We start from the raw sequence: 112,050 nt of genomic DNA, 5'->3' as shown, positions 1-112,050 counted from the left end.
GCTACCTGGTGCTGCGCGCCGGCGGCCAGCATATCGAGGGCCAGTGGGACATCGCGCTGCGCGACCTGGACTACGCCATCGGCCTGGACAGCGACGGCGACGGCCGGCTGACCTGGGACGAGATCCGCAGCCACCACGGCCAGATCGCAGCCTACGCGCTGTCCCGGCTGTCGCTGGCGGTGGACGGCGCAACGCCGGCGGCAGCGCAGAGCGCATGCACCATCACCGCCGGCGAGCAGCTGATCGACCGCCACAGCGACGGCGCCTATACCGTGCTGCGCTTCCGCGCCTACTGCCCGACGGCGCCCGCCGCGCTGCGCATCCGCTACAGCCTGTTCGCCGACACCGACCCCCAGCACAAAGGCCTGCTGCGCCTGGAACACGCCGCTGCGGCCGATGCTGCAACCTCCCCCGACGGCGCCAGCGCCATCTTCGGCAGCGGCCAGCAAGAGCAGGTGATGCAGCTGGCCCGGCCCGCGCGCCTGACCCAGTTTGCCGCCTACGTGAAACACGGCGTGTGGCATATCTGGATAGGCGTGGACCACATCCTGTTCCTGCTGTCGCTGCTGCTGCCCGCCGTGCTGGTGTGGCGTGACCATGCCTGGCGCGCCGCGCCCGATTTGCGCGGCGCCGCCATCGACGTGCTGAAAACCGTCAGCGCCTTCACGCTGGCGCACTCCATCACCCTCAGCCTCGCCGCGCTGGGCATGGTGTCGCTGCCGTCGCGCCTGGTGGAATCGGTCATCGCCGCCTCGGTCATCGCCGCCGCGCTGAACAACCTTGCGCCCATCGTGCGTTCCAGGCGCTGGGTGGGCGCGTTCGCCTTCGGGCTGATACACGGCTTCGGTTTCGCCAGCGTGCTGGCCGACCTCGGCCTGCCGCAAGGCTCGCTGCTGCTGTCGCTGCTGGGCTTCAACGCCGGAGTGGAGCTGGGGCAGCTGGCCATCGTGGCCGCCTTCCTGCCGCTGGCCTACCTGGCGCGCGCCACCTGGTTCTACCGCCAGGTGGTATTCATGGGCGGCTCCGCGCTGATCGTGCTGACCGCCTGCATGTGGCTCAGCGAACGCGCTTTCGACATCAAACTGGCCGCGCTCTGAACATGGCGGCCGAGGAGCATCTCATGCACACACCCCGGCATTGCGGGCTCCGCGCGGCAGGACGGCTGGTCGCCTTGCTCGCCGCACAGCTGGCAGCGCAGCTTGGCTCCACCGGCGCACAGGCCGCGCCCGGCGACGCAGCCCCAGGCCCGGCCAGCGCGCCGCAGGTGGTCGCCATCATCGGCCACTACGACAACGCCGTGGGCACTTCCGACGCGGCCAGCCAGGGCCGCATCACCTCCAGCCTGACCGCCAGCCGCCCCGCGCTGCGCACCGGCGAACTGCTCGAATTCGTGCCCGGCATGATAGTCACGCAGCACAGCGGCGACGGCAAAGCCAACCAGTACTTCCTGCGCGGCTTCAATCTGGACCACGGCACCGACTTCGCCACTTTCGTGGACGGCATGCCGGTCAATATGCGCAGCCATGCGCATGGCCAGGGCTACTCCGACCTGAACTTCCTGATCCCCGAGCTGGTGCAGCGCATCGACTACCAGAAAGGCCCCTACTTCGCCGACACGGGCGACTTCGCGTCGGCCGGCGCGGCGCGCATCCGCCTGGCGGACACGCTGCCGGGCATGGCCAGCATCACGCTGGGCGGCAACGGCTACCGCCGCGCCGTGGCGGCGGACAGCAGCGGCTACGCCGGCGGCCATCTGCTGTACGCGCTGGAGGCCAGCCGCAACGACGGCCCCTGGGACGTGCCGGAAGGCGTGCGCAAATACAGCGCCGTACTGCGCTACAGCGCGGGCGGCGCGGACCAGGGCTACAGCATCACCGGCATGGCCTACCGCAACCGCTGGCGCGCCACCGACCAGGTGCCGCAGCGCGCGCTCGACTCCGGCCTGACAGGCCGCTTCGGCACGCTGGACGCCAGCGACGGCGGTATCAGCAGCCGCTACAGCCTGTCCTACGCGCTGCACCGCCGGAACGCGGACAGCCGCTTTGAATTGAGCGCCTATGCGCTGCATTCCACGCTGGACCTGTACAGCAACTTCAGCTACCTGCTGGACAACCCGGTCCAGGGCGACCAGTTCCAGCAAAGCGAACGCCGCAACGTGGCAGGCGTTGACGCCAGCAACACCTGGCTGCACGAGGCGGGCGGCATTGCCATGCGCAGCAAGATAGGCCTGCAGGCCCGCTACGACAAGGTGGCCCCGCTTGGCCTGTACACCACCGCCGCGCGCGTGCGCACCGGCACCATCCGCGAAGACCGGCTCGACGAGGGCAGCGCGGCGCTGTATGCCGAGAACGTGGCCAACTGGCTGCCAACGCTGCGCACAGTGGCCGGCCTGCGCTACGACGCCTACCGCTTCAAGGTCGGCAGCAGCATTCCCGGCAACAGCGGCAAAGCCGGCAGCGGCATCGTCTCGCCCAAGCTGTCGCTGATCTTCGGACCGTGGGCGCGGACCGAATACTTCCTCAACTTCGGCAAAGGCTTCCACAGCAACGACGCGCGCGGCGTCACGCAAACCCGGCTGGCGGACGGCGGGCCTGCGCAGCCGGTCACGCCGCTGGCGGCCACGCGCGGCTACGAGGCGGGCTTGCGCAGCGAACTGCTGCCCGGCCTGCAAAGTTCGCTGGCGCTGTGGAAAATGGATAGCGCCTCGGAGCTGGTGTACGTCGGCGACGCAGGCGAAACGGAAGCGAGCGGCGCGAGCCGCCGCAGCGGCATTGAATGGAACAACCACTACATCGCCCGTCCCTGGCTGCTGTTTGACCTGGACCTGGCCACCTCCCGCGCGCGCTACCGAGACGCCCCGGCAACGGAGAACCGCATCAGCGGCGCCCTGGAACGGGCAGCGTCTTTCGGCGTGACGGTGACGGACCTGCAGCGCTGGTCCGGCGGCCTTCAAGTACGCTACTTTGGCCCGCGTCCGCTCACGGCGGACAACAGCGTGCGCTCGGCATCCACCACGCTGGCCTACGCGCGCCTGGGCTACAAGCTGAGTGCCCGCACCGCCGTGACGCTGGATGTGTTCAATCTGCTCGACAAGCAAGCCAACGATATCGAGTACTACTACGCGTCCCGCCTGCGCGGCGAGGCCGCCGGCGGGGTGGAGGACCGGCATATCCACCCGGTCGAACCGCGTACCTTCCGGCTCACGCTCACGCACCGCTTCTAAAGCAGCCGGACCCAGTTGCCTTTGTACAGGACCGGTCCGGTCGGGCCGTCGGGATTCGGCGAGCCGCCCTTCGGCTCCAGGCTGATGGCCAGCAGCTGCACGTCGCTGCCGATGGCGCGCTCGGACAGCGCCAGCCTGGCGCTGCGGTTGTCCGGCAGGATGCCCAGCGAACGCGGATTGCCCTGCTTGGGTATCGCCCACAGCTGCAGCGTCTTGTCGTCCGCCACCGCCACGCCGTTCACCACCCGCACCTCCATCACCTGGCGGCGGCTGTCGCCGGTCAGCAGGATGGCGGTTTGCGATTTCTCGTCCGTCAGCGTGGCGGCGTAGTTGATGGCCGCCGCCTGTTCGGACGGCGGCGCCAGCGTCAGCGTGAGCGCGACGGCAATGGCCAGCGCCGCCACCGCGCCCGTGGCCATGCTCAGGCCGCGCCAGTAGCCAAGCGACTCCTGGCGCCAGAACTGCCACGCGGGCGCCGGCGCAGCCAGGTGCAGGCGCCGTTCAATGCCGCGCCACACTTCCGCGCGCGGTTTCTGCTCGCCGGCGAACTCGGACAGCGGCAACAGCCGGTCCTGCCATTCGCCCACGGTGCGCCGCAGCGCCGCGTCGTTGTGCATATAGCCTTCAAAGCGGCGCCGCGCGCCGCCCCGCAGCGTGCCCAGCACATACTCGGCCGCCAGCTTTTCGCGCAGGCCTGGATTGCCACGGATATTCATGGCCGCTCCCCTTTCGCCAGGCAGGTCTTCAGGCGTTCCAGGCTGCGCCGTATCCAGGTCTTCACGGTGCCGATGGGGATGGCCATTTGCTGCGCCACTTCGCTATGCGACAGGTCGTGGTAAAACGCCATGCCGATCACTTGCCGGTGCAAGCCCTCCAGCATGGACATGCAATAGGCCAGCGCCTTGGCGTCGCTGCTGATCTGCAGCGCCTCGATCGGCGTCGCGCCGGGGTCATGCAGGGCATTCAGTATGGCGCTGTCAAAAGTATCCACGTCGATCTCCAGAGTACCGTCCACGCGGCGCAGCGCGTCGAGCGCCTTGTTGCGCACGATGGCCGCCATCCACGTCATGGGCGCGGCCAGCTGGCTTTGGTAACTGCGGGCGCTGTTCCATATGGAGACGAAACTCTCCTGCAGCACCTCCTCGGCCAGCTCGCGCTTATGCAATATACGCAGCGCGTAGCCAAACAGTTTCGGCGAAGTTGCGTCATACAGGGATCGGAATGCCTTGGCGTCGCGGGCGGCGGCGGCGGCCAGCCAGGCGCGCAGCTGCTGGGGGTCGTTAATGGGCGCTAATGCCACGGAAGGCCTCGTAGAAGCGAGCTGTTAAAGGGCGACGGAAAACGGCGCCGGCAGCTTGCAAGGATACCGTATTTCAGGGCGCCAGGCGCACGCAGTTGCGGCCGGCGCGCTTGGCCTCGTACAGCGCCTCGTCGGCGCGCAGATAGGCGGTGTCGAACGAGGTGCCGCAGGGGTTCCAGCTGATGCCCACGCTGGCCGTGACCGGGCGGTTGATGGGGGCGGCGAACACTTCGCGCGCGATGGCGTGGCAGACGCGCTCCCCGAGCAGGGCCGCTTCGGCGCCGTGGCGCGTGGGCCAGGCCACGGAAAATTCCTCGCCGCCCACGCGGCCTATGGCCACCTGGTCGCCCAGCAGGGCCACCAGGCAGCGCACCACGGCCTGGATCACGGCGTCGCCGGCCGGGTGGCCGAAGTCGTCGTTGACCTGCTTGAAGTGGTCGATGTCGAGCACGATCAGCGCCAGGTCGCCCTGCTCCAGCAGGCGGCTGGCGTGCTCGATCAGGGCGGCGCGGTTCAGCGCCCCGGTCAGCGGATCGTGCGTGGCGCGGTATTCCAGCTGGCCCGCCAGCTCGTGCAGCTGGCGGTTCAGCTGGTTCATGTCGCGCTCGGCGCGGTCGCTGCGCCGTATCAGGCGGCGCGTTTCGCGCATCAGGCGCTCGTAGTGCGCCATCATTTCGCCCAGCACGCGGCGGTACTCGGCCGCGCCGGCGCTGTCGTCCTCGTGCGCCGCGCGCGCGGCGGCCAGCACCGCGCTCTCGGCGGCGAACAGGTCCGGTTCAGCCATAAGGTCAGTTGTGCGCCACCGGATGGTTGCTGAAGTCCAGCGCGCCGAAATCGTCCTGCAGCTCCTGGCCGAATTCGAGGATGGTGTCGTCGTCCTCGTCGTAGTACCAGTTCAGGCGCACCGCGCTGCCGTCCATGGCGGCCTGGTTCAGCGCCTCGAACAGCGTGAACAGCATCTTGGTGCTGGAGCTGTTGAAGTAGGCCAGCGACACGTTGACGGTGATGTCGGCCTGGCCGCAACCGGCCAGGTAGGTGCGCACCTGTTCGATCACCGGGCCGTAGAACAGCGCAGCGTTTTCGGGATAGGACTCGCCCTTGATCGACAGCGTGTGCTGGTCGAAGCGGAAGTCGATCTCGGGCGAAGTGGGCGAAGCGGAGATGTAGTAGGGTTCCATGACGTTGGTTTCTTTTTCAGATGATGGCCTTGATGCAGAACACCGTGGTGTCCGGGTCGTGCGTCTCCTTGACGAACTCGAACTCCAGCGGCGCGCTGGCGTCGCGCGCCATGGTCAGGAAGCCGAGACCTGCACCCTTGCTGTCGGCAGGGGTTTCGTCGCGCAGCGCCTTCTTGTAGGCGGATTTGATTTCCTCCATGGTCATGCTGTGCAGCGGCTCCAGGCGCGCGCGGATGGCGTTCACGCTTTCGGTGGAGACCGGGTTGGCGCACAGCAGGAAGAAGCTGTCCTCGCGCATGCCGATGCAGAACGAGCCGCGCCGCATCTGGCTGGCCTGCGCGTGGTCCGGGGTCAGCGTGTCCGACGAGTAGTGCATGATGTTCTGCGACATTTCGACAAAGGACGAGAAGATGCGGCGCCGCGTCGGCCCCGCCGCGCCGGCCGTGTCCAGCCGCGCCTTGATGGTTTCGGCGACGGCGGCCACCACGTGCTGCGAGAAATAGCCCGCGTAGAAAAAAATGATGTTGCGCTTGCGCGCCACGTCCCAAAACTCGTTGAATTCTTCGTAGAGCAAAATCGTTCCTTCCTTAGGGACGGCAGCAGAAAAAAGTGAGGTCGTCGCGGCGCGGCTGCGCGCCTTGCCAGGACTGGAAGTCGTCCAGCAAGGCCTGGCTGAGCTGCGCGGCCGGCGCGCTGCGCTGGGCCAGCAGCACGTCGCGGATGCGGCGCTTGCCGTAGGCGATTTCGCGCGGGCCGCCGATCTGGTCGACCAGGCCGTCGGTGGTGATGAACAGCAGGCTGCCCGGCGCCACGTCCACCGTCCTGGCGCTCCAGCTGAAGCCGAACGGCGTGTCCACATAGCCCACGCCCATGCGGTCGCTGTCCAGCGTCTGCACGGCCGCCTCCATCCCGTCCTGGTCCGGCGGCAGCAGGTGCAGCGCCAGGCGGGCGCCGGCGAAACTGAGCTTGCGGCTGGCGGAGCCGAACCACAGGAAGGCGGCGTCCATGCCGTCGTCCGATTCGGTGGCGCCGCCCTGCCCTTCCATCTGGCCCAGCATGGATTTCACGCCCCGGCTCACCTCCGCCAGCAGCGCGGCCGGATCGCGCGGCCCCAGCGCCTGCAAGGCCTGCGTCAAGATCGACGAGGAGATCAGGGTCATGAAGGCGCCCGGCACGCCGTGGCCGGTGCAGTCGGCAATGGCGGCGAACCAGCCGTCCTCGTATTTGACGAAATAATAGAAGTCGCCGCCGACCACGTCGCGCGGCTGCCAGACCAGGTGCGCGTCCGGCAGCGTGTCGGCCAGCGCCGCGCGCGAGGTGCGCAGCATGGCGCGCTGGATCACGCTGGCGTAGTCGATGCTGTGCATGATCTGGCGGTTTTTCTCGGCCTGCATATTGGCCACCACATTCATCAGCTGCAGGCCGAAGCCCACGCCGCCCAGGGCGCCGCCGCGCGTGATGATGAAACCGTCCGCCAGCGCCTTCTCGCCCGACTCCACGGCGCGGAAGGTCAGCGCCTCGATGCTCATGGCCGCGTCCACGATCAGCGGCTCCTTGTCCATGAAGGCGATGCAGCTTTTTTTGCCGTACACCTCGTGGTAGAAGGGCTTGGACATCTGCGACATGAAGATGTTGCGGCTGATCAGGCCGATGGGCCGCTCGTTCTCGATCACCGGAAGGCTCATCAGGTCGCGCCGCTCGGTAAACAGCTCCAGCACGCCGAAATTGCTCATGTCCGACTGCACCGACACGGTTTCAATGCACAGGTCGGCCGCCGTCGACAGGCGGAAGCGGGGCAGATCCAGTCGCGATGCGTTGAACTCCACAGCCGGTTCCTTTAGAAAAAAACGGCCCGCACCGGGGAGTGTGCGGGCCTAAACATCCATAGTGGGAGAGAGATGAACAGCTGGCATCTTGCCATTCCTTTGTGACATCAGTGTGACGTCAGGGAAACATTGGGAGGTGGAAAGTAAGGCGTGCGGGAACGGCAGGGGTATACTGTCGGCCTCGAATAAAGCCCGCCGCGTAGACAGCGGCACAACAGTGCAGTCATGACAACAGCAAAAACCGCGGTGCAGTGCCGCCCCGGATGCGGGGCCTGCTGCACCGCCCCCTCCATCACCTCGCCCATCCCCGGCATGCCCAACGGCAAGCCGGCCGGCGTGCGCTGCATCCAGCTGGCCGACGATATGCGCTGCAAGATTTTCGGCCAGCCCGGGCGCCCCGCCTTCTGCGCCGGCCTGCAGCCGGCCGCCGACATGTGCGGCGCCAGCCGCGAGCACGCCATGCTGTGGCTGGCCGACCTGGAGCGCGCTACCGCGCCCTGAGCGGAGTTACTGGCCGCGCGGGCCTTTGTCGGCGCCCTTGTGGTCCTTCTGGCCGTCGTTCTTGTGGCGGCCGGCCACTTCGGCTTCCTCGGCGCGCTGCTGGTTCTTGGCGGCTTCCTGCTGCGCTTGCTGCGCCTCGCGCTGCTGCTGCTCGCGCGGATCGTTGCTGTGCTTCGTCATGGCTATCTCCTCGGGTGAGTGGAACAACCACCTTACGCCCCCGCCGCCACGCACACCGTGCGCTGGCGAACAGAGGCGGAGACAGCCCCGCGCCTCAGCTGAAGCCCGCCACCGGATGCGGCACATAGGCCGATTCCAGCAGCGCCAGCTCCTCCTTGGTGAGGCGCACTTTCAGCGCCTGCACCGCGTCGTCCACGTGGGAAAACTTGGCGGCGCCGATAATCGGCGCGGTCACCACGGACTTCTGCAGCACCCACGCCAGCGCCACCTGCGCGCGCGGGATGCCGCGCGCCTCGGCCACCTGCTTCACGCGCCCGGCCACCAGCCGGTCCGACGCTTCGGTGGCGGTGTACATCTCCTTGGCCACCAGGTCCGTGTCGGAACGCTTGCTGGCTTCGGCCCAGTCGCGCGTGAGGCGGCCGCGCGCCATCGGGCTCCACGGGATCACGCCTATGCCCTCGGCCGCGCACAGCGGCAGCATCTCGCGCTCCTCCTCGCGGTTGATCAGGTTGAGCTGGTTCTGCATGGTGGCGAAGCGCGTCCAGCCATGGAGGTCGGCCGTGTACAGCGCCTTGGCGAACTGCCAGGCGTACATGGACGAGGCGCCGATGTAGCGCGCCTTGCCGGCCTTGACGATGTCGTGCAGCGCCTCCAGCGTTTCCTCGATGGGCGTGCCGTAGTCCCAGCGGTGGATCTGGTACAGGTCCACGTAGTCGGTGCCCAGGCGGCGCAGGCTGTTGTCGATTTCCGCCATCAGCGCCTTGCGCGACAGGCCGCGCTGGTTCGGGCCTTTACCCTGCGGGAAGTAGACCTTGGTGGCGATGACCACTTCGTCGCGGCGGGCGAAGTCGCGCAGCGCGCGGCCGACGATTTCCTCGCTGGTGCCGTCGGAATAGGAGTTGGCGGTATCGAAGAAATTGATGCCCGCCTCCAGCGCGTGGCGTATCACGGGGCGGCTCTGCTCCTCGTCCAGCGTCCATTCATGGCTGCCCCGGTCCGGTACGCCGTAGGTCATGCAGCCCAGCGCCAGGCGCGATACTTTCAGGCCGGTGCGGCCCAGATTCACGTATTCCATGCAAGCTCTCCTTGTGGTGCGGCAGGCCACTATAGCGCGGCGGCGGCGATGTATCTATATCATGCATGGTAAAACAGAAACCACCATGGGTTGTAAATGAACGTAGTAAGCGAGGACGTATGAGAGGAATCGAACTTCGGCAGCTGCGCTATTTCTCGCTGGTGGCGAAGGAACTGCATTTCCGCCGCGCGGCGGAACTGGCCTTCGTCACCCAGCCGGCGCTGAGCCAGCAGATCGCCAAGCTGGAACAGACCGTGGGCGTGGAACTGCTGCGGCGCGACCGGCGCGGCGTGGAACTGACCCCGGCCGGCGTGGTGCTGCGCGACGAACTCGACACCATGTTCGAGCAGATGGAGCGCGCGCTGCGCCTCACGCGCGAAGCCGGCCATTACCGCAGCTGTTCCCTGTCCATCGGCCTGGTGGAATACACCAACCTGGTGTTCATTCCGCCGGCGCTGATACGGCTGCAGGCGCTGTACCCCAATATGCGCGTGCAGCGCCACGAGATGAGCTCAGTGCTGCAGGCGGACGCGCTGCAGAAGCACAGCATCGACGTGGGCTTCGGCGTGCAGGTGGCGCCGCTGCCGGAAGACGGCAGCCTGCTGGCCCAGCCCATCTTCGATTCCAGCTGGGCCGTGCTGGTGCGCGAGGACGCCCCGCTGGCCGCGCGCGCCAGCGTGACAGTGGACGACTTGCGCAATGAGCGCCTCATCATGTTCGAGCGCGGCGTGAATACGGTGCTGTACGACCGCATGGTGGACGCCTGCCGCGCGCGCGGCTTTATGCCCAACTTCGTGTACCAGACCTCGCAGGCCCAGATGGGCATGTCGCTGGTGAGCCAGGGCATGGGCACCATGGTCGGCACCACCTATGTGTTCTCGTCCCCGCCGGCCGGGCTGGTGGTGCTGCCGGTGGCGGACATGCCGCCGCTGCTGGTGCAGGTGTTTTCCCGCAGCGGCGAGGACCGCCAGCTGATCCTGGAGTTCATCGAGCTGGTTGCGGCTGAAGCCCGCCGCGCCCAGCTTGATCTTGCTGCGCGAAGCTGACCGCCACCGCCAGCCCGGTCGCCGCGATGCCCAGCGCGGACACGCCGTGCCAGGCCCACAAGCTCCACACCCATGCGGTAAGGCCGGACATGACCGCGGCGCCGATGAAGATGCCGAGTATATAGATGGTGCTGACGCGGCCGCGTATATCCTGCCCCAGGTGGTAAATCATGGTCTGGTTGGACACGTGGGAAGCGGTCACGCCCAGGTCCAGCAGCAGCACGCCCGCCACCAGCCCGGCCAGGTGCTGGCCGAACAGCGCCATCACCACCCACGCCAGCAGCGCCGAGCCGGTGCCCAGGCGCACCGCGAACACCGGGCCGCGCTTGTCCGCCACCTTGCCGAAGAGGGGCGCGGCAAAGGCGCCGGCCGCGCCGATCACGCCGAACAGGCCGGCCACGTCGCTGCCCATGTGGAAGCGCGGCGTCTCCAGGTAGAACACCAGCGAAATCCAGAAAGCGTTGAAGGCGCCGAACACCAGGCCCTGGCGCGCGGCCGCGTAGCGCACCACCGGCTGCTGGCGGAACACGGTCCAGATGGACGCCAGCAGGCGCGGATAGCTCAAGTCGCTGCGCGGCACGGTGGGCGGCAGGCGCCAGGCCAGCAGCGCCGTCATGAACAGCATCAGCGCGGCGGCGATCCAGTACACGGTGCGCCAGTCCGTGTAATGCCCGATATAGCCGCTGGCCGTGCGCGCCAGCAGGATGCCGGCGAAGATGCCGCGCGCCAGCAGGCCGGTGACGTGGCCGCGCTGCTCGTGACCGACGATCTTGGCCGCGTAGGCCGGCAGCAAGTAAGGCGTGATGGTGGTGACGCCCATCAGCGCGCTGGCCCAGGTGAGCGAGGGCGCGGACGGCGCCAGCGCCACCAGCACCAGCGCCCCCACATGCGCGCTGATCATGGCCAGTATCAGCTTGCGGTCATTGACGATATCGCCCAGCGGCAGGAACAGCAGCGCGCCGATGGCGATGCCGATCTGCGTAAACATGGGCAGCGCGCCCGCATAGGCTTCCGACACGCCCAGCGAACGGCCAATGTCGCCCAGCAGCGGCTGCGCGTAATAGCCGCTGGCGATGGACACGCCGCACACCAGCGCCAGCAGCGTAATGAGTCCCTTCGGGACCTCCTTGATTGTTTCCGTGGTAGTCATGGCGACCTCCTGCATTTCGATAGCGGAAGTATGGAATTGCCGCGCCGTTCAGGCCAATTCGACTTGTGCCGCCCTGTGATAAGCCCGGCTTATCAGGCACAAGGTACAATGCGGGCCGCACCCGATACGAGGGCATGGCGAACCCGGCCGCTCATGGTAAGCTTCGACGCCCTTTCCCATCACTTGCTATTACGACAAACATGGACATCACACTCGCGTTGCAGGCCTTCATCATGGGCCTGGTTGAAGGCTTCACCGAATTCCTGCCGATTTCCTCCACCGGCCACCTGATCCTGGCCGGCAGCCTGCTCAACTTCGTGGGCGAAAAAGTGAAAGTGTTCGAGATCGTGATCCAGACCGGCGCCATCGTCGCCGTCATCTGGGAATACCGGGCGCGCCTGGCCTCGGTGCTGAGCGGCATGTTCAGCGACGCCAAGGCGCAGCGCTTCATCATCAACCTGATCATCGGCTTCCTGCCGGCCGCCGTGCTCGGCCTGCTGTTCAACAAAGCCATCAAGGCGCACTTGTTCTCGCCCATCCCGGTGGCCAGCGCCTTCATCGTGGGCGGCTTCATCATCCTGTGGGTGGAAAAGCGCGCCAAGGCCAATCCGGCCGCCGTGCGGGTGCAGACCGTGGACGACATGAGCGCGCTGGACGCGCTGAAAGTGGGCTGCGCCCAGGCCTTCGCGCTGATCCCCGGCACCAGCCGCTCCGGCGCCACCATCATCGGCGGCATGATGTTCGGCCTGTCGCGCAAGGCGGCCACGGAATTTTCCTTCTTCCTCGCCATTCCCCTGCTGCTCTCGGCCACGGTATACTCGCTGTACAAGGAACGCGCGCTGCTGTCGGCGGCCGACTTGCCGATGTTTGGCGTCGGCATGCTGGCCGCATTCGTGTCGGCCTTCCTCTGCGTGCGCTGGTTGTTGCGCTATATCAGTTCGCACGACTTCACAATTTTTGCGTGGTACCGCATCATATTCGGGTTGGTGGTAATTGCCACCGCCTATTCCGGCCTGGTAGTGTGGGCCGACTAAGTTAATAAATGACCAATCAGGACACCAGCGAACGCGCCCTCAACCTCCTCCAGACCGTCTTCGGCTACCCAGCCTTCCGCGGCCAGCAGGGGGAAATTGTCGACCATGTCAGCAAGGGCGGCGACGCGCTGGTCCTGATGCCCACCGGCGGCGGCAAGTCGCTGTGCTACCAGATCCCGGCGCTAGTGCGCGACGGCGTGGGCGTGGTGATCTCGCCGCTGATCGCGCTGATGCAGGACCAGGTGGACGCGCTGGCCGAGGTGGGCGTGCGCGCCGCCTTCCTGAACTCCACCCAGACCTACGAGGAAGCCAGCCGCATCGAGCGCCTGGTGCGCACCGGCCAGATCGACCTGGTCTACGTGGCGCCCGAGCGGCTGATGACGCAGCGCTGCTTCGAGCTGCTGCAGGCGTCCAATATCGCGCTGTTCGCCATCGACGAAGCGCACTGCGTATCGCAATGGGGCCACGACTTCCGGCCCGAATACATCAAGCTGTCCATCCTGCACGAGCAGTTCCCCAACGTGCCGCGCATCGCGCTCACGGCCACGGCGGACCACCAGACCCGCGCCGAGATCGTGCAGCGCCTGCAGCTGGAAGACGCGGCGCAGTTCGTGTCCTCCTTCGACCGCCCCAACATCCGCTACCAGATCGTGGAAAAGGCCAACGGCCGCAAGCAGCTGCTGGACTTCATCACCGCGGAACACGGCGGCGACTCCGGCATCGTCTACTGCCTGTCGCGCAAAAAGGTCGAAGAGACGGCCGAAATGCTGAACGAGAACGGCGTGCGCGCCATGGCCTACCACGCCGGCATGGAACACGCCAAGCGCGCCGCCAACCAGGCCCGCTTCCTGCGCGAAGACAACATCGTCATGGTCGCCACCATCGCCTTCGGCATGGGCATCGACAAGCCGGACGTGCGCTTCGTATGCCACCTGGACCTGCCCAAATCGATCGAAGGCTACTACCAGGAGACCGGCCGCGCCGGCCGCGACGGCATGCCCGCCAGCGCCTGGATGGCCTACGGCCTGCAGGACGTGGTGCTGCAGCGGCGCATGATAGACGAATCCGAAGCCGACGAAACCTTCAAGCGCGTGCTGGGCACCAAGCTGGACGCCATGCTCGGCCTGTGCGAAACGCTGAGCTGCCGGCGCGTGCGCCTGCTCGAATACTTCGGCGAGCAGGCCACGCCCTGCGGCAACTGCGACACCTGTTTGATCCCCCCGGTGAGCTTCGACGGCACGGTGCCGGTGCAAAAGCTGCTGTCGGCCATCTACCGCGTCGACCAGCGCTTCGCCGCCGGCCACGTGATCGAAGTGCTGCGCGGCGTGGAAACGGAACGCATCAAGACCTGGCACCACGACAGCCTGTCCGTGTTCGGCATAGGCGCCGACCGCAGCGAGCAGGAATGGCGCGCCATCCTGCGCCAGGTGATCGCGCTCGGGCTGGTGACGGTGGACCACGAGCAGTACAGCTCCCTCAAGCTGACCGACGCCGCGCGGCCCGTGCTCAAGGGCGGGCAGAAAGTGCAGCTGCGGCAGTACCAGAAGCCGGTCAAGCAGAAGCGCTCCACGGCGGCGGCGGCCAAGGGCTATGCCGAGACCGAGCTGTCCGGCAAAGAGCAGACCATCTTCGACAAGCTGCGCTGGTGGCGGGTGGAGACGGCGCGCGCGCACAGCGTGCCGGCCTATGTGATCTTCGTCGACGCCACCTTGCGCGAAATCGCCAAGGCGCAGCCGACGTCGCTGGACGACCTGCGCGGCATCAGCGGCGTGGGCGAGAAAAAGCTCGCCTCCTATGGCGAAGAGATCGTCGCGCTGATTGCGGAAATGCTGTAGGGCCTAGGCGGCAACGATTTGCCGGTAGCGCCCCGGCGGCGCACCCACCGCCGCACGGAAGCGGTGGCTGAAATGGCTCAGATCCGCATAGCCGCAGGCATCGGCCACCTGCTGCAAAGGCAGGCCGGTTGATTTGAGCATGCTGCGCGCCCGGTCCAGGCGGCGCTGCGCCACCCAGGCCGACGGCGGCATGCCGAAGGACAGCTTGAACATGCGCGCCAGGTGGAACTCGGACATGCAAGCCACCTGCGCCAGCATGCCCAGCGTGATCGCCTCGGCCAGATGGGCATCGATAAACTCCGCCAGCCTGCGCCGCACCACCGGCGCCAGTCCGCCGCGCAGGCGCGCGCCAGGGTCTATCATCGACTGCGACTTCAGCAGCTCGCTCAAGGTGGCGTGCGTGATCTCGTTGGCGCGCAGCAGCGCATCGGCGCCCTCCCACGGCGCGGCCACCAGCTGCTCGCACAGCTGCACCAGGCGCGGGTCCTCAAAATAGGTGCGGTCGGCCAGGGTCAGTTCGCGCGGCTCACGGTCCAGCTCCATCACGGCGCGCTGCGTAAAATGCTCGGGCATGAAATACACGTGCAGCAAGCGCAGCTTGTCGCGCACCAGCCAGTGCGACTCATGCCAGTCCGGCAGCGTGCAGAGCCGCTTCGGCGCCCCATACTGCCCCGGCGCCACGCCCGCGCCGCCGCGTTCGGTGCGGTAGCCCCCGCCCAGATAGCACGAGAAGGTATGGTGTCCCGGCTGCAAGTAAGCGGTCACTTCCTCATCCGTCTCCCGCTGCCAGATCGCCGCCGCCAGGCCATCGCCCAGCCAGGCGAAGCGCTCCAGGGTCGCATCGGTATGCGACATGGTCCGGAACACCGCGTGAGAAAAAGTAGCCATCCGAAAAGTCTAGCACGCCCCCGCCGTTCGCTCCCGCCCCCTCACAAAAATTGCGCAAGATCAGACAATTCCCACAAGCAGCCTGAGCCGCATTCGGGGTCTGACCCCGAATGCGGCTCAGTTCGCTAATACGCGCCGGTAATTGGCACCTTGCCGCGTTTGGGGTCTGGCCCCGAATGCGGCTCAGGCTGCTTGCTTGAATTGCGCAAGCGGAGACAAGCGGCGGGGGCGCGCGGGCGGCATGATGCTAGCTCGTATTCAACCGGGCCTTGCCATGAACGCTTTTCTGTATCTGCTGACCGTCTTGATCTGGGGTACTACCTGGATCGCCATTAAATTCCAGCTCGGCGTGGTGCCGGCGCCGGTTTCCATCGCTTACCGCTTCTGGATCGCGGCGGCGGTGCTGCTGCTGGTGCTGTTTGCCATGCGTAAGAAGGTATGGCCGCCGCGCGCGGCCTGGCGCTACTTGGCGGCGCAGGGCGTGGCGCTGTTTTGCTGTAATTTCCTGTGCTTTTATTACGCCAGCCAGTGGGTGCCCAGCGGCCTCGTGGCCGTGGTGTTTTCCACCGCGCCGATCTGGAACGCGCTCAACGGCCGCCTGTTCCTGGGCCGCGCGCTGCGCCCGCAGGTGGTGGGCGGCGCGCTGCTGGGCCTGTGCGGCATCGCCCTGCTGTTCCTGCCGCAGATGCAGGGGCACTGGCGCGACGGCGGCATGCTGGCCGGCCTGGGCCTGGCCCTGCTGGGCACGCTCTGCTTTTCCACCGGCAACCTGCTGTCCAGCCGCATGCAGGCGCTCGGCCTGGCGCCGTGGCTGACCAATGTGTGGGCCATGATGATAGGCGCCGCCATCCTCACCCTGGGCTCACTGGCGCTGGGCATGCCGTTCACCTGGGAGCCGGGCGCGCGCTACACGGCATCGCTGCTTTACCTCGCCATTCCCGGTTCGGTCATCGCCTTCACCGCCTACCTGATGCTGGTCGGCCGCATCGGACCTGACCGCGCGGCCTATTCCACAGTATTATTCCCCATCGTGGCGCTGAGCGCGTCCACCATCTTCGAGGGCTACCACTGGACCGCACTGGCCTTGTGCGGGCTGGCGCTGGTCCTGGCGGGCAACCTGCTGGCCTTCATGCCGTCCTGGCCCGCGCTGGGGCGCACGGAGGCCCGCGCCAAATAGCACACTAGGAGAGCACATGCATGCGACCGGATTGGCCCTGATTTGTTTGCTGCTGCCGGCGTTGGCGCAGGCCGCGCCGGCGGACACGGTCTACCGCAACGGCTACATCTACACGGTGGATGCGCAGGACAGCGTGCAGCAGGCGCTGGCCGTGCGCGATGGCCGCATCGTCTACGTCGGCGACAACGACGGCGCGCAAGCCCACACCGGCGGCCAGACCCGCGTGATCGACCTGCAGGGCCGCATGCTGATGCCCGGCCTGGTGGACGGCCATATGCATCCGCAGTCCGGCGGCTCGCGCCTGCTCAACTGCAGCCTCGATTACGCGCCGCTGACGGTGCCGCAGTTCCAGGCCCGCATCCAGGCCTGCCTGGACAAGGAAAAGAACGCCAGCTCCAAGCGCTGGCTGCGGGTGGTGAACTGGTTCCAGCAAGGCATGCTGCCGGACGGCGTGGACATGACCAGCGCCGCGCTGGACAGCCTGAAAACCAGCCGCCCCATCGTCGTGCGTTCGTCCTTCGGCCACTCGGCGCTGCTCAATTCCAAAGCCTTGCAACTGGCCGGCATCACCCGCCGCACGCCCGATCCCGAAGGCGGCAAGATCGCGCGCGACGCCGCCGGCAAGGCCACCGGCATCCTGGAGGATGCGGCGCAGGACATGGTGAGCAAGTTCATGCCCGTGCTCACGCCCAAGGAAAACCTGGCCGCCTCCACCGCCGCGCTGGACGCCATGCGCAAGCAGGGCATCACCACCTTCCTCGACGCCTATACCGATCCCGAAACCCTGACCGCCTTCTCGCAGCTGCAAAAGCAGGGCAAGCTCACCGCGCGCGCCCACTTCGCGGTACTGATCGATCCGAAGGACGCCATATCCGGCAAGGCGTTCAGGGAACTGCGCCAGCTGGCCAAACAGTTCGACCAGGGCGCCACGCGCATCGAGCCGTCCATGCAGGTGCGCCATGCCAAGCTGTTCATGGACGGCGTGATCGCCGCGCCCGCGCTCACCGGCACCATGCTGGCGCCCTACTACACCAACCAGGGCACGCCGCAGCAGCCGCACTGGGCGCCGGGTTCGAGCAAGGGGCCGGACAGCTACTTCCCGCCCGCCCTGCTGCGCTCCACGCTGTCCAAGCTGGCCAAGGCCCGCATCGATCCCCACATCCACGTTGACGGCGACGGCGCCGTGCGCGACACGCTCAACGCGCTGCAGGCGCTGCGCGCCACGCCGGAGGGCAAGGACGTCCGCCCCGCCCTGGCCCACGACGAGATCGTGGACCCGGCCGACTTCCCGCGCTTCAAGCAGCTGGACGCCACGGCGGTGCTGTCCTTCCAGTGGGCCAAGCCCGCGCCGGACACCGTGGGCGCGCTGAAGGAATACATGGGCAAGGAACGCTACGCCATCGTCGAGCCGCAGTCGCTACTGCTGGACGCGGGCGCGCGCATCGCCTACGGCAGCGACTGGCCGGTCGATCCATTGGACATGTGGTTTGCGCTGAAAGTGGGCGTGACGCGCACCGCGGCGAAGGACGCCGGCCCCGAATACGCAGGCCGCCTGGGCGACGCGCCCGGCATGCCGCGCGCAGCGGTACTGCGCGCCATCACCATGAACGCGGCGTACACCCTGAGGCAGGAGAAGGAAACGGGATCGCTGGAGGTGGGCAAGCTGGCCGACCTCATCGTGCTGGACCGGAACTTCATGGAAGTCCCGGCCGAGGACATCGCCAACACCAAGGTCTTGCAGACCGTGGTGGGCGGGAAGACAGTGTACGGGCTTACTTCTTGGTGAAGACCAGGTCCCATACGCCGTGGCCCAGCTTCAGGCCGCGGTTTTCAAACTTGGTCAGCGGACGATAGGCCGGCTGCGGCGCGTAGCCTTCGGCCGTGTTCTGCAGGCCAGGCTCGGCGCTGAGCACTTCCAGCATCTGCACCGCATAGTCTTCCCAGTCGGTGGCCAGGTGGAGATAGCCGCCCACTTCCAGTTTTTGCACCAGATGCTGCACAAACGGCGACTGGATCAGGCGGCGCTTGTTGTGGCGCGCCTTGTGCCATGGGTCCGGGAAGTAGATATGCACGCCATGCAGCGAGCCGTCGGGGATCATGTGGTTCAGCACTTCCACCGCATCGTGCTGGATCGCCTTCAGGTTGCCCAGCTGCTGCTCGCCTATCAGTTTGAGCAAGCTGCCCACGCCCGGTGTATGGACTTCCACGCCGATGAAATCCTTCTCCGGCATCACGCCGGCGATGTGCGCCGTGGTGCCGCCCATGCCGAAGCCGATCTCCAGCACCACCGGCGCCTTGCGGCCGAAAACCTGCGCATAGTCCAGCGGCGCTTTGCTGTACTCGATCAGGAATTTCGGACCCAGCTCCTCCAGCGCGCGCGCTTGCGCGGTGGACAGGCGGCCGGCGCGCGTGACGAAGCTGCGGATGCGGTGTTCGGTCGGGTCATACAGCATGGCGCGTGCCGGGCTGCCCGGATTGTCGTTTGGAGTATCGGAAGACATGTAGATGTAAGTAAAAGGCCAATCGGATGGCAAATTCTAAGGACGATCCGCCATTATACGTGACCTCCACCCGCGCGCCCCGGCCTGCGATAATACGGCTTTGACCGACTAGCCCCCTCCGACGATGACCGACGCAATCCTTCTTGCCATAATGGCACTGTCCCTGGCCGCCATGTATCTGCTGCTGAAAAAAGGCTTCCGTCCCGCCGCGCCGCCCGCAGCCAAGGCGCCCGGCCCGGCCTACGTGCCCGCGCAGCCGGGCGAGCCGGTCAAGCACTGGTCCGACGGCGGGCGCATGCTGACCGAAGTGCTGGCCGAGTCGCGCTACCAGGCCACGGTGCGCGAGCTGGCCGGCGAGCATGGCGACCAGGGCGCCGACACCCGTTTGCAGGCCGTGCTGGCGGTGGACCCGCTCAACCCCTACGACGACAGGCCGGTGGCGGTGTTCGTGGCGGGCCGCATGACGGGCTATCTGTCGCCCAAGGACGCGCAAACCTTCCGCGAAATCCAGCGCCGCGAGGAAATCGACGGCCAAGCGATCTCATGCGATGCGGCAATACGCGGCGGCTCAGTTTGGCAGGGCAAGCATTTGGCGTATGCTGTGTGGCTGGACATGGACTTGTCCCGTTGAATGCAATCCTTATCAGAGTGATACGCAATGACTACCGTTACCATTAATTTCAGCCAAGCCACGCTCAACACGCTGGAGGCCTACCGCGCCACGCATACGCCGCTGACGCTGGCGGGCGAGTTCGACAAGCTCATCAAGGCCGGCTACAACTTCAGCTCCACCCACGCGGTCTACACCGGCGGCTCGCTGGCGGGGCCGGACGGCTACCTCGACTACCCGGACGGCAGCTTCCAGACCTTCGCCGGCCTGGTCAACACCACGCCCGGCGCGGCCAGCGGCACCTTCTCGGCCGGCTCGCTGGAAGACCACATCTCGGGCAACTACCGCCTGGTGTACGACGGCCAGCTCAATTTCGGCTACAGCACCTCCGCCAGCAACGGCCTGCTGCTCAGCAACAAGGGCGGCACCATCAACACGCTCACGCTGCAGCAGCTGATCACGGCCGGCACGGCCGGCTACGACAACACGATCGGCAACACCGTGCTGAAAGCGCACGGCAGCGTGACCAGCAGCGACGGCAACCTGTTCTCCGGCGTGGTGGACACCCTCACGCGCACCACCGAAATGTTTGAAGAAGGCGGCCGCATCACGGGCGACTTCACCGTGTCCGGCAACTCCACCGCCATCGGCCAGGGCACCGCCAGCACCGCATTCGGCGGCACGCTCAGCTCCTACGCCCAGTACTACACCGACGGCAGCTCGGCCCTGATCAGCGCCGCCGCCATCGCCGTCACCGGCAGCACGGTCGCCAACGAACAGCAGCTGCTGGCCAACGCCGCCAACTTCGGCGGCGACGACTCCATCGCCGTGACGCTGCCCGCCACCGTCGGCACCAACTGGCTGATCGCCTCCGGCGCCGGCGACGACCGCATCAGCATCACCGGCGGCGGCGCGCGCCTGTCGGTTGACGCTGGCAGCGGCAAAGACATCATCGTCATGAACGATTACGGCCACGCCATCGACGGCGGCGCCGGCGTCGACACGGCCGTCTTCGCCGGCAACCGCGCCGCCTACGCCGTCACCGGCGCGAACGGCGCATTCAGCGTGAGCGCGGCGGCCGGCGGCGGCGCCAACACCCTGGCCAACGTCGAGCGCATCCAGTTCGCCGACGGCGGCCTGGCGCTGGACGTCAACGGCAGCGCGGGCCAGCTCTACCGGCTGTACCAAAGCGCCTTCAACCGCGCCCCGGACGCCGCCGGCGCCGGCTTCTGGCTGACCGCCCTGGACAACGGCACCACGCTGAAACAGATCATCGGCGGCTTCTCCACCGCGCAGGAGTTCATCAACCTGTACGGCGTCAACACCAATTTCGACACGCTGGTGACCGCGCTCTACGTCAACGCCCTGGACCGCCAGCCGGAAGCGGCAGGCAAGGCCTACTGGATCAATGCGCTGGAACACGGATTGAGCGTGGTGGATATGGTGCTGGAGTTTTCCGAAAGTCCGGAGAGCCACACGCTGAACGCCGGGCTGATCGCCAACGGCTTTGCGTACACGCCGTATGGCTAGGAGAGTGTGGAGCGGGTGAAGGGGATCGAACCCTCGTCGTAAGCTTGGGAAGCTTCTGCTCTACCATTGAGCTACACCCGCATGCCTCGCATTCTACGCGGATTTCAACGCTGTTGACAACGTTGCTGCATGGCCGCTGTAGTCGAAAGTGTGATGGCCGATGTCACCAAAGGGGACCTCGAATTACTGGCAAATCGGCCCCAAGCATGACGCCGAAAATGCCCATGGGGGCGCAGACGCGATCCGTCGGGCCGATTGGTTGGCCATCTCGCCATCGAAACCGCCTGTTCTCCGCACTCCAGGCGGACTACGGGCGTTAGAACGCCTCGACGTTGGCCTCCTTCAGGTAGGAAAGGCGGCGCAAATTGTAGGCCGCGACCTTCCAGTTCAGATGTAGCGTGGCGCGTGCCAGGCCGATCGAGCGCAGCACCTTGCCGCCCAGTTGCGCCAGGCCGGCAAAGACATGCTCGACGCGGGCGCGCGGCTTGGCGATGCGGCGGTTGCGCCGCTCTTGCGCCGCCGATAGCGGATTGTCCTTGCTGCCTTTGCGCTGGATATGCATGCGCCAGCCTTCGCCCTTCAGCCGGGCCTCGCGCTTGCCGTTGACATAGCCCTTGTCGGCATAGACATCGCGGCTGGTATTGCAGGGATCGAGCACGTCCTCAAGGTGCAGGGTGTCGTGTTCGCTTGCGGTGCAGACCTTGATTTTGCGGATCAACTTGTACCGCTTGTCGGCACTGGCCGAGAGCTTGTAGCCGAAGAAGGACTTGCTATGTTTCTTGGTCCAGCGTGCGTCGGTGTCTTTCTGGCGCCGTTTGGCAGGCTTCCAGTGAGCAGGCGTTTCGCCCTCTTTCACGGCGTCCTTTTCCTCTTTGCTCAGCGATTGCTTTGGTACCTGCACGAAGCTGGCGTCGATCATCTGGCCGCCGCGCGCGATGTAGCCATGCTTGGCCAATTGGCGGTTGACCGCGTCGAAGATGCTTTCGCTGGCGCCAGCTTCGATCAGGCGTTCCTTGAAGGTCCAGATCGTGGTCCGGTCCGGAATCTGGCTGCTGGCGCGCAAGCCAACAAAGCGCTGGAAGCTCAGCCGATCCAGCAGCTGGAACTCCATTTGCTCATCGGACAGGTTGAACAGCTGCTGGATCAGCAGCACCCGCACCATCAGTTCGGTTGGAAACGGCGGGCGGCCGCCGCGCTCACGGCTGGGTCTCGGTGCTGCGTGGTCGACTCCGGCAGCCAGCGCCGCGAAGTCAACGTGCTGCTCCAGCAATCGCAGCGCGTCGCCAAGCTTGTTTAGCTTCGCTTCGCGCTCTTGGTCGGCAAACAGGCTGGTTTTGATCATCGGAAGAAGGTCGGTGTTAGCTCAACGACATCATGCCATCTTCGCGGAGGTTTTTCGAGGTCCCCCAAAGTGTGATGGCCGATTGAACATTTCCATTTTGTTAAATCCAAATCCAGCCAGCCTGAACTCAGAAGTCAATTCACACCTTGTTCATTTCGCAAAATACTTCCGCTAAGCATTTGCTTTTCCTTCTCGCAACATTCATAATCATTCAACTCAGTTACGCGTATTGTGGTTGTTATTTTAATAACGAACCATCGTCGGGCGTATCGCCAGACGGGAAATAATTGATAGACATCGGCGGCACGAAGCAGGCCACGCGCCCAACTTCGCTCCGTTCGTCACTCGTTGGGCGCGTGGCCTGCTTCGTGCCTGTAATTAATGGTAGCTGAGTCTGCCTATGACGCTAAAAGTAATTGAATCCTTCATAGCGACAGTCGACCCCAAAAAGGCGACTGTCGTTTCTTTTCCCGAGTTCATTGCGATATTCGGCGGTGCAATATCGCCCAAGAAAAAAAATAAAGCAAAATCCCAAAGAGATTCGTTTGTTCGTTGGTGGACAGAAAATAGACAAGAACAAGCTGAATTATTATTACTTCCAGAGAACTACAACGACTGGAATGATTTTAATACTTATTCTGATTTATTGTTATTCGAGAAAGATTTAGGCTACTTAACTAGTGCTGTTCTAGTCTTTCTTGAAGCACCAGGCGCAATTGCTGAGCTAGGAGCCTTTTCTCAAATTGATTCATTGAGTGAGAGACTAGTTGTTGTTGTGAAAAGCACGCACCATCCCATAAATTCCTTCATCAGTTTGGGACCAATTCGCAGCCTTGAGAATACACAAAAGCACGAAAATAGCGTTTGTGTGATACCAGACCTTAAACCAGAAGATCTTCCCAAACACATTTCGGTTATCATCGCAACACTGGATAAAAAACGAGGCCGGACCAAGCCTAGTTCAGCATTCACTGCAACAAACTCCCAGCATGAAATCCTCTTAGTTCTCGATTTGGTAAATCTTTTTCTTGTTTGCCAGATAAACGAATTGCAGAAAATTTTACTACATTTTGGAATTGACATTAGAATTACAAGATTGGAGCAAATACTATTTTTGCTGCAAAAAACGGAGCTAATCGTTTGCCATAGATATGGTGACAACCCCTATTACGTACCAAAGAAATTTCGGAAGATTTACGTCGATTACACCACGACTAGGCCTGGGGAAAATTTCAAACGCGAAAGATTCAAGGCGATAATTTGGAAAGAAATCCAGAGCGATATTTTCAGAAAAAATGTCTTTGAATTAGTGCACAAGGGAGATGAGAAAAGATGACTCTCCTTAAAAAAATGTCGATAGATTTACCATTTTCCACCGACGAATTAACTCAATTAATATCTACTGCCCGCTACCGTTACAAGGTATATCAAATACCAAAGAGACAGCCAAATAAATTTCGCACGATAGCTCAGCCTTCAGCGGAAATAAAGATTATACAGCGATGGCTGATGAAGAATGTTCTATCATCTCTCCCTATTCATCAAAGTGCAACCGCGTACCGCCAAGGTGTATCTATCGGAGATCATGCTGCAGTTCATGCTGGGAAGAATTTTCTATTGAAATTAGATTTTTCTGATTTCTTCCCGTCTATTTCTTCAACTGATGTGCAAAAACATTTAATGCAAGTCGGCAAACTCTCAGAGGATGATGCGCAACTGGTAACACGTGCTGCGTGTTGGTATGACAGGGTAAATAAGAAATTATGCTTGTCCATTGGGGCACCGAGTTCCCCATTATTATCCAATTCAATTCTCTATGATTTTGACAAAAAAATCGTACAATTATTAAGAGGAAAAAAGATAGCGTATAGCAGATATGCTGACGATCTCGCATTTTCTACCAACCGGGCGGACGTACTATTAGAAATCCCTAAGCAGGTTCAGGACATTGCAGATCAGCTTTCCTACCCAAAATTAAAAATAAATCCCTCCAAGACAGTATCGACCTCACGTGCCTGTAGACAGTCTTTGGTTGGATTGATTTTAACCCCTACAGGTGAGGTTTCATTAGGAAGAGATAAGAAGAGACGACTTCGCTCGGAACTTTATCGATTCTCAAAAGAACTCTTGAGTGCATCGGAGCATCCAAGATTACGTGGCGAGCTTGCTTTTGCTTGGTCCGTTGAACCGACGTATATTTTATCGCTTGTTCGACAATTTGGCACGCCAATTTTCAGGAAACTAGATTTACCTTTTGGTTGCGATGTGCAATAAATTTCTTATTTATTTCAATCAGGCACTTCTATAAACTTTTCAAATAGCTTGAGCTGCTCAGCGGCACTCAAAACTTCATCAATAACACAAATTTCAAGTATGATCTCACGAAAAATTTATTTTACAGTTTTTGCTTTTTTTGTAGCGAATTCTGCGTTTGCATCAGCGAACAAAGGCGATGATTGCAATAAGTATCCCGAAACTGATGCTAACGACATATCCATTAACGGAAAAATCGGCGTTAATGGATTACGAAAAATAGTAGGAGGAGAAATTGATGGGAGTTTTACTACGAGCGAAAAAAGACTGTTGGCTAGCTTGCCTGATGCAAACAAAACAAGAGTTCTCTTTGCCTTAGTGGCATTGAACTGCCGTGCCATTCAAGCTCAAGGCCTAACATCAGATCAACAACAAAAAGCTGTCGATAAATTTACCGATAAAATTATGAAAGCCTTGTATTCTTCTGAACCAACAAACCCGCCACCAAAAATAAAGGTATTGGGGAACCAAAGCAAGGAATTGAAAAGCCCGTCAGCAAGTCTCGCTGTTATCCGTCTAAACGTGGCTGCAGAAAAATTTAAAGACTCACTCAGATCAACATACCTTGCAGCTCTAGGCGGACAATTTGTCGAAAAGATTCCTTATGATTTCATGCTCGACAAGTTTATGCTACGCAATGCCTCCCGGCAAAATATGATGCAATCGATCCCTAATGTTAGAGTAATTCCAGAAGACCAAACAACATCATTATCTTATGATATTTGTGACGGAATAAATTCTGCGAACAAAATTATCGAAAAAACTCTCACTCTTTATAACTCAAAAATTCCTGAACTATATTATCAAGACATAAAAAATATTCATTCAACACATGTCTACCAGCATTTTGCAGGAAAAACTGATGAAGCTGACTGCAAGATGTTTTTAGGCGATATAAAATACCAGATGGCAAAAAAACGGAATCAGAAGCCTGAGGATGGTAAATTGTTGGCCTTTGAAGTTCCGCTGTCACCACCTAAATTCTCTGAAGAAGAACTAGCCGAGTACATCGTTAGTGTTAGAAAATTTGATGAACATACGAGCGATTTTTTGAAAAACTAAACGCCTTTCTTCAATAAATAGATTGAACTATTAACAAAGATCCAATTACCTAAGGAGCCCTATGTCCACCTATCAGGAATACGCCTTCAAGATCGCCGAACTGCAACAGCTCGCAGAAGCAGCTCGCAAGAATGAGATCGCTGGCGCAAAGGCGAAGATCGCCGAAATCATGAGTCAGTATGGCTTGAGCGTTGCAGACCTGACCGGCACCACCAAAGCGAAGAGCACGAAGGAGCGCGCACCGGTTGCAGCGAAGTACCGCAACGATGCGACTGGCGCGACCTGGACCGGTCGCGGACGCTCGCCAAAGTGGTTGGAAGGTAAAGAGAAGGATCAGTTCCTGATCAAGTAAACGAAACGGCGGCTCAAGGCCGCCGTTCTTAAACGCAGTCACATTGAAATCGGGGCAGCTCGAAAACCACCTTTTATGCGCATCCGCAAACCTCTCGAAAAATAGTCAACTTGCTATTTTTTTCTATCAACACAGATTCGCGCAAACTGTCTACCTAATTCAGAAACTTGAAGTGTTTTTCTCTCCAGGACCGGCTTAATGTCAGGATTCGCCTCGATAGAAACAGTATGAGCCTTCACTCGAGGGTCATTTTCAAGCGCATCATAGACACCTTTGGTAGTGTACTCTCCAAAGGCAGGGACATCTGCCAATCCTAAACGGCATAGATTTCCAATGTATGTAGGGGTCATCTGCGGAAATTCACACCCAGCTAATTCTCCGATGTGCGAGTAATGCACTAGGACTGCTTTGCCACCAGTATTTCCTTCCTGGTTTGGTTTAAACTCCCACAGAAGGTTAACCAACGGCAACGCAATTTCATGCACAAAGAGAGCAACGATCTTTGCCTCATCTGGCGTTAGCTGTTTAATTATTTCTACAAATGCAGGATGCGCGCCTTGAGCGGTACTTGAATCCATCGCTGCTGCTAAGAGATTCGCATAAAGATCGCTTAGCGATGATTCATGTCCTGTATAGCGGAGCGCCTCCAGTGCTGGGCCAGCGACGTTCGGTTTCGGTGTCACTAAGTTTTCAGGCGGTACGTTTTTCAGCCGCTCTGCAACCTTCGTGGAAACAAACTCTTTTACCTGGTCGTATCCCCAAACAAGAGCGCTTACCGGGGCAAGTACAACATGAACTGCCTTCGCTACAGTCTGTAGAGCCTTTCCAACCTCTTGGGCTGCAGGCTGAACTACATCTTCGTAAACAGGAATGGCTTTCGCCACTCCGGTGACTGCATCGACCATATCTCTTATTTGATTCTCATCAGCCATTAGTACTCTCCACGAAACGAATATAAAATACGCCCCCACCTTTTTGCGAATTTACTCGCTCAGCAAGCTGCTAACAATTTCTTGGCATGATGCCAATAAATCTCGACCACGTTTAAAAACGATTCTAAACCGCTTAGAATCGTTTTCATTTCTCATCTGCGCGTCGATGCATCTCGACTGCGCTCCACGCCTTAGAGACGTTTCTAATCGATTTAACCGCGTGGTCTGAAACGCTAGCTAACGCCTTTCAGAAAAATCATATCAGACGTATCGACTTGCACAAGCGCCCGCTGTCCGGGCATCTCTCTTCCGTGATCACAAATTTTTTTGTCTTAACCAAGGCATTCAGCACATAGTTATCGGCAAGCTTAGTGTCCTCTTTTTTCGGGAAGCGGGTGCGCAGCCACACATCGAGCGAATGGGGCTTGGTATGGTTTTCAAGCTTTTTGATTGTCTGGCCCTGGACCATAAAGTGTTTGCCAGATGCCTTGATGTGGTCGATCAGCTCTTGCTCATCGAATGCCAAACCTGTGTATCGAAGTTCAATCATAGAATCGTCCGCGTTTCGTGCTAGGCACAATATAAAATTGCAGACGATGATAGCAGAACAGGTGGCGTACTGGGCTGCGAATGCAGCCCGGGATGGTTGCTTGCAAATGCTAAGTTTCTCGCGTCTGCTCCTCAAGAATGGCGCGAATGATATTTGCGGCCAGTTGCCTGTTGGCGGGAGTCAGCTGGGCAAGCAGCCCAGTGATGCATAGGATGGCCGGATCAGGCTGCGCCGCAGCGGGCGCTTCGGTGTGCTTAGCTCGGTTACGCAGCGTGGCGGATTGAACCGTTACGGCCTTACTCTCGGGAATGGTTTCCGCTGGGTGGGGCTTCTTCTTCTGATCTTGCTCCCGTATAACCGGACACATCCTATCGCTTAATTAGCGCCGCTTTCCTGAGCCCGGCGCGCCAGCTCCCTCCTGAACATGCGAGGCGATTTCAACTTCAACGACGAGTGCGGATGAACCTCATTGAAATGCGTAAAAGCGTCTGGCAGTTGCGCGAGAACGACTTCGGCGCTGCCACGGTCCATCAGGCTCACGTAGTCCCGTTTGAACGTGTTCACGAAGCTTTCAGCGATGCCGTTCGACTGCGGGCTACACACCGGCGTGTGAAGCGGCTCAATCCCCATTTCGCGCGCCAGGGCATGCGTTTCGTGGGCGCGGTAAGCGCCGCCATTGTCGCTCAAGAACTCCAGCCTTGCTGATCCGATGCTGTCCTGGCCGAACCGCGCTTCGACCGCTTCGACCAGTATGTCGCGTACCGGCTCCCCCGGCAGGCCGCGTTCGGCCCAGGCGCGCCAGGCGATGATTTCACGATCACAGCAGTCCTTCATGAACACGTCGGTCACGACCTCGCCGTTGTCGCAGGCAATCTCGAATCCGTCCGAACACCAGCGCCGGTTTGGCTCGGCCACGCCGACGACGCCGTCATGCACGCGGCTGCTGACGCGGCGCTTTGGTGCTTTCGGCAGCAGCAGGCTGTGCTCCTTCATTACCCGATAAAAGCGCTTATGGTTGATCGCCTGCAGGCCCATCAAGGCCCGCGTGCGGTTGACCAGCGCGCCTGCCCTGCGGTAGCCGTACGTTGGCAGTGCCGTGATCTCAGCCCGCACCGCGTCGACCAGGATAAATACTTTCAAACAACCATCACACCGTATCAGAAGCTTTTTCAACTAGATGTGGGGTCGAAAATGTGATGGCAGATAACTTGTTGATTAAAGTGGAGTTTTGGTGTGATCGCATGTTCATGCGATTGAAACCCGCATGAACAGTGGGTTTTAACAAGGCGGCGGGGCTTGGGAAGCTTCTGCTCTACCATTGAGCTACACCCGCATGCCGTGCATTCTACGCGGCTTGGCACGCAGTTGGCAAATCCGCAAGCGGTCCGGTGTGATGAGAGACTGGCCGCAGCGGTTTTACCTTACAGCTTTGTCCAAAGTTTGCACTATCGCCTGCTGGAATTTTTCCGGTTCGTCGTGATGGATTTGATGGCCCGAATTTTCAAATGCGAACAGCCCCTTCTTTGGCGCCTGCAAAATCTCGTAGTAGTCTTTTGTAATCCTGGTGGACGTCTGGATGTCGTTCTTGCCTACGAAAAAATAGACCGGGCAATCGACCTGCTTCAAGGTGCGGGGCAAATCAACGGCCATCACCTGGTTCCACACCGGCGACCAGACCTTGGACCACTGCAGGAAGCCGTTTCTGAACTCATTGCTGGTCACGTATTTTTTGCCTTCCTTGTAGAACAGCCATTTCCTCAAGTAGAACAGGTCTTCATCCGTCTTGAACGGGATGTTTACGCTGGCCAGCTCTTTGCTCGCATCGGCGTTGTCGGCGAACGTCAGCTTCAAAGTTTGCAGCAGCTCCTGCTCGCTTGCCAGCTGGCTGACCACGGGGTTCACCGCAAAATACGCATGCAGCAGACCGGGGTGCTTGCGGACGATGTCAAATCCCAGAACGTTGCCCCAGGAGCTGCCCAGCAGATAGATTTTTTCCTGCTTCAGCTCTTTTCGGATGAACTCGATCACCTCGTAGGTGTCGCTCTCCATCTGCGCCGACGTGGGCTGGGTGGGCGACGGGTTCAGTTTCAAGGTCTTGCCGGCGTCCCGCTGGTCCCATTGAACGAGGGTGAATCTGTCTTTCAGGATGTCCGTAAAATCGGCGGCGGTATTAATCATTGAACTTCCTGGACCGCCGGACAAGAACAGCAGCACCGGCTTGCTCCGGTTATCCGTCGTGATTTCCACCACCTGCTTGATTCCGCCAATCTCGGGGGTGAGCAGCGTAGCCGCGCTTTGCGCCTGGCATGCATGGAATGGAAGTAAGACCGCAAACAGAAATGCGGCTATGCTGCTTTTTTTCATTGTGGAATCCCAAATTAGCAATCGCTGCATTCTACGCGGCTTTTTGCACGTAATTGCTAATTCCGCAATAGTTCTGTGCTCATCATCACATTCTTGCTCAGCACGCCAACCTATACTGCCCCAGTTCTCGCGGTGCCGCGCGGCGTCATCGCTGAGTTATAAGGGGAAACCATGTACGCAGCAAACATAGGTATCGCGATCGCCCTGGTATGTACACTGGCGGGTTGCGGCGGCGGCACGTCCGCCGCCGCGCCGATGCCGACGCCGGCCAATATCGCGCCAATCGCCAACGCCGGCCCCGCGCAGGCCGTCGGGCTCGGCACTACCGTCAAGCTCGACGGCAGCGCCAGCAGCGACGCCAATGGCGACGCCCTCACCTTTAACTGGACGCTCAACGCGAAGCCAGCCGGCAGCAATGCGGTGCTGGCCTCAGCCACCACGGCGCTGCCGACACTGACGCCGGATATCGGCGGCAGCTACAGCGTCGGCCTGGTCGTCAGCGACGGCAAGGCCAGCAGCAGCACAGCCACGGTGACGATTACCGCCACGCCGCCTACCGATCCCGGCTACCGTCTGGCCGGAGGCGCCGCCAGCACCGTCACCACAGGCGCCACCATCAGCCTCGGCCTGCCATCCTGGCGCCTGGCCAACGGCGACAAGCTCAGCTATTTCTGGACGCTCAGCAGCAAGCCGGCCGGCAGCAGCGCCACGCTGGCGTCGGCCAACGCGGCCCAGGCCAGCCTCACGCCGGACGTGCCCGGCGCCTACACGGCCAGCCTGGTTGCTTCGGACGGAAAGCGCCTGAGCGTACCAGCAACGACGACCGTCACCGCGATGGATGCCGCAGCCTTCAAGGGCTTTGTCGATATGGTGAACCAGGGGCACTGCAACAACTTCGCGAGCGACCTCTACCTGATCGACGGCAAGTATGTATTCGCCTCTGTCGCCGGTGCCTGCAGCGACGCAAGCTTTGCCGCAGGATTGCACGGCCTGACAGCCGAGCAACTCCTGTGCAGCGCGGCCGACTCTTTGGGCGGGGTTTTTCGCCGGTGTCCCGACGCTGGCCTGGCGCCACTTTTCGATACCATTTTCGCCAATCGCAACACCCGCAGTCTTGGCCTCGACATTACCCACCAGGTGAGCAAATTCATCAAGCCCGAACCGGTGCCGGACGGCGCCAAGGATGTCCCTTTCACAGTCATTGATGACGGCCAGTCGCAGCGGCGCGAGTCCGCACCGGCCATGGCCGTCGCGCGCAATGATGCGGAGTGGGCCGCGCTATGGCAGGCCCACATGGGCAGCGCAGGCCCCGCTTCGCCGCCTCCCGTAGACTTCAGCAAGAAGGCCGTGCTGGCCTTGTATTACCAGCAGCTCGGGTCTTGCCTGGCAACCAGCATCAGCAGCGTGTATTTACTTGACAGTACGCTCGTGGTTGAATACGCGACCAAATACATTTCGGCTCCCGGCGATCCCTGCCTTGCTTACGCCTATTTCGCAGCAGAACTGGTCTCCATCGACCGGCCTGCCGATCCGAATGTGCAAATCGTATTTCAACAAAAAAAGCTGGCCTTTTAAGCCACCGAGCATCCGAGCAATCTTCAGCCAAGGATTTTGAATGACACCGATTTCGCTCCGTAGTGCCGCCCTCGTACTTTCCCTTGCCTGCGCCTTCGCCGCGCCGCACGCCGCCGCCCAGCAAGCCGCAGCAGCCGACCCCGTGGCGCAGCTGGTCAATCAGCTGGACCTGGAGAAATACAAGGCCACCATCAAGAGCCTGACCCGCTTCGGCGACCGGCGCCAGGGCACGGAGCGCAACCGCCAGGCGCTGGACTGGATCGAGGCGCAGCTGAAGTCCTACGGCTGCAGCAACACCGAGCGCCTGCAGTACCAGTTCACCGAGCCGGCGGTGCGCGGCAAGCCGGCCGTGCAGGCGGGCGGCGGCGCGGGCGGACCGCCCGGCCAGGGCGGCAGCACGCTGTTCGGCAAACGCGCGCCCACCGGCGTGAACAACGATCCCCTGCTGCAGCCGGACGAGCGCCTGCGCGCGCTCAACGCCGAGCCCACCCCGCCCGGCACCTCGCTGCGCGAGAACGTGTATTGCACCAAGGTGGGCAGCACGCATCCGGAGGAGATGTACATCGTCAGCGCGCACATGGACGGCATCGGCTTCGGCGAGGCGGCCAATGACGACGGCTCCGGCACCGCGCTGGTGATGGAGCTGGCGCGCATCTTCAGCGCGCCCGGCGTGGAGACCGGCCGCTCGATCCGCTTCGTGCTGTGGAATAACGAGGAGACCGGCCTGAACGGCGCGGCGGCCTACGTGGCCCAGCGCCAGCATTTGCAGGGCCTGGAGTCGCCCAAGGGTTCGGGCCGCTATCCCGAGCCCAAGTGGCTGGGCATGATCCAGCACGACATGATGCTGTTCGACCACGGCATGCCGGTGCCCAAGCTGGACGCGGCGGGCAAGCCGGTGCTGGACGCCAAGGGCCAACCGCTGTACGCGCCGCCCAAGGAGCAGCGCGCCGAGGCGGACGTGAATATCGAGTACCAGGCGCAGTCCAAGCAGGCGGAGGCGTCGGCCAAGCTGGCCTGGGCCTTCCGCGCCGCCAACGACAAGTACGCCAGCCACTACCCGGCCGACGTCGGCTTCCACATGACCAATACCGACTCCACGCCCTTCATGGACCTTGCGCCGTCGATATCCCTGCGCGAGAACGAGCGCGGCCAGCAGATCGGCGCGGGCTGGAATCCGCACTGGCACCAGCCCACCGACCTGTACGCCAACTATTCGGACAAGGATTTCCTGCTGGGCCTGAACGCGGCACAGACCACGCTGGCCGGGGTGGCGCAGCTGGCCGGGGTGCAGATCCGCAAGCCCTGAGCCGTCCCCGGGGCGGAATAGCGGCCGGACCGTATTTTATGCGCGACAAAGTCGGCGCCATCCGCCCCGGAACATGCATTTTGGAAATAAGTTTATAGCTAAATCAGGTAGTATTCCTGCCACCTTCATTAACTCGATGTTCAGGAATGCTATGCGCAGTACACCCCATGCGGACGCCCGCGAGACCGTCCTTGAAGACGGCAAGCCCATCGTCACCACCACCGACCTGAAGGGTGGCCTGACTTACGCCAATTCCACGTTTATCGACGCCAGCGGTTATGCGGGCGAAGAGCTGGCCGGGCGCGCGCAGAATTCGCTCTACCATCCCGACATGCCGCCCGAGGTGGACGCCGACATGTGGCGCACGGTGCTGTCCGGCCAGCCGTGGCGCGGCCTGGTCAAGTACGCGTGCAAGGACGGCGGCTACTTCTGGTGCATCGCCAACGCCACGCCGGTGATCGAGAAAAACAAGACCACCGGCTTCATGTCGGTGTGCACCAAGCCCAAGCGCGAGCAGATCCAGGAAGCCGAACAGCTGTACCGCACCGTGCGGGGCGGCAATCCGGACGGCGTGCGCATCGTGCGCGGCGCCGCCGCGCCGCGCGGCTGGCGCAAGGTCCGCAACGCACTGCGCGACATCACGCTGTCCCAGCGCCTGGCGCTGTACTTCGGCGCCATGCTGGTGCTGGCGCTGGCCGTGGCGGCCCACAGCTGGTTCCCCTACCCCGCCAGCATGCAGCACCTGCTGGCGATCCTGATGATCGCCGTGGCGGGACACGGCTGGCGCAATCTGCACGGCGCCGTGGTGGCGCCCATCCAGGCCAGCATCCACGCCACGCGCATCCTGGCCGGCGGCGACCTGACCACCCGCATGGCGGTGGACCGCCACGATGAAATCGGCCAGCTGCAGGCCTTCATCCGCCAGCTGAACCTGAACCTGGCCTCCATCCTGGTCGACATACGCGGCAACTTCGCGCTCACCCGCAGCACCACCACCCAGGTGCGCAGCGCCAATGCCGACCTGTCGGCGCGCACCGAGGCGCAGGCGTCCAACCTGGAGCAGACTTCGGCCCACATGGGCCAGATCACCGGCACCGTGAGCCAGACCGCCGACAATGTCACCACCGCCAGCGGCGTGGCCAGCGAGGCAACCGCGCTGGCCGAGCGCACCGGCGTGGCCGTGGCGCAGGTGGTGACGGCGATGAACGACATCAGCGCTTCGTCGCGCCAGATCGTCGACATCATCAGCCTGATCGACGGCATCGCCTTCCAGACCAACATCCTGTCGCTCAACGCGGCGGTGGAAGCGGCGCGCGCCGGCGAAAGCGGGCGCGGTTTCGCCGTGGTGGCCAGCGAGGTGCGCAACCTGGCGCAGCGCAGCGCGGCGGCGGCCAAGGATATCAAGGCACTGATCGACGCCTCGGCCGGCAAGATCGCCGCCGGCGCGGGCATGGCCAGCACCGCCGGGCAGGATATGGACGCGGTGATCGCGGCCATCGGCCAGGTGGCGGCCATCATGGGGGAAATCAGCGGCTCCACGCGCGAGCAGACCAGCGGCGTGAGCCAGGTGAAAGACGCCATCATGCAGCTGGACGAGGTCACCCGCCAGAACGCGCAGATGGTGGAAGAGGCTTCGCACGCCACCGGCGTGCTGGACCTGCAGGCGCAGGCCGTGGCCAAGGCGCTGGAGGTGTTCAAGCTGCCGCCGCAGGCCGGCGCGAAAGGAAACGCGAACGACAAGGCGCAGGTAAGCCTGGTGCACAGCGCGCCGCGCAAAGCCCGGCCGGAGCAGGGACGCGGCGCGGCCGTGCAGGCCCGCCGCGCGTAAGGCCCAGGGCAAGCCCGGGCCGCCGCTGAAGGAACTAGGGCCGGACCGGCTGCCCGAGCAGCGCGCGGGCGGCCTCCTCGAACAGCTTGACGACCGCGCCGCCGGCGAACGGCGACGGCTCGCTGCTGAGCGTGAGCAGATGCATCCCGATAGGCAGCGCGGGCTCCAGCACCCGCGCCTGGATGCGCGCGTTGGGCGCGGCCGCCGTCACCGGATCGACGACGGCGTAGCCGTGGCCCGCCTCCACCATGGCCGACGCCATATGGGCCGAGTGCACCACGGTGAGGAATTGCTGCTCGTGGCCGCACAGCGCCAGGCAGCGCGCCACCTGCGAGCCCACGGGCGAGCTTTCATCGAAACCAATCAGATTTTCCGGCAGCGCGGCGATCGGCAGCGGCTGGGCGCATTCGGCCGCGCTCCAGGTGCCGGCGGGGGCTATCACCATCAGCGCGCTGCTGGCCAGCAGGCGGGCCGAGATGGAGGGATGGGCTGGATCGTTCAGCGTCAGGCCCACCTGGGCCGTGCGCAGCAGCAGCGACTCGACCACGCCCTGGGTCTGCGTGGAACTCAGGCGCAGGCGCAGCGCCGGGAATTGCCGGCGCAGATGGCCGCACAGCAGCGGGGCGAAATTGAGCGCCATGGTGGCGGTGGCGGCGATGTCCAGCGCCGCCAGTTCCGGCGTGCGCAGATTGGCGGCCAGGCGCTGTATCTTCTGCAGGCCGTGGTTCAGCGTGTCGGTTTCCACGAACAGGCGCTGCGCGTCGCCGGTCGCCACCAGGCGGCCGCCCACGCGCTGGAACAGCGCCACGCCCAGGCTGCGCTCCACGCTTTGCAGCAGCTTGGTGGCGGCCGGCTGCGAAATCGACAAGGCCTTGGCGGCCGCGCTGATCGAGCCGTGCTGCATCACGGCCTGGAAGATCTCAATATGGCGTAAGCGCATACTCAGCGCGCCGCGTAGAAGGCTTTCATGAAGCGATAGAAGTTCCACACGTCGACCTTGCTGGCCATCTCGAAGGTGGAATGCATGCTAATCAGCGGCACGCCCATGTCGATCACTTCCATCTCCTGCTGCGACATGAAGCGGCCTATGGTGCCGCCGGTGCCCACGTCCACCTTGGGCGTGTGGGTCTGCCATGGAATCGAGGCCTGGTCCAGAATGGCGCGGATCTTGGCCGTGTATTCCGAGTTGGCGTCGAAGCCGCCGCCGTAGCGCTTGATGGTCACGCCAAAGCCGATCTTGGCCGCGTTGGTGGCTTCGGTCGCCTCCGGGAAGATAGGCGAAATGCCGTCGTTGGTGTCGGCGCTCACCACCTGCGCGTGGCGCAGGGCGGTGCGCAGATCGAGCTCGCTGTACTGCGCGCCCTTCTGGCCGCCCACCAGGCGCGCATACGCCGTGTTGAGCAGCTGCGACGAAGCGCCGGTGTTGTTGACCGAGCCCACTTCCTCGAAGTTGGACAGGTAGGCGATCGCGGTCTGCGCCGGCGTGCCGTCCAGGTCCAGCAGGGCGCGCAGCGCGCAGTAGGTGCTCAGGCGGTCGTCCTGGCCGTGCGAGCCCACCAGGCCGCGGTCCAGGCCCACGTCGCGCGGCTGCGTGGCCGGCACCAGGTGCAGGTCGGCGCTGACGAAGTCTTCTTCCGTGATGCGGTATTTTTCTTTCAGCGCGCGCAGCACTTCGGCCACCACGGAGGCCTTCTCGCCGGGGATGCTGCCGGCCACGGGGTCAAGTTCCTCGCCCTTGAATACTTCGGTGTAGCTGCGGTTGCGCAGGTCCTTGTCGGCGTGCGGCGCGGCGTCGCCGATGACGAACACCGGGTCCGCCGGGTTGAAGCCGATCGAGACCGGGATGGTGCGGCCGTCGGTGGTGTCGATGCGGCCGGTCAGCGCCAGCGGCACATTGGCCCACTGGTACTTCTTGATGCCGCCGTAGTACACCGTGTTGAACAGCGCCAGGCCGTCGCGCGCGGCGCCGTTCACGGGGCGCGCCTTGAGAGCGATGTGCGGGCTGTCGTGGTGGGTGCCCACCACGTGCGAACCGGCCACCAGCGGCTGCTGGCCGATCACGGCCAGGATCACGGCGCGGTCGCGCGCCGGCAGGAACAGGCGCGCGCCCGGCTTGACTTGCTCGGGGCGGGTCAGTTCGGTGAAGCCGGCCGCCTTGGCCAGGCGGATCGCTTCGGCGGTGGCGCTGTAGGGACTGCGCGCCACGGCCAGGTATTCCTTGTACTGCTCGGCAAAGCGGAACACTTCATCGCGCTGGCCGCCTTGCAGCGCCAGCCAGGACGATTTCTTGCCCGCCCAGACGCTGGCCGGGGCCGCGCTGTCTTGAGCTTGAGCCTGCGCCGGCGCACCCGCGCATGCCCACGCCGCCATCACCATGATGGCCAGCTTGCCGTATTGTTTCATTCACGTCCCCTTGTCATATTCTTAAGCGGCGCCGTTGCCGCCAAAGGCGCTATGCTAAGGCGATGCCGCCGCGTTGGCAATCACGGCGTATCAATCCGGGTTTTCCACGGTGTAGCCCTTGGCCTTCAGCGCGGCCAGGTAGCCGTCCGGCTTGAGGATGTCGGACAGGCGCAGCGTGGCGAAGCTGCTGGCGTTGGCGGCCAGCGCTTTTTCGGCGGCGCCAACCCAGGAGGCCAGCATGCGTTCCTTCACGTTCTGGAAGCCTGGCCTGTCCTTGGTGAATTCGGCGTTGCGCATGGCGTCGCCGCATTCGGTTTCCTGGTCCGGATAGCTCAGCTTCTGGATCGCCTCCAGGTCGCCCTTGGCCCAGGCGTTGGCGCGCACGCGCATGGCGTCGATGTCGCTTTCCAGGCGCTCCAGCGTCTTGGCGAAGCAGGCGGCGTCGGCAAGCTGCGACTTCTTGAAATCCTTGAGCAGCTTGGACGGCTCGTCCAGCGGCAGGTTGATGCCGGTGCCGGTCACCTTGATCTTGTGCTGCTTGACGATGCTGTCGATCTTGCGGTGAACCTCGTAGCCCTTGCTCAGCCCGGCCTGCTCCATGCCGGCGGTGAACAGGGTGTCGGCGGCGAAGATGGGGCGTTCGCGTTCAATGCCGTCGTTGTCGCCGAGGTATTTGGCTTTCAGCGGCAGCCAGCGCGCATACACGTCGGCCGGCAGCACGTCCTTCAGCGTGGCGCCGTCCGGGTTTTTCTTCAGGCCGATCAGATGGGGCAGCGAGGGCAGCATGGCCAGGCCCTGGAAGAAGCCTATCGAGGCGGAAGCGCCCGGCGGCGCCAGGTATTCCTGCGACTGGGCCAGGATGGTTTCCACCTGCTGCGAACGCCAGACCATTTTCTGCGGCAGCGGGGAGTAGGTGCCGAACACCCACAGCACATGGCCGTCCCTGCTCACCTTCCACAGGCCGGGGCCGGGTTTCTGGCCCACCACCAGGATTTTTTCCGGCACGGGCTCGGCATCAGCCGGCGCCGGCAGATCGGCCTGCGCCCAAGCCGACGCCAAAGGCAAAACCAGGCTCAGCGCAGGGATTAATCGGTTCAGCATGGCAGCGATCCTTTCAATGGAAGAAGTCCAAGGTTACTATTCTTGTATTTGTTGCGTGGCAATTTTTCAGGATGTTACAAGTATGCCCAGATTCTTCCGCAAAACCGTCCCGGCGCTGCTGGCCGCTGCGCTGGCGCTGCCGGCAGCCGCCCAGGACTACCAGCATGCCGGCGTGGCCGACAATATGCCCGTGTTCCAGCAGGCGCTCAAAGCCAGGCTGACCTTCCCCATGGCCTGGTCGCCGCAGGTAAAGGACTTGCCGGCCTGGCGCAGCGCCGGCCGCGCAAAACTGTGGGAACTCACTTTGCAGGCGCCCGACCGCACGCCTTTCCAGCCGCAGGTGATCGCCGAAACCGACCGGGGCAGCTATGTGGCGCGCCAGGTGGTGTTCAACCTGAGCGCGGACAGCCGCGTGCGCGCGCTGCTGCTGGTGCCCAAGAGCGCCGGCCGCCATCCCGCCGCGCTGATGCTGCACGACCACGGCGGCAAGTTCGACATCGGCAAGGAGAAAGCCATCCAGCCCTGGGGCGATACCGCGCTGGACGCGGCGCACCTGGCCTCCTCGCAAGCCTGGGCCGACAAGCACTTCTCCGGCCGCTATCCGGGCGACGCGCTGGCCAAGCGCGGCTACGTGGTGCTGGCGGTGGATGCGCTGGGCTGGGGCGACCGGGGGCCGCTGACGGGCGACACGCAGCAGGCGCTGGCGGCCAACGCCTTCAACCTGGGCAGCTCGCTGGCCGGCATCATGGCGCTGGAGGACACGCGCGCGGCGGATTTCCTGGCTACGCTGCCGGAGGTGGACGCGCGCAAGGTGGCCGCCGTCGGCTTCTCGATGGGCGCTTTCCGCGCCTGGCAGGTGGCGGCGCTGTCGGACGCGGTGACGGCGGTGGTGGCGGCCAACTGGATGGCCACCACCGAGGGCCTGATGGTGCCGGGGAATAACCAGCTGCGCGGCAGTTCGGCCTGGAATATGCTGCACCCCGGCCTGCTGCGGCAGATGGATTTCCCTGACGTGGCCAGCCTGGCCGCGCCCAAGCCTGCGCTGTTCTTCGCGGGCGCGGAGGACAGGCTGTTCCCGGCCGCGTCGGTGCAGGCGGCTTACGGCAAGATGGCCAAGGTGTGGCGGGCCTGGGGCGCGCAGGACAAGTTCGACGCGCGCCTGCTGCCCGGCGGGCATGTCTTCCCGCAGGCGGAGCAGGACGCCGCCTACGACTGGCTGGACCGGCAGTTTGAACGGGCGCCGGCGGATGGCGGGTTACGCGCGCCGCGCTAACCCGCCACTGAGCCGCTATTCAGCGCAACAGCGCCAGCACCTGCGACGGGCTGCTGTGCGCCTGCGCGATCATGGCCATGCCGGCCTGCTGCAAAATCTGGTTGCGCGTCAGCTGCATGGTCTCGCTGGCGTAGTCCGTGTCCAGGATGCGCGAGCGCGCCGCAGCCTGGTTGATGGCGCCGCTCTGCAAATCCTGCTGGCTGGCGGTGAGCCGGTTCTCGGTGGCCCCCAGCTTGGCGCGCAGCGCGTTGATGTCGTCCAGCTTGCCGTCCAGGTAATCCAGCGCCGCCGTCGCCGCCGCCGCGCTGCTCACGTCCACCGGCGGATCGCCCGAACTGACCGCCCGCCGCACGATCACCGTCTGGCCCGTATCCTGCGGCGCGACCAGGCCCGCGCCAAACCCCGCCGCCGCCGGGCTCTTGCCCGCCACCAGCAAGCCCTTCGCATCATGCGCCGCCACGCCGGTAATGGTGACTTCGCGCCGCAAGCCCACATTGCCCAGCCCCAGCGAGGCGCCGGTGAAGCTGATGTCCGCGCCGTCCGCCGCCGTCAGCGTCAAGGTGCCGCCGCTGGCCGAGGCGCTCACGCCCGCCCCCGCCCCGCTGATGGCCGCCGCCGCGCTGGCGGCGAAGGCGCTGGCCGTGGCGCCGCTGATGGCGCCTATCGGCACGCCGTTGATCTCCATGGCGCCCGCCGCTATCGCGCCGCCGCCGCCCACCGTGCCGGTCAGCGTAGTGGCGGCGGTGGCGTTCAGCCCCGGCACGGCGGCCAGGTTGATGGCGGCGGCCACCGCATAGGCGCTGATGCGCGAACGCCCCGCGCCCACGCCGTCCACGGTGGCGCCCACCGGCTGCCCGTTGAGCGTCAAGTCGCCCGCCGCCAGGCCGCCGGTCACATTGCCCACCGCGTTCAGCTGCAGCACCGGCACCTCGGCCGGGCGTATCATGGTCTGCCCCACCGGCAGCACCGCCGGCAGCGCCAGCGACAGCGCCTGCCCGGCTTGCGCACCGATCTGCAGCTGTTCGCGGAAATTGCCGTCCAGGAGCTTGTGGCCGTTGAAGGTGGACTGGTCCAGGATCTGGTAATTGGCCTTCATCAGCGTATCCACCTCGCCCTGCAGGGCCTGGCGGTCGCCTATGCCGTAAGTGCCGTTGGCCGCCTGCACCGCCAGCTCGCGGATGCGCTGGAAATTCTCGCTCACCTGCCCGGCCGCGCCTTGCGCGACCTGCAACATTGATATGCCGTCATTGGCGTTCTGCGCGGCGCGCTGCATGCCCCGGATGGTGGCCGTCATGCGCTGCGTAATGGCCAGGCCGGCCGCGTCGTCCTTGGCCGAGTTCACCCGCTGCCCGCTGGAGAGCCGCTCCATGCTGCCGCCCACGGCCGACGCCGCGCGCTGCAGGCTATGCTGCGCGTTCAGTGAGGCCAGGTTGGAGTTGATTTGCATGGTCGATGGGTAAACGGTTCTCCATCGGGTTAACGGCATTGAGCCGATGCAACTTTAGTTCAGGCGGGCAGCAGGGCGGGAAGTGTCGGCAGCGACTCCGCGCGTTCGCGCAGCAGCGCCAGCTGGGGCGGGTCCATGCGGCTGGCGGCGCTTTGCAGGTAGCGCGCGGCGCCGCTCACGCCGCCGCGTTCGGCCATGGTCAGCCACAGCCAGGCTTGCGCCATGTCCGCCGCCACGCCCTGGCCGCTGAAATACATCAGGCCCACATTGAACTGGGCGCGCGCATGGCCCTGGGCGGCGGCTTTCTGGTACCAGGCCAGCGCCTCGCCGTAGTCGCGCAGCTGGCCGTGGCCGGTGTCGTAGCGCAGCGCCAGCGCGAACTGGGCCAGCGCATGGCCCTGCTCGGCCGCCTTGCGGTACCACAGGCCGGCCTGCACGCTGTCCGGCGCCGGGCTGTCGTCGCTGTCGAGCAGCTGGCCCAGGCTGTATTGGGCGGCGGCGTAGTCCTGCTCGGCCGCCTTGCGGTACCAGGCGATGGCCTTGCGGCCGTCCTGCGGCACGCCGCGCCCGGTTTCATAGCGCAGGCCGAGGTCGAACTGGGCGCGCAGATGGCCCTGGTCGGCCGCCTTGCGGTACCAGAACACGGCTTCCTGCGCATCCTGCACCACGCCGTGGCCGTTGTCGTACAGCAGACCGAGATGGTATTGCGCGGCCGGATAGCCCTGCTCGGCCGCCATGCGGTACCAGTGCTGCGCCTGCTCGTGGTCCTGCTCCACGCCCTGGCCGTGGTCATAGCGCAGGCCCAGGTTGTTCTGCGCGGCCGCGTGGCCCAGCGCAGCGGCCTTGCGGTACCAGTGCAGCGCCTTCTGCTCGTCGCGCGGCACGCCGCCGCTGCCGTCATCGTAGATCAGGCCGAGATTGAACTGGGAGCTGGCGTGGTCCTGCTCGGCGGCGCAGCGGTACCACTGGATGGCCTGCTGGCTGTCCTGCGGCACGCCGTCGCCCTTGTCGTAGCGCAGCGCCAGGTTGAACTGGGCCGGCGCATAGCCCTGCTTGGCCGCCTTGCGGTACCAGGACATGGCCTGATGCACGTCCTTGGCCACGCCCTGGCCGTTGTCGTAGCGCAGGCCGAGGTTGAACTGGGCGCGCGCATAGCCCTGCTCGGCCGCCTTGCGGTACCAGGCGATGGCCTGCTTGAAGTCCTGCGGCACGCCCTTGCCGGTGTCGTACATCATGCCCAGGTTGTTCTGCGCGCCGGCGTCGCCCTGCTCGGCGGCCTTGCTGAACCAGTGCATGGCCTGCTGCGTGTCCTGCTGCAGGCCCTGGCCCTTGGCGTACATCCAGCCCAGATTGTACTGCGCCGCCGCGTAGCCCTGCTCGGCCGACAGCTGGTACCAGCGCGCCGCCTCCGCCAGGTCCTGCTTCACGCCCTGGCCTTTCTGGCACATCACGCCCAGGTTGTACTGCGCGTGTTCCAGGCCGGCGGTGGCGGCCTGGCGGTACCAGGCCACGGCCAGCTCGTAGCTCTGCGCCACGCCCTGGCCGTTGAAGTACATGAAGCCCAGGCTGTGCTGGGCGTTGGCCACGCCGCGTTCGGCGAGGTCCTTGATGCGCAGGAATTCGGCGGTGTAGTTCTCCGGCCCCGGACCGGCCGCCGGTGCGTGCGCTTCGGATGCGGAGAATTTCTGCATGGCCGGTGCCGCCGCGTCAGGCCTGGAAGGCCGCCAGCACAGGCGGCGCCAGTTCGGCGCGCAGATGCTCCGGCGCCTGCTGCTGCAGCACGCCGATGAAGCTGGTCAGCGAAATCGGACGGTGGTACAGATAGCCCTGCATGGTGCTGCAGCCGTTGGCTTGCAGGTAGCGCGCCTGGATCTCGGTCTCCACGCCTTCCGCCACCAGGTGCAGGCCCAGGCCGCGCGCGATCGAGATGATGGCCAGGATCACCGGATAGTGGCCCTGCTCGTCATGGATCTCCTTGACGAAGCTCTGGTCGATCTTGATGGTGTGGATGGGGAAGCGGTGCAGGTAGGACAGCGACGAATAGCCGGTGCCGAAATCGTCGATCGCCACCGACACGCCCAGCTGGCACAGCTTGTTCAGCTGCTCGATGGCGTACAGCGGATTGCGGATGCAGATGTTCTCGGTGATCTCCACCTCGATCTGCGCCGGCGAAATGCCGTAGCGCGTGAGCGCGCCGCGCATCTTCTCGAAGAAGTCGCCCCGGTCCAGGTATTGCGGCGACAGGTTGAGCGACAGGCGTACCGCCTCGCCGCCGGCCGCGTTCCATTGCAGCAGGTCGCGGCACAGCGCGCCCAGCATCCAGTCCGAGATCGGCAGCATCAGGCCGTTTTCCTCGGCGAAGGGCAGGAACTCGCCGGCCGACAGCAGGCCGCGCTGCGGATGGTTCCAGCGCATCAGCCCCTCGGCGCCGATGATGCGGCCGGTGGCCACGTCGATCTGCGGCTGGTAGTACATTTCCAGTTCGTTCTGCTCCAGCGCGCGGCGCAGCGCCTGCTCCAGCGCGATCTTCTGGTGCGACATGTCCAGCATGGAGTTGTGATAGAAGCTGTGGCCGTTCTTGCCCAGCGCCTTCACCTGGTACATGGCGATGTCCGCATGGCGCAGCAGCTCGTCTATGCTCTCGCCGTCGCTCGGATACACCGCGATGCCGATCGAGGCCGAAATGTGCACCTGGTGGCCGTCCAGGTCGAAAGGCTTCTGCAGGCTTTCCAGGAACTTTTCCGCGATCACCTTGGCGTCGGTGCGGTCGCGCAGCTCCGGCAGCACAATGGTGAATTCGTCGCCGCCCTGGCGCGCCAGCGTGTCGCCCTTGCGCAGGCATTCCTTCAGGCGCAGCGCGGCCTGCTGCAGCAGCTCGTCGCCCTTGACGTGGCCCAGCGTGTCGTTGACCAGCTTGAAGCGGTCCAGGTCCACGAACATCACGGCCAGTTCGGTGAGCTTGCGCTTGGCCTGGATCACAGCCAGGCCCAGGCGGTCCTTGAACAGCATGCGGTTGGGCAGGTCGGTCAGGATGTCGTGGTAGGCCTGGTAGGAGATCACTTCCTCGGCGCGCTTGCGGTCGGTGATGTCGCGCGCCACGCCGTAGATGCCGTAGTGCGCCTGCGCGGACTGCTCCGGCAGATGCACGCCGATGGCGTTCATCGGCATCGTCAGCAGGGTGTTGCTGAAGGTGCGCTCGATGCCGTTGCCCTTACACTTCAGGCGCAGCTCGACGTGGCGCGAGGTCCGTTCGTCCACCCGGCGTTCATTGAACACGTAGCGCGCGCGCTCCAGGTCCTCGTCGTGTATCAGCACCGAATAGTGCCGGCCCAGCAGCTCTTCGCGCGTGAAGCCCAGCAGCTGGTAGGCGCGGTCGTTGACGAAGGTGAACTGGCCTTCGTGGTTCAGGGTGTAGATGATGTCCGGCGAGCTGTCCACCAGGCTGCGGTACATGCGCTCCGAGGTTTCCAGGCGCTGCGCGATGCGTTCGTTGTCCACCGCCAGGCGGCGCTGCGCCAGCGCGTTCTCCACCGTCTTGAGCAGCTCCTCGCGGCTGTAAGGCTTGCGCAGGTAGTCGTAGGCGCCGCGCTTCAAGGCGCCGATGGCGGCCTCGATGCCGACGTCGCCGCTCATCACGATCACGTCGCTGTCGATGCCGCGCCCGTTCATGAAGTCCATGATCTCGTGGCCGCTCATGTCGGGCAGGCGCAGGTCCAGCAACACCAGGTCGAACTTCACCTTGGTCAGCTGGGCCAGGGCCTCGCTGCCGCAGGTGGCGGTGACCAGGTGGTAGTCGCGGTCGCGCAGCAGCTCGTACAAGGAGGACAGCAGGCGCGGCTCGTCGTCCACCAGCAGCAGCCGGGGACAGAATTCGCTCGCAGTGGAGACTGGGGCGCTTGCGCTCGTTGCGTCGGTTGCCAGATGCGGGATTTGCGCGTTCATTATACGGAGTCCATCGCCCGCGCTTGCACGCCGGCGGTGAGGGTGGTGCTGCCCCGTGCGGGCAGCAGGATTTCAAAAGTGGTGCCGGTCTTGCCGCTGCGGCAGGTGATCATGCCGTTCAGCTTTTTCACCAGGCTGTGGACGATGGACAAGCCCAGCCCGTGGTGCTTGCCCTCCTTGCTGCTGCGCACCGGCGTAAACAAATTGGCCAGCACGTCGGTCGACAGGCCGGGGCCATTGTCGGCGATCACCAGCTCCAGGTAAAGCTTGCGCTCGCGGTTCACATGGCCGCGGTTGGCCACCTCGATGCGGCCGCCGTCGGGCAAGGCCTCGACCGCGTTCTTGACCAGGTTGACCAGGATCTGCTTGAGGATGTCTGCGTCGCCGTCGATCTCGGCCGGCTCGTCCTGCATGCGCACCAGGATCTGCACCGAGGCCGGCACGAAGTCGGTGGCGCGGAACAGGCGCAGCACGTCGTCCACCACGCGCGCCACGTCGGTCACGCGGTTGCCCTCGGTGGGCTGCAGGTCGGCCAGGCCGTTGATCAGGGAACCGACGCGGTCGATCTCCTCGTTCAGGATGGACATCTCGCCCACCACGGGCTCGCGCCGCGCCAGCTTGGTGTCCAGCACCGACAGGTAGTTCTTGATGATGGACAGCGGGTTATTCACCTCGTGCACCACGCGGCGCGAGGCCTCGCGGTATTCCTCGGCCACGTGGGCGATCTGGCGGCGCGCATGGCCGCGCTCGGACAGCTGGGTCTCCAGCGCGGCGGCGGCCTGGTTGCCGAAGGCCTGCAGGAAGCGCTCGCGCTTGTGGTAGGAAGGCAGCTGCCAGGCGGCCGCGCCGCCCACCAGCACGCCCAGGCAGCGCTGCCCGGCCACCAGCGGCACGCACACGAAGCTTTCGGTGCCGAGGATGCGGAACAGCTGCTCCTCGGAGATGCCGACCGGCGCCGCGCCCTGCCCCGCCTTGCTCAGATAGGCCACGCGGCGTTCGCGCGCGGCCTCCGCCACGGTGCCGCCCTTGGCCAGCGGAATGGAGAATTCGGCCAGGCGCTGCTGCTGCTCGCCGGCGGCCATGCCCACCAGCGCGTGCCCGGTGGGGTTCTCCAGCAGGATCACGGTGTTGTCGAAGTCGAACAGGATGCGCGCCGAGCGCGTCATCGCTTCCAGCATGCCGGTCTCGCCGGTCTGGCGCGCGAAGGTCTGGCCCATTTCGGACACCAGCACCATATTGCGCACCTCCTCGGACAGGCGCTGCTGCACCGGGTCCACCGGAGGCGGCGGCGCGTAGGCGGTGGGCGCGACGATGTCGTCCGCGCCGGCCAGCTCGATGCCCAGGTAGGCGGCCGACTTCTCCACCTGGCGCTCGGCCGCGTGGCAGATCACGTGCAGCGCGTCGCTGTCGATGGCGCACAGGCCGGCGGCCGCTTCGATGGCCTCGTCCTCGTCCTCGTGGCAGCACAGCAGGTGCGCCAGGCGCACGATGCGGATCAGCGGATGGGCCGCTTCCAGGCGCGCCACCGGCTCGTGGTGATACAGCACCGAGTCGGCCAGGAAGGAGTCCAGGTTCCAGCGCTCGATCAGCCAGGCGCCCGCTTCGGAGTGCGTGATCTGCAGCGTGCGCTGCTCCACCGCGCACAGGTCCTCGTCGTCGCGCGCGGTGAAGTTGAAGGCGTATTCCTTGGGGGCGGTGGCCAGCAGCGCCAGGCGGCCCACGTTGTGCAGCAGGCCGGCCAGGTAGGCCTCCTCCACGTGCGGGTAGTCGAGCTGCTTGGCGATGTCGCGCGCGATGACGGCGGTGGTGAGCGAACCTTTCCAGAAGCTGCGCAAATCGGTGCTGCCGGAATGCGGGAAACTGTTAAAGGTCTGGAACACGGATTCGCTGATGACCAGCGTCTTGATCATGTCGGTGCCGAGCGACACCAGCGACTGCTCCAGCCCCACGGCGCGGTTGTTGCGGTGGTAGGCGGAACTGTTGGCGACCGACAGGATTTTGCTGGTCATGCCGGCATCCTTGGCGATCAGGGCGGCCAGCTCCGGCATGCCGGCGTCGTCGGCCTGCAAGTGCTCTATCAACTTGATGAGTATCTGCGGCATGGCCGGCAGACGGGCAATCAGCAAGCGATTGCGAATATCATGGTCTGATTGATGCATCGTATCAAGCATTGCCGCCAAGGAACTTCGTCGAGGAGTGGAGGCGCTCAACGGCAAGGCGCGCCCGCATTAATATTTAAACCAACTGTCGTAAAAACAGGCACCAAAAAAGCGATAGTAGCATAAACAACTAAGATAACTTATCGGCAAGAAAAATTTCCCCCTAAACTTATCACACTTTCCAGCCGATAACTACCACCTGCTTATTGCGTCAGAAGCATGCTCCGGTAATGGCGCGCCGTCAACCAGAATGCAAGCGCCGTCACGGTAAAGGCCAGCTGCCCGTAGGCCAGCCACAACACCGAGTCCGACAGCACCGGCACGATGGCGCCGGCCACCACCGCGCCCAGCAGCGTGGTGGCGAAAGACTGGCAGGAGGCCACCGTGCCGCGGATGTGCGGGAACAGGTCCAGGCCCAGCAACGTGGCGGCCGGCGCCACCACCGACATGCCGAAAGTGTAGAAGAACAGCGGCGCCACGCTCCACGGCAGCGACGGCGGCAGGAACAAATGGTAAGCCACGTTGACGCTGGCGGCCGTGATGAGGAAGCAGAAGCCGATGCCGATCTGGCGCGCGAAGCTCATCCTGCCGGCGATGCGGTTGGCCGCCAGCGCGCCGAGGAAAATGCCGCTCACGGCCGGGATGAACAGCCAGCCGAACTGGTCCGGTCCGAGGCCGAGGTGGCGCGGCAGCATCACCGGCGCCGCCGTGATGTAGACGAACAGGCCGGCGAAATTGAAAGCCACCACGCCGGACTTCAGGTGGAACAGCGGCGAGGACAGGATGGTGCGGTAGCTGTGCACCAGGTAGCGCGGATTGAAGGGCTGGCGCTTGGACGGCGGCAGCGTTTCCGGCAGGCGGCGCCAGCACACCACGAACAGGCCCACGGTGTAGACGAACAGGAACAGGAAAATGGCGCGCCACTCCAGGTACTTGACGATGACGCCACCCAGCACCGGCGCTACGGCGGGCGCGATGGAGAAAATCATGGTGACCATGGACAGCAGGCGCGCGGCGTGCGCGTCCGCGTACAGGTCGCGGATGATGGCGCGGCCCACTACCACCCCGGCCCCGGCCGACACGCCTTGCAGCACGCGGAAGAACCACAGGTAATGCACCGAATGCGCGGCGGCGCAGCCCATGGTGCCGATGGCGAACAGCACCAGCGACACCAGCACCACGTTGCGCCGGCCGAAAGCGTCTGCCAGCGCGCCGTGCCACAGCACCATGCCGGCGAAGGCCAGCATATAGGCCGTCAGCGTCTGCTGCACTTCCAGCGGCGTGGCGTGCAGCGAGGCCTGGATGTTGGGGAAGGCCGGCAGGTAGGCGTCGATCGAGAACGGCCCCAGCATGGACAGCGAAGCCAGCACGATGGCCAGCGCGAAGGCGCTTAGCGGTTTGGCGTGGCTGGGTTCAGGCGGGGGGATCTCGGCGACGGGGTCGGGCGGGAGGTTGGCGGGGGGAGTGGGGAACATTAACAGTCTCGCTGGCGGCGCTGGCGGGTTAGGCGGCACGCCGTAACCCGCCAAGGCGGACCGGCGGCCGCCGCGCATCAAACTTTCGGCTTGGCTTCTTCGCGGCGGTTGTATCCCGCCACCATATCGAAGCGGAACAGACGGCATTCCAGCGCGCCGTTGAAGAACGGCGTCTTGCGCGCTTCCTTCAGGCGCAGCAGCTTGGGCAGGCCCAGGTCCGCCGTAAACAGGAAGGCGGTCCAGCCGGCGAAACGCTGCTTGAGCGTGGTGCCGAAAGCCGAGTAGAACGAGGTCGCCAGCTCATCTTCCGGCAAGGTGCTGTCGCCGCGCACGCCGATACGCTCGCCATACGGCGGGTTGGTCAGCAGGATGCCCGGCTGCTCGGTCGGCGCTTTCACTTCCTGCGCCTCGATCTGCTTGAGCGGAATGTCGAACATGATGCCGGCGCACTTCAGGTTGTGGCGCGTCATGGCCACCATGTCGCCCGAGATGTCGGAACCGAAAATGGTCGGCTCGGACGGCAGCGGATTCGGCTTGATGGCGTTCTTCATGTCCATCCATGCGGCCTGCTCGAAGTCGTGGAACTTCTCGAAGGCGAAACGGCGGCGCGCGCCGGGCGGAATGCCCTGCACCATCTGCGCCGCTTCGCACAGGATGGTGCCGGAACCGCACATGGGATCGAACAGCGGCGTGCCCGGCTTCCAGCCCGACACGCGCAGCAGGCCGGCGGCCAGGTTTTCGCGCAACGGGGCGTCGCCCGTTTCGTCGCGCCAGCCGCGCTTGAACAGCGCTTCGCCCGAGGTGTCCAGGTAGACGATGTACTGGTGCGCGTCCAGGAAGCCGACAATGCGCATGTCCGGCTCGCGGGTGTTCACCGACGGACGCGAACCGTACATGTCGCGGAAGCGGTCGCAGATCGCGTCCTTGATCTTCAGCGTGGTGAACTCCAGGCTTTTCAAGGGCGACTTCACCGCCGTCACGTCCACGCGGATGGTGTGGTCGACGCCGAACCATTCTTCCCACGGCTGCGCCAGGGTCAGGTCGTAGATGTCGTTCTCGTTCTTGTAGCCGCCGGCGGCCATGCGCATCAGCACGCGCGAAGCGATGCGCGAGTGCAGGTTGACGCGGTAGGAGTCCTCCAGCGAACCGGAGCAGTGCACGCCGCCAGGAACCTGGTTGTGCACCTTCAGCGTGCTGCCCGGCAGCTGCGTGATTTCAGTCAGTTCTTCGGCCAGCGCCGCTTCCATGCCGCGAGGGCATGGGCAAAAATAGGAAGCCATAGGGGTACCTTTTATCCGTTAAAAAAACGCTGCGCCTGCGCGCAGCGCGTACATCAGTAAATCAGCAGGCCAGCGCCCGTTCGAGGAAATCGAGACGGTCCTGGCCCCAGAAACTTTCGCCATCGAGCACATACCACGGCGAGCCGAATATATTGGCGGCCGTGGCGGCTTCGGTGTTCTTGTCGTATTCGGCCTGCACGCTGGCCGTCTCCGACGATTTGGTCAGCGCGCGGCCGTCAAGGCCGCAGCTGTTTGCGATCTGCACCAGCGTCTCTTCGTCGCCGATGTTGCGCTCCTCCGCCCACAAGCCGCGCATGATGGCGCCGGACAGCTGCAGCGCAGTGTCCACGCCGTGCGTCAGGCGCGCGGCGATGATCAGCCGGGCCGCCGCATCCGGCGACACAGGGAAGAACTTCGGCTGCAGGGTCAGCGGCACGCCGAGGAATTTCGACCAGCGCGCCAGCTCCACCAGGCGGTAAGCCTGGCGCTGCGGCGCGCGCTTGGCCAGCGGCAGCCCGCCGGACACGCCAAACACCTTGCCCAGATCGAAGGGACGGATGTCGATCTGCGCGCCTTGCGCCTTGGCCAGCGCCACGAAACGCTCGTGGCCCAGGTAGCTCCACGGCGAATGCGGGGCAAAGTAGTATTCGCAGGTCTTGCTCATGCGCTGCTCGCTTTCTCAGAAAGGTTTCACGACTACGAGGATGATAATCGCCAGCAGCATCAGCACCGGCACTTCATTAAACCAGCGGTACCACGTATGGCTGCGCGTGTTCGCGCCGCGCTCGAACTTCTTCAGGATGGCGCCGCAGGCGTGCGAATAGCCTATCGCCAGGATCACCAGCGTGAGCTTGGCGTGCATCCAGCCCGGCATCTTGAAGCCGCCTGCGCCGCCGTACTGCAGCCACAGCAGCCACGCGCCCAGCAGCACCGCCGGCACCGACAGCATCATCATGAAGCGGTACAGCTTGCGCGCCATCAGCAGCAGGCGCTCGCGGCTCACGCCCTCCTTCTCCAGCGCCAGGTTCACGAAAATGCGCGGCAGGTAGAACAGCCCGGAGAACCAGGACACGACGAACAGGATGTGGAACGCTTTTACCCAGAGCATTTTCAAAATCCTCTAATTGCTTGTATTAAATCGTGTTCAAATTTATCAAATGCATCCAAGCCCCTCAGCTCGGAAAAATCTCCCGTTCGCTGCGCCACCAAATGCCTACATTGCAATGGCCTGAACTTATCAAGTGCTCTACCATTTTTACCTGAAGCCATCCGCAGTAAACTCATCAAATTTTCCTTTGGATCTTGCAAGCGCTCCCAAACCTTTTTCGAAGGAATTTCTAGCGGAATTTTTCCTGAACGATTCCCAGCCGCAGATCTAATCGCAGCCTCATCCGACAACAACCAAGCCTCAGTCATCCTCATAGGAATTATAGGAACGAAATTATCATGCAGCTGGGCAACTGCCTCGGTTATTTCTCCTAATCGCGTCTCATATGCTTCGCCTTCAGAGTCGCGATGAATAAAAAATACGTCACACGGATACTGTTGCAATGCACGAGGAACCCTATCATAAAGACGCCTTCCGACGTCACCCAAATTCTCAGCAAGTTGGCCCTGAACAATCAAATCAGGTCTATGTTGTGAAATCAGCCAATCAATGACTGCCATTAGCACCGCATCCGAACTACCATCGGCGAGCAAGGTATAGCGAAATATTTTCATTCGCTATTATTTTGAAATAAGGTCAAGTTGATGTTTGAAAACCTGCCGAACATTCAACTTTCCTGAAACACCCTTCTCTAACGCCTCATCCTGCGCCAAGTACGCCAACAAAGCACCAAACCCAACTGGTCGAGCATTGTCAGATACCTTCCCAGATGAGCTAGCAGATCGCCAGGTCTCACCAACTGGACTAAACGTCGACAATGATGCCCCGTCACGCTTATAGGCCTGAGAAACAACAATATCCTCCAGCCTAAGGCGCTCGATCACCATTGGTGAGTGAGTATTTATTATAATTTGCCGAAGTGGATTAATTTCATCAACTGAATAATCTGGATCAACGGCCATCTGGCTCAGCAACTCCACTATGGCCGGGATACGGGCAGGATGTATGCCGTTTTCCGGTTCCTCGAGGCAAATAACACCTCCAGCCGTTGGGTCCACACCAATAATTGCCAAAGCCAAAAATCTTAGTGTACCGTCTGACAGAGAACGGGCTTCATGTCTAATTCCGCTAGTGGTTTCCAAGTAAAGAGTTTTAAGTTGGCGCCGTTCATCCACATCAACAAATACGTCGGCAACGTCAGGCAACAAGCGCGCCAATCTATTGGCAACTGTTTCGTTTTTCTTCAGCCTATCCAATGCAGCCGGCAAATGCTCGCCAGTGGCGGATACGCTACTAACGGATAAGAAATCATCTGGTTTTCGAAGAGAACTGGACTCAAGCTGCAGATTCATCCACGACTGCATTTCACGACGCGCAGCCAATGCCGTGGGCCTATCAATAGTATTGATGTTGCTCAGTATAGTACGTCCGGTCTTTGCTATAGGTATACTAATTGGCGGCCCACTTCCGCCCTCTTGACGAATCTTGACGATACCAGACTCTTTCTCATCCATATAGATGAAATCAATCTTACTACCGCCTTGGTAAGCTGAAGCCAAAAAATCTTTAGAAATTCCAAAACCAAGCTCACGCGCAGCCATACCTTTCTGAATAAAATTCAGAGATTCAGATATCAACTCAATGCTCTCAGCAGTCACAGATGAAGCTGAAACATATTTAAGCGCCAAATTATAGCGTAGGTATGTCACCTTCGGCTTTGCAGATCGACCAAAATCATCCACAACTTTATCCGCAACCAACAGATCAACTTCAAACTCCATAACCTGCGCATGATGTGTTGCGGTTTTTGTAAATAGCGACGCTATGTTTGCGCGTTGTTTTCCACTATTTCGAATACTTGTCGCAGCCTCAATAATTGGAAGATCCGCCAAATGCTTAAGGAAAAGAATAGCATCGAATAAATTTGATTTCCCAACCCCATTTACTCCAGCAATGCATGTAAAGGGCCCGAATCGCACCTCAATGTCGTCCAGGCTTTTAAAGCCTTTTACTCTAAGCCTAGTTAGCATACGTTACCTCCTCACCGACGAATCTGTCCGCTACCAAGTACGATATATTTTAGCGATGTTAAGCCTTCCAGGCCCACCGGGCCGCGCGCGTGCAGCTTGTCGTTCGAGATGCCGATCTCCGCGCCCAGGCCGTATTCGAAGCCGTCCGCGAAACGGGTGGACGCGTTCACCATCACGGAAGCGGAATCGACTTCGCGCAGGAAGCGCATGGCGTCGCTGTAGTCTTCGGTGATGATGGACTCGGTGTGCTTGGACGACCAGGTGCTGATATGGTCCATCGCTTCATCGATGCCTTCCACCACGCGCACCGCCAGGATAGGCGCCAGGTATTCGGTGGCCCAGTCTTCCTCGGTGGCGTGCACCAGCTGCGGGTAGCCTTCCAGGATCTTGTAGGACTCCGGATCGCAGCGCAGCTCCACCTTCTCGGCCGCATACAGCTTGGCCAGCTCCGGCAGCACCTGCGGCGCAATGGCGCGCGCCACCAGCAGCGTTTCCATGGTGTTGCACGGGCTGTAGCGCTGGCACTTGGCGTTGAAGGCCACGTCCAGCGCCTTCTTCATGTCGGCCTTGGCGTCGATGTAGACGTGGCAGATGCCGTCCAGGTGCTTAATCATCGGCACCGTGGCTTCCTTCATCAGGCGCGCGATCAGGCCCTTGCCGCCGCGCGGCACGATGACGTCCACGTATTGCGGCATGGTGATCAGGGCGCCGACGGCGGCGCGGTCGGTGGTGTCCACCACCTGCACGCCGTCCGCAGGCAGGCCTGCGCCTTGCAGGCCTTCCATCACCAGCCTGGCCAGCGCGCGGTTGCAGTGGATGGCTTCGGAGCCGCCGCGCAAAATGGTGGCGTTGCCGCTCTTGATGCACAGGCCGGCCGCGTCCACCGTGACGTTGGGGCGGGCTTCGTAGATGATGCCGATGACGCCCAGCGGCACGCGCATCTGGCCCACCTGGATGCCGCTCGGGCGGAATTTCAGGCCGCTGATTTCGCCTATGGGGTCCGGCAGCGCCACGATCTGGCGCAGGCCTTCGACCATGGTGGCGATGGCCTTGTCGGACAGCGTCAGGCGGTCCAGCAGGGCCGGCGCCAGGCCGGCGGCGGCCGCCGCGTCCAGGTCCAGCTGGTTGGCGGCGCGCAGGGCGGCCGCGTCGCGTTCGATCGCGTCGGCGATCAGCAGCAGCGCGCGGTTGCGCTGCGCGCTGTCGGCGCGGGCCATGGCGCGCGATGCAAGGCGCGCCTGGCGGCCCACTTGTTCCATGTACTGCGTGATGTCCATTTCAGTCCCGTACTCATTCTGTGTGAAGCGCTCAGCCGCGCGCCACCTTCAGCGCCAGCTGCAGCATCGCATCCCATGCGTCGCCCGCGTATGCCTTGGCGCGCAGGCCCTTGATCATCTTGTCTATCTGCGCCGCTTCCTGCAGCGCAGCTTCCAGCAGCGGCAGCGACACGCGCCGCAACGCCGGTTCCATCATGCGCTCCTTCGGCCCCCAGATGCGGTACTCCTTGAGCAGCGCGCCCAGCGGCCGTCCCTGCGCCATCCCGGCTTTGAGCTTGAGCAGCGTGCGGATTTCTTCCGACACCGCCCACAGCACCAGCGGCAGCGCTTCGCCTTCGCCTTTCAAGCCTTCGAGCATCCGCACCAGCCGCGCGGGATCGCCGGACAGCATCGCTTCACTCAGTTTGAACACGTCATAGCGCGCCACGTTCAGCACCGCGTCATGCACTTGTTCGTATGCCAGTTTGCCCGCCTCGTGCAGCAGGCCCAGTTTCTGTATCTCCTGATGCGCCGCCAGCAGATTGCCTTCAACGCGGTCGGCGATGAAGTCTATGCTCTGGCGGTCCGCGCTCTGGCCTTGCGCGGCCAGGCGCGATCCTATCCAGCCCGGCAGCTGCGCGCGCTCGACATTCGGAATGTCGATGTACACGGCGGCCTGCTGCAGGCTGGCCACCCAGGCCGCCTTCTGCGTCTGCCAGTCCAGCTTGGGCAGGGTGATCAGCGTCAGGTTGTCCGGGCTTAAATCCTTCACGTAATTCTGCAGCGCCGCGCCGCCGTCCTTGCCCGGCTTGCCGGTCGGGATGCGCAGCTCGATCAGCTTCTTGTCGCCGAACAGGGACAAGGCCTGGTTCGCCGCCAGCAGCTCGCCCCACTTGAAGCTGCGCTCCACGGTGAGCACGTCGCGCTCGGAATAGCCCTGCGCGCGCGCGCTGCGGCGGATTTTGTCCGCCGCTTCCAGCGCCAGCAGGTGCTCGTCGCTGGTGATGACGTAGAGCTGCGCCAGCGGCTTGCTCAAATGCCCGTCCAGCGCTTCCAGCCTCAATTGCATATTATTCCTTGGGCGCCGCGACCGGGGTTGCGGGCGCCAGCGACAGCGCCGCCACCGGCTTGATGGCCGCCATGCGGCGCATCATCTGCTGCACCAGGTCGGTCTGCATGTCCTTGTACAGCAGCGCCTCTTCCTGCTCCTTGGCCAGCAGCTGGGTTTCGTCGAAGGTGATGGGACGATTCAGGCTGATGCTGGTGGGCGCCAGCAGCTCGTTGCCGAGCTTGTCCCGCACGCGGAACACGATGGTGTAGGCCAGCAGGTACTCGCGCACCCGGCCATTGCTGTTCAGGGACAGAATGGTCTTGGTGCGGGTTTTTTCCGGATCGGTCAGCACCTCGATCACGCCGTCGGCCTGGGCCGGGTCGGACACCACCACCGTGTTGCCATTGACGCGGATATTGCGCTTGAGGTCAATCGCCAGCGGCGACGACTCCGGCAGGCCCACATACATGGCGGGGAAAGGCAGCGTGTAGTGCCCGCCCGAGCCGCGCAGATGGAAGCCGCAGGCCGACAGAGAACCGGCCAGCGCCGCCGCCACCAGCAGCGCGCCGGCGCCGCGTTTCAGAACATGGGTGGTGGTCTTCATGCTTACACCACGATGTTGACGAGTTTGCCCGGCACCACGATGACCTTCTTCGGCGTGCCTTCGATGAACTTCTGCACGCTTTCCTCGGCCAGCGCGGCGGCTTCGATGGCGGCCTTGTCGGCGCCCTTGGCCACTTTCACCGAACCGCGCAGCTTGCCGTTCACCTGTATCATCATCTCGATCTCGGACTGCTCCAGCGCGGCGGCATCGACTTGCGGCCACGGCGCGTTCAGCAGGTCGCCCAGCGCCTTGCCGTAGCCCAGCTCTTCCCACAGCACGTGGGTGATGTGCGGCGCGACAGGGTTCAGCAGGCGCAGGAAGATGGCGTAGCCTTCGGAGATCACCGCATTGGATTCCGCGCTGTCGTCCAGCTTGGCCGACTCCATGGTGTTGAGCATCTTCATGCAGGCCGACACCACGGTGTTGTACTGGATGCGCTTCAGGTCGTAGTCGGCCTGCTGCAGGATCTTGTGCAGTTCGCGGCGCAGGGTTTTCTGCGCGTCTCCTGCAACTGCCGACCCCACGGCGCCGATGGAACCGGCCGCTTCGATGCGGGCCTTCTGCGCGTAGCCGTAAGCCCACACGCGGCGCAGGAAGCGGTTCGCGCCTTCCACGCCGGAGCCGGACCATTCCAGCGTCTGCTCGGGAGGCGAGGCGAACATGGTGAACAGGCGGGCCGTGTCGGCGCCGTACTGCTCGATCTGCGCGGCCGGGTCGATGCCGTTGTTCTTCGACTTGGACATCTTCTCGGTGCCGCCGATCTGCACCGGCTGGCCGTCCGCCTGCAGCAGCGCGCTTTGCGGGCGGCCCTTGTCGTCGGTGGTCAGGTTGATGTCGGCCGGGTTGTACCAGGTCTTCTTGCCTGCCGCGTCTTCGCGGTAGTAGGTCTCGTTCAGCACCATGCCCTGGGTCAGCAGGTTGACGAAAGGCTCGTCGAACTTCACCAGGCCGAAGTCGCGCATGATCTTGGTCCAGAAGCGCGCGTACAGCAAGTGCATCACGGCGTGCTCGATGCCGCCGATGTACTGGTCCATCGGCATCCAGTAGTCGTTGCGCTCGTCCACCATGGCGTTCGCGCCCGGCGAGGTATAGCGCATGTAGTACCACGACGAATCGACGAAGGTGTCCATGGTGTCGGTTTCGCGGCGCGCAGGCTTGCCGCACTGCGGGCAGTCGCACTTCAGGAAGGCTTCGTACTTGTTCAGCGGGTTGCCGGTGCCGTCCGGCACGCAGTCTTCCGGCAGCACCACCGGCAGGTCTTTTTCCGGCACCGGCACGGAGCCGCAGTCGGCGCAATGGATCATCGGGATCGGCGTGCCCCAGTAGCGCTGGCGCGAAATGCCCCAGTCGCGCAGGCGGAAGGTGATCTTCTTCTCGCCCAGGCCCTTGGCTTCCATGTCGGCGGCAACCGCATCGACAGCGGCGGCGTAGTTCAGGCCGTCGTACTTGCCGGAGTTGGTGACGATGGACACTTCCTTGTCGCCATACCATTCCTGCCACTCGGTGCTGGAGAACTCCGGCTTGGCGGCGGTGGTGATGACCTGCTTGATCGGCAGATTGTATTTGTTGGCGAAGGCGAAGTCGCGCTCGTCGTGCGCAGGCACGCCCATCACGGCGCCGTCGCCGTAGGTGATCAGCACGTAGTTGCCGATCCAGACTTCCACTTGCGCGCCGGTCAGCGGATGGGTGACGAACAGGCCGGTCGGCATGCCCTTCTTCTCCATCGTGGCCATGTCGGCTTCGATCACGGAGCCCATCTTGCACTCGGCGATGAAGGCCTGCAGTTCAGGATTGTTCTGCGCGGCGTGCGTGGCCAGCGGGTGCTCGGCCGCCACGGCGCAGAAGGTCACGCCCATGATGGTGTCCGGACGGGTGGTGAAGACGAACATCTTGCCGTCCTGGATCAGCTTGCCGTCGGCGTCCTTGATCTCGTGCGGGAAGGCGAAGCGCACGCCGGTCGATTTGCCGATCCAGTTGGTCTGCATGGTGCGCACGCGCTCGGGCCAGCCCGGCAGCTTGGTGTCCACGTATTCCAGCAGCTCGTCGGCGTAGTCGGTGATGCGGGCGTAGTACATCGGGATTTCGCGCTTTTCGATCAGCGCGCCCGAACGCCAGCCGCGGCCGTCCACCACCTGCTCGTTGGCCAGCACGGTCTGGTCGATCGGGTCCCAGTTCACGGTGCCGGTCTTTTTGTAGATGATGCCTTTTTCCAGCATCTTCAGGAACATCCACTGGTTCCACTTGTAGTACTCGGGCTTGCACGCGGTCATTTCGCGCGACCAGTCGATGGCCAGGCCCATGGACTCCATCTGCTCGCGCATATGGGCGATATTGGAATAGGTCCACTGCGCCGGCGGCACGTTGTTGGCCATGGCCGCGTTTTCCGCTGGCATGCCGAACGCGTCCCAGCCCATCGGCATGAGCACGTTGTAGCCGTTCATGCGCAGGTAGCGGTACATCACGTCGTTGATTGTATAGTTGCGCACGTGGCCCATGTGCAGCTTGCCCGAAGGGTAAGGCAGCATCGAGCAAGCGTAGTACTTGCCTTTAGGGAAACGTGGGTCGTTTTCTACCGCTTTGTAGGCGTCGATCGCCTTCCAGTGGGATTGGGCGGCTTTTTCAACGTCGGCGGGACTATATTTATCTTGCATGATGTGTGCGGCCAGTATGAAATATTGGTGGATATGAACCGGTCATTATAACAGCATGCACTATAAGGAATTTCCGCCACACCCAGCCTTGCGCCCGTATGTCGCGTGCCTGTGGGCCAGCGCGTCCGGCGGACCGGCGCGGGACGGCCGCCCGGTCTCGCACCGCGTTCTGCCGGACAACTGCATCGACATCCTGTGGCAGGACACCGGCGCGCCGGCCTTCGCCGTCGGCATGATGACGCGCGCCATCCACGTGGCGTCCGAGCGGACCGTGCGCACGGTGGCGGTGCGCTTCAAGCCCGGCGCGGCCGGCCTGTTCCTGCAGCCCGCCCTGCCCCTGCACCAGCTGGCCGACCGGCGCACCGAACTGGACCTGCTGTGGGGCCGCAGCGACGCCGACCGCGTGGCCGACAGCCTGTGGGGCGGCGAGCTGGACGAGGCGCGCCGCATAGGGCTGATAGAACGCCACCTGATGGCGCGCCTGGCCGAACGCGGCGGTGCGCCAGCCTCTGCGGCCGGCGCGCTGGTCGCGGCGGCGCTGCACGCCATCGACGGCAGCGGCGGCGCCCTGCGCATCGAGGCGCTGGCAGACAGCCTGGGCGTGTCGCGCCAGCACCTGGCGGCGCAGTTCCGCGCCAGGGTGGGCCTGACGCCGAAAATGTACGCCCGCATCTGCCGCTTCCGCCGCGCCACCGGCGCGCTGGCGGGAGGGCAAGCCCGCACCGCAGCGCCGGACTGGGCCGGGCTGGCCCTGGACTGCGGCTATTTCGACCAGTCCCATCTGATCCACGACTTCCAGGAATTTTCCGGCGGCGCGCCGGAAAGCTTCCTGCGCTGATTCCATTTTTCCAATCGCGGCTGCTGCGGGCATGGCAAGATGCGGCTATCGACAATCTTTCAAGGAGAACAAGATGATCAAAGGATTACGCACCGCCATGTATCCGGTGCCGGACATGGAACAGGGCAAAACCTGGTACACCAGCGTATTCGGCGTGGCCCCGTATTTCGACCAGCCCTTCTACGCCGGCTACGCCATCGGCGGCTTCGAGCTGGGCCTGGTGCCGGACGGCGTGCCCGGCACGGCGGGCAGCCGCGTGTACTGGGGCGTGGACGATATCGAGGCCGACGTGGCGCGCATCCTGGCGCTGGGCGCCACCGAGCACTCGGCCATCCAGGACGTGGGCGAAGGCATCAAGGTGGCCGAGCTGAACGATCCCTTCGGCAATGTGCTGGGCCTGATCTACAACCCCTTGTTCAAGCTTGAGGACGTGCGCTAGGCAGCTTGCCGCCATCCATGATAATATACGTTTCATATGCAAACCATATATGAAAGTGTGCCTCATGGGTATCGTAAAAATTTCAGACCAGATGCATGAAAACCTGCGTGTGGCGAGCGGCGCGCTGAGCCGCTCCATCAACGCGCAGGCCGAGCACTGGCTGCGCATCGGCATGCTGGCCGAAACCAACCCCGACCTGCGCTACAGCGACATCTGCCAGATGCTGCTGCGCGCCGCGCAGGACGGCCCGACGCTGGCCGATGCCATTGCTACCGCCCCCACCACGCCGATTGCGCAGCGGAGGCACCATGCGTAAGAAGCGCGACGAAATCCTCATCAAGAGCCCCGACCAGATCGCCCAGGCGCGCGTGGCCGCCCAGCTGGCCGCCGACGTGCTGACCATGATAGGCCCGCACGTGAAGGCCGGCGTCACCACCGAATACCTGGACAAGATCTGCAACGACTACATCGTCAAGGTGCAGCAGGTGATACCGGCCAATGTGGGCTACGGCGGCTTCCCGGCCACCGTCTGCACCTCGGTCAACGAAGTCATCTGCCACGGCATCCCCTCGCCCAAGCGCGTGCTGCGCGACGGCGACATCATCAACATCGACGTGGCGGTGATCAAGGACGGCTGGCACGGCGACACCAGCCGCATGTACTATGTGGGCCAGCCGTCCAAACAGGCCGAGCGCCTGGTGGACGTGACCTACCAGTCCATGTGGGCGGGCATACGCGCGGTGAAGCCGGGCGCCACCCTGGGCGACGTGGGCCACGCCATCCAGACGGTGGCCGAAGCGGCCGGCTTCAGCGTGGTGCGCGACTATTGCGGCCACGGCATCGGCCTGGTGTACCACGAGTCGATGGAAGTGCGGCACTACGGCAAGCCCGGCACCGGCATGGTGCTGCAGCCCGGCATGCTGTTCACCATCGAGCCGATGATCAACGCAGGCAAACCGCAGTCGCGCGAAATGCCGGACGGCTGGACCGTGGTGACGGCGGACCGTTCGCTGTCCGCGCAGTGGGAGCACATGGTGGCGGTCACCGAGACCGGCTATGAAGTATTGACGCTGGCGCCTGGCGAACAAGGCTAGCGGCGGCCCCCGGCGGGTTAGGCCGCAGGCCGTAACCCGCCAGGCGCCGCCATCAGCGCAAGGTCAGCTTGAGCGCCGGCTTCTCGCCGTAATCCTCGTAGCGCTCGTTGATGCCGCCCACGCAGAAGGTGATTTCCTCCAGCAGCTCGGGCACCGCCGCTTTCATGGCGGCCGAATCCTTGATGACGATGTCCAGCACTTCGTTCGGCTTGAGGTGGAATTTGGTCATGCCGTCCTCGTCGCGCACATAGCTCAGGCAGTCTATCCAGGCGTCGATGGTATTGCCGTAGGTTTCGGGAAAGCCGAAGGCGGCCTTGCATTCGGCGTGGAAGCTGTCGAAATCCTTGATCGCTGCGCCGTTCAGTTCTGCGGTAGCCATTATTTGTTTTCCTTCGGGTCGGTAACGAAACCCATCTTGCTCAGGCCGCGCGTCTGCGCGGCCGCCATCACTTGCGCCACGATTTCGTAGCGGGTGTCCTTGTCTGCGCGCAGCTGCAGCTCGGGCTGCACCTCCAGCCGCGCCGCTTCGGCCAGGCGCTGCTCGAGCACGGCCTGCGTGACCGCTTCATTGTTCCAGTACATCTTGCCCGCGCCGTCGATGGCCACCGTCACCGTGGCGGCCGGCTGCTGCGGCTGCGCCGCCTGCGCCTTGGGCAAGTCCAGCTTGACCGCGCTGGTGAAGGCCGGCGCGCCCAGGATGAAGATCACCAGCAGCACCAGCATCACGTCCACCATGGGCGTGACGTTGATGTCGGACATCGCTTCTTTTTGACGGTGGTGGTTGAATGCGCCGAAGGCCATGCGGGTTCCTCGCTCAGCTCAGCCGCGGGCGCGCTCGCCGCTGGTCAGGTAGGCGTGCAGGTCGTGCGCGAAGGCGTCCAGTTCGGACAAGGTCAGCCGGTTCACGCGGTTGAATCCATTGTAGGCCAGCACCGCCGGGATCGCCACCATGAGGCCGATGCCGGTCATGATCAGCGCTTCGCCCACCGGGCCGGCGATCTTGTCGATCTGCACGGTGCCGTGGCTGGAGACCGCCGACAGCGCGTGGTAGATGCCCCATACCGTGCCCAGCAGGCCCACGAAGGGCGCCGTGGAACCGATCGAGGCCAGCAGCGTGAGGCCGCTTTCCAGCTTGATGGTGGAGCGGTGGATGGCGCCGCGCAGCACGCGCGTCACCTGTTCGGCATGGTTCATATCGCCGGCCAGCGTGCGCTTGTTGACCACGTCCACTTGCGCCGCGCCCTGCTGCGCCAGCGGCAGGTAGACGCGTTCCGGGTCGGCCGCATCCAGCAAGGCCACGCCGTCGCCCATGGTGGGCGCGTTCCAGAACGCCTCCACCGCGTCCGCGCTGCGCCGCACCCGCCACGAGGCAAAGGCCTTGGACAGGATGAAGTACCAGCTCACCAGCGACATCGCCAGCAGCACGTAAGCCACCGCGTGGCTCAGCGCGTCGCCCTGCGCCCAATAGCGCGCCAAGCTGAAGTGGTTCTCCAGGTCGTCCATCGTCAGTTCAGCGACAGCACGTCATTCATGTCGAACAAGCCCACCGACTTGTCGGCCAGGAAGCGCGCGGCGCGCACCGAACCGTTGGCGTAGGACACGCGGCTGCTGGACTTGTGGCTGATCTCGATGCGCTCGCCGTCCGCCGCAAACAGCACGGTGTGGTCGCCGATGATGTCGCCGCCGCGGATGGTGGCAAAACCGATCGAGGACGGGTCGCGCGGACCGGTCACGCCTTCGCGCGCGTACACGGCGCAGTCCTTCAGGTCGCGGCCCAGGGCCTCGGCCACCACTTCACCCATCTTCAGCGCGGTGCCGGACGGCGCGTCCACCTTGTGGCGGTGGTGCGCTTCGATAATTTCGATGTCGTAGCCCGTGTTCAGGTTCTTGGCGGCCAGCTGCAGCAGCTTGAGCGTGACGTTCACGCCCACGCTCATGTTGGGCGCGAACACGATGGCGGTTTTCTTGGCCGCCGCCGCGATGGCGGCCTTGCCTGCCTCGTCGAAACCGGTGGTGCCGATCACCATCTTGACGCCGTGCTCGGCGCAGTAGGCCAGGTGCTCCAGCGTGCCTTCCGGACGGGTGAAGTCGATCAGCACGTCCGCGCCGGCCAGGCCCTTGGCCAGGTCGGATTCGATGGTCACGCCGGCCGGCTTGCCGGAGAAGGCGGCGGCGTCCTGGCCCAGGCTGGGCGAGTCGGCCCGGTCCAGCGCGCCGGACAGGCGCACTTCCGGCGTGGCCTGCACGGCCTCGATCAGCATGCGGCCCATGCGGCCGCTCGCGCCCACGATTGCAATATTCAGTTCAGTCATCAATAGCCCTAAATAACCCTAACTTCGGTCCTTATTTCGATTCGATTTTCGGCGTCACAGGCACGGGCGCGGCGGCGCCGGAGTCGGTGCCGGCCGGCAGCGGCGCCGAGCTTGGCGACACGCCCTTGTTCTGGTCCTTCAGCGCCTGCTTGGCGTTCTTGGCGGGACCGGCGATCAGCGCGATGTATTCCTGTTCGGTGGGCAGGTTGCCGCCTTCGAAGCGGTCCACTTTGCCATCCTTGAAATACACCACCACGGTGCTGTCTATGGTCTCGCCATTGCCGCGCGCCAGGCGGAAGGGGTAATCCCAGCGGTCCGCGTGGAAGATGTCTTGCAGCAAAGGCGTGCCGAGGATGAAGCGCACCTGGTCGCGGGTCTGGCCCTGCTTGAGCTGCTGCAGCATTTCCTGGGAAATGAAGTTGCCCTGCTGAATGTCCGGACGGTAAGGCGAGAAGAACCACATGAACTTCTGCAGCTGCGAAATGCTGCGGACCTGGGCGCCTTTGCCGGCCACGACCGCATTGTCTTCGACTTTCAGATCCGCCTTCTTCTCGCCCAGCGTGCTGAGCGATGCGCAGCCGGTAACGGCCAGCGCGAGGCAAATCGCGCCCGCCACGCGGGGCGTGCGGCGTTTCATACTGTGCAACATGGACTGCGGTATAGCCTGGGTGATGCGCATAAATGACCTCAAATCGATTGAGCGGAAGTGCCAAAACACTATATGATAAAGCACATTGTCCCACACACGAGTAAGAAACATGAGCAACAACCCAACCGACCTGAAGGCAAGCGGCCTGAAAGCGACTTTACCGCGCCTGAAGATCCTCGACATTTTCCAGAATAGCCCGGTGCGCCACCTGACTGCGGAGGATGTTTACAAGATCCTGCTGGCGGACAATATGGATGTTGGCCTGGCAACGGTTTACCGTGTGCTGACCCAATTTGAGCAGGCCGGCCTGCTGAACCGCAACCATTTCGAGACCGGCAAGGCCATCTTCGAACTGAACGCCGGCTCGCACCACGACCATCTGGTGTGCCTGGACTGCGGCCGCGTGGAAGAATTCTTCGACGAGGAAATCGAGCACCGCCAGCAAAGCATCGCCGAAGCGCGCGGTTTCAAGATCGCCGAACACGCGCTGGCCATCTACGGCAACTGCGTCAAGACCGAGTGCCCGCACAAGCAATAAGCCAAGGCAACCCGCCAATCAATGGTTGCTCAAGGCATTCGAGAGCAGCTTGGCGGTAATATCCACGATCGGTATCACCCGCTCATACGCCATGCGCGTCGGCCCGATCACGCCCAGCGTGCCGACGATCTTGCCGTTGGCTTCATACGGCGCCGTCACCACGCTCATTTCATCCATCGGCACCAGGTTGGACTCGCCGCCGATGTAAATCTGCACGCCGGAGGCCTTGCTGGACACGTCCAGCAGCTGCATCAGCCCGGTCTTCTGCTCGAACATGTCGAACATCTGGCGCAGCGACGTCATGTTCGAGGACAGGTCGCTCACCGACAGCAGGTTGCGCTCGCCGGAAATCACCATATCGTCGGTGCTGCCGGCCATGGCCTCGCTGCCGGCCTCCACCGCCGCCTGCATCAGGCGGCCCATGTCGTTCTGCAACTGGCGCAGCTCGCCCTGCATGCGTCCGCGCACGTCCTCCAGCGCCAGGCCGCTGTAGTGCTGGTTGATGTAGTTGGCCGACTGCACCAGCTGGGCCGGCGTGTAGTCCACGTCGGTCAGCAGCATGCGGTTCTGCACGTCGCCCGCCGGGCTGACGATGACCAGCAAGATGCGCTTTTCCGACAGGCGCAGGAATTCGATCTGCTGGAACACCGACTCGTGGCGCGGCGCCATCACCACCCCGGCAAACTGGGACAGCGAGGACAGCATCTGCGCCGCGTTGGCGATCAGCTTTTGCGGCTGCTGGCTGGGCAGGCGCATGCGCGCCTCCACCGAGCTCTCGTCGATGTGCTGCACCGTCAGCAGCGTGTCGACGAAGATGCGGTAGCCGCGCGGCGTGGGGATGCGCCCGGCCGAGGTGTGCGGACTGGACACATAGCCCAGTTCCTCCAGGTCCGCCATGATGTTGCGGATGGTGGCCGGGGACAGGTCCAGCCCTGAAATTTTCGACAGCGCGCGCGAGCCTACCGGCTGGCCGTCGGCGATGTAGCGCTCCACGAGCGCTTTGAGCAGGGTTTGGGCACGGATATCGAGTTGCATGGTCTTATTATGCACGCAGACGCGCGCAGGCAGGGCATCAATATGCAAGCTGGTTTTCCAGCCAGTCCAGAAGTTCGTCAAAGGTGGCGCAGATGGCGTCCGGCGCAATGCCGGCGGCCAGGTGGGCGTCGCTGCCGCTGCGGTTCATCCACACCGCGCGCAGGCCGGCGCGCTGCGCCCCGTCCACGTCCAGTTTCAAATCGTCGCCCACGTAGACCGCCTCGGCCGGGGCCACATTCAGCGCCGCGCAGGCGGCCAGGAAAATGTCCGGGTCCGGCTTGGCGCGGCCGAAATGCGCGGCCGCCAGCGACACCTTGAAATGGTGGGCCATGCCGACAACTTCAAGGTCCGCGTTGCCGTTGGTGATGGTGCCAAGCACCAGGCGCTGCTTCAGCTTGAGCAGGCCGGGCAGCACGTCGTCGTACAGCTTGACGGCGTTGCGCGCGGCCGAAAAGTGGCGCATAGCGCCGTCCAGGTGGCGCTCGTCCTCGCCCAGCTCGGCAAACGCGGCCTGCAGGCCGGCGCGGCGCAGGCTGGCCAGGTCCACGTGCAGTTCGGGGCGTTCCGCCAGCAGCGCCATGCGGCGCGCGCGCAGCTCCTCGATGGTGAATTGCTGCGCCACGCGCGGCGCGTGCTCGGCCAGCCAGGCGTGCAGCGTCACCTCGGCCTGGGCGATCACGGGCGCGATCGGCCACAAGGTATCGTCCAGATCGAACAGAATGGCTTTCAGGGGCGGGCGGGCTGTCATGCCGATATTGTCGCACGGCTGCGGCGGCTGGGGGAGCATGTTAAATTAATGGATTGTCCACACGGAGCGCCCCTTGTCCAAACTGTCCGCCCCCTTCTTATTGGCGCCATTGGCCTTGCTGGCCGCCTGCGCCGGCCCCCTGGTCCAGAGTCCAGACAAGGCCCCGCAGCCCTTGCCGGACGGCTTTGCCGCCTATGTGCTGATGGGCGATGGCGGCGCCGTGGCGCGCGTGGTGCTGGACGCGCCCGCCTGCCCCGCCATCGTGGTGGACGGCGCCAGCCGCCCCATGGCGCTGCGCGCCGCGCCCGCCACGCTGCCGCTGCGCGCCAACGCCGTCAAGGAAGGCGCGCAGCCCTCGGCCTTCCCGCTGCGCGTGTGCGAAGCGGCGCTGCCGCCCGGCGCCGCCAGCGCCGCCATCACCAGCGCCGGAGCGCCCGGTCCGGGCTACGCCGTGCCCCTGCCGCTGCCGCGCGCCGAACCGCGCCGCATCGTCGTCATCGGCGACACCGGCTGCCGCCTGAAGAAGAGCGGCAATGAATACCAGGACTGCAACGACCCACAAGCCTATCCCTTCGCCGCCGTGGCCGCCGCAGCCGCCGCGTGGCAGCCCGACCTGGTGGTGCACGTGGGCGACTACCACTACCGCGAATCGCCCTGCCCGGCCGGCCAGGCCGGCTGCGCCGGCAGCCCGCACGGCTACGGCTGGGACACCTGGCGCGAGGACTTCTTCCGTCCCGGCGCGGCGCTGCTGGCCGCCGCACCCTGGGTGGTGGCGCGCGGCAACCACGAAAGCTGCGAGCGCGCCGGCCAGGGCTGGTGGCGCCTGCTGGACCCGCGCCCCCTGCAAAGCGGCCGCGACTGCATCGACCCGGCGCGCGACAACGCCGGCGACGCCCCCGGCAACTACAGCGATCCCTACGCCGTGCCCCTGGGCGGCGGCGCCCAGCTGCTGGTGGCCGACACCGCCGCCACCACCTGGAAGGGCCTGAAGCCGGGCGACGCCGGCTACGAACAGTACCGCGCCACCTACCGCCGCCTGGACGCACTGTCGCGGCAGGCGCCGTGGAACCTGGCCGTGACCCACCACCCCATCCTGGGCGTGGGCGCCGAGCTCAAGCCCGACGGCCAGCTCGACTGGCACCTGGGCGACGCCGGCCTGCAGCAAAGCTTCGGCTCGCTCAATCCCCTGCTGCTGCCCGAGCGCGTGCAGGTGCTGCTGTCGGGCCATGTGCACCTGTGGCAGCAGCTCAGCTTCTCCAGTGCGCACCCCAGCCAGTTCGTGGCCGGCTTCTCCGGCACCGCCGAGGACATGGCGCCGCTGCCGGCCCGGCTGCCGGCCGGCGTCAGCCCTGCGCCGGGCGCCGTGGCCGAGCAATTCAGCAGCTGGATAGGCGGTTTCGGCTTCATGGCCATGGAGCGCGGCGGCCCCGGCGAGTGGACCGTCACCGTGCACGACCGGCACGGCGCGATAAAAAACCGCTGCCGGATCAGCGGCAAGCGCTCCGTGTGCAGCGCGACACAAGTACAATAGCCGGTTTCGCCATGCCAAAGTCACAAGCTGTTACAAGTTGCCGCTGGCGGATGCACTAAAATAGGCGCCGCATGCGCCTATCGCATCCGCCGCCGCAAGGCCCGGCCTTCCTTACCTTAGTACTTATTTAGTATCTGGAGAGTTTTATGAATAGTTTGACCTCGCGTTGCGGCGCAGCCTTGGTGTTGGCCAGTGCACTGGCCGCTTGCGGCGGCAGCGACAGCGGCAGCCTGCCAGTCAGCGGCAGCATCATCGGCCTGAACCGTGCAGGCCTGATCCTGAGCAATGGCGGCAAGCAGCTGGTCATTGACGGCACCCCGAGCAACTTCGCCTTCCCCGACCTGCTGGCCCCGGACACGCCGTTTGAAGTGAAGGTCGACAAAAGCCCGGTGGGCCAGGTCTGCACCCCGAGCAGCAACAAGAACAAGATCAACTACTACACCTACAGCACCACGGTGATCAGCTGCAGCACCGACCCGTATCCGCTGGGCGGCTCGATCAGCGGCCTGACCGGCAGCGGCATGATACTGGCCAACGGCGACGCCACCCTGGCCCCGCTGCCCGGCACCACCGATTTCACCTTCGTTGCCCAGGTAGCGAACGGCGCACCCTACGGCGTAAGCGTGCTCAAGCAGCCAACCGGCCAGACTTGCACCGTCGCCAACGGCAACGGCATCATGCCGATCGGCGCCAAACACGACGTCGTCGTCACCTGCAAATAAGCCTGGAGCATAAAATGAAAGCATTTCCTGTACGCACCACCGCTGCGGCGGCCCTGCTGCTGGCCCTGAGCGCCTGCGGCGGCAAAGCGTCGTTCGACGTGGCCGGCGTGTTCGTCACCAGCCAAGGCGTGCCGCAACCGGTCGCCAACAGCGGCATGGTGCTGCAAAACGGCGGCGACACCCTGCCGATACCGGTGGGCGCCACCACGTTCAAGTTCAACAACAGCATCTCCTACGGCACCGAGTACGACATCAAGGTGCTGACCCCGCCCGCCAATATGGACTGCAGCGTGGTCAACGGCGCCGGCTCGGCCGGCCGCACGGCCACCATTGCGGCCAGCGTGATCTGCACCCAGAAGACCTACACCATAGGCGGCACCATTACGGCCGGCAGCATCCTGAACGACACCGTGGTGACGCTGACCAACGGCAGTACGGGCGGCACCGTGGTGCTGACCAAGGACAGCCTCAACTTCACCTTCCCGGCCGCCATCCCGACCGGCCAGGCCTACGGCGTGACGGTGCTCAGCATTGAACCGGCGGCCACCGCCAACATCCGCTGCACGGTCGCCAACGGCACCGACGTGATGGGCACGGCCCCGCGCGCCAACATCGTGCTGACCTGCGTACCGAAGTAAGGATTCATTCAGGAGGAGAATAACTGGTATCGCCAAAATAAATTGGCGATATATTCTGCGGCGCAGCATAATGCACCTGTCTCCTCCATTTCTTCCCAAAGAATTGGATTTAGCCCGCTCCCTGAGCGGGCTTTTTTTTTGCCCCCCCTTTTTGGGGTGGGGAAACCTGGGGCTTAGACGGGCTTGAGGAGGTTGGCGAGGGCGACGTATTGCTCGAGCGCGACCGTCTCGGGGCGCGTGGTGGGGTCGATGCCGGCTTGCTTGATCTGCTCTTCGGTGAACATGCCGGACAGGCAGTTGCGGATCACCTTGCGGCGCTGGGAGAAGGCTTTCTGCACCACCGCTTCCAGCGTCTCGCGGTCGCACGCCAGCGGATTGGCCACCGGGATCATGCGCACGATGGCCGATTCAACCTTGGGCGGCGGGTCGAACGCTTCCGGCGGCACCACGAACAGCAGGTCCATCTGGTAGCGCCATTGCAGCATCACCGACAGGCGGCCGTACACCTTGCTGCCCGGCTCGGCCACCATGCGCTCCACCACTTCCTTTTGCAGCATGAAATGCTGGTCCTGCACCTGCGGCGCAAAGTCGGCCAGGTGGAACAGCAGCGGGCTGGAGATGTTGTACGGCAGGTTGCCGACCACGCGCAGCTTCTGCCCTTCCGGCACGGGGATGCTGCCGAAGTCGAACTTGAGCGCGTCGCCGGAGTGGATGGTCAGCTTGTCGCGCGGGTATTTCTTTTCCAGCCGCGCCACCAGGTCGCGGTCCAGCTCGACCACGTGCATATGCGGCAGCGAGCGCAGCAGCTGGTCGGTCATGGCGGCCAGGCCGGGGCCGATTTCCACCATGGCGTCGCCGGCGCGCGGGTTGATCGATTCGGTGATGCTGGACAGGACGTTGTCGTCGTGCAGGAAGTTTTGGCCGAAGCGTTTGCGTGCGATATGTTTCATGTTCTTCTTTTCAGTGGTTAGGCGCGGGCGCCGCTGTTGGGCAAGCCGGCTTGCACCGCGTCCGCCATGCGGCGCGCGGTGGCGATGGCTTCCTCCATGCTGCCGCAGTCGGCGCGGCCCAGGCCTTGCGCGGCCAGGTCGAGCGCGGTGCCGTGGTCGACCGAGGTGCGTATCAGCGGCAGGCCGAGCGTGATGTTGACGCCGCGCCCGAAGGTGGCGTACTTGAGCACGGGCAGGCCCTGGTCGTGGTACATGGCCAGCACGCAGTCGGCGTGCTGCAGGTATTTGGGCTGGAACAGGGTGTCGGCCGGATAGGGGCCGGTGGCGGCGATGCCGCGCGCCTGCGCCGCCGCAATGGCCGGGGCCACGACGTCGATGTCTTCGCGCCCCAGGTAGCCGTTCTCGCCCGCGTGCGGGTTCAGGCCGGCCACCAGGATGCGCGGCGCGGCGATGCCGAATTTGGTCTTCAGGTCGTGCGCGACGATGTCCAGCGTGGCGCCCAGGCCGTCCACCGTGAGCGCGCCGGCCACGTCCTTCAGCGGCAAATGGGTGGTGGCCAGGGCCACGCGCAGCGGCGGCGGAGCCGGAGGCGCGGCTTCGCCGGCGGGCGGCAGCGCCTGCAGCGGCTGCCCGGCCAGCAGCATCACCACTTGCGCGGTCCCGGTCTTGTCGGCGAAGTATTCGGTGTGGCCGGAGAAGGGCACGCCGGCGTCGTTGATGGTGCTCTTTTGCAGCGGCGCGGTGGCCACCGCCTCGAACCAGCCAGCGGCGATGCCTTCGATGGCGGCGTCCAGCGTGGCCAGCACGGCGCGGCCGTTTTCCTTGTCCAGCGTGCCGGGCGCCACGTGGGCCGCCAGCGGCACGTCGATCACGCTGATGGCGCCGGAGCCGAAGTGCGGCAGGCCGCCGTTGCGCACCGCCTGCAGCGACAGGGCGGACAGGCGGATGGCGGGGTCGATGTAGCTGGCCGTCATGGCCAGGAAGGCGGCGTCGCCCAGCAGCACGCAATTGACTTCATGGCGCATGGCCCAGGCGGCGCGGATGGAGATTTCCGGGCCGATGCCGGCCGGCTCGCCCACCGTGACGGCGATGGCGGGCCGGGTTCCGGATGGGCGCACCCGCGGGCGCCAGGATTGCAGAATGGCGCTCATCGAGTCTGCCCCTTTCTTATTTCAGGTCGTCGCCGCGGTACTCGACGTAGGCGCGGTCGCGCACCTGGCGCTGCCAGTCTTCCGCCGCTTCCTCGGTCTTGCGTTCGCGGATGGCGTTGCGGGCGGCGGTGCGCTGCTTCTCTTTCGACAGGTCGTCGGTCTTGCGCTCCAGCACTTCGATCAGGTGGTAGCCGAAGCTGGTTTCCACCGGCGTGCTCACTTCGCCTATCTTCAGGGCGTTCATGGCCGCTTCGAATTCCGGCAGCGTGTCGCCCGGCATCAGCCAGCCCAGGTCGCCGCCCTTGGCGGCCGAGGTGTCGTTCGACTGCAGGCGCGCCAGGTCTTCGAACTTGGCGGCCTTGTTGTCCAGGCGTTCCTTCAGGTCTTCCAGCTTGCGCTTGGCGTCGGCCGCGCTGGTGGTCGGCGTGACCTTGATCAGGATGTGGCGCGCGCGCGTCTGCGTGACGGCCGCCGCGGCCTGCGCTTCGGCCATGCTGCGCTTCTCGCTCAGCTTCAGGATGTGGAAGGCGCCCACGCTTTTCATCACCGGCGTGACCTGGCCCGGCTTGAGCTTTTCCAGCGCTTCGGCGAACAGCGGCGGCAGGCGGTCGGCGCTGCGCCAGCCCACTTCGCCGCCCTTGAGCGCGTCGCCGGCGTCCGAGTAGGTGGCGGCCATCTTGGCGAAGTCGGCGCCGGTGCGCAGCTGGCGCATCACTTCGTCGGCGCGCGCTTTCTTCTGCGCGATCACTTCCGGCGAGGCGTTTTCGGGGATGCGTATCATGATCTGCGAGATGTTCATTTCGAACTGCTCGGCCGCCATGGCCGCTTCGGCGGCCAGCTGGGCGTCCACTTCGGCGTCCGAGATCTGCACCTTGTTGTCCACTTCGTGCTCGCGCAGGCGCTGCATGATGATCTCTTCGCGGATCTCTTCGCGGAAGGCGGCGAAGGTGATGCCTTCTTTTTCCATCTGGTTGCGCATGTCCTGCACGGTCAGCTTCTGCTGCTCGGCGATGCGGGCGATGGCGCGGTCCAGCTGGTTGTCGTCCACGCGCACGCCCATCTCCTTGGCCAGCTGCAGCTGGGCGCGTTCGACGATCATGCGCTCCAGGATCTGGCGCTGCAGGTCGGCGTCGCCGGGCAGCTGCACGTTCTGCGCCTTCATGCGCTGCACCACGGTCTTCACGCGCTCGGCCAGTTCGCGGCGGGTGATGACGTCTTCGTTGACGACCACGGCGATCGAGTCGATCGGCGTGTTGCTGGTCTGGCCGACCGGGACCGGCGGCGTGAAGCCTTTCGGTTTGGCGTCCTGCGCCAGGGCTTGGCCGCCGGCGGTGATGGCGCACAGCAGCAGGGCTGCGATCTTGAGTTGGTGCATACGGGCATTACGCATAGATGTGACGCTCATGAGTCAGTGGTGATGGATAACGCCGGGTTAGCGGCGGACATTCTCGTTCAGGCGCTGGTAGCCGGGGATGCTGTTGCGCAGCGCCTCCAGCGGATTGCCGACGCCGAACTTGGACAAACCGTCCAGCTCAAGCTGGAAGAAGATGGGGGTGGACGCTTCCTTGGCGGTGGTCACGAAGCGCTGCGCGCCCATGCGGAACACCCAGCAGTCGCCCTTGTATTCCAGGCCCAGCAGGCCTTCCAGGATTTTCTTGTCCAGCAAGGAGTAGCTGATGCGGCCGACGCCGAACCAGCGCGACGACAGCGGCCACTGGCTCGACAGGTCGACGTTCTTGAACACGGACTTGTTGCTGACGCTGTCGCGCAGGTAGCGGTAGCCCAGGTTCAGCACCTTCTTGGGCGCCGGGCTCCAGCGCACCGCGTGGTTGGAACTGACCACGCGGCTGTCGGCCGGATTGTACTGCAGCGCGCTGTCGAGCACCCAGCTTTCCGAGATCACGCCGGTGGCCGCCAGCAGGATGTCCGACTTGGCGTCGCGCGTGGGGGTGCTGGCGTCCAGCTGCACGCGCTGGTCGCTGAAGTAGAAGCGCTGGCCGAAGGCCAGGCGCAGGCGCTCGGCGCCGCTGGCCTCCAGGAAGCGTGACACCACGGCCGCCGTGATCTGGTTGGCGTCGCCCACCCGGTCCGAGCCGACGAAGCGGTTCTCGTTGAAGATCTGCGAGAAGTTGAAGGTGGCCGCCGCCGTGTCGAAGTTGGGGAACTCCTTCTGGTCGCGGTACGGCGTCTTCACGTAGAACAGGCGCGGCTCCAGCGTCTGCGTGGCGTCGCGGCCGAACAGCTTGGTGTCCCGTTCGAACACCAGGCCCGAGTCGAGCGACATGGTGGGCACGGCGCGCGTGAGCGATTTGCTGTCGCTGCCGTCGTGCGCGTCGAGCTGGTAGGCCGCCGCGTTGAGCATCAGCTTGGGCGTGATGAAGTAGCTCGGACCGATGATGGGGTAGCTCACCTGCGGCATGGCCACCAGGCGGTTGCCGCGCGTCAGGGTCGGGTGCCAGAAGCTGGTCAGTTCGCTGTTCAGCTGCCAGTCGAAGCCGGCCACGTCGTAGCGCGCCGCCTGGAAGTTAATCGCCGGCAGGCGGTCGTAGGGGCGCGACACGAACAGGTCGGAGCCGGGCACGGCGGCCGGATCCTGCAGCACCTGGTATTTCTGCACCCGCGCCGACAAACTCCAGTACTCGCCGCGGTAGTCGGTGCGCAGCTCGCGCAGCAGCTGGCGCTCGGCCGAGCCGGACACGGTCTTGGAGAAGTCGCTCGGGTAGTTGTTGTCCGACGCGGCGCGCACGTTCCAGCCATAGGTCCAGTCCTTGGCGATGGCCTGGGTGTGGCTGGACGTGATCATCCAGCGGTCGGCGTTGGCCAGCTTGTCGTTCGGCAGATACTCGATGAAGGTGTCGCCGGCGTAGCTGCCGGCGTCGGTTTCGCCGATGTAGCGCGCGTGCGCGCCGAGCTGGATGCCACGCTGGGCGATCAGGCGCGGGAACAGCGTCAGGTCGCGGTTGGGCGCGATGTTGAAGTAGTACGGCACCGTCAGTTCGGCGCGGCCCTTGGAACCGAAGCCCGGTATCGGCGGCAGCCAGCCGGAGCGGCGCGCGCCCGACAGCGAGAACGACATGGCCGGGGTGCCGATGATGGGCACGTTCTTGAAGTAGACGATGGTCTTGCCGGCCACGCCCACGTCGCGCCCGGAGTCCAGGTTCAGCGTGCTCGATTTCAGGTACCAGTCCGGATTCGGTCCCTGGCAGGTGCTGTAGGTGCCGTCGATGACCAGCGCCTCGTCCTCGCTGAGGAAGTTGATGCGCTGCGCCTTGCCCTGGGCCGCGTTCAGCTCCAGCTTGTAGGTCGGGTTGAGCATATAGCCCTTGCCCGACTCCATGTTCAGTTTCAGCTCGTCGCCGGTGTAGTAGTCGCCGTAGCGCCAGATCTTCACGCCGCCGTGCGCCTCGACCTCGTCCTCGACCTGGCGGAAGCAGGCCGTGTCGGCCGTCACGCGGGTCTTGTCGCGCACGATCTCGACGTCGCGCGCCAGGTTCAGTTCCCGGTCCGGGCGGCCATCGAATTCCTCGGCACGGATGATGGTCGGCGCGTCCGGATCGGCCACGTGCGTGCGTTTGGGGGCGGTCTGGGCGTAGCCGGGCACCGCTGTGGCGGTAACGAGGGCCGTGAGCGCGAACGCCCAGCTGTGAGGGCTAGGAGGGACTGAGAACCGGCTCATGAAATGAAGGGGCGAAACACCATTGACAGGCGATTTTTTAACTTTAATCCCTTATTATATGGGAATTGTTCACACCAACCGGATTCCACAGGCTGTTTCATGTCTTTATTGTCTAATTCACCACCCAACGGCGCCCACGACGGCGCCGACGCCCGCCTGATCCTGTTGAAAGATTGGCTCACTTCCCTCAACCTGGTCGAGCCGGCGTCCGCCCGCCCCGCTTCGGCCGACGCCAGCTTCCGCCGCTATTTCCGCGTCGACGTGCTGCCGGCGCACCAGCAAGCCCACGGCGCCACCCTGATCGTGATGGACGCGCCGCCCGAACGCGAGAACGTGCCGGCCTTCGTCAAGGTTGACGCGCTGTTCGCCGCCGCCGGCGTGTCCGTGCCCGCCATCGTGGCGCAGGACGTCGAGCGCGGCTTCCTGCTGCTGCAGGACCTGGGCGTGAGCACCTATCTGCAGGTGCTGGACCCGGACAACGCCTCCACCATGTACGCCGAGGCGCTGGAAGCGCTGGTGCAGATCCAGAAGGCCAGCCAGCCCGGCGTGCTGCCGGAGTTCGACCGCGCCTTCATGCTGCGCGAGCTGAACCTGTTCCCGGAATGGTACATCGGTAAACACCTGGGCGCGGTGCTGAGCGCAGCCCAGGCGGCCGAGCTGCAGAAGGTGTTCGACGCCATCATCGCCAACTGCCTGGCGCAGCAGCAGGTCTATATGCACCGCGATTTCCACTCGCGCAACCTGATGTGGATGGACGAGAAAAATCCCGGCATCCTCGATTTCCAGGACGCGGTGTACGGCCCCATCACCTACGACGTGGCCTCGCTGCTGCGCGACGCCTACATTTCGTGGGACGAGGAGCTGGTGCTGGACTGGGCCATCCGCTACTGGCAGCACGCCAAGGCCGAAGGCCTGCCGGTGAACAAGGACATCGATTCCTTCTACAAGGACTTCGAATACATGGCGCTGCAGCGCCACCTGAAAATCCTCGGCATCTTCTGCCGCCTGAACTACCGCGACGGCAAGCCGATGTACCTGGGCGACCTGCCCACCGTGCTGGAATACGTGCGCAAGACGGCGGGCCGCTACAAGGACCTCAAGCCGCTGGTGCGCCTGCTGGACGCGCTGGAAAACAAGCAGCCCCAAGTCGGCTACACCTTCTGAGGGCGGCGCCATGAAAGCTATGATCTTCGCCGCCGGACGCGGCGAACGCATGCGCCCGCTCACCGACGAGTGCCCCAAGCCGCTGCTGAAAGTGCGCGGCCGGCCGCTGATCGTGTGGCACATCCTGAACCTGGTGCGCGGCGGGATTACCGACATCGTCATCAACCACGCCCACCTGGGCCACATGATCGAGGACGCGCTGGGCGACGGCAGCCAGTTCGGCGCGCAGATCCGCTATTCGCCCGAGCCGGCGGACTCGCCGCTGGAAACGGCGGGCGGCATCGCGCAGGCGCGCCACCTGCTGGGCGAGGAGCCCTTCCTGGCCATCTCGGGCGACATCTACTGCCCTTACTTCGACTTCGAGCAGGTCACGGACGTGCTGCACGATAAGGACATGTGGGGCAACCCCTACCCCAAGGACAAGCGCGACGTGGCCTGGGTGTGGCTGACCAAGAACCCGTGGCACAACCCCAAGGGCGACTTCGCGCTGAATATGTACTCGGTGGCCAACGAGGGCGACACGCTGTGGAACTTCGGTAACATCGGCGTGTACCGCCCCGAAATGTTCGACGGCATAGCGCCGGGCCAGCACGCGGGCCTGGGCAAGCTGATACGCAAGTACGCGGACCTGGGCCAGGTGGGCGGCGAGCTGTATGAAGGCGACTGGGTCAACGTGGGCACGGTGGACCAGCTCAATGAGCTGAACGGCGTCAAGGCGCCGGCAGGGAACATCGCACCATGAACGCCTACGCCCTGCGCCGCAAGCGCCTGCTGGCGCTGATGGAGCCGGGCAGCGTGGCCGTGCTGGCCACCGCGCCCGAAGTGCCGCGCAACAGCGACAGCGACTACCCCTACCGCCACGACAGCCACTTCTACTACCTGACCGGCTTCACCGAGCCGGAAGCGGTGCTGGTGCTGGTGGCGCCGCGCCAGGACGAGGCGGCGCAAGCCATCCTGTTCTGCCGCGAGAAAAACGCCGAGCGCGAAATCTGGGAAGGCTACCGCCACGGCCCGGAAGCGGCGCGCGAGGCCTTCGGCTTCGACGCCGCCTTCCCCGCCGCCGCGCTGGACGCCGAAATGGCGCGCCTGCTGGCCAATGTGTCCACCCTGTACGCGCCGCAAGGCCGCGCGGCGCAGCACGCGCTGCTGGAGCCGCAGATCAAGCGCTGGGTAGACGCCGTGCGCGGCCAGTCGCGCAGCGGCGTAACGGCGCCGGAAACGCAGCACAACCTGCTGCCGCTGATAGACGAAATGCGGCTGATCAAGGACGAGAGCGAGCAGGCCACCATGCTGCGCGCAGCCACCATTTCCGGCCAGGCCCACGCGCGCGCCATGCGGGCATCGCGGCCCGGCATGCATGAATACGAAATCGAAGCGGAGCTGCTGTACGAGTTCCGCCGCAACGGCGCCCAGGCGCCCGCCTACAACTCCATCGTCGCCAGCGGCGCCAATGCCTGCGTGCTGCACTACAACGCCAACAACGCGCAGACGCGCGACGGCGACCTGGTGCTGATCGACGCCGGCTGCGAGCTTGACGGCTACGCCTCGGACATCACGCGCACCTATCCGGTGAACGGCCGCTTCAGCGCGCCGCAACGCGCGCTGTACGAACTGGTGCTGGCGGCGCAGCAAGCCGCGCTGCAGGCGATCCGCCCAGGCCAGCCCTACCAGTCGGTGCACGACGCCGCCGTGCGGGTGCTGGTGCAGGGCATGCTGGACCTGGGCCTGCTGGACAAGTCCGGCTACGCCACGCTGGACGCGGCCATCGCCAGCAAGGACTACACGCGCTTCTACATGCACGGCACCGGTCACTGGCTGGGCATGGACGTGCACGACGTGGGCCTGTACCGCGACGTGCGCACCGCCGGCACGCCATCGCGCCCGCTGCACGCGGGCATGGTGCTGACGGTGGAGCCGGGCATTTACGTGCGCCCTGCCCCGGACGTGCCGGAGCAGTACTGGAACATCGGCATCCGCATCGAGGACGACGTGCTGGTGACCAATGACGGCTACACCATCCTGAGCGCCGCCGCGCCCAAGACCGTGGACGAGATAGAACAACTGATGCAGCAGCCATGAGCCATATCGAAAACGGCGCGCCCGGCTACGACATCGCCATCTGCGGCGCGGGGCCGGCCGGCATGGCGCTGGCGGCGCTGCTGGCCAGGCGCGGCGTGGCGCCGCAGCGCATTGCACTGATCGACGCGCGCACCCTGCAGCAAGCCGGCAACGACCCGCGCTCGCTGGCCCTGTCCTACGGCAGCCGCCAGATCCTGGAGGACATAGGTTGCTGGCCCGTGCCCGCCACCGCCATCCACCAGATCCACGTCTCGCGCCGGGGCCGGTTCGGCCGCAGCATGATAGACCGCGAGGAGCACAAGCTGGAGGCGCTGGGCTATGTGAGCCGCTACGGCGCGCTGGTGACGGAGCTGGGCGCGGCCTGCGAACGCGCCGGCATCGCCGCGCTGCGTCCCGCGCTGGTGACGGGTGTGGAAGAGCAGCCCGGCCACGTCGCCATCGCCATCGAGGAGGACGGCCGGCCGCGCACGCTGACGGCCGCCATCGTGGTGCAGGCCGAGGGCGGCCTGTTCGGCGAACAGCAGGCCAAGGCCAGGCAGCGCGACTACGGGCAGACCGCCATCATCGCGCAGGTGCGCAGCAGCGCGCCGGTGGCGCACCGCGCTTACGAACGTTTTACTGAACAAGGCCCGCTGGCGCTGCTGCCGCAGGATGGGGAATATTCGCTGGTGTGGTGCGTGCGCCCGGACACCGCGCAGGCGCTGCTTGCGCTGGACGATGCGGCCTTCCTGGAGCAGCTGGGGGCGGCCTTCGGCACGCGCGTGGGCAGCTTCACCGCCACCTCGCGCCGCGTGGCGTTTCCGCTCGGGCTCAACGCAGGCAAGGCCGGCAGCGACGGCAGTCTGCGCATGGCCGCCATCGGCAACGCGGCGCAGACTTTGCATCCGGTGGCGGGCCAGGGTTTGAACCTCGGCCTGCGCGACGCCGCCGTGCTGGCGCGCCTGCTGGCGCAAGGCGCCACGCCGGCCATGCTGGCCCAGTACCAGGCGCAGCGCAGCGCCGACCGCAGCCTGACCGTGCACCTGACCGACACCATGGCGCGCGTGTTCGCCAACGAGTCGCCGGCGCAAGCGCTGCTGGGCGCATCGCTCGCAGCCATCGACCTGTTCGGCCCCGCGCGCGGCATGCTGGCGGAGTTGATGATGTTCGGCCGCCGCTAGGCGGGTTACGCGGCTGCGCCGCTAACCCGCCCTACGGGGATTGGAATACCCGGATATTGCGGCTTACTCGACCGCCTTCACCATATCCTCGATCACCTTCTTGGCATCGCCGAACACCATCATGGTGTTGGCCTGGTAGAACAGGTCGTTGTCCAGCCCCGCATAGCCGGAGGCCATGGAGCGCTTGTTGACGATGATGCTCTTGGCCTTGTAGGCCTCCAGGATGGGCATGCCCGCGATCGGCGATTTCGGATCTTTCGCGGCCGGGTTCACCACGTCGTTCGCGCCCAGCACCAGCACCACGTCGGTCTGGCCGAATTCGCCGTTGATGTCCTCCATCTCGAACACCTGGTCATACGGCACCTCGGCTTCGGCCAGCAGCACGTTCATGTGGCCCGGCATGCGGCCCGCCACCGGGTGGATGGCGTACTTCACCGTCACACCCTTGTGCGTCAGCTTCTCCACCAGCTCTTTGAGCGAGTGCTGGGCGCGCGCCACCGCCAGGCCGTAGCCGGGAACGATGATGACGGTTTCCGCGTTGGCCATGATGAAGGCCGCATCGTCCGCCGAACCGGATTTCACCGGACGCGCAGGCTGCGCGCCGCCGCCCGACGAAGCCGCCGCCGCGTCGCCGCCGAAGCCGCCCAGGATCACGTTGAAGAAGGAGCGGTTCATGGCCTTGCACATGATGTAGGACAGGATGGCGCCGCTCGAACCCACCAGCGAACCGGCAATGATCAGCATGGAGTTATTCAGCGAGAAGCCGATGCCCGCCGCAGCCCAGCCGGAGTAGGAGTTCAGCATCGACACCACCACCGGCATGTCCGCGCCGCCGATGGGGATGATGATGAGCACACCCAGCACGAAGGCGATGGCGGTCATGATGATGAAGGGCGTCCAGGCCGGCTCAACGCCGCCCGCGAACACGAAGGCCAGGCCCAGGGCCACCATGACGATGGCCAGCGCCAGGTTCAGCATGTGCTGGCCGGCGAACACCACCGGCGCGCCCTGGAACAGGCGGAACTTGTACTTGCCCGCCAGCTTGCCGAAGGCGATCACCGAACCGGAGAAGGTGATGGCGCCGACGAAGGTGCCGATGAACAGTTCGATGCGGTTACCGACCGGCAGCGCCTGGCCCGCCTGGGCGATGTTGAAGGCGTGCGGCTCGGACACGGCGGCGACCGCGATGCACACTGCGGCCAGGCCGATCAGCGAGTGCATGGCCGCCACCAGTTCCGGCATCTTGGTCATCTCGACCGTCTTGGCGAGATAGGCGCCGATGCCGCCGCCCACCACGATGCCCAATGCCACCAGGCCGAGGCCCAGGCCATTGCCCGCGCCGGCGCTGGCCGCTTCGGCCCGCAGTTTCAATATCAGCGCCAGCGTGGTGACGGCTGCGATGGCCATGCCGGTCATGCCGAAGGCATTGCCCCGGCGCGCGTTGGCAGGCGACGACAAGCCCTTGAGCGCCTGGATGAAGCACACCGAGGCGATCAAGTACATCATCGTAACGAGATTCAGGCTGATGAAGCTCATGCTTTGCCTCCGTCCGATCCGGCCGCAGGCTTGGCCTTCGGCTCTTTTTTCTTGAACATCTCCAGCATGCGCTGGGTGACCAGGAAACCGCCGAACACATTGACGGCGGCCAGCGCGACCGCAATGGTGCCGGCGATCTGGCCGGTCAGGCCTTCGGTCAGGCCCGCCGCCAGCATGGCGCCGACGATGATGATGGCCGATACCGCATTGGTCACCGCCATCAGCGGCGTATGCAGCGCGGGCGTGACGCCCCAGACCACGTGGTAGCCGACGTAGATCGCCAGCACGAAGATAATGAGATTGGTGATGGTGTGGCTAACTTCCATTTTTATTCTCCTTATTTGCGCAAGACCACGCTGTCGGCGCACACCAGGGTGGCCTTCAGGATTTCGTCTTCGCGGTCGATCACCAGTTTGTCTTCCTTGTCGATGATCAGTTTGAGGAAGTCCAGCACGTTGCGCGCATACAGGGCGGACGCGTCGGCCGCCACGTGGCAGGCCAGGTCCGGCTCGCCGACGATGTGCACGCCGTGCTTGATGACGGTCTTGTTCAGTTCCGACAGCGGGCAGTTGCCGCCCTGGCTCACGGCCAGGTCGACAATCACCGAGCCTGGCTTCATGGCTTTCACGGTGTCTTCCGAGATCAGCACCGGCGCCGCGCGGCCCGGGATCAGCGCGGTGGTGATGATGATGTCGGCCAGCTTGGCGCGTTCATGCACCAGTTCCGCCTGGCGCTTCATCCAGTCCGCCGGCATGGAACGGGCATAGCCGCCCACGCCCTGCGCGATCTCTTTTTCTTCATCGGTCAGGAAGGGCACGTCGATGAACTTGGCGCCCAGCGATTCCACCTGCTCCTTCACCGGTGGCCGCACGTCGGACGCTTCGATCACCGCGCCCAGGCGCTTGGCCGTGGCGATGGCCTGCAAGCCGGCCACGCCCACGCCCATGATCAGCACGCGGGCCGCTTTCACGGTGCCGGCGGCGGTCATCAGCATGGGCATGAAGCGCTGGTAGGTGTTGGCGCCCACCAGCACCGCCTTGTAGCCGGCGATGTTGGCCTGCGAGGACAGCACGTCCATCGACTGCGCGCGCGTGATGCGCGGCACCGCTTCCAGCGCAAAGGCCTGCAGCCCGGCGGCCGCCATGGCGGCGATGTTCTCGGCGTCGAAGGGGTTGAGCATGCCGATCAGCACCGTGCCCGCCTTCATCAGCGCGCGCTCCTCCGCGTTCGGGGCGCGCACCTTCAGCACCACGTCGGCGCCGTAGGCGTCCGCCGCCGTGCCTATGGTGGCGCCGGCCGCCGCGTAAGCCTCGTCCGTCACCGAGGCCGTCAAGCCGGCCCCCGCCTGGACAATGATTTGATGCTTGGCAGCAAGTTTCTTTACTGTTTCAGGCGTCGCCGCAACCCGGGTTTCCCCAGGCCGCGTTTCCGCCGGTATGCCTATTCTCATGTAGCCTCCAGAAGTTGCAAAATAATGTTGCTCTTTCTAGAACATAGCACGGTTTTCCAGAAAGCTAACCTTTTTAGCCGAGCAACAACCACTGCCTGTCGCGCATATGACACCTTCGGTTTCGTAACGCCGGAGTGATATCCCGCATGGAGGAATGCAAGCCCAACAAACCGGTTTTAATCGAATCGCCCAACTAAGGAGGCGACGTTTTCGGTGTGGACCGCTCGGCCAACCGGGCGAGCAGGCGCGCCGCGACCCGCGCAGTGCGTCCATCCGTATCCACACCGGGGTTGAGCTCGGCGATATCGGCCACGCGCAACTTGCCGCTGGCGGCCACCATGTCCACGATTTGTTCCACTACGGAAAGTTCCACGCCGTGCGGCGCCGGCGCGCTCACGCCGGGGGCGACCCCGGCGGGCAAGACGTCGAGGCAGATGGTGAAGTAAACGTGATCGACTCCCGACAGGAAGGCGGCGACGGCCGCCTGCACGGCGTCCCATTTCACGGCCAGCATCTCCTCGTCCAGCAGCCAGCGCACGCCAAGGGAACGCGCGCGATCAAACAGGGCCTGGGTGTTGGCGAATTCATTAACGCCCAGACAACAGTAATGGAAGGGCCAGCCGCGCGCGCCGCACTCCTCCGCTATCTGGCGGAAGGGCGTGCCGGAACTGGCCCGTTCAGCCATGCGCAGGTCGAAATGGGCATCGAGGTTGATGATGCCGATACGGGGCACCGCCGTGCCATGCGCGAGATGGCGCGCCAAGCCGCCAAAGGAGGCGAAAGCAATCTCATGCCCGCCCCCCATGGCCAGCGGCAGCATGCCGCGCGCCAGCAAGGCGGCGATCTGTCCTGACAATGTTTGCTGGGCCTGTTCCAGGCCGTCGCTGGCCTCCCCGGCATGGCAAGTCACATCCCCGGCATCAACAATGTTGCGGCAGCGGTGCACCGGCATGTTGCCGAGCATCGCGCGGATCGCCGCCGGCCCAGCCCTGGCACCGGTGCGGCCGTGGTTCCTGGCCACGCCGGCGTCGCAGGCAAAACCGATCAGAGCGACTCCGCCAGCGCTGCTCCGCTCCAATGGCCGTACAATCTGATGCCAGCGCAGGCCGGCATCGCCTTCGCCGTCGACGCGGCCATGCCAGCGGCGCATATCGGCAGCGTCATGCATCGTCTGTCCTCACGCGCCGCGCAGGCCTGCGAACAGCGCTTGGCAACCGTTGTGCAAACCGCCCTCCAGCACCAGCTGTTTGGCCGCCTCAATATCCGGTGCGAACAGGCGGTCCTTGTCATACATCGCCACCTGCTGACGCACACGCTGGTGCACGTCCATCAGCGGCGCCGACGTCTTTAGCGGGCTGTGGAAATCGACGCCCTGGGCCGCCGCCAGCAACTCGATGCCGATGACGGTCGCGGTGTTATGCGCCATTTCATGCAAGCGGCGGCCGGCAAAGGTGGCCATGCTGACATGGTCCTCCTGGTTGGCCGAGGTTGGCAGGCTGTCGACGCTGGCCGGGTGCGCCAGGGACTTGTTCTCCGACGCGAGCGCCGCTGCGGTGACATGGGCAATCATGAAACCCGAATTGATGCCCGGCTCCTTGACCAGGAACGGCGGCAAGCCCGACATCGTGGCGTCGATCAGTAGAGCGATGCGGCGCTCCGACAGTGCCCCGATTTCGGCTATCGCCAAGGCCAGGGTATCGGCAGCAAAAGCCACCGGCTCGGCGTGGAAATTACCTCCCGAAATGACGTCGCCGTCGCCGGAGTAGATCAGCGGATTGTCTGTGACGGCGTTGGCTTCGATCAATAGCGTGCGCGTCGCGTTGGCAATCAGATCGGCGCAAGCACCCATCACCTGCGGCTGGCAACGCAGGCAATACGGGTCTTGCACGCGATCGTCGTTCTCCAGGTGCGAGCGGCGGATCTCACTGCCGGCCAGCAGTTCCCGGTAAATCTTGGCGATGGCGATCTGCCCCGGCTGGCCACGCACCGCGTGCACCCGCGGGTCGAACGGCGCGTCGCTGCCCTTGGCGGCATCGACCGACAGCGCGCCGGCGACGGTCGCCGCCGCCAGCAGGCGCTCGGCCAGGAACAGGCCGTTCAAGGTCAGGGCGGTGGACACCTGCGTGCCGTTGATCAGCGCCAGGCCTTCCTTCGCCGCAAGGACCACCGGCTTGATGCCCGCCATCTCGAGCGCCTGCAGCGCCGTCATGATCTGGCCGTTCATTCGGACATTGCCCACGCCCATCAGCGCCAGGGTCATATGCGACAGTGGCGCCAGGTCGCCCGACGCACCCACCGAGCCCTTGCACGGGATGCACGGCATGATGCCGGCATTGTAGTGGGCCAGCATGGCGTCGATGACTTCGGCCCGGATGCCGGAATAGCCCCGGGCCAGGCTGTTGATTTTGGTGGCGATGATCAGGCGCGCCACATCGTCGGCGATCAGCTCGCCTGTGCCGACTGAGTGCGACAAGATCAGATTGCGTTGTAGTTGCTCCAGCTGCTCATTCGGGATATGGGTCTTGGCCAGCAAACCGAAGCCGGTATTGATGCCGTAAGCCGGCGCGCCCTTTTCCACGATGCGCCGCACGGCTGCGGCCGAGGCGTGCACGGACGCATAATCGGCCGCAGCCAATTGCAGTTTGAGGTTGCCCTGCCAGATCTTGCGCAGATCGGCCAAGGTGAGTTTTCCCGCTTGAATAGTCAATGTCGTCATGATGTTCCTCCAGTTGATGTGTGGCGGGCCGCGCCGCGCAGCTTTGCTTGGCGCGCAGCGGCCCGCCCGGGCGCGTCGGCGTCCGGTTTGCTTGGTACTGCTCTTGTAAGGGTGCTTGAGGTGCCCGGGGAGGGCGATGCTCAGGCAGGGCTTGAAATCATGGGCAGCCGCAGGCCGTTGCGCTGCGCACACGCGACCGCTGCCTCATAGCCGGCATCCGCGTGCCGCATCACGCCGCTGCCGCAGTCGTTGACCAGCACGCGGGCCAGCCGCTTGGCGGCGGCCTCCGTGCCATCAGCAACGATCACCACGCCCGAGTGCTGCGAATACCCCATGCCCACGCCACCGCCATGGTGCAGCGACACCCAGGTGGCGCCGCCGGCCGTGTTCAGCAGCGCATTCAGCAACGGCCAGTCGGACACTGCGTCGGTGCCGTCCTTCATGCTTTCCGTTTCGCGGTTGGGGCTGGCCACCGAGCCAGTGTCCAGGTGGTCGCGGCCAATGACGACCGGCCCCTTCAACTCGCCGTTCTTGACCATGTCATTAAACGCCAAGCCAGCAATATGGCGCTCGCCCAGACCGAGCCAGCAGATGCGCGCCGGCAGCCCCTGGAACGCGATGCGGTCGCGCGCCATATCCAGCCAGTTGTGCACGTGCTGGTTGCCAGGGAAAAGTTCCTTGATCTTGGCGTCCGTCTTGAAAATATCCTCCGGCTCGCCGGACAAGGCCACCCAGCGGAACGGCCCCTTACCTTCGCAGAACAACGGGCGGATGTAGGCGGGCACAAAACCGGGGAAATCGAAGGCATTGCGCACCCCCTGGTCGAACGCGACTTGACGGATATTGTTGCCGTAGTCGACAGTCGGAATGCCCATCGCGTGGAAGTCGAGCATGGCCTGCACGTGCACCGCGCACGCCTTGGCCGCTGCGGCCGTCAGTTGCGCGTGCTGCTCCGGCGCTTGCTGCGCAGCCTTCCATTGCGCGACGGTCCAGCCGACCGGGAGATAGCCGTGGATCAGGTCATGCGCCGAGGTCTGGTCGGTCACCAGGTCGGGCCGGATGCCGCCCGCTTGCGCGCGCCTGACCAGTTCCGGCAGCAATTCCGCCGCATTGCCCAGCAACGCGATCGAGACAGCCTCTTTGCGCGCAGTGTGGTGCTGGATCAGCGTCAGCGCGTCGTCGATGTCCTTGGCCTGCTTGTCGATGTAGCGGGTGCGCAGGCGGAAATCGATGCTGCTTTGCTGGCACTCGATGTTCAGCGACACCGCGCCGGCCAAGGTGGCCGCCAGCGGCTGGGCGCCGCCCATGCCGCCCAAGCCGGCTGTCAGTATCCAGCGGCCAGCCCAGTCATTGTTGAAATGCTGACGGCCAGCCTCGACGAAGGTCTCGTATGTGCCCTGCACGATGCCCTGGCTGCCGATGTAGATCCAGCTGCCGGCGGTCATCTGGCCATACATGAACAGGCCGGCCCGGTCGAGTTCATTGAAGTGTTCCCAGTTGGCCCATGCCGGCACCAGATTGGAATTGGCCAGCAGCACGCGCGGCGCATCGGCATGGGTCTGGAAGACGCCGACCGGTTTGCCGGACTGGATCAGCAAGGTCTCATCATCGTTCAATTCCTTCAATGAAGCGAGAATCTGGTCATAGCAGTCCCAGTTGCGCGCCGCGCGGCCAATGCCGCCATACACGACCAGATTCTGCGGGTCCTCGGCGACCTCCGGATCAAGGTTATTCTGGATCATGCGGTAAGCCGCTTCGGTCAGCCAGCTCTTGCAGACCTTGTCGCCGCCGCGCGGCGCGCGAATGATACGGGTCGGATCGTAGGTGGGACTCGGGGATGTGGACATGGGAAATTCTCCTTTGTAGGCGTGGCGCTGTTTTATGTGGATGCGATGCGGGCAGGGTTTCCCGTGCTCAGCTTCGTACTCGTCCGGCGTTGCCGAAAAACCGTTCCACGATGTACAGCAGCAGGACGGAGACCGCGATAAGCACGGTCGACATGGCCGCGATGAACGGCTCGTATTCATACTGCAAGTAGGCGCGCAGTTGCAGCGGCAAAGTGGTCCAGTCGCTGCCGGCGAGGAAAACCGACACCGTGTAATTGTTCCAGGACAGGATGAAGGTCAACACGAAGGACGGCACGATGCTGTTCTTCAACAGCGGCAGCGTCACCCGCAGCAGCGCCTGGCGCGGCGTGGCCCCCACCACCATGGCCGCTTCCTCCAGGCTGCGGTCGAAGCCGGCCAATTGCGCCACCACGTTGCGCACCGGGTAGGGCATGGTCACCACCATGTGGGCGCCGACCAGGATGGCCAGATTGGACATCCAGCCCATCATCATGGTCAGCTGGAACAGCGCCAGCGCGATGATCACGGCCGGGAAGAACAAAGGCGACAGCAGCAGGCTCTGAATCAGCCCGCGCCCCCGTCCCTGGTAGTGCTGCAGCCCGACCGCCGCCAGCGCACCGAAGCCGGTGGACAGCACGGCCGTGAGCAGTGCCACCACGGTGCTGGACCACATGGCGGACAAGAAGTCCGGCTTGTCCAGAATGGCGGCGTACCAGCGCAAGGTGAAGCCCTGCGGCGGAAACACCATGGCGACCGGATTGAACGACACCGCGACCAGGATCGCGAGCGGCAGCAGCAGGAAGCCGAAGAACAGCAGGCCGCTCGCCGCCCAGACTGCCTTGCCAAGTGAAAATTTCATGATAGTTTGCTCCGTATACTCAGGCGCCACGCGCGCCCATTGCGCCCCGCGCCACCGACTTCACGAGGTACTGGTAAATCCCCAGGATGGCCAAGGTCACTATCAACAACACCATGCCTATGGTGGCGGCAAACGGCAGATTGTTGCCGACCGTCGCGACCTCATACGCCTCGACGCTCATGAAGTGGATCCGTCCTCCGCCCAGCAGAATCGGGACCACGAACGACTCCATGTTCAAGCCCAATGCCAGGATGCTGCCGGCCATCACGCCAGGCGCACTGAGTGGCAGCGTGACCCGCAGGAAGGCGCCCAAGGGATTGGCGCCGACCGTCAGCGCGGCATGCTCCAGATCGCGCGGGATCGACTTCAGCACGCCATGCAGGGCAATGACGACGAATGGGACCGACACCTGGATCATGCCCACCAGCACGGCGGTCTCATTGAACAGCAGTTGCACGGGTTGCTTGCTCACGCCCAGCCAGATCAAGAACTGGTTGACAGGACCGTCGCGCGCCAGCAGCACCATCAAGCTCAGGGTGCGCACCACCAGGTTGACCCACAGCGGACACATCACCAGAAACAGCAGCGTGGACTGCCACTTCAGCGGCGCCCGCGTGATGACCAGCGCACCGACATAGCCGATAAGCACAGCTGCGACGGTCGCCACCAGCGCCAGGCGCACGGTACGCCACAGCAGGTCCTGCAAATAAAAGCTATCGCCGAGAAAGCGGCCGTAGTTGGCCAGCGTCATGCCGGCTTGCTGCGCACCATCGACGGCTTGCGGCGTGAAGCTGAGCATCAGGCACCAGGCCAGCGGCAAGGCGAAGAACGCCAGGAAAAACAACAGCGCCGGCGACAGCAGCAAGGGCGCGGCGTGGCCAAAGACAGATCGTGATTTGCTCATGACGGCTATCCCTTAAGGCAACAGGCGGGCAACAAAGCGCAGTCCGGCAGTGTCGCCGATACCGAACGTCTTGACGTCGCCGCCGGTAGTGACACGGATCAGCGCGTCGCCAAAGCGGACCAGGTAATCCTTGGTCGCACCGAAGAACATGATTTGCTCGACGGTGCCCTGCGCCACCGCTTCGTTCGGCGGCGTCAACGCAATCCACTCCGGCCGCACAAATGCCACCGCGCGGGCGCCCTCGCGCGAGCCGGCGCTGGCCTCGACCGGGATACGCCCGGTGGCGCCGGTATGCAGCATCAATTGATCGCCGTGCCGTTCCAGTGCGCCGTCGAAGAAGGTGGTCTCGCCGACGAAGCGGGCGATGTAGGACGACGCGGGATGGTTGTAGATGCGCTCGGGGGTGTCGATCTGTTCAATTACGCCCTTGTTCATCACCACGATGCGGTCGGACAGCGACATCGCCTCTTCCTGGTCGTGCGTCACAAAGATGGTGGTCAGCTTCAATTTGTGCTGCAAGGCTTTCAGTTCAACCTGCATGTCCTGGCGTAAATTCTTGTCCAGTGCGCTGAGCGGCTCGTCCAGCAGCAGGATTTGAGGTTCCAGCACAATCGCGCGCGCCACGGCGACCCGCTGTTGCTGCCCGCCCGACAGTTGGCTCGGCATGCGGTCAGCCAGCGCTTCCAACTGCACCATGCGCAACGCCTCCAGCGCGCGCGCTATGCGCTCCTGCTTGCCGACGCCATGCAGTTCCAGGCCCATCGACACGTTGCGCAGCACCGAGAGGTGGGGCCAGAGTGCGAAGTTCTGGAAGACAAAGCCGATTTGCCGCTTCCACACCGGCTGATGGGTGACGACCTCGCCGGCGATCTGGATTTCCCCCCGGCTGGGCTGTTCCAGGCCAGCGATAATCCTGAGCAAAGTGCTCTTCCCGCAACCGCTCGGCCCCAGTATGGAGAGGAACTCTCCGTCCCGCACCGACAGGCTGACGTCGTTCAGCACGCTCGTGCCTTCGAAGTCCTTGCTGACGTTTGCTACATTCAATCTACTTTGCATCCCCATCACTTCCCCCCTGCATTCAATAAAACGAACCGCGCCCAACGTTCAGCGGGACACTTCCTTGCTCCAGCGCGCCCGCCATGCGTCAAGCTTGGGCGTGATCTTCTTCCAGTCGGCCATTTGCAGCGCATTCACCATCTCCGCGCTGTAGGGGACCGTGTCCGGGATGTCCTTGGGGTCCAGGTCGGCGCGCGCCGGCGTGTAGCCCAGGTCTTTGGGATATTGCAGTTGCGAAGCCTTGCCCAGCAGATGGTTGACGAACTTCATCGCCAGTTCCGTATTGGGCCGCCCCTTGACCACGTGCACCGTCGAAACCAGCGCAATGGCGCCCTCCTTGGGTACCACGAACTTCAGTTCGACGCCCTTCTGGCGTGCCCAATCGACGCGGCCGCGCAGCCAGCGCGCCATCACGACTTCATTGGCGCGAAACAGTTCGAGCAACTGCGGATGCTGGTTGTAGAACACCGTCACATTGCTGCCCAGCTCCGCCATCTTCTTGAATCCCGTATCAATCTGGTCTTCGCTACCGCCGTTGAGCTTGGCAAACAACACCATCAGTTCCACGTTGGCGTCGTCGAAGCCGGCCGTGGTCACGCGGCCCTTGAATTCCGGCCGCAGCAAGTCGTTCCAGGAGGTCGGCGCCGTCGGCACCGCCGCCGGGTTGTAGGCAATGCCGTACTGCCCGAAGTTGGTGGCGACGCCGTACTCGGAGATGCGGGCGCGCGGGAACACAGCGGCCAAGTTCGGCACCAGCGCCGGATCGAGCTTCTCGAACAGCCCCTGCGCTTCGCCACGCGAGGCCCAGGCCAGATCGGCATGGATCACATCCACCTCGCGCGCCTTGGCCTTGCCGATGCCGTCGGCGCCGGACGCCGGGATGAAGCGCACCTTGACATTGTTGGCGGCTTCGAAAGTGGCGATATTTTTGCGCAGGGCATCGGTGTAGGCACCGCCGTAGGCGGCAACCACCAACTCTTTGGGCTGGGCATGCGCCGACAATGCGAACACGGCAAGCGCTACCAGGGCAAACAATCGTTGTTTCATCACATCTCCTCCTTGTTGGTTTTTTAACGCGGCCGCCGTGGCGGCCGCCTTACTTCCCAGCATGTCCGCGCCGCTTTAGGCCGGGAGCGCCTCGCGGCCGGTGATTGCGGCGATCGCCGCCACCTCGTCCGGGGTGCGATGCGGGAACGCGACGCCCAGGTTCCAAGGGAAGATGAAGTGGATCCAGCGGTGCATGCGGATGACGTAGGTCATCATCGCGCCGGTCAGTTCCACATACTCCTCCTTGGTCTTCAGCGTGTCCATCGAGTCGGCGTAGGCTTGGCCGATCTCGTGCATATTGGTCAGCCCCAGGTCGGTCATGAACTCGAACGCGTTAAAGGTGCCAACCAGGAATTCACGCGTCATGCGCACCAGCGTCGGCAATTCCATATCCTGGTACTGCGCGACTTTCAGGAAACGGTACATGACGTCGGCGCCGGTCAGCATCAGATAGGCTTCCAGGTGCACCAGCACGCTGAACGACTGCGAACCGCTGCCGGCGCCGCTGTCGATCACGCCCCAGCGTATCTTTTGGATTTCCACCGGCTCCTTCAGCCAGACGCGCTCGATCTGACGCTCGATCTCTTGCTTGGCCTCGCGCCAATCGCCGCTAAATTTCTTAAATTCGCTCATTGCGTGACCCTCCGAACAGTGATTTCAACCAAACTCTTACGCGGCTGCGACACGGTCTCGTCCCAGACGACCTGGCCCAGCTGTTGCAGCAGCGGCAGATCCTCGTCCAGCACCTGGGCAAACTTGTTGACTAGGGCGCTTTCGGTGATGGCGCCGTAGGTCAGGCAGATGGTCTGGCCAGGCGCGTACAGGTAGACCGCTCCCGGCGAACGCTTGACCATGTTGTTCTTGCCTACATGCACAATGCGGGTCGGGATCCAGATTGCTTCGCCCGAGATGACCACGTGGCCCAGTACGCTATTCAATGGCAGTTGCTTCAACACCTGCTCCACAACATCCGGGTTTTCATTGACCATCAGCCTGGCGCGGAAGCGCAAGCCGGACTTGGGAGCAGAGAACTCCAGTAATTCGATGTTATCCATATATATCAACATGCCTTTCGTTAATTAGAAACAAGTTTTTCAGGCAAGCCCCCCCCGGCGTTGCCCATTGCTTCGGGTGGTAAAAGAGTGGGCGGCTTAGAACGTCACCCGCAGGCCGGCGATTACGCCGGACTGACGCTGGCCCGGGGCGGCGGTCAGCGTGGTGCCGGCTGCGGCCGCGACATTGGCCGAGGCGGTGCGGCCGGACAGCTGCAGGCCCGATCCGAACAGGTTGCCCCCGTTCTCGTCACGCACCACGCCGACATAGGTGGTCAGGTATTTGTTCAGGGTATGGGTGTACGCCACGGTCAGCGCGTGCGCATCAGTCGCCACGGTGCCGGTGGCGCCTGCGCGGCGGCCCTTGCCGAACGCGTAGATCGCCACCGCATGGCCTTTGGCGCCGACCGGCACGTCGAGCCCCAGACTGCCGAACTTGTTGGCCAAGGAGCTGGAATTCGGGCGCACGCTCTGGTAGGCGGACAACACCTTCACCACCGTAAAGTCGTAGCTGCCGCCCACGCCCCACTCCTTCTTGCCGTCCTTGAGCGACGCCGCGCCGGCCGTGGCGCAAGCCACAACCGCGCTGGATGAATTGGCACACAGGCCGTCGCTGTTGCTCAGGCCCCGGTACACGGCGCCCAGCGACAGCGGCCCCTGGTCATAGTCGGCAGCGACGATGAAAACGTTTTGCTTGTGGTTGATGGCGGTCGCGTCATCCAGGCTCAGATTGCTCTGGCCAGCAGAGCTGTTGGCGAATGCGTAAGCGGTCTTGAACGTGAAGCCGCCGAGCTTCGGGGAGATATAGGTGATCGCGTCGTTGATGCGGTCGGCCGTATTGATGCCGGCCCCGGCCGCCAGCGCGAACTGGTAGATAGGATCGAGAGCGCCGCTCAAGGCGTCATATTTGAAGGCCCAGTCATACGCCGGCGACTGCAAACGGCCAGCGATCACCGTACCGAAGCCGCCACTCAAGCCGACGTAGGATTTGCGCGTCTTCTCGAGGCCGTTGGTGACCGAGCTCCGGTAACTGCCCGACGGATCGACGAAAGTCTGATCGAGCCGGGTGGGCCCCAACTCCAGCACGAACAGACCTTTGTAGCCGTCGCCGAACGGCATATCGCCCGCCACGCCGAGGCGCGACGCCGTCAAGCCGCCGGTCAGCAGGCCGCTGAATTTTTGAGAGGCCGGCGTGGCCACCTTGCTCGCCGTATTGGTCGAAACCAATTTTCCGCTCAGATTGCCGTAGCCGATGTCCAACACACCGTACAACTTGAACGACGCGTCCCCCACCTTCATTTGCAGCCCCTCGGACTGCGCCATGGCCTTGCCGGCCATGGCGGTCTGTGCAATCGCGAATGCCGCGATAATCAATTTCGTCTTCATTCCCCATTCTCCTCTAGTGAATCGTGACCTCTGATGCCTGCCGCTCGGCCTGCCCAGCGCATTTCCATCCGGCCCGGCCCGCCATTTTTTTGCTGCGGATTTGCTCGGCGCCTGATCACAATGTATTGAATATTTCATTCCAAGTCAACATGTATGAAATTATTCTTACGAAGGGTTGCGCTTTTTCCCACCCCATTTTGCGCGCCCCCTCCAAGGGGAGGGATTGCCGGTGCGGAAAAGAAAATCGCCCCGAAAAATGCGGGGCGATTCGTTGGAAATGCGCAACGCCAGGACGGCGGAGGCGGAGGCGGAGGGGGATGGGAGGCGGGGTGCGGCGGCGGAAACGACACAGCCTGCGCTTAGCTGCGCTCAAACACCTTGCGTTGCGAGGACGAGTAATCGCACTGCTCAAGGCGCTCCTCGGAGTCAGGCAAGGCGTCGCACATGGCGTCCAGCAGGATCGCCATCAGCACGGCGGCGGTGGCGCAAGAGTCGAATACCAATCCTGAATGCAAACTGCCGGTCAACGTCAGATCCGCGCCGGTCTTCTGGTATTGAAAGGTGGTGTCCGCGACCACCACCACCTTCAGGCCCAAATCTTTGGCCTGCTTGATCGCATTGATGGTCTCGCGCGGATACAGTGGCAACGCGAAGGCAAGCAAGCAGCTGGCGCCGGCTTGCCGGGCCTGCTCGAGCTGGTCGACCAACATCGAGCCGCCGTTGGTAATGGGCCGCACATCCCGATGCACTTTCGCGGCATAGTAGGCGAACTGCTGCGCCAGCCCAACCGATGCGCGCAGTCCCAGCACCGCGAGCGGGGTGGATGCCGCCAGCAATTTGCCGATCGCCTGGATCTGGTCCTGATTGTCAAAGCTGCGCGCCAGGGCGGCGATGTTCGCCGCCTCAGCGGCGATGGCATCCGCGTACTTGTTCGGCATTTCGGGCGCGAGCGCGGCGCCGTTGTCCTGCTTTGAAAGGGAGCGGAAATAGTTGCGCATCTCCGTAAAGCCCTTGAATCCCAATGCCGTGGCGAACCGTGTCATGGAAGGCTGGCTGACATGCGCCAGATTGGCCAGCTCCATGCTCGACATGAAGCCCACCTCGGCGCCGCGGCTGACAAGTATCTGCACCACGCGGCGATGGGCGGGCGTCAAGCGCTTACCCTTCAGCAGTTGCTCCAATTGGATTGCACCGTGTGCTCCGTCAACCAGATCTAGCGAGTTCATGTGCACTCCATCTTGACAGGATACCAATCAACTTGAATCATAACTTCGGATACTTTCGTCAGGTTGCAATAGAATTTCAATGTTGCAGGACGACTGAGGCAGGGTCTGCAAGACCACGGCATTTTGACAGAATCTTACTGCAAGCCGTAATTCCTCCGTGTTGCGATGCAACCAAAAGCCTGGAACAGGCTAAAATGGCGGCTCTTTCAAGGAAGAGACACATGCCGCGAACCTGGAGACCCTCTGTAACCGTTGCCGCCGTCATCGAGCGCGATGGCAAATTCCTATTGATCGAGGAGGAGACCAGCGATGGCATACGGCTGAACCAGCCCGCGGGCCACCTGGATCCGTTTGAATCGCTGGAGCAGGCCGTGGTGCGCGAAGTGCTGGAGGAAACCGCCTACGATTTCACGCCGACCGGACTGGTCGGCATGTATATGTCGCGCTACCGTTCGGCACGCACCGGCGAGGCGGTGCAGTACCTGCGCTTCGCCTTTTGCGGCGTGGCCGGCGCCCTGCACGAAGGCCGTCCGCTGGACGACGGCATCCTGCGCACCATGTGGCTCACGCGCGACGAAATTGCCGCCTGCGCGGAGCGCCACCGCAGTCCTTTGCTGCTCACCTGCGTGGACGAGTACCTGGCGGGCAAACGCGCGCCTTTGGAGCTATTGCACACACATGACTCCGTGTTCGGCGAAGTTTAAGCGAAGTTATAAGAAGTTTGACGGAAATCAAGAATGAGTAAGAAAAAAGTCGTGATCGGCATGTCGGGCGGGGTGGACTCCTCGGTCGCGGCGTGGATGCTCAAGGAACAAGGCTACGAGGTGATCGGCCTGTTCATGAAGAACTGGGAGGATGACGACGACTCCGAATACTGCTCCACCCGCCAGGACTGGATAGACGCGGCCAGCGTGGCCGACGTGGTCGGCGTGGACATCGAGGCCGTCAACTTCGCCGCCGAATACAAGGACCGCGTGTTCGCCGAGTTCCTGCGCGAATACCAGGCCGGCCGCACGCCCAATCCGGACGTGTTGTGCAACGCCGAGATCAAGTTCAAGGCCTTCCTCGACCACGCCATGCACCTGGGCGCGGACCTGATCGCCACCGGCCACTATGCGCGCGTGCGCCAGAACACGGAGCACGGCCGCTTCGAGCTGCTGAAGGCCTTCGACCACACCAAGGACCAGAGCTATTTCCTGCACCGCCTGAACCAGGCGCAGTTGTCGAAGACGCTGTTCCCGCTGGGCGAAATCCCGAAAACCGAAGTGCGCAAAATCGCGGAGAAGCTGCAGCTGCCGAACGCCGCCAAGAAGGACTCGACCGGCATCTGCTTCATCGGCGAGCGCCCGTTCCGCGAGTTCCTGGGCCGCTACCTGCAGCACAAGCCGGGTCCGATGAAAACGCCGGACGGCAAGGTGGTGGGCGAGCACGTGGGCCTGTCCTTCTACACGCTGGGCCAGCGCAAGGGCATCGGCATCGGCGGCGTGAAGACCTACCAGAACGCCGACGGCTCCAGCGACGCGTGGTATGTGGCGCGCAAGGACATCGAGAGCAATACGCTGTGGGTGGTGCAGGGACACGACCATCCGTGGCTGCTGTCGTCCGCGCTGACGGCGGACCAGGCCAGCTGGATCGCGGGCGTGGCGCCCGAGGCGGGCCGCATCTCGGCCAAGACCCGCTACCGCCAGGCCGACGTGCCGTGCGACGTGGCGGCCGACGGCGCGCTCAACTTCTCGCTGGGCTTCCCGGACGCGCAGTGGGCGGTCACGCCCGGCCAGTCGGCCGTGCTGTACGACGGCGACGTGTGCCTGGGCGGCGGCATCATCGCCGCCTCGACCTTCGAGTAAATCAGGCCTCGCCGGCGCCGTTTTCGGGCGCGCCGTTCTGGTCCGCCAGCGCTTTCTGCTGGCGCTTCACCATGGCGATCACGGTGTTGCGGATGGTGTTGAGCACCGTGCCGGCGTTGAAGGGCTTGACGATAAAGCCGTTCACGCCCATGGCGTGGGCCTTCTGCACCGTGGCCGCATCGAACTCGCTCGACACCATGAAGATCAGCGACTTCGGCCAGCCCTTGCGCAGCTCGGCCACGGAGGCCTCGTCGGCGTCGAACACGTCGCGCGCAATGCAGACCAGCTGCGGCTGGTACTTCACCATCAGCGCGATGGCGCTGGCGCCGGTATGGCCCTGGCCCACCACGTCGTAGCCGCCGTCGAGCAGCACCGTATTCAGCAAGCCGCGCGCCACCGCACTGGTGTCGACTATCACAGCTTTTAACATCTCTCACCCCACTTGTTTTATCTTTACGCGGATTCCCAGGCCAGCATGTTCCAGCTCACGCCGACCCGCACATCCGTCTTCAACTGCACCAACTGACGAGAAAGATACAGCATCTCGCGCTCTTTTCGTAAGGTTTCCCCCAGCGTGTCCTTGAGGATGCCGGCGCCGGCCATGATGGCGTCCAGATTGCCGTATGTGCGCAACAATTTGGCCGCCGTCTTCAGGCCCACCTTGGACACGCCGGGAATGCTGTCGGTGGCGTCGCCCATCAGCGCCAGCAGGTCCGGCAGCTGCTCGGGCGGCACGCCCCATTTCTTCTCGCACCAGGCATGGTCGTGCCACTCGCTCTTGAAATGGTCCCACACCAGCGCGCCCTGGGCAACCAGGCAATGCAGGTCCTTGTCGGTGGTGGCCACCACGGCCGCGCCGCGGTCCTCGGCCAGCCAGCGCAGCACCACGGTGCCGATCACGTCGTCCGCCTCCACATCCGGCAGGCTGACCACGCGCAGGCCGAAGCGGGCCAGGCTCTGGTAGAACTCCGGCAGCGCCTCGCGCAGCACGCCGGGCATGGGCGCGCGGCCCTCGCGGTAGCCGGCGTAGAGCTGGTGGCGCCAGGTGGGGCCGCCGAAGTCGAAGGCCGGCAGCACGTGCGTGGGCTGGTGGTCGGTGATCAGGTTGCGGAACGAGGACAGCGCATGGCGCAGCGCGATTTCGGCCTTCAGGTCCGAATCGGGTTCGGGGCTGGCTTCATACACGCGGCGCACAATGTTCAAGCCGTCGATGGCGAGGAGTCTACCCATGGAAAATCTGCTTGTGCTTCGATCCGGTATTTTAGCCTACCGGGATGATGACTTGGTTTACCTCAATCCTTGGAAGGCTATCGCTTGCAGCAAACCGCAGCCGGCCTAAAATGACCGTAAGGAGTTTGCGATGACTATCCATATTTCCAAGACTGAATTTCTAGCGCACACACAGCAATTGCTTCAGAAAATTGCAACGTCCGGTGAAAGCGCATTTGTTCTCGACGAAGGCCGTATGATTGCTGAGTTGCGTCCACACATACCGCCGCGCGCGGACAAGGTCACCGGACCAGCAGGGACAGCTGTCCTCTACTCCGCAGACGACATCGTATCGCCGCTGGAACCGGATGGCTACGAGCCGTTCATATGATCCTGCTCGATACGCACACGCTGGTTTGGTGGCAGGAGCATAGCCGCAGATTATCCGACACCGCCAGACGGGCTATCGAGCACGAACTTCGCGACGGGCAGATAACAGTTTCCGCTTTCTCCTGCTGGGAAATTGCCATCGCGGTCGCTGCCGTTCAGCTTCCCGGGAATATGCACAAAGATCCTTCCGACCGCATCATCGTTGCCACCGCAAGATGGCTGGGTGCACCGCTCATTAGTGCGGACTTGCAGCTACAGGCATACCAGCACGTGACAACCATTTGGTAAATTAATCAGCGCAGCAGCTCGTAAGGGCCGCCCTTTTCCAGCGCGCGCTGGTAGGCCGGACGGGCGTGGATGCGTTCCAGGAAGGCCATCAGGCGGGGGCGGCTGCGCGCCAGGCCGCCGCGCGCGGCGGCCGCTTCGAGCGGGAAGCTCATCTGCACGTCGGCCGCGCTGAACTCGGCGCCGGCGAACCATTCGGTCTTGCCCAGCTCCCCTTCCAGGTAGTCCAGGTGGCGCTCGATCTGCGGCAGGATGTAGCTGCCCTTGACCTTGGCCGCGATGGCCTTGGCGATGGGCTTGACGAAGAACGGCGCCGGGCCGCTCTCGACCCGGTCGAACACCAGCTTCATCAGCAGCGGCGCCATGGCCGAGCCTTCGGCGTAGTGCAGGAAATAAGTCCAGCGCCGCTTGTCGGCGGTGCCGGCGGCCGGCACCAGCCTGCCGTTGCCGTACTTCTCCACCAGGTATTCGATGATGGCGCCAGACTCGGCCACCGTGGCGTCGCCGTCGGTGATGACGGGCGACTTGCCCAGCGGGTGGATGGCGCTCAGCTCCGGCGGCGCCAGCATGGTCTTGGCGTCGCGCTGGTAGCGCACGATCTGGTACTCCAGTCCCAGTTCCTCGAGCAGCCACAGCACGCGCTGCGAACGTGAATTGTTCAGGTGGTGGACCACGATCATAACGCTACCCTCATACAGTGCCCGGGCATGGCCCGCAATCCGCCAGCTTAGCATTTCCGCCATCTTCCCGGGGCAAGCGCTTCCCAGTGCGAATAGTAATGGAAATGGGAATGATAACAATTCTCGTTTACATAATCGCCATCCGTTGCTATCATCCTGCTCGATCTTTACAAACTTTTACCGAGAAGACACACCATGGCAATCAAAAGCCGCAAGCACGCAACCCCAGCTTTCACTCCCATGAACACGCTCCTGGCCGCCATGCTGCTGCCGATGGCCGCCACCGGCGCCGCCCACGCGGCCGACGCCCCGCCTGCCGCCGCAGCGGCAGCGGCGCCCGCCACGCTGCAGGAAGTGCGCGTGGAAGGCGCGAAAGAGAACGACTTCAAGGCTGACCGCGCCGCCTCCCCCAAGTACAGCGAACTGCTGGTGAACACGCCGCAGACCATCACCGTCATCAAGCGCGAGCTGATCGAGCAGCAAGGCGCCGCCACGCTGACCGAGGCGCTGGCCAACACCCCGGGCGTGGGCGCCTTCTTCCTGGGCGAGAACGGCAACACCAACACCGGCGACGCCATCTTCATGCGCGGCTTCGACGCCTCCAGCAGCATCTATGTGGACGGCGTGCGCGACATGGGCTCGATCTCGCGCGACGTGTTCAACGTTGAACAGATCGACATCCTGAAAGGCCCGGCCGGCACCGACAGCGGCCGCGGCGCACCGACCGGCTCGATCAACCTGAGCTCCAAGCAGGCCCACATGCAGGACGCCTACTCGGGCCGGGTGACCTTCGGCAGCGCCGAACAGAAACGCGCCACCGCCGACGTGAACCAGGTGATCAGCGCGGAAAAAGGCATCGCCTTCCGCTTCAACGCGCTGGCGCAGGACAGCGGCAAGCCGGGCCGCGACGTGGTCAAGAACAAGCGCTGGGCCATTGCGCCGACCGTCGCCTTCGGCATCGGCAGTCCCACCCGTTTGACGCTGAGCTATCTGCACGTGGACCAGGACAACGTGCCCGACGGCGGCGTGCCCACCATCGGCCTGCCCGGCTACACCAGCCCCGGCAGCGCCGCCGCACCGCGCCCTGAACTGAACACCGCCGCCATGGTCAATCCCAAAGGCTTCTACGGCTCCAGCAGCGACTACGACAAGGTGAAAGCCGACATGGCCACCGTGCGCGTGGACCACGACTTCTCGCCCACCGTCAAGCTGCAGAACACCTCGCGCTTCGGCAAGACCGACCAGGACTACCTGCTGACCGCCTTCATGGGCACCGCCGCCAACCTGGTCACGCGCGCCAACAACAACACCGGCGCCGTGCTGGACCCGTCGGCCTGGCTGCTGAAACGCACCACGCGCACCATCAAGGACCAGCGCAACGAAATCCTGACCAACCAGACCAACCTGAGCGCCGAATTCGACGCCGCCGGCATGAAGCACACCGCCATCGCCGGCCTGGAATTCACCAACGAAAAGCAAGTCAGCTACAGCTACCTGGCCGCCAGCCTGGGCACCCTGGCCGACACCCCGCTGTACAACCCTGACTCGTCGATCAAACCGGTGGGCCTGAACCCGGTGCGCAACGGCGCCTACACCGACGGCAGCACCAACACCCAGAGCCTGTACCTGTTCGACACGGCCAAGCTGGGCGAGCAGTGGATGTTCAGCGGCGGCATCCGCGCCGACCACTACCGCACCACCTACAACTCGGTGGCACTGTCGACCGCCGCCGCCAATCCGACCCTGCCGGTAGGCACGCTGGTGCCGACCAACCTGGCGCTGTCGGACACCCTGGTGAACGGCAAACTGTCGGCGCTGTACAAGCCGACCCCGGACAGCAGCGTGTACGCCACCGTGGCCACGTCCAAGCAGCCGCCGGGCGGTTCCAACTTCTCGCTGTCGGCCAGCGCCAGCAGCGCCGCCAATCCGAAGTTCGACCCGCAGGAAACCACCACCCAGGAAATCGGCGGCAAGTGGGACCTGCTGAAACAGAAACTGGCCCTGACCGGCGCCATCTACCGCACCACCGTGAAGAACGAGGTTGAGCAGGACCCGATCGACCTGCAGTACTACCAGACCGGCAAGAAGCGCGTGGAAGGCGTGGAGATCGGCGTGACCGGCGAGCTGGCCAAGAACTGGCTGGTCAGCGCAGGCTACGCCCACATGAAGACCGAAGTCCTGGCCGGCAAGACCATCACCGCCAACGGCCAGAACCAGCTGACCTACACGCCCAAGGATTCCTTCACCGCGTGGACCTCGTACACGCTGCCGTTCGGCCTGAAAGTGGGCGGCGGCCTGCGCTACTCCGGCAAGCTGCTGCGCGGCACCGACGGCGCGGTCGGCACGCCGGCCTACGCCGACGGCTACTGGGTGGCCAACGCCATGGCGGCCTACACCGTCAACAAGAACGTGGACCTGCAGCTGAACGTGAACAACATCACCGGCGAAGAATACGTCGCGGCGATCAACAAGTCCGGCTACCGCTACACGCCGGGCGTGCCGCGCTCGGCCAGCCTGACCGCCAACATCCGTTTCTAAGCTTGGCAAGCCACACCCCTTAGCACCTCCCTACGGCCTCCCTCGCGGGAGGCAATGTGTGCCCGCCACCGGCCTCTCCCCAGAGCCCCGGTGGCGTTTTTTTTGCTTCCGTCCTACAATCGGCCCACGCCACCGATACAGGACCGTTCATGACCATGTTGCGCTATTCCGCGTTCGCCGGCGCCGCCGCCGCCCTGCCGCTGTCGCTGGCCATGGGGGCGCCGCTGTGGGTCCCGGCCGCCGCCGCCGCGCTCACCGTGGTCGGCATCGCCGACGTGCTGCAGACCAAGCGCGCGCTGCGCCGCAACTACCCCATCCTGGCGCACTTCCGCTTCATGTTCGAAGCCATCCGGCCCGAGATCCGCCAATACCTGCTGGAGGACGACCAGTCCGCCGCGCCGTTCTCGCGCAACCAGCGCAGCATCGTCTACCAGCGCGCCAAGCTCGACACCGACAAGCGCCCCTTCGGCACCCAGCTCGACGTCTACCAGGCCGGCTACGAATGGATCAACCACTCGATCCAGCCGGCGCCGGTGAACGGCCACGACTTCCGCATCGAGATCGGCAACCATCCGGACTGCCCGCGCGCGCAGCCCTACTCGGCCAGCGTATTCAACGTCTCGGCGATGAGCTTCGGCGCGCTGTCGGCCAACGCCATCCTGGCGCTGAACGGCGGCGCGCGCATCGGCGGCTTCATGCACGACACGGGCGAAGGCAGCATCAGCCCCTACCACCGCGAAAACGGCGGCGACCTGGTATGGGAAATCGGCTCGGGCTACTTCGGCTGCCGCAACGAGGACGGCAGCTTCTCGGAAAAAAACTTCACCGCCAACGCCTGCAGCGCGCAGGTCAAGATGATAGAACTGAAGCTCTCGCAAGGCGCCAAGCCGGGGCACGGCGGCGTGCTGCCCGGCCCCAAGGTCAGCCTGGAAATCGCCGCCACGCGCGGCGTGATGGCGGGCGTGGACTGCATCTCCCCGGCCAGGCACTCGGCCTTTTCCACGCCGCTGGAAATGCTGGCCTTTATCGACAGGCTGCGCAATCTGTCCGGCGGCAAGCCGACCGGCTTCAAGCTGGCCATCGGCCATCCCTGGGAATTTTTCGGCATCGTCAAAGCCATGCTGGCCTCCGGCATCACGCCCGACTTCATCGTGGTCGACGGCAGCGAAGGCGGCACCGGCGCGGCGCCGGTGGAATTCACCGACCACGTGGGCACGCCGCTGCAGGAGGCGCTGCTGCTGGTGCACAACACCCTGGTGGGCGCGGGGCTGCGCGAGCGCATCAAGATAGGCGCGTCCGGCAAGATCATCACCGCTTTCGACATCGCGCGCACGTTGGCGCTGGGCGCCGACTGGTGCAACTCCGCGCGCGGCTTCATGTTCGCGCTGGGCTGCATCCAGTCGCAGAGCTGCCATACCGACCACTGCCCGACCGGCGTGGCCACGCAGGACAAGCTGCGCCAGCGCGCGCTGGTGGTGCCGGACAAGACCAGCCGCGTGGCCCACTTCCACCAGAACACCATGAAAGCGCTGGCCGAGCTGATCGCCGCCGCCGGGCTGACGCACCCCGCGCAACTGAAGCCGCACCACATCGTGCGGCGCATCTCGCCCAACCAGGTCAAGCTGGCCTCGGCGCTGCTGCCCTACCTCGAACCCGGCCAGCTGCTCGACCCCGCGCTGCTGTCCAAGCTCCCGCCCGTGTTCGGCCTCTACTGGCCGGTCGCCCAAGCCGAGTCCTTCCACCCATTGCAATAAACCCAAAAGGGGTCAGGGTTAATTAATTCGTCCAGGACGAATTAATTAACCCTGACCCCTTTTTGGGGGTGGGAATCTGGCTCAGCGCTGGACGTGTAGCTTGATGACGCGGCGGGCGGGCGGCGGCGATGGGGGGGCGGAGGAGTCGGGCCCGCAGGAGCCGCAGCTGCCGCAGCCGGAACCGCAGCTGTCCTGCACCTTGAAGAATTTGGCCAGCTTGTCTTCGTCCAGCCCACGCCGGGCCAGCACGTAGACGATGCGGCGGCGCCAGCCGGCCGGCAGGTATTTGGTGCTGGCGTGCAGCAGCGCCGCTGCAACGATCAGGCCCACGATAATCTGCTGCCACATATCAGGCTCCCAGCATCAGTGCGACGCGGTAGGTAATGAAGGAGGCGCCGTAGGCCAGCGCAAACATATAGCCGGCCATGATGAAGGCGTAGCGCACGCTGCCCGTCTCGCGGCGCACCACGGACAGGGTGGACAGGCACTGCGGCGCAAACACGTACCACGCCAGCAGCGACAGGGCCGTGGCCATCGACCAGGTCTGCGACAGGATGGGCTCGAGCTGCGAGGCCAGCGCGTCGCCGGTCTGGGACAGCGCGTACACCGTGCCCAGCGCGCCCACCGCCACTTCGCGCGCGGCCATGCCCGGCACCAGCGCGATGCAGATCTGCCAGTTGAAGCCGATCGGCGCGAAGACGAACTCCAGCCCGCGCCCCAGCAGGCCCGCCAGGCTGTAGTAGATGGCCGGATGGGTGGCGCCTTCCGGCGCGCCGGGGAAGCTGCTCAGCGCCCACAGCAGCACCATCAGGGTCAGTATCACGGTGCCCACGCGGGTCAGGAAGATCTTGGCGCGCTCCCACAGGCCGATGGCCAGGTTGCGCAGGTGCGGCCAGTGGTAGCTGGGCAGTTCCAGCATCAGCGGCTGCTTGCTCTTGCCGCCCATGGTGCGCTTCATGAACCAGGCCACCGCCATGGCCGACACGATGCCGGCAAAGTACAGCACGAACAGCACCAGCCCCTGCAGGCTGAACACGCCCCACACCTCGCGCTCGGGAATGAAGGCGGCGATCACCAGCGCATACACCGGCAGCCGCGCCGAACAGGTCATCAGCGGCGCGATCATGATGGTGACCAGGCGGTCGCGCGGGTTCTGGATGGTGCGCGCCGCCATCACGCCCGGAATGGCGCAGGCAAAGCTGGACAGCAGCGGGATGAAGGCGCGGCCGGACAGGCCCACGCCGCCCATCAGGCGGTCTAGCAGGAAGGCCGCGCGCGGCAGGTAGCCGCAGTCTTCCAGTATCAATATGAAGAAGAACAAAATCAGGATCTGCGGCAGGAACACCAGCACGCTGCCCACGCCGCTGATCACGCCGTCCACCAGCAGGCTGCGCAGCACGCCGTCGGCCATGTGCTCCTTGAGCAGGCCGCCGCCGCCGTCCACCGTGTCCTTGATCCATTCCATCACCGGCGCGGCCCAGGTGAACACGGCCTGGAACACCAGGAACATCAGCACCGCCAGGATGATGGGGCCGAGCACCGGGTGCAGCACCACGTCGTCGATTTTTTCGCTCAGGTTGCCCTTGTCGCGGCTGTCGTTGCTGACCACGGACAGGATGCGGCGCACCTCGCGCTGGGTCTCCTCCACCGATACCGCGTCGATGGCGGCCAGCGAACGGGCCTGGGTGGCGGCCAGCGGCCACATGCCGTCGAGCGCGCGCAGCAGCGATTTTTCGCCGCCCGCCGTCACCGCCACGGTTTCCACCACGGCCATGCCCAGCTCTTGCGACAGCTTGGCGGCGTCGATCTCGATGCCGCGTTTCCTGGCTACGTCCACCATGTTCAGCGCCAGCAGCATCGGCAGGCCCAGGCGCTGGATCTCCAGCACCAGGCGCAGGTTCAGGCGCAGATTGGTGGCGTCCACCACGCACACCACCACGTCCGGCGACGCTTCGCCGGCGCGCAGGCCGGCCACCACGTCGCGCGTGATGGCCTCGTCCGGCGTGTGGGCCTTGAGCGAGTAGGCGCCCGGCAGGTCCAGCAGACGGAAGGCGTGGCCGTCCGGCGAGGTGAACTGGCCTTCCTTGCGTTCTATGGTCACGCCGGCGTAGTTGGCCACCTTCTGGCGCGCGCCGGTCAGGCGGTTGAACAGCGCCGTCTTGCCGCAGTTGGGATTGCCCAGCAGCGCCACCATCGGCGCCTGCGCTACGGCCTGCGCCGGTTTGTCTACTGCACCCATTATTTATTCCGGTTGGATAGAGATCAGCGCGGCCTCGAAGCGGCGCAATGCGAACGTGGAGTTGCCTACTTTAATAGCCAGCGGCTCGCCGCCCGGCATGCCGCGCTTCAGCATGCGGATGCGCTCGCCCGGCACAAAGCCCAGCTCCATCAGGCGCCGCGCCAGGTCGGCGCCGTCCTCCACCTGCTCCGGATCGCCCGGCGCCACATGCACCACCACCGCGCTGCGGCCGGTCTCCAGCGTGTCGAGTTGGGTCAGGGGGGGCGCTTGCGTCATGGGGCTTCCAGTCGGGTCGGTGATGAATTTCTGTGCGGCCATTATAAGGCTAAATGCGAATGAGTTGGATTTGCAGGAACTGCTTGCATTGTACGCCGGACTGCGGCAGAATGGGAACCGTAGTGATAATGATTCTCATTAAGAAACTGTTAAAAATGACGGATCAACATCGAAAACCAGCTGCAAATCTAGCCAGAAGGTAACGCAATGATTGTTTGTATCTGCAACAACATCTCAGACCGCGAAATCCGTCAAGCCATAGAACTGGGCATCACCTCCATGGACGAGCTGCGCGCCGACCTGGGCCTGGCCACGTGCTGCGGCCAATGCGCCTCGACCGCCGAGGAGATCCTGCTCGAACACGTGGGCCGTATCAACGAAACAGTTTTGAAGCGGCCCTCCTTGACCACTTAAGGAGCGCGATGAATGCGATGACGATGGACGCCCCCCAAGCACCGGGGCTGGCAAAGCTGGGAAAATTTTCGGCGATCGTCGCCATTCACGCAGGGCTGTTCTACCTGCTGCAAACAGGCATGCTGCGCGACGCCGTGCATGCCGTGCTGCCGCAGGTCGTGACGGTATCGTTCGTCACCCCTCCCCCGCCGCCGCCGGCGCCGCCTGCCAAGACCGTTCCCGTACTGCAGCAGGCCCCGGCCATCACGCCGCCGCCTTTGCCGCTGCTCAATATCACCGTCGACAACACCATCACGCTGCCGCCGGCCCAGCCGCGCAGCAGCGACAAGGCCGGCGAGCCGGCCAGCGCGGCGGCGCAGCAGGCCGCGCCCGCACCGCCGGCGGCGCCTGCTGCGCCGCGCCTGGTGCAGGGCGTGGAATATGTGCGTCCGCCGGCGCCGGTCTACCCCACCATCTCGCGCCGCCTGGGCGAATCGGGCGTGGTCATGCTGCGCGTGCTGATCAGCGAAAAAGGCCTGCCCGAGCAGGCAACCATCCAGAAATCGTCCGGCTCAGGCAACCTGGACGAGGCCGGCCGCAGCGCCGCCATGCGCACCCTGTTCAAGCCGTATATGGAAGACGGCAAACCGGTCGCCGTCTACGTCCTCGTTCCCATCAACTTCCAGCTTTCCTGACCTACAGCTCGGCCCACATGCGCAGCAGGTTGTGGTAGTGGCCGGTGAGGCCGACCACGGCTTCGCTGTCGCCGTGCTGGGCGCGCAGTTTCTGGATGTTCTGGTCCAGCTCGAACAGCATGGCGCGTTTGGCGTCGTCGCGCACCATGCTCTGGCTCCACAGGAAGGATGCCACGCGCTCGCCGCGCGTCACCGGCATCACGCGGTGCACGCTGCTGGACGGGTAGACGATGGCGTCGCCGGCCGGCAGCTTCACTTCATGCGCGCCGTAGGAGTCCATCACCACCAGTTCGCCGCCTTCGTATTCTTCCGGATCGCTGAGGAAGACCGTGGTGGAGACGTCGGCGCGCAGCGTTTGCAGCGTGCGCCCGTCGGTGCGCACGGCGCCGTCGATGTGCAGGCCGTATTGCTCGCCGCCGGCGTAGCTGTTGAAATACGGCGGCAGCACGCGCAGCGGCAGCGCGGACGCGAAGAACAGCGGGCTGGCCGTCAGCGCGCGCGCCACGATGTCGCCTAGCTCCCTGGCCAGCGGCGAGCCTTCGGCCAGCTGGCGGTTGCGCTTGACCTGCGCGCCCTGCTCCCCCACGCTTTCGCGCCCGTCCACCCAGTCGGTCTGCGCCAGGCGCTGGCGGAAGTGGCGTACTTGGTCCGGCGTCAGCACGCCGGGGATGTGCAGCATCATGGCTAGGTCCTCGATAGGGCGAAGCCGGTATTATCCGCCGTGTGCGTATTTAATGTAAATGATTATTGTTCGCACTTCCAACAGCGTTTTCACCACCACTATTATCTGATCGTTTTTTCATGTTTTACTTACAGATATCGGGGCGTTCGTGGCAGAATGGCGGCATTTCCCGCACCAACAACCAGATAAAAAGAGGCTTCCCATGAAGGGTGATACCGAAGTAATCCGTCTGCTGAACGCACAGCTGACCAATGAACTGACCGCCATCAACCAGTACTTCCTGCACGCGCGCATGTACCGCCACTGGGGCTTCGAGAAGATCGCGAAGAAGGAGTACGAAGAATCGATCGGCGAGATGAAGCACGCCGACAAACTGATCGACCGCATCCTGATGCTGGAAGGCCTGCCCAACCTGCAAGCCCTGCACAAGGTGATGATAGGCGAGAACACCGAGGAAATGCTGGCGCTGGACCTGAAGCTGGAAGTCGGCGCGCACAAGACCGTGAAGGAAGGCATCGCCCACAGCGAGAAGGTAGGCGATTATGTTTCGCGCGACCTGCTGCTGATGATACTGGACGACACCGAAGAGCATATCGAGTGGCTGGAAACCCAGATCGACCTGATCGCCAAGATCGGCATCCAGAACTATCTGCAAAGCCAGATGGCCGAATAAGCTTCCAGCATTAGCCCTTGGCCGCCGCCCCCGCTGCGGCGGCCAGTTCCCCCTCCGCCTCCCGGCCCCGCGCCGCCTTCACCTTCACCAGCAGCATCGCCACCGCAGCGCACAGCAGCAGCGCGCCCGCCAGCCTGATCACGTTCTCCGGATGGCCGCCCAGCCAGGCGCGGTAGTACAGCGGCAGCGTGAGGATCTGGATGATCATCGGGATCACGATGAACATATTGAAGATGCCCATGTAGACGCCGGTGCGCTCGGGCGGGATGCTGCCCGCCAGGATCACGTAGGGATTGCCCATCATGCTGGCCCAGGCCACGCCGATGCCCAGCATGGGCAGCAGCAGCAAGGCCGGGCTCTGGATCAGCGGGATGCACAGCATGCCCGCGCCGGCCAGCGCCAGGCACACGCTGTGCATGCGCTTGGGGCCGTAGCGCCGCGTGAACGGCACCAGCGCGAAAGCGGCCAGGAAGGCGACGAAGTTGTAGAAGGCGCCGATCTGGCCGTTCAGCAGGCCAGCTTCGCGGAAGCCGGGCGAGGCCGGGTCGGTGCTGTGGAACAGGGTGGCGGCCAGCGCCAGCACGATGTATTGCCAGTAGCAGAACATGGCGTACCACTGGAACAGCTGCACCAGCGCCAGCTGGCGCATGGTGGAGGGCATGTCGCGCAGGGCCGCGCCGATTTCGGCCAGCGTGCCGCGCCAGCCGACCGGCGCGGCGCGGATGCGGCGTATCTCCTCTTCCTCCAGCGGCAGTTCGGGCGTGGTCTTCAGGGTCCACAGCACGCTGGCCAGCGAGAACACGGAGCCGATCAGGAAGGCGGCGATAACCACGTGCGGTATATGGCTGCCGCTGACGGCGTCCCTGCTCATGCCGAGGAACACCAGCAGCGACGGCGTCAGATAGGCCAGCGTTTGCCCCAGGCCGGTGAACGCGCTCTGGGTCAGGAAGCCCAGCGAGTGCTGGGGCGGCGCCAGGCGGTCGCTGACGAAGGCGCGGTACGGCTCCATGGTGACGTTGTTGGCGGCGTCCAGTATCCACAGCAGGCTGGCGGCCATCCACAGCGCGGAACTGAAGGGCATGGCCAGCAGGCCCAGGCTGCACAGGATGGCGCCGATCAGGAAGTACGGGCGGCGCCGCCCCCAGCGGCTCAGGGTGCGGTCGCTCAGCGCTCCCACCAGCGGCTGCACCAGCAGGCCGGTGACGGGACCGGCCAGCCACAGGTAGGGCAGGCTGGCTTCGTCGGCGCCGAGGTAGCTGTAGATGGGGCTCATGCTGCTTTGCTGCAGGCCGAAACTGAACTGGATGCCGAAGAATCCAACGTTCATGTTGACGATCTGCCAGAACGAAAGGCGGGGCTTGTGCAGCGCCATGGCGTGCTCCGGTGAAGGTGTCAGGCGGCGCTGTGCCAGCGCGCGAGCCAGGGTTGGTAGAAGGCGGTGTCCTGCGGGACGGCGCCCGCGATGCCGCAGATGGCGCCGGCGAAGGCGTTGGCGCGCGCCAGGGTGAGCGCGAGCGTCCAGCCTTGGGCGCTGCCGTACAGGTAGACGGCGGAGAAGGCGTCGCCGGCGCCCACGGTGTCGACCATGCGCGGCACATCGGCCGGGCCGCTGGCGGTGACTTCGCCGCCGGCGCCGTAGCGCACCGCGCCGCGCGGCCCCAGCGTGACGACGATGCCGGCCAGCGAGAACTTGGTGATCAATTCGGCGCAGGCCAGGCGCACGTCCAGGCTGTCCATGTCGGCGGTGCCGGGGCTGATGTGGGCGTACCAGTCGAACAGCTGCACCAGTTCTTCTTCGTTGACCTTGAGCGTGTCGGCGTGGCACAGCGAATCGAACACGGTGGCTTCGGTGGCCTGGCCGTCGCGCAGGTTCAGGTCCAGGTAGCGCGGCGCCTTGCAGGCTTGCAGCAGCGCTTGCAGCGCGGCCCGGCCTTCGGGCGTGCGCTGGGCCAATGTGCCGAAATAGACGGCGGCGGGCGGCGCTGCGTTGGCCAGCGCGGCCAGCATGGGCGCGGGCTGCACGCGGTCGTAGGCCTGGCCGGGCAGGATGTGGAAACGGTGGCTGCCGTCGCCGGTGCGCTCAACCTGCACGCGGCCGGTGGCCTCCCCCTCGCCCACTTGCAGCGCGGCCTGGCTCATGCCGAAGCGCTCGAACTCGCCGCGCATGCGGGCGCCGTTGGGGTCGTCGCCGATGCGGGTGACCATCAATGGCGGCGTGCCGAAGCCGGCCAGGTTGCGCGCCACGTTGAACGGCGCGCCGCCGACCACTTGCAGGTCGCCGAAATCGTCCACCAGCGCTTCGCCGAACACCACGGCCGCAGCCGTCCCGCGTGCTTGTTCCATTGCCGCTCCTTGTGCGTTGTTCATGGCGCCGCCTCCAGCCACAGCATGGCCCACGGCGCGAGTTCCACTACACCCGAGCGCAGCTGGCCTGTCAAGCAGTCGCGCCAGCAGGCATCCTGCGCCAGGGCGTGCGACTGCACTGCGCCGGAGAAGTTGAACAGCGCCACGAAGCGCGCGCCGCGCGCCAGCGCCAGCACCGCCGGGGCCGAGGCCAGCACGGTGCGCGGCGCCCCCGCCGCCAGCGCGTCCAGCCGGCGCCGCACGGCCAGCAGCGCGCGCAAGCCGCCGTACATGTGGCCCGCCGGGGTGGCCGCGTCATGGCGCTGCGCGAAGGCGCCTTCGTCGAACACGGGGCGCTGCAGCCAGCGGCTGTCCATCGCGTGCTCGGGGCGCGCCAGGTAGCCATGGTCGTTGCGCTGGGCCAGTTCGTCGCCCATGTACAGCACCGGCAGCGCGCCGGCGCTCAGGGCCAGGCCGTGCAGCAGCAGCGCGCGCTGCAGGGCCGGCTGCCGCTGCTCGGCCTGGCCTGCCTGCCCGGCCAGGCCGAGCAGCGAGGCGGCCATGCCGTTGCTGCCGTGGGCGGCGTGCGGGTCGCTGCTCTGGAAGGCGGCGCCGTTCGGCCGCGCGCCGTCGGCAAACGTCCCCGCCGAACCGCTGTAGAAGTTGGCGATGGCGGCGAGCCGCGCGCGGGCACGCTCCGGGCCGGCGTCGGCACCGTCCTCCTCGCCCGCTTCGGCGCGCAGCACGTTCCAGCCGATGTCGTCATGGCAGCGCACATAGCTCAGCCACGAGGTGTGCGGCGGCAACGCCGGCGTGCGCGCCAGCACCGCGCGCAGCAACGACGCGTCCTGCTCGGCCAGCGCGCCCCACCCTGCCGCCATCAGGCTGCTGTGGTAGGCGATATGGCATTCGGGCGCCTGCTCCCCGCCGAAATAGGCGGGCAGCTCGCGGGTCGGCACGATGGCCTCGGCCTTGAGCAGCACGCCCGGCGCGGCGATGGCGACAATGGCGCGCAAGGCCTGCAGCAGCGCGTGCGCCTCCGGCTGGTTCATGCAATTGCTGCCTTCGCGCTTCCACAGGAAGGCCGTGGAGTCGAGCCGGAACACTTCGATGCCCCGGTTGGCCAGGCGCAGCAGGGCGCCCGCCATTTCCGCGAACACCGCCGGATTGGCGTAGTTCAGGTCCCACTGGTAGGGGTAGAAGGTGGTCCAGACCCAGCCGCCCATGTCGTCCACGCGGCTGAAATTGCCCGGCGCCACTTGCGGGAAGACCTGGCCCAGCGTGCGCTCGTAGCGGTCCGGCATGCTGCGGTCCGGGAACACGTGGAAGTATTCGCGCAGCGCGCTGTCGCCCCGGCGCGCGCCCTTGGCCCACGGGTGGTCGTCCGCCACGTGATTGAGGATGAAGTCCGAGCACAGGCTGATGCCGGCGGCGCGCAGCTGCGCCGTCAACGCATCCAGGTCGGCGTTGCCGCCCAGCCGGGGATCGACGTCGTCGAAGCTGGCGACGGCGAAGCCGCCGTCGTTTTCGCCGGCGCGCGGACGCAGGAAAGGCAGCAGGTGCAGATAGCGCACGCCCAGCTCCCGCAGGTGCGGAATGCGCTGCGCCACGCCGGCCAGGCTGCCGCCGAACCGGTCGGCGTAGGCGCAGTAACCCAGCATGGACTGGTCCTGGAACCAGTCCGGATGCGCCAGCCGCTGCTCGTCCTGCGCCTGCAGCTGCGCGGGGCGCGCCGCCGCCAGTTGCCCTGTCTGCGCCAACAGTCCCGCGTACCACTGCGCGAAA

106 protein-coding genes, 1 tRNA gene and 1 pseudogene (2 of these 108 only partly in view) are annotated in these 112,050 nt (G+C 64.3%); 39 read left to right on the top strand and 69 right to left on the bottom strand.

Translation table 11 applies throughout. The features are described from left to right. On the top strand, positions 1-1,097 hold the 3' portion of the coding sequence (locus AC07S4_RS10825) for a HupE/UreJ family protein (RefSeq protein ID WP_494986650.1). 76 nt of this gene lie to the left of the window's left edge; the window shows 1,097 of its 1,173 coding nt (coding positions 77-1,173); its start codon lies beyond the left edge, outside the window; the stop codon is at positions 1,095-1,097. A gap of 23 nt (positions 1,098-1,120) precedes the next feature. After that, positions 1,121-3,223, top strand: a complete 2,103-nt coding sequence (locus tag AC07S4_RS10820; RefSeq protein ID WP_494986649.1) for a TonB-dependent receptor — start codon at positions 1,121-1,123, stop codon at positions 3,221-3,223. Here AC07S4_RS10820 and AC07S4_RS10815 read toward each other — a convergent pair. The 6 genes from AC07S4_RS10815 to AC07S4_RS10790 all read right to left on the bottom strand — a co-directional run bounded on the left by AC07S4_RS10815 (position 3,220) and on the right by AC07S4_RS10790 (position 7,527). Next, entirely contained in the window at positions 3,220-3,939 is a 720-nt protein-coding gene (locus tag AC07S4_RS10815) for an anti-sigma factor (RefSeq protein ID WP_494986648.1), read from the bottom strand. The genes AC07S4_RS10820 and AC07S4_RS10815 overlap by 4 nt on opposite strands. Next, the gene (locus tag AC07S4_RS10810) at positions 3,936-4,523 is read right to left on the bottom strand and encodes a sigma-70 family RNA polymerase sigma factor (RefSeq protein ID WP_494986647.1); all 588 of its coding nucleotides are present in this window, start codon (positions 4,521-4,523) and stop codon (positions 3,936-3,938) included. Before AC07S4_RS10810 ends, AC07S4_RS10815 begins: the two co-directional genes overlap by 4 nt. A gap of 73 nt (positions 4,524-4,596) precedes the next feature. Then, complete coding sequence (locus tag AC07S4_RS10805; RefSeq protein WP_494986646.1) at positions 4,597-5,307, bottom strand: GGDEF domain-containing protein; 711 nt, start codon at positions 5,305-5,307, stop codon at positions 4,597-4,599. A gap of 4 nt (positions 5,308-5,311) precedes the next feature. Next, on the bottom strand, positions 5,312-5,701 hold the full coding sequence (locus AC07S4_RS10800) for a DUF1987 domain-containing protein (RefSeq protein ID WP_494986645.1): 390 nt from the start codon (positions 5,699-5,701) through the stop codon (positions 5,312-5,314). Positions 5,702-5,717: 16 nt separating this feature from the next. Continuing rightward, complete coding sequence (locus AC07S4_RS10795; protein ID WP_494986644.1) at positions 5,718-6,275, bottom strand: SiaB family protein kinase; 558 nt, start codon at positions 6,273-6,275, stop codon at positions 5,718-5,720. Between the two features lie 13 nt (positions 6,276-6,288). Beyond that, positions 6,289-7,527, bottom strand: coding sequence for a SpoIIE family protein phosphatase (locus tag AC07S4_RS10790; protein ID WP_494986643.1), 1,239 nt, complete (start codon positions 7,525-7,527; stop codon positions 6,289-6,291). Between the two features lie 225 nt (positions 7,528-7,752). Between AC07S4_RS10790 and AC07S4_RS10785 the strand changes: the two genes are divergently transcribed. Beyond that, positions 7,753-8,028, top strand: coding sequence for a YkgJ family cysteine cluster protein (locus AC07S4_RS10785; RefSeq protein WP_494986642.1), 276 nt, complete (start codon positions 7,753-7,755; stop codon positions 8,026-8,028). A 6-nt stretch (positions 8,029-8,034) separates the two neighbouring features. Here the strand turns inward: AC07S4_RS10785 and AC07S4_RS10780 are convergent, their stop codons facing one another. Continuing rightward, positions 8,035-8,208, bottom strand: a complete 174-nt coding sequence (locus tag AC07S4_RS10780; RefSeq protein ID WP_494986641.1) for a hypothetical protein — start codon at positions 8,206-8,208, stop codon at positions 8,035-8,037. A gap of 94 nt (positions 8,209-8,302) precedes the next feature. After that, positions 8,303-9,283 carry an aldo/keto reductase gene (locus AC07S4_RS10775; protein WP_494986640.1) on the bottom strand — a complete coding sequence of 327 codons (981 nt, stop codon included), beginning with the start codon at positions 9,281-9,283 and terminating at the stop codon, positions 8,303-8,305. Between the two features lie 119 nt (positions 9,284-9,402). Between AC07S4_RS10775 and AC07S4_RS10770 the strand changes: the two genes are divergently transcribed. Then, positions 9,403-10,329: a LysR family transcriptional regulator gene (locus AC07S4_RS10770; protein WP_494986639.1), complete on the top strand. Its 927-nt coding sequence runs from the start codon at positions 9,403-9,405 to the stop codon at positions 10,327-10,329. Here the strand turns inward: AC07S4_RS10770 and AC07S4_RS10765 are convergent. Further along, positions 10,268-11,479: an MFS transporter gene (locus tag AC07S4_RS10765; protein WP_494986638.1), complete on the bottom strand. Its 1,212-nt coding sequence runs from the start codon at positions 11,477-11,479 to the stop codon at positions 10,268-10,270. The two genes, AC07S4_RS10770 and AC07S4_RS10765, sit on opposite strands and share 62 nt — an antisense overlap. 200 nt (positions 11,480-11,679) lie before the next feature. On the opposite strand from AC07S4_RS10765, the gene AC07S4_RS10760 reads away from it, so the two are divergent. Together AC07S4_RS10760 and recQ are read left to right on the top strand one after the other, a co-directional pair. After that, positions 11,680-12,513, top strand: coding sequence for an undecaprenyl-diphosphate phosphatase (locus AC07S4_RS10760; protein ID WP_494986637.1), 834 nt, complete (start codon positions 11,680-11,682; stop codon positions 12,511-12,513). A gap of 8 nt (positions 12,514-12,521) precedes the next feature. Continuing rightward, entirely contained in the window at positions 12,522-14,348 is a 1,827-nt protein-coding gene (gene recQ / locus AC07S4_RS10755) for a DNA helicase RecQ (protein ID WP_494986636.1), read from the top strand. 3 nt (positions 14,349-14,351) lie between these two features. On the opposite strand, the gene AC07S4_RS10750 is transcribed toward recQ, so the two are convergent. Beyond that, complete coding sequence (locus AC07S4_RS10750) at positions 14,352-15,236, bottom strand: helix-turn-helix domain-containing protein (RefSeq protein ID WP_494986635.1); 885 nt, start codon at positions 15,234-15,236, stop codon at positions 14,352-14,354. A gap of 274 nt (positions 15,237-15,510) precedes the next feature. Here AC07S4_RS10750 and AC07S4_RS10745 point away from each other — a divergent pair, with 274 nt between their 5' ends. Together AC07S4_RS10745 and AC07S4_RS10740 are read left to right on the top strand one after the other, a co-directional pair. Beyond that, the gene (locus AC07S4_RS10745; RefSeq protein WP_494986634.1) at positions 15,511-16,413 is read left to right on the top strand and encodes a DMT family transporter; all 903 of its coding nucleotides are present in this window, start codon (positions 15,511-15,513) and stop codon (positions 16,411-16,413) included. 16 nt (positions 16,414-16,429) lie between these two features. Then, positions 16,430-18,199: an amidohydrolase gene (locus AC07S4_RS10740; RefSeq protein ID WP_494986633.1), complete on the top strand. Its 1,770-nt coding sequence runs from the start codon at positions 16,430-16,432 to the stop codon at positions 18,197-18,199. On the opposite strand, the gene trmB is transcribed toward AC07S4_RS10740, so the two are convergent. Beyond that, positions 18,186-18,866: a tRNA (guanosine(46)-N7)-methyltransferase TrmB gene (trmB, locus tag AC07S4_RS10735; protein ID WP_494987131.1), complete on the bottom strand. Its 681-nt coding sequence runs from the start codon at positions 18,864-18,866 to the stop codon at positions 18,186-18,188. The two genes, AC07S4_RS10740 and trmB, sit on opposite strands and share 14 nt — an antisense overlap. Positions 18,867-19,065: 199 nt before the next feature. Between trmB and AC07S4_RS10730 the strand changes: the two genes are divergently transcribed. Both AC07S4_RS10730 and AC07S4_RS10725 read left to right on the top strand, forming a co-directional pair. Then, the gene (locus AC07S4_RS10730; protein ID WP_494986632.1) at positions 19,066-19,545 is read left to right on the top strand and encodes a hypothetical protein; all 480 of its coding nucleotides are present in this window, start codon (positions 19,066-19,068) and stop codon (positions 19,543-19,545) included. Positions 19,546-19,572: 27 nt separating this feature from the next. Then, positions 19,573-21,054: a DUF4214 domain-containing protein gene (locus AC07S4_RS10725; RefSeq protein ID WP_494986631.1), complete on the top strand. Its 1,482-nt coding sequence runs from the start codon at positions 19,573-19,575 to the stop codon at positions 21,052-21,054. Positions 21,055-21,061: 7 nt separating this feature from the next. On the opposite strand, the gene AC07S4_RS10720 is transcribed toward AC07S4_RS10725, so the two are convergent. Next, positions 21,062-21,135 (bottom strand) — tRNA-Gly (locus AC07S4_RS10720). A gap of 235 nt (positions 21,136-21,370) precedes the next feature. After that, complete coding sequence (locus tag AC07S4_RS10715) at positions 21,371-22,396, bottom strand: IS5 family transposase (protein WP_494986630.1); 1,026 nt, start codon at positions 22,394-22,396, stop codon at positions 21,371-21,373. Positions 22,397-22,796: 400 nt separating this feature from the next. Here AC07S4_RS10715 and AC07S4_RS10710 point away from each other — a divergent pair, with 400 nt between their 5' ends. The 4 genes from AC07S4_RS10710 to AC07S4_RS10695 all read left to right on the top strand — a co-directional run bounded on the left by AC07S4_RS10710 (position 22,797) and on the right by AC07S4_RS10695 (position 26,123). Next, positions 22,797-23,732 carry a retron St85 family effector protein gene (locus AC07S4_RS10710; RefSeq protein WP_494986629.1) on the top strand — a complete coding sequence of 312 codons (936 nt, stop codon included), beginning with the start codon at positions 22,797-22,799 and terminating at the stop codon, positions 23,730-23,732. Next, a complete protein-coding gene (locus tag AC07S4_RS10705) occupies positions 23,729-24,670 on the top strand; it encodes a retron St85 family RNA-directed DNA polymerase (RefSeq protein WP_494986628.1) in 942 nt (313 codons plus the stop codon). The genes AC07S4_RS10710 and AC07S4_RS10705 overlap by 4 nt, the downstream gene beginning before the upstream one ends. Positions 24,671-24,769: 99 nt before the next feature. Next, positions 24,770-25,771 carry a hypothetical protein gene (locus tag AC07S4_RS10700; RefSeq protein ID WP_494986627.1) on the top strand — a complete coding sequence of 334 codons (1,002 nt, stop codon included), beginning with the start codon at positions 24,770-24,772 and terminating at the stop codon, positions 25,769-25,771. Positions 25,772-25,832: 61 nt separating this feature from the next. Beyond that, positions 25,833-26,123, top strand: coding sequence for an H-NS histone family protein (locus AC07S4_RS10695; protein ID WP_494986626.1), 291 nt, complete (start codon positions 25,833-25,835; stop codon positions 26,121-26,123). A 113-nt stretch (positions 26,124-26,236) separates the two neighbouring features. Here AC07S4_RS10695 and AC07S4_RS10690 read toward each other — a convergent pair whose 3' ends face one another. From AC07S4_RS10690 to AC07S4_RS10675, 4 genes and pseudogenes are all read right to left on the bottom strand, one after another. Continuing rightward, positions 26,237-27,055, bottom strand: coding sequence for a DUF4393 domain-containing protein (locus tag AC07S4_RS10690; protein ID WP_494986625.1), 819 nt, complete (start codon positions 27,053-27,055; stop codon positions 26,237-26,239). Positions 27,056-27,311: 256 nt separating this feature from the next. Then, positions 27,312-27,605 (bottom strand): hypothetical protein, encoded by a 294-nt coding sequence (locus AC07S4_RS10685; protein WP_494986624.1) that lies wholly within the window; start codon positions 27,603-27,605, stop codon positions 27,312-27,314. Positions 27,606-27,980: 375 nt separating this feature from the next. Further along, positions 27,981-28,730: pseudogene (locus AC07S4_RS10680) on the bottom strand (DDE-type integrase/transposase/recombinase); the annotation flags it as partial. Positions 28,731-29,021: 291 nt separating this feature from the next. Then, entirely contained in the window at positions 29,022-29,969 is a 948-nt protein-coding gene (locus AC07S4_RS10675) for an alpha/beta fold hydrolase (RefSeq protein WP_494986623.1), read from the bottom strand. 171 nt (positions 29,970-30,140) lie between these two features. Here AC07S4_RS10675 and AC07S4_RS10670 point away from each other — a divergent pair, with 171 nt between their 5' ends. From AC07S4_RS10670 to AC07S4_RS10660, 3 genes are all read left to right on the top strand, one after another. After that, entirely contained in the window at positions 30,141-31,544 is a 1,404-nt protein-coding gene (locus tag AC07S4_RS10670; protein ID WP_494986622.1) for a PKD domain-containing protein, read from the top strand. Positions 31,545-31,584: 40 nt separating this feature from the next. Then, positions 31,585-32,850, top strand: coding sequence for a M28 family peptidase (locus AC07S4_RS10665; protein ID WP_494986621.1), 1,266 nt, complete (start codon positions 31,585-31,587; stop codon positions 32,848-32,850). 151 nt (positions 32,851-33,001) lie between these two features. Continuing rightward, positions 33,002-34,678: a methyl-accepting chemotaxis protein gene (locus AC07S4_RS10660; RefSeq protein WP_494986620.1), complete on the top strand. Its 1,677-nt coding sequence runs from the start codon at positions 33,002-33,004 to the stop codon at positions 34,676-34,678. Between the two features lie 34 nt (positions 34,679-34,712). Here the strand turns inward: AC07S4_RS10660 and AC07S4_RS10655 are convergent, their stop codons facing one another. From AC07S4_RS10655 to AC07S4_RS10645, 3 genes are all read right to left on the bottom strand, one after another. Continuing rightward, positions 34,713-35,618 (bottom strand): LysR family transcriptional regulator, encoded by a 906-nt coding sequence (locus AC07S4_RS10655; RefSeq protein WP_494986619.1) that lies wholly within the window; start codon positions 35,616-35,618, stop codon positions 34,713-34,715. Between the two features lie 2 nt (positions 35,619-35,620). Continuing rightward, the gene (locus AC07S4_RS10650) at positions 35,621-37,081 is read right to left on the bottom strand and encodes a zinc-binding metallopeptidase family protein (protein ID WP_494986618.1); all 1,461 of its coding nucleotides are present in this window, start codon (positions 37,079-37,081) and stop codon (positions 35,621-35,623) included. Between the two features lie 90 nt (positions 37,082-37,171). Beyond that, positions 37,172-38,182, bottom strand: coding sequence for a TraB/GumN family protein (locus AC07S4_RS10645; RefSeq protein ID WP_494986617.1), 1,011 nt, complete (start codon positions 38,180-38,182; stop codon positions 37,172-37,174). An 82-nt stretch (positions 38,183-38,264) separates the two neighbouring features. Between AC07S4_RS10645 and AC07S4_RS10640 the strand changes: the two genes are divergently transcribed. Beyond that, positions 38,265-39,455: a dienelactone hydrolase family protein gene (locus tag AC07S4_RS10640; RefSeq protein WP_494986616.1), complete on the top strand. Its 1,191-nt coding sequence runs from the start codon at positions 38,265-38,267 to the stop codon at positions 39,453-39,455. A gap of 19 nt (positions 39,456-39,474) precedes the next feature. On the opposite strand, the gene AC07S4_RS10635 is transcribed toward AC07S4_RS10640, so the two are convergent. The 14 genes from AC07S4_RS10635 to leuS all read right to left on the bottom strand — a co-directional run bounded on the left by AC07S4_RS10635 (position 39,475) and on the right by leuS (position 58,458). Beyond that, positions 39,475-40,902 (bottom strand): flagellin N-terminal helical domain-containing protein, encoded by a 1,428-nt coding sequence (locus tag AC07S4_RS10635; RefSeq protein ID WP_494986615.1) that lies wholly within the window; start codon positions 40,900-40,902, stop codon positions 39,475-39,477. Between the two features lie 59 nt (positions 40,903-40,961). Further along, a complete protein-coding gene (locus tag AC07S4_RS10630; protein WP_494986614.1) occupies positions 40,962-42,593 on the bottom strand; it encodes a tetratricopeptide repeat protein in 1,632 nt (543 codons plus the stop codon). A 16-nt stretch (positions 42,594-42,609) separates the two neighbouring features. Beyond that, positions 42,610-44,844, bottom strand: a complete 2,235-nt coding sequence (locus AC07S4_RS10625; protein ID WP_494986613.1) for a putative bifunctional diguanylate cyclase/phosphodiesterase — start codon at positions 44,842-44,844, stop codon at positions 42,610-42,612. After that, on the bottom strand, positions 44,844-46,946 hold the full coding sequence (locus AC07S4_RS10620; RefSeq protein ID WP_494987130.1) for an HDOD domain-containing protein: 2,103 nt from the start codon (positions 46,944-46,946) through the stop codon (positions 44,844-44,846). The genes AC07S4_RS10625 and AC07S4_RS10620 overlap by 1 nt, the downstream gene beginning before the upstream one ends. Positions 46,947-47,206: 260 nt before the next feature. Continuing rightward, a complete protein-coding gene (locus AC07S4_RS10615; RefSeq protein ID WP_494986612.1) occupies positions 47,207-48,478 on the bottom strand; it encodes a multidrug effflux MFS transporter in 1,272 nt (423 codons plus the stop codon). Positions 48,479-48,555: 77 nt separating this feature from the next. Further along, positions 48,556-49,758: a THUMP domain-containing class I SAM-dependent RNA methyltransferase gene (locus AC07S4_RS10610; RefSeq protein WP_494986611.1), complete on the bottom strand. Its 1,203-nt coding sequence runs from the start codon at positions 49,756-49,758 to the stop codon at positions 48,556-48,558. Between the two features lie 61 nt (positions 49,759-49,819). Next, positions 49,820-50,422 carry a 2-hydroxychromene-2-carboxylate isomerase gene (locus tag AC07S4_RS10605; protein WP_494986610.1) on the bottom strand — a complete coding sequence of 201 codons (603 nt, stop codon included), beginning with the start codon at positions 50,420-50,422 and terminating at the stop codon, positions 49,820-49,822. Positions 50,423-50,437: 15 nt separating this feature from the next. After that, positions 50,438-50,866 (bottom strand): CopD family protein, encoded by a 429-nt coding sequence (locus AC07S4_RS10600; protein WP_494986609.1) that lies wholly within the window; start codon positions 50,864-50,866, stop codon positions 50,438-50,440. Positions 50,867-50,868: 2 nt separating this feature from the next. Further along, positions 50,869-51,480, bottom strand: a complete 612-nt coding sequence (locus AC07S4_RS10595) for a hypothetical protein (protein ID WP_494986608.1) — start codon at positions 51,478-51,480, stop codon at positions 50,869-50,871. A 6-nt stretch (positions 51,481-51,486) separates the two neighbouring features. After that, the gene (locus AC07S4_RS10590; RefSeq protein ID WP_494986607.1) at positions 51,487-52,896 is read right to left on the bottom strand and encodes an AAA family ATPase; all 1,410 of its coding nucleotides are present in this window, start codon (positions 52,894-52,896) and stop codon (positions 51,487-51,489) included. A gap of 11 nt (positions 52,897-52,907) precedes the next feature. After that, positions 52,908-54,173: a glutamate-5-semialdehyde dehydrogenase gene (locus AC07S4_RS10585; RefSeq protein WP_494986606.1), complete on the bottom strand. Its 1,266-nt coding sequence runs from the start codon at positions 54,171-54,173 to the stop codon at positions 52,908-52,910. 31 nt (positions 54,174-54,204) lie between these two features. After that, positions 54,205-55,221, bottom strand: a complete 1,017-nt coding sequence (gene holA / locus AC07S4_RS10580; protein ID WP_161070970.1) for a DNA polymerase III subunit delta — start codon at positions 55,219-55,221, stop codon at positions 54,205-54,207. Position 55,222: 1 nt separating this feature from the next. Next, on the bottom strand, positions 55,223-55,807 hold the full coding sequence (locus AC07S4_RS10575) for an LPS-assembly lipoprotein LptE (RefSeq protein ID WP_494986605.1): 585 nt from the start codon (positions 55,805-55,807) through the stop codon (positions 55,223-55,225). A 2-nt stretch (positions 55,808-55,809) separates the two neighbouring features. Beyond that, positions 55,810-58,458, bottom strand: a complete 2,649-nt coding sequence (gene leuS / locus AC07S4_RS10570) for a leucine--tRNA ligase (protein WP_494986604.1) — start codon at positions 58,456-58,458, stop codon at positions 55,810-55,812. A gap of 55 nt (positions 58,459-58,513) precedes the next feature. On the opposite strand from leuS, the gene AC07S4_RS10565 reads away from it, so the two are divergent. The 4 genes from AC07S4_RS10565 to map all read left to right on the top strand — a co-directional run bounded on the left by AC07S4_RS10565 (position 58,514) and on the right by map (position 60,829). After that, entirely contained in the window at positions 58,514-59,296 is a 783-nt protein-coding gene (locus tag AC07S4_RS10565; protein WP_494986603.1) for an AraC family transcriptional regulator, read from the top strand. Between the two features lie 73 nt (positions 59,297-59,369). Beyond that, positions 59,370-59,735, top strand: coding sequence for a VOC family protein (locus tag AC07S4_RS10560; protein WP_494986602.1), 366 nt, complete (start codon positions 59,370-59,372; stop codon positions 59,733-59,735). A 64-nt stretch (positions 59,736-59,799) separates the two neighbouring features. Then, positions 59,800-60,051 carry a ParD-like family protein gene (locus AC07S4_RS10555; protein WP_494986601.1) on the top strand — a complete coding sequence of 84 codons (252 nt, stop codon included), beginning with the start codon at positions 59,800-59,802 and terminating at the stop codon, positions 60,049-60,051. Beyond that, a complete protein-coding gene (map, locus tag AC07S4_RS10550) occupies positions 60,044-60,829 on the top strand; it encodes a type I methionyl aminopeptidase (protein WP_494986600.1) in 786 nt (261 codons plus the stop codon). Before AC07S4_RS10555 ends, map begins: the two co-directional genes overlap by 8 nt. A gap of 52 nt (positions 60,830-60,881) precedes the next feature. Here the strand turns inward: map and AC07S4_RS10545 are convergent, their stop codons facing one another. The 5 genes from AC07S4_RS10545 to AC07S4_RS10525 are packed head-to-tail and all read right to left on the bottom strand — an operon-like array spanning position 60,882 to position 63,778. After that, on the bottom strand, positions 60,882-61,208 hold the full coding sequence (locus AC07S4_RS10545; RefSeq protein WP_494986599.1) for a barstar family protein: 327 nt from the start codon (positions 61,206-61,208) through the stop codon (positions 60,882-60,884). Beyond that, positions 61,208-61,630 carry an ExbD/TolR family protein gene (locus AC07S4_RS10540; RefSeq protein ID WP_161070978.1) on the bottom strand — a complete coding sequence of 141 codons (423 nt, stop codon included), beginning with the start codon at positions 61,628-61,630 and terminating at the stop codon, positions 61,208-61,210. The genes AC07S4_RS10545 and AC07S4_RS10540 overlap by 1 nt, the downstream gene beginning before the upstream one ends. A gap of 18 nt (positions 61,631-61,648) precedes the next feature. Beyond that, positions 61,649-62,332 (bottom strand): MotA/TolQ/ExbB proton channel family protein, encoded by a 684-nt coding sequence (locus tag AC07S4_RS10535; protein WP_494986598.1) that lies wholly within the window; start codon positions 62,330-62,332, stop codon positions 61,649-61,651. 2 nt (positions 62,333-62,334) lie between these two features. Beyond that, positions 62,335-63,141 (bottom strand): 4-hydroxy-tetrahydrodipicolinate reductase, encoded by an 807-nt coding sequence (gene dapB / locus AC07S4_RS10530; RefSeq protein WP_494986597.1) that lies wholly within the window; start codon positions 63,139-63,141, stop codon positions 62,335-62,337. A 31-nt stretch (positions 63,142-63,172) separates the two neighbouring features. Then, positions 63,173-63,778: an outer membrane protein assembly factor BamE gene (locus AC07S4_RS10525; protein WP_494986596.1), complete on the bottom strand. Its 606-nt coding sequence runs from the start codon at positions 63,776-63,778 to the stop codon at positions 63,173-63,175. Between the two features lie 121 nt (positions 63,779-63,899). Here AC07S4_RS10525 and fur point away from each other — a divergent pair, with 121 nt between their 5' ends. Then, positions 63,900-64,328 carry a ferric iron uptake transcriptional regulator gene (gene fur / locus AC07S4_RS10520; RefSeq protein ID WP_161070982.1) on the top strand — a complete coding sequence of 143 codons (429 nt, stop codon included), beginning with the start codon at positions 63,900-63,902 and terminating at the stop codon, positions 64,326-64,328. Positions 64,329-64,346: 18 nt separating this feature from the next. On the opposite strand, the gene hrcA is transcribed toward fur, so the two are convergent. Beyond that, positions 64,347-65,363, bottom strand: a complete 1,017-nt coding sequence (gene hrcA / locus AC07S4_RS10515) for a heat-inducible transcriptional repressor HrcA (protein ID WP_494986595.1) — start codon at positions 65,361-65,363, stop codon at positions 64,347-64,349. A gap of 37 nt (positions 65,364-65,400) precedes the next feature. Next, positions 65,401-66,111, bottom strand: a complete 711-nt coding sequence (locus AC07S4_RS10510; protein WP_494986594.1) for an HAD family hydrolase — start codon at positions 66,109-66,111, stop codon at positions 65,401-65,403. A 73-nt stretch (positions 66,112-66,184) separates the two neighbouring features. On the opposite strand from AC07S4_RS10510, the gene AC07S4_RS10505 reads away from it, so the two are divergent. The 3 genes from AC07S4_RS10505 to AC07S4_RS10495 all read left to right on the top strand — a co-directional run bounded on the left by AC07S4_RS10505 (position 66,185) and on the right by AC07S4_RS10495 (position 69,002). Further along, positions 66,185-67,642, top strand: a complete 1,458-nt coding sequence (locus AC07S4_RS10505) for a metallophosphoesterase family protein (RefSeq protein WP_494986593.1) — start codon at positions 66,185-66,187, stop codon at positions 67,640-67,642. A 146-nt stretch (positions 67,643-67,788) separates the two neighbouring features. Next, positions 67,789-68,364, top strand: a complete 576-nt coding sequence (locus AC07S4_RS10500; RefSeq protein WP_494986592.1) for a hypothetical protein — start codon at positions 67,789-67,791, stop codon at positions 68,362-68,364. A 14-nt stretch (positions 68,365-68,378) separates the two neighbouring features. After that, positions 68,379-69,002: a hypothetical protein gene (locus AC07S4_RS10495; RefSeq protein ID WP_494986591.1), complete on the top strand. Its 624-nt coding sequence runs from the start codon at positions 68,379-68,381 to the stop codon at positions 69,000-69,002. Positions 69,003-69,175: 173 nt separating this feature from the next. Here the strand turns inward: AC07S4_RS10495 and rsmA are convergent, their stop codons facing one another. The 4 genes from rsmA to AC07S4_RS10475 are packed head-to-tail and all read right to left on the bottom strand — an operon-like array spanning position 69,176 to position 74,779. Further along, complete coding sequence (gene rsmA / locus AC07S4_RS10490; protein WP_494986590.1) at positions 69,176-69,952, bottom strand: 16S rRNA (adenine(1518)-N(6)/adenine(1519)-N(6))-dimethyltransferase RsmA; 777 nt, start codon at positions 69,950-69,952, stop codon at positions 69,176-69,178. A gap of 17 nt (positions 69,953-69,969) precedes the next feature. Then, positions 69,970-71,103 (bottom strand): 4-hydroxythreonine-4-phosphate dehydrogenase PdxA, encoded by a 1,134-nt coding sequence (gene pdxA / locus AC07S4_RS10485; RefSeq protein ID WP_494986589.1) that lies wholly within the window; start codon positions 71,101-71,103, stop codon positions 69,970-69,972. A 16-nt stretch (positions 71,104-71,119) separates the two neighbouring features. Continuing rightward, entirely contained in the window at positions 71,120-72,478 is a 1,359-nt protein-coding gene (locus AC07S4_RS10480; RefSeq protein ID WP_494986588.1) for a peptidylprolyl isomerase, read from the bottom strand. A 57-nt stretch (positions 72,479-72,535) separates the two neighbouring features. Further along, complete coding sequence (locus AC07S4_RS10475) at positions 72,536-74,779, bottom strand: LPS-assembly protein LptD (RefSeq protein ID WP_494986587.1); 2,244 nt, start codon at positions 74,777-74,779, stop codon at positions 72,536-72,538. Between the two features lie 99 nt (positions 74,780-74,878). On the opposite strand from AC07S4_RS10475, the gene AC07S4_RS10470 reads away from it, so the two are divergent. The 4 genes from AC07S4_RS10470 to AC07S4_RS10455 are packed head-to-tail and all read left to right on the top strand — an operon-like array spanning position 74,879 to position 79,182. Further along, positions 74,879-75,943, top strand: coding sequence for an aminoglycoside phosphotransferase family protein (locus AC07S4_RS10470; RefSeq protein WP_494986586.1), 1,065 nt, complete (start codon positions 74,879-74,881; stop codon positions 75,941-75,943). A gap of 10 nt (positions 75,944-75,953) precedes the next feature. Further along, positions 75,954-76,685 carry an N-acetylmuramate alpha-1-phosphate uridylyltransferase MurU gene (murU, locus tag AC07S4_RS10465; RefSeq protein WP_494986585.1) on the top strand — a complete coding sequence of 244 codons (732 nt, stop codon included), beginning with the start codon at positions 75,954-75,956 and terminating at the stop codon, positions 76,683-76,685. Beyond that, positions 76,682-78,022, top strand: coding sequence for a Xaa-Pro aminopeptidase (pepP, locus tag AC07S4_RS10460; protein WP_494986584.1), 1,341 nt, complete (start codon positions 76,682-76,684; stop codon positions 78,020-78,022). Before murU ends, pepP begins: the two co-directional genes overlap by 4 nt. Then, entirely contained in the window at positions 78,019-79,182 is a 1,164-nt protein-coding gene (locus tag AC07S4_RS10455; RefSeq protein ID WP_494986583.1) for a UbiH/UbiF/VisC/COQ6 family ubiquinone biosynthesis hydroxylase, read from the top strand. Before pepP ends, AC07S4_RS10455 begins: the two co-directional genes overlap by 4 nt. A 63-nt stretch (positions 79,183-79,245) precedes the next feature. Here AC07S4_RS10455 and AC07S4_RS10450 read toward each other — a convergent pair whose 3' ends face one another. From AC07S4_RS10450 to AC07S4_RS10385, 14 genes are all read right to left on the bottom strand, one after another. Continuing rightward, positions 79,246-80,718: an NAD(P)(+) transhydrogenase (Re/Si-specific) subunit beta gene (locus AC07S4_RS10450; protein ID WP_494986582.1), complete on the bottom strand. Its 1,473-nt coding sequence runs from the start codon at positions 80,716-80,718 to the stop codon at positions 79,246-79,248. Beyond that, positions 80,715-81,044, bottom strand: a complete 330-nt coding sequence (locus tag AC07S4_RS10445) for an NAD(P) transhydrogenase subunit alpha part 2 (protein ID WP_494986581.1) — start codon at positions 81,042-81,044, stop codon at positions 80,715-80,717. The genes AC07S4_RS10450 and AC07S4_RS10445 overlap by 4 nt, the downstream gene beginning before the upstream one ends. A gap of 11 nt (positions 81,045-81,055) precedes the next feature. Then, the gene (locus tag AC07S4_RS10440; protein WP_494986580.1) at positions 81,056-82,168 is read right to left on the bottom strand and encodes a Re/Si-specific NAD(P)(+) transhydrogenase subunit alpha; all 1,113 of its coding nucleotides are present in this window, start codon (positions 82,166-82,168) and stop codon (positions 81,056-81,058) included. 193 nt (positions 82,169-82,361) lie between these two features. Further along, on the bottom strand, positions 82,362-83,336 hold the full coding sequence (gene hutG, locus AC07S4_RS10435) for a formimidoylglutamase (RefSeq protein ID WP_494986579.1): 975 nt from the start codon (positions 83,334-83,336) through the stop codon (positions 82,362-82,364). A gap of 9 nt (positions 83,337-83,345) precedes the next feature. After that, positions 83,346-84,884, bottom strand: coding sequence for a histidine ammonia-lyase (gene hutH, locus AC07S4_RS10430; RefSeq protein ID WP_494986578.1), 1,539 nt, complete (start codon positions 84,882-84,884; stop codon positions 83,346-83,348). A 140-nt stretch (positions 84,885-85,024) separates the two neighbouring features. Beyond that, complete coding sequence (gene hutU / locus AC07S4_RS10425; RefSeq protein ID WP_494986577.1) at positions 85,025-86,731, bottom strand: urocanate hydratase; 1,707 nt, start codon at positions 86,729-86,731, stop codon at positions 85,025-85,027. A gap of 67 nt (positions 86,732-86,798) precedes the next feature. Then, on the bottom strand, positions 86,799-87,590 hold the full coding sequence (locus AC07S4_RS10420; RefSeq protein ID WP_494986576.1) for an ABC transporter permease: 792 nt from the start codon (positions 87,588-87,590) through the stop codon (positions 86,799-86,801). A 19-nt stretch (positions 87,591-87,609) separates the two neighbouring features. After that, on the bottom strand, positions 87,610-88,494 hold the full coding sequence (locus tag AC07S4_RS10415; protein ID WP_494986575.1) for an ABC transporter permease: 885 nt from the start codon (positions 88,492-88,494) through the stop codon (positions 87,610-87,612). 12 nt (positions 88,495-88,506) lie between these two features. Continuing rightward, positions 88,507-89,538, bottom strand: coding sequence for an ABC transporter ATP-binding protein (locus AC07S4_RS10410; RefSeq protein ID WP_494986574.1), 1,032 nt, complete (start codon positions 89,536-89,538; stop codon positions 88,507-88,509). Between the two features lie 60 nt (positions 89,539-89,598). Continuing rightward, entirely contained in the window at positions 89,599-90,597 is a 999-nt protein-coding gene (locus AC07S4_RS10405) for an ABC transporter substrate-binding protein (RefSeq protein ID WP_494986573.1), read from the bottom strand. Between the two features lie 75 nt (positions 90,598-90,672). Then, the gene (locus AC07S4_RS10400) at positions 90,673-91,230 is read right to left on the bottom strand and encodes a cucumopine synthase-related protein (protein ID WP_494986572.1); all 558 of its coding nucleotides are present in this window, start codon (positions 91,228-91,230) and stop codon (positions 90,673-90,675) included. After that, on the bottom strand, positions 91,227-91,652 hold the full coding sequence (locus AC07S4_RS10395) for a hypothetical protein (RefSeq protein ID WP_494986571.1): 426 nt from the start codon (positions 91,650-91,652) through the stop codon (positions 91,227-91,229). Before AC07S4_RS10395 ends, AC07S4_RS10400 begins: the two co-directional genes overlap by 4 nt. Positions 91,653-91,748: 96 nt before the next feature. Further along, on the bottom strand, positions 91,749-93,035 hold the full coding sequence (locus AC07S4_RS10390) for a porin (protein ID WP_494986570.1): 1,287 nt from the start codon (positions 93,033-93,035) through the stop codon (positions 91,749-91,751). 359 nt (positions 93,036-93,394) lie between these two features. Beyond that, the gene (locus tag AC07S4_RS10385; RefSeq protein WP_494986569.1) at positions 93,395-94,261 is read right to left on the bottom strand and encodes a MurR/RpiR family transcriptional regulator; all 867 of its coding nucleotides are present in this window, start codon (positions 94,259-94,261) and stop codon (positions 93,395-93,397) included. A 221-nt stretch (positions 94,262-94,482) separates the two neighbouring features. Between AC07S4_RS10385 and AC07S4_RS10380 the strand changes: the two genes are divergently transcribed. Both AC07S4_RS10380 and mnmA read left to right on the top strand, forming a co-directional pair. After that, positions 94,483-94,965, top strand: coding sequence for an NUDIX hydrolase (locus AC07S4_RS10380; RefSeq protein WP_161070999.1), 483 nt, complete (start codon positions 94,483-94,485; stop codon positions 94,963-94,965). A gap of 33 nt (positions 94,966-94,998) precedes the next feature. Next, positions 94,999-96,108, top strand: coding sequence for a tRNA 2-thiouridine(34) synthase MnmA (gene mnmA, locus AC07S4_RS10375; RefSeq protein WP_494986568.1), 1,110 nt, complete (start codon positions 94,999-95,001; stop codon positions 96,106-96,108). Position 96,109: 1 nt separating this feature from the next. Here mnmA and AC07S4_RS10370 read toward each other — a convergent pair whose 3' ends face one another. Both AC07S4_RS10370 and AC07S4_RS10365 read right to left on the bottom strand, forming a co-directional pair. Continuing rightward, positions 96,110-96,538 (bottom strand): ANTAR domain-containing response regulator, encoded by a 429-nt coding sequence (locus tag AC07S4_RS10370; RefSeq protein ID WP_494986567.1) that lies wholly within the window; start codon positions 96,536-96,538, stop codon positions 96,110-96,112. A 23-nt stretch (positions 96,539-96,561) separates the two neighbouring features. Beyond that, complete coding sequence (locus AC07S4_RS10365) at positions 96,562-97,338, bottom strand: 5'-3' exonuclease (protein ID WP_494986566.1); 777 nt, start codon at positions 97,336-97,338, stop codon at positions 96,562-96,564. Between the two features lie 130 nt (positions 97,339-97,468). Between AC07S4_RS10365 and AC07S4_RS10360 the strand changes: the two genes are divergently transcribed. Next, positions 97,469-97,708 carry a hypothetical protein gene (locus tag AC07S4_RS10360; protein ID WP_494986565.1) on the top strand — a complete coding sequence of 80 codons (240 nt, stop codon included), beginning with the start codon at positions 97,469-97,471 and terminating at the stop codon, positions 97,706-97,708. Beyond that, positions 97,705-97,995, top strand: coding sequence for a type II toxin-antitoxin system VapC family toxin (locus AC07S4_RS10355; RefSeq protein WP_494986564.1), 291 nt, complete (start codon positions 97,705-97,707; stop codon positions 97,993-97,995). Before AC07S4_RS10360 ends, AC07S4_RS10355 begins: the two co-directional genes overlap by 4 nt. Before the next feature lie 5 nt (positions 97,996-98,000). Here the strand turns inward: AC07S4_RS10355 and AC07S4_RS10350 are convergent, their stop codons facing one another. Then, positions 98,001-98,672 carry a glutathione S-transferase gene (locus tag AC07S4_RS10350; protein ID WP_494986563.1) on the bottom strand — a complete coding sequence of 224 codons (672 nt, stop codon included), beginning with the start codon at positions 98,670-98,672 and terminating at the stop codon, positions 98,001-98,003. A 195-nt stretch (positions 98,673-98,867) separates the two neighbouring features. On the opposite strand from AC07S4_RS10350, the gene AC07S4_RS10345 reads away from it, so the two are divergent. Then, positions 98,868-101,210, top strand: a complete 2,343-nt coding sequence (locus AC07S4_RS10345; protein WP_494986562.1) for a catecholate siderophore receptor Fiu — start codon at positions 98,868-98,870, stop codon at positions 101,208-101,210. Between the two features lie 149 nt (positions 101,211-101,359). Further along, positions 101,360-102,964, top strand: a complete 1,605-nt coding sequence (locus AC07S4_RS10340) for an FMN-binding glutamate synthase family protein (RefSeq protein WP_494986561.1) — start codon at positions 101,360-101,362, stop codon at positions 102,962-102,964. An 81-nt stretch (positions 102,965-103,045) separates the two neighbouring features. On the opposite strand, the gene AC07S4_RS10335 is transcribed toward AC07S4_RS10340, so the two are convergent. Genes AC07S4_RS10335 through AC07S4_RS10325 form a run of 3 tightly spaced genes read right to left on the bottom strand, consistent with a single transcriptional unit; the run spans position 103,046 to position 105,479 of the window. Continuing rightward, positions 103,046-103,312 carry a DUF6587 family protein gene (locus AC07S4_RS10335; protein ID WP_494986560.1) on the bottom strand — a complete coding sequence of 89 codons (267 nt, stop codon included), beginning with the start codon at positions 103,310-103,312 and terminating at the stop codon, positions 103,046-103,048. Position 103,313: 1 nt separating this feature from the next. After that, positions 103,314-105,203 carry a ferrous iron transporter B gene (feoB, locus tag AC07S4_RS10330; protein WP_494986559.1) on the bottom strand — a complete coding sequence of 630 codons (1,890 nt, stop codon included), beginning with the start codon at positions 105,201-105,203 and terminating at the stop codon, positions 103,314-103,316. A gap of 3 nt (positions 105,204-105,206) precedes the next feature. Continuing rightward, positions 105,207-105,479 (bottom strand): FeoA family protein, encoded by a 273-nt coding sequence (locus AC07S4_RS10325; protein ID WP_161071008.1) that lies wholly within the window; start codon positions 105,477-105,479, stop codon positions 105,207-105,209. Between the two features lie 207 nt (positions 105,480-105,686). Here AC07S4_RS10325 and AC07S4_RS10320 point away from each other — a divergent pair, with 207 nt between their 5' ends. Next, positions 105,687-105,893, top strand: a complete 207-nt coding sequence (locus AC07S4_RS10320; protein WP_161071009.1) for a (2Fe-2S)-binding protein — start codon at positions 105,687-105,689, stop codon at positions 105,891-105,893. A gap of 8 nt (positions 105,894-105,901) precedes the next feature. Further along, complete coding sequence (locus AC07S4_RS10315; RefSeq protein WP_494986558.1) at positions 105,902-106,567, top strand: energy transducer TonB; 666 nt, start codon at positions 105,902-105,904, stop codon at positions 106,565-106,567. Between the two features lies 1 nt (position 106,568). Here AC07S4_RS10315 and AC07S4_RS10310 read toward each other — a convergent pair whose 3' ends face one another. Beyond that, on the bottom strand, positions 106,569-107,249 hold the full coding sequence (locus AC07S4_RS10310) for a Fe2+-dependent dioxygenase (protein ID WP_494986557.1): 681 nt from the start codon (positions 107,247-107,249) through the stop codon (positions 106,569-106,571). 202 nt (positions 107,250-107,451) lie between these two features. On the opposite strand from AC07S4_RS10310, the gene bfr reads away from it, so the two are divergent. Then, a complete protein-coding gene (gene bfr, locus AC07S4_RS10305) occupies positions 107,452-107,922 on the top strand; it encodes a bacterioferritin (RefSeq protein ID WP_161071012.1) in 471 nt (156 codons plus the stop codon). Positions 107,923-107,932: 10 nt separating this feature from the next. Here the strand turns inward: bfr and AC07S4_RS10300 are convergent, their stop codons facing one another. The 3 genes in view from AC07S4_RS10300 to AC07S4_RS10290 are tightly spaced (at most 20 nt apart) and all read right to left on the bottom strand, a layout consistent with a single transcriptional unit that may run on beyond the window. Continuing rightward, positions 107,933-109,294: an MFS transporter gene (locus tag AC07S4_RS10300; RefSeq protein WP_494986556.1), complete on the bottom strand. Its 1,362-nt coding sequence runs from the start codon at positions 109,292-109,294 to the stop codon at positions 107,933-107,935. Between the two features lie 20 nt (positions 109,295-109,314). Next, positions 109,315-110,265 carry a PfkB family carbohydrate kinase gene (locus AC07S4_RS10295; protein WP_494986555.1) on the bottom strand — a complete coding sequence of 317 codons (951 nt, stop codon included), beginning with the start codon at positions 110,263-110,265 and terminating at the stop codon, positions 109,315-109,317. Between the two features lie 20 nt (positions 110,266-110,285). Beyond that, positions 110,286-112,050 carry the 3' portion of an alpha-amylase family protein gene (locus AC07S4_RS10290; RefSeq protein ID WP_494986554.1) on the bottom strand. It continues 149 nt past the right edge of the window, so the window shows 1,765 of its 1,914 coding nt (coding positions 150-1,914); its start codon lies off the right edge, out of view; the stop codon is at positions 110,286-110,288.

It is taken from the genome of Pseudoduganella sp. GW821-FHT05F09 (assembly GCF_059419605.1).
The sequence above is the reverse complement of the archived record's forward strand: the minus strand, read 5'-3'. Positions and strand labels throughout refer to the sequence as shown.

Bases quoted from the DNA above. Each gene is read 5' to 3' on its own strand.
- fur (WP_161070982.1), top strand. From the start codon at position 63,900: ATGAGCAACAACCCAACCGACCTGAAGGCAAGCGGCCTGAAAGCGACT.
- AC07S4_RS10745 (WP_494986634.1), top strand. From the start codon at position 15,511: ATGAACGCTTTTCTGTATCTGCTGACCGTCTTGATCTGGGGTACTACC.
- AC07S4_RS10575 (WP_494986605.1), bottom strand. From the start codon at position 55,807: ATGAAGACCACCACCCATGTTCTGAAACGCGGCGCCGGCGCGCTGCTG.
- bfr (WP_161071012.1), top strand. From the start codon at position 107,452: ATGAAGGGTGATACCGAAGTAATCCGTCTGCTGAACGCACAGCTGACC.
- hutU (WP_494986577.1), bottom strand. From the start codon at position 86,731: ATGTCCACATCCCCGAGTCCCACCTACGATCCGACCCGTATCATTCGC.
- AC07S4_RS10685 (WP_494986624.1), bottom strand. From the start codon at position 27,605: ATGATTGAACTTCGATACACAGGTTTGGCATTCGATGAGCAAGAGCTG.
- AC07S4_RS10770 (WP_494986639.1), top strand. From the start codon at position 9,403: ATGAGAGGAATCGAACTTCGGCAGCTGCGCTATTTCTCGCTGGTGGCG.
- AC07S4_RS10760 (WP_494986637.1), top strand. From the start codon at position 11,680: ATGGACATCACACTCGCGTTGCAGGCCTTCATCATGGGCCTGGTTGAA.
- AC07S4_RS10295 (WP_494986555.1), bottom strand. From the start codon at position 110,265: ATGGAACAAGCACGCGGGACGGCTGCGGCCGTGGTGTTCGGCGAAGCG.
- AC07S4_RS10610 (WP_494986611.1), bottom strand. From the start codon at position 49,758: ATGGCTTCCTATTTTTGCCCATGCCCTCGCGGCATGGAAGCGGCGCTG.
- AC07S4_RS10480 (WP_494986588.1), bottom strand. From the start codon at position 72,478: ATGCACCAACTCAAGATCGCAGCCCTGCTGCTGTGCGCCATCACCGCC.
- AC07S4_RS10380 (WP_161070999.1), top strand. From the start codon at position 94,483: ATGCCGCGAACCTGGAGACCCTCTGTAACCGTTGCCGCCGTCATCGAG.
- AC07S4_RS10525 (WP_494986596.1), bottom strand. From the start codon at position 63,778: ATGAAACGCCGCACGCCCCGCGTGGCGGGCGCGATTTGCCTCGCGCTG.
- mnmA (WP_494986568.1), top strand. From the start codon at position 94,999: ATGAGTAAGAAAAAAGTCGTGATCGGCATGTCGGGCGGGGTGGACTCC.
- AC07S4_RS10690 (WP_494986625.1), bottom strand. From the start codon at position 27,055: ATGGCTGATGAGAATCAAATAAGAGATATGGTCGATGCAGTCACCGGA.
- AC07S4_RS10395 (WP_494986571.1), bottom strand. From the start codon at position 91,652: ATGGATAACATCGAATTACTGGAGTTCTCTGCTCCCAAGTCCGGCTTG.
- AC07S4_RS10715 (WP_494986630.1), bottom strand. From the start codon at position 22,396: ATGATCAAAACCAGCCTGTTTGCCGACCAAGAGCGCGAAGCGAAGCTA.
- trmB (WP_494987131.1), bottom strand. From the start codon at position 18,866: ATGCTGTATGACCCGACCGAACACCGCATCCGCAGCTTCGTCACGCGC.
- AC07S4_RS10455 (WP_494986583.1), top strand. From the start codon at position 78,019: ATGAGCCATATCGAAAACGGCGCGCCCGGCTACGACATCGCCATCTGC.
- AC07S4_RS10415 (WP_494986575.1), bottom strand. From the start codon at position 88,494: ATGAGCAAATCACGATCTGTCTTTGGCCACGCCGCGCCCTTGCTGCTG.
- feoB (WP_494986559.1), bottom strand. From the start codon at position 105,203: ATGGGTGCAGTAGACAAACCGGCGCAGGCCGTAGCGCAGGCGCCGATG.
- AC07S4_RS10420 (WP_494986576.1), bottom strand. From the start codon at position 87,590: ATGAAATTTTCACTTGGCAAGGCAGTCTGGGCGGCGAGCGGCCTGCTG.
- AC07S4_RS10450 (WP_494986582.1), bottom strand. From the start codon at position 80,718: ATGAGCTTCATCAGCCTGAATCTCGTTACGATGATGTACTTGATCGCC.
- hutG (WP_494986579.1), bottom strand. From the start codon at position 83,336: ATGCATGACGCTGCCGATATGCGCCGCTGGCATGGCCGCGTCGACGGC.
- AC07S4_RS10300 (WP_494986556.1), bottom strand. From the start codon at position 109,294: ATGGCGCTGCACAAGCCCCGCCTTTCGTTCTGGCAGATCGTCAACATG.
- AC07S4_RS10475 (WP_494986587.1), bottom strand. From the start codon at position 74,779: ATGAGCCGGTTCTCAGTCCCTCCTAGCCCTCACAGCTGGGCGTTCGCG.
- AC07S4_RS10665 (WP_494986621.1), top strand. From the start codon at position 31,585: ATGACACCGATTTCGCTCCGTAGTGCCGCCCTCGTACTTTCCCTTGCC.
- AC07S4_RS10815 (WP_494986648.1), bottom strand. From the start codon at position 3,939: ATGAATATCCGTGGCAATCCAGGCCTGCGCGAAAAGCTGGCGGCCGAG.
- AC07S4_RS10500 (WP_494986592.1), top strand. From the start codon at position 67,789: ATGAATAGTTTGACCTCGCGTTGCGGCGCAGCCTTGGTGTTGGCCAGT.
- AC07S4_RS10645 (WP_494986617.1), bottom strand. From the start codon at position 38,182: ATGCTGAACCGATTAATCCCTGCGCTGAGCCTGGTTTTGCCTTTGGCG.
- AC07S4_RS10440 (WP_494986580.1), bottom strand. From the start codon at position 82,168: ATGAGAATAGGCATACCGGCGGAAACGCGGCCTGGGGAAACCCGGGTT.
- murU (WP_494986585.1), top strand. From the start codon at position 75,954: ATGAAAGCTATGATCTTCGCCGCCGGACGCGGCGAACGCATGCGCCCG.
- AC07S4_RS10315 (WP_494986558.1), top strand. From the start codon at position 105,902: ATGAATGCGATGACGATGGACGCCCCCCAAGCACCGGGGCTGGCAAAG.
- AC07S4_RS10590 (WP_494986607.1), bottom strand. From the start codon at position 52,896: ATGCTAACTAGGCTTAGAGTAAAAGGCTTTAAAAGCCTGGACGACATT.
- AC07S4_RS10805 (WP_494986646.1), bottom strand. From the start codon at position 5,307: ATGGCTGAACCGGACCTGTTCGCCGCCGAGAGCGCGGTGCTGGCCGCC.
- AC07S4_RS10655 (WP_494986619.1), bottom strand. From the start codon at position 35,618: ATGCGCTTACGCCATATTGAGATCTTCCAGGCCGTGATGCAGCACGGC.
- AC07S4_RS10700 (WP_494986627.1), top strand. From the start codon at position 24,770: ATGATCTCACGAAAAATTTATTTTACAGTTTTTGCTTTTTTTGTAGCG.
- AC07S4_RS10660 (WP_494986620.1), top strand. From the start codon at position 33,002: ATGCGCAGTACACCCCATGCGGACGCCCGCGAGACCGTCCTTGAAGAC.
- AC07S4_RS10325 (WP_161071008.1), bottom strand. From the start codon at position 105,479: ATGACGCAAGCGCCCCCCCTGACCCAACTCGACACGCTGGAGACCGGC.
- AC07S4_RS10725 (WP_494986631.1), top strand. From the start codon at position 19,573: ATGACTACCGTTACCATTAATTTCAGCCAAGCCACGCTCAACACGCTG.
- AC07S4_RS10355 (WP_494986564.1), top strand. From the start codon at position 97,705: ATGATCCTGCTCGATACGCACACGCTGGTTTGGTGGCAGGAGCATAGC.
- AC07S4_RS10670 (WP_494986622.1), top strand. From the start codon at position 30,141: ATGTACGCAGCAAACATAGGTATCGCGATCGCCCTGGTATGTACACTG.
- AC07S4_RS10470 (WP_494986586.1), top strand. From the start codon at position 74,879: ATGTCTTTATTGTCTAATTCACCACCCAACGGCGCCCACGACGGCGCC.
- AC07S4_RS10400 (WP_494986572.1), bottom strand. From the start codon at position 91,230: ATGAGCGAATTTAAGAAATTTAGCGGCGATTGGCGCGAGGCCAAGCAA.
- AC07S4_RS10495 (WP_494986591.1), top strand. From the start codon at position 68,379: ATGAAAGCATTTCCTGTACGCACCACCGCTGCGGCGGCCCTGCTGCTG.
- AC07S4_RS10710 (WP_494986629.1), top strand. From the start codon at position 22,797: ATGACGCTAAAAGTAATTGAATCCTTCATAGCGACAGTCGACCCCAAA.
- AC07S4_RS10730 (WP_494986632.1), top strand. From the start codon at position 19,066: ATGGCACTGTCCCTGGCCGCCATGTATCTGCTGCTGAAAAAAGGCTTC.
- AC07S4_RS10310 (WP_494986557.1), bottom strand. From the start codon at position 107,249: ATGATGCTGCACATCCCCGGCGTGCTGACGCCGGACCAAGTACGCCAC.
- AC07S4_RS10765 (WP_494986638.1), bottom strand. From the start codon at position 11,479: ATGACTACCACGGAAACAATCAAGGAGGTCCCGAAGGGACTCATTACG.
- AC07S4_RS10345 (WP_494986562.1), top strand. From the start codon at position 98,868: ATGGCAATCAAAAGCCGCAAGCACGCAACCCCAGCTTTCACTCCCATG.
- AC07S4_RS10820 (WP_494986649.1), top strand. From the start codon at position 1,121: ATGCACACACCCCGGCATTGCGGGCTCCGCGCGGCAGGACGGCTGGTC.
- AC07S4_RS10385 (WP_494986569.1), bottom strand. From the start codon at position 94,261: ATGAACTCGCTAGATCTGGTTGACGGAGCACACGGTGCAATCCAATTG.
- pepP (WP_494986584.1), top strand. From the start codon at position 76,682: ATGAACGCCTACGCCCTGCGCCGCAAGCGCCTGCTGGCGCTGATGGAG.
- pdxA (WP_494986589.1), bottom strand. From the start codon at position 71,103: ATGAGCGCCATTCTGCAATCCTGGCGCCCGCGGGTGCGCCCATCCGGA.
- AC07S4_RS10695 (WP_494986626.1), top strand. From the start codon at position 25,833: ATGTCCACCTATCAGGAATACGCCTTCAAGATCGCCGAACTGCAACAG.
- AC07S4_RS10585 (WP_494986606.1), bottom strand. From the start codon at position 54,173: ATGGACATCACGCAGTACATGGAACAAGTGGGCCGCCAGGCGCGCCTT.
- AC07S4_RS10390 (WP_494986570.1), bottom strand. From the start codon at position 93,035: ATGAAGACGAAATTGATTATCGCGGCATTCGCGATTGCACAGACCGCC.
- AC07S4_RS10775 (WP_494986640.1), bottom strand. From the start codon at position 9,283: ATGGAATACGTGAATCTGGGCCGCACCGGCCTGAAAGTATCGCGCCTG.
- AC07S4_RS10370 (WP_494986567.1), bottom strand. From the start codon at position 96,538: ATGTTAAAAGCTGTGATAGTCGACACCAGTGCGGTGGCGCGCGGCTTG.
- AC07S4_RS10600 (WP_494986609.1), bottom strand. From the start codon at position 50,866: ATGCTCTGGGTAAAAGCGTTCCACATCCTGTTCGTCGTGTCCTGGTTC.
- AC07S4_RS10615 (WP_494986612.1), bottom strand. From the start codon at position 48,478: ATGTTCCCCACTCCCCCCGCCAACCTCCCGCCCGACCCCGTCGCCGAG.
- AC07S4_RS10340 (WP_494986561.1), top strand. From the start codon at position 101,360: ATGACCATGTTGCGCTATTCCGCGTTCGCCGGCGCCGCCGCCGCCCTG.
- AC07S4_RS10675 (WP_494986623.1), bottom strand. From the start codon at position 29,969: ATGAAAAAAAGCAGCATAGCCGCATTTCTGTTTGCGGTCTTACTTCCA.
- AC07S4_RS10545 (WP_494986599.1), bottom strand. From the start codon at position 61,208: ATGGCTACCGCAGAACTGAACGGCGCAGCGATCAAGGATTTCGACAGC.
- AC07S4_RS10565 (WP_494986603.1), top strand. From the start codon at position 58,514: ATGCACTATAAGGAATTTCCGCCACACCCAGCCTTGCGCCCGTATGTC.
- AC07S4_RS10535 (WP_494986598.1), bottom strand. From the start codon at position 62,332: ATGGACGACCTGGAGAACCACTTCAGCTTGGCGCGCTATTGGGCGCAG.
- holA (WP_161070970.1), bottom strand. From the start codon at position 55,221: ATGCAATTGAGGCTGGAAGCGCTGGACGGGCATTTGAGCAAGCCGCTG.
- AC07S4_RS10705 (WP_494986628.1), top strand. From the start codon at position 23,729: ATGACTCTCCTTAAAAAAATGTCGATAGATTTACCATTTTCCACCGAC.
- AC07S4_RS10595 (WP_494986608.1), bottom strand. From the start codon at position 51,480: ATGAAAATATTTCGCTATACCTTGCTCGCCGATGGTAGTTCGGATGCG.
- AC07S4_RS10650 (WP_494986618.1), bottom strand. From the start codon at position 37,081: ATGAAACAATACGGCAAGCTGGCCATCATGGTGATGGCGGCGTGGGCA.
- AC07S4_RS10365 (WP_494986566.1), bottom strand. From the start codon at position 97,338: ATGGGTAGACTCCTCGCCATCGACGGCTTGAACATTGTGCGCCGCGTG.
- AC07S4_RS10605 (WP_494986610.1), bottom strand. From the start codon at position 50,422: ATGAGCAAGACCTGCGAATACTACTTTGCCCCGCATTCGCCGTGGAGC.
- dapB (WP_494986597.1), bottom strand. From the start codon at position 63,141: ATGACTGAACTGAATATTGCAATCGTGGGCGCGAGCGGCCGCATGGGC.
- AC07S4_RS10740 (WP_494986633.1), top strand. From the start codon at position 16,430: ATGCATGCGACCGGATTGGCCCTGATTTGTTTGCTGCTGCCGGCGTTG.
- rsmA (WP_494986590.1), bottom strand. From the start codon at position 69,952: ATGAAACATATCGCACGCAAACGCTTCGGCCAAAACTTCCTGCACGAC.
- AC07S4_RS10640 (WP_494986616.1), top strand. From the start codon at position 38,265: ATGCCCAGATTCTTCCGCAAAACCGTCCCGGCGCTGCTGGCCGCTGCG.
- AC07S4_RS10320 (WP_161071009.1), top strand. From the start codon at position 105,687: ATGATTGTTTGTATCTGCAACAACATCTCAGACCGCGAAATCCGTCAA.
- AC07S4_RS10800 (WP_494986645.1), bottom strand. From the start codon at position 5,701: ATGGAACCCTACTACATCTCCGCTTCGCCCACTTCGCCCGAGATCGAC.
- AC07S4_RS10630 (WP_494986614.1), bottom strand. From the start codon at position 42,593: ATGCAGAAATTCTCCGCATCCGAAGCGCACGCACCGGCGGCCGGTCCG.
- hrcA (WP_494986595.1), bottom strand. From the start codon at position 65,363: ATGCAACTCGATATCCGTGCCCAAACCCTGCTCAAAGCGCTCGTGGAG.
- AC07S4_RS10445 (WP_494986581.1), bottom strand. From the start codon at position 81,044: ATGGAAGTTAGCCACACCATCACCAATCTCATTATCTTCGTGCTGGCG.
- AC07S4_RS10360 (WP_494986565.1), top strand. From the start codon at position 97,469: ATGACTATCCATATTTCCAAGACTGAATTTCTAGCGCACACACAGCAA.
- AC07S4_RS10350 (WP_494986563.1), bottom strand. From the start codon at position 98,672: ATGATCGTGGTCCACCACCTGAACAATTCACGTTCGCAGCGCGTGCTG.
- AC07S4_RS10780 (WP_494986641.1), bottom strand. From the start codon at position 8,208: ATGACGAAGCACAGCAACGATCCGCGCGAGCAGCAGCAGCGCGAGGCG.
- AC07S4_RS10405 (WP_494986573.1), bottom strand. From the start codon at position 90,597: ATGAAACAACGATTGTTTGCCCTGGTAGCGCTTGCCGTGTTCGCATTG.
- hutH (WP_494986578.1), bottom strand. From the start codon at position 84,884: ATGACGACATTGACTATTCAAGCGGGAAAACTCACCTTGGCCGATCTG.
- AC07S4_RS10560 (WP_494986602.1), top strand. From the start codon at position 59,370: ATGATCAAAGGATTACGCACCGCCATGTATCCGGTGCCGGACATGGAA.
- AC07S4_RS10540 (WP_161070978.1), bottom strand. From the start codon at position 61,630: ATGGCCTTCGGCGCATTCAACCACCACCGTCAAAAAGAAGCGATGTCC.
- AC07S4_RS10750 (WP_494986635.1), bottom strand. From the start codon at position 15,236: ATGGCTACTTTTTCTCACGCGGTGTTCCGGACCATGTCGCATACCGAT.
- AC07S4_RS10555 (WP_494986601.1), top strand. From the start codon at position 59,800: ATGGGTATCGTAAAAATTTCAGACCAGATGCATGAAAACCTGCGTGTG.
- AC07S4_RS10635 (WP_494986615.1), bottom strand. From the start codon at position 40,902: ATGCAAATCAACTCCAACCTGGCCTCACTGAACGCGCAGCATAGCCTG.
- AC07S4_RS10785 (WP_494986642.1), top strand. From the start codon at position 7,753: ATGACAACAGCAAAAACCGCGGTGCAGTGCCGCCCCGGATGCGGGGCC.
- AC07S4_RS10625 (WP_494986613.1), bottom strand. From the start codon at position 44,844: ATGAACGCGCAAATCCCGCATCTGGCAACCGACGCAACGAGCGCAAGC.
- AC07S4_RS10620 (WP_494987130.1), bottom strand. From the start codon at position 46,946: ATGCCGCAGATACTCATCAAGTTGATAGAGCACTTGCAGGCCGACGAC.
- map (WP_494986600.1), top strand. From the start codon at position 60,044: ATGCGTAAGAAGCGCGACGAAATCCTCATCAAGAGCCCCGACCAGATC.
- AC07S4_RS10510 (WP_494986594.1), bottom strand. From the start codon at position 66,111: ATGACAGCCCGCCCGCCCCTGAAAGCCATTCTGTTCGATCTGGACGAT.
- recQ (WP_494986636.1), top strand. From the start codon at position 12,522: ATGACCAATCAGGACACCAGCGAACGCGCCCTCAACCTCCTCCAGACC.
- AC07S4_RS10335 (WP_494986560.1), bottom strand. From the start codon at position 103,312: ATGTGGCAGCAGATTATCGTGGGCCTGATCGTTGCAGCGGCGCTGCTG.
- leuS (WP_494986604.1), bottom strand. From the start codon at position 58,458: ATGCAAGATAAATATAGTCCCGCCGACGTTGAAAAAGCCGCCCAATCC.